The organism is Paenibacillus tarimensis (assembly GCF_021532315.1).
GTDB classification, from domain to species: domain Bacteria; phylum Bacillota; class Bacilli; order Paenibacillales; family Paenibacillaceae; genus Paenibacillus_I; species Paenibacillus_I tarimensis.
Window position 1 is genome coordinate 230,686 of sequence record NZ_JAKGAO010000007.1, and the last position, 115,343, is coordinate 346,028.

Annotated in this window: 103 protein-coding genes and 3 pseudogenes (2 of these 106 only partly in view); 76 read left to right on the forward strand and 30 right to left on the reverse strand. The window is 52.6% G+C overall.

Features of this window, described 5'->3' with window-relative positions; all coding sequences use genetic code 11:
• The 6 genes from L1N82_RS07760 to L1N82_RS23550 all read left to right on the forward strand — a co-directional run.
• Positions 1 to 2,041, forward strand: the 3' portion of a protein-coding gene (locus L1N82_RS07760) for a glycoside hydrolase family 3 protein (protein WP_235286812.1). 785 nt of this gene lie to the left of the window's left edge; the window shows 2,041 of its 2,826 coding nt (coding positions 786-2,826); its start codon lies beyond the left edge, outside the window; the stop codon is at positions 2,039 to 2,041.
• 80 nt (positions 2,042 to 2,121) lie between these two features.
• Positions 2,122 to 4,545 (forward strand): beta-glucosidase, encoded by a 2,424-nt coding sequence (locus L1N82_RS07765; RefSeq protein WP_235286813.1) that lies wholly within the window; start codon positions 2,122 to 2,124, stop codon positions 4,543 to 4,545.
• 30 nt (positions 4,546 to 4,575) lie between these two features.
• Positions 4,576 to 5,193: a hypothetical protein gene (locus tag L1N82_RS07770; protein WP_235286814.1), complete on the forward strand. Its 618-nt coding sequence runs from the start codon at positions 4,576 to 4,578 to the stop codon at positions 5,191 to 5,193.
• A gap of 26 nt (positions 5,194 to 5,219) precedes the next feature.
• Complete coding sequence (locus tag L1N82_RS07775) at positions 5,220 to 6,236, forward strand: glycosyltransferase family 2 protein (protein WP_235286815.1); 1,017 nt, start codon at positions 5,220 to 5,222, stop codon at positions 6,234 to 6,236.
• 211 nt (positions 6,237 to 6,447) lie between these two features.
• On the forward strand, positions 6,448 to 8,886 hold the full coding sequence (locus L1N82_RS07780) for a beta-glucosidase family protein (protein ID WP_235286816.1): 2,439 nt from the start codon (positions 6,448 to 6,450) through the stop codon (positions 8,884 to 8,886).
• Between the two features lie 322 nt (positions 8,887 to 9,208).
• A complete protein-coding gene (locus L1N82_RS23550; protein WP_220036946.1) occupies positions 9,209 to 9,292 on the forward strand; it encodes a putative holin-like toxin in 84 nt (27 codons plus the stop codon).
• Between the two features lie 248 nt (positions 9,293 to 9,540).
• Here L1N82_RS23550 and L1N82_RS07785 read toward each other — a convergent pair whose 3' ends face one another.
• The 3 genes from L1N82_RS07785 to L1N82_RS07795 all read right to left on the reverse strand — a co-directional run bounded on the left by L1N82_RS07785 (position 9,541) and on the right by L1N82_RS07795 (position 12,688).
• The gene (locus L1N82_RS07785) at positions 9,541 to 10,656 is read right to left on the reverse strand and encodes a toxic anion resistance protein (RefSeq protein ID WP_235286817.1); all 1,116 of its coding nucleotides are present in this window, start codon (positions 10,654 to 10,656) and stop codon (positions 9,541 to 9,543) included.
• 16 nt (positions 10,657 to 10,672) lie between these two features.
• On the reverse strand, positions 10,673 to 11,302 hold the full coding sequence (locus L1N82_RS07790; RefSeq protein WP_235286818.1) for a 5-bromo-4-chloroindolyl phosphate hydrolysis family protein: 630 nt from the start codon (positions 11,300 to 11,302) through the stop codon (positions 10,673 to 10,675).
• A 174-nt stretch (positions 11,303 to 11,476) separates the two neighbouring features.
• The gene (locus tag L1N82_RS07795; protein WP_235286819.1) at positions 11,477 to 12,688 is read right to left on the reverse strand and encodes a glucose-1-phosphate adenylyltransferase; all 1,212 of its coding nucleotides are present in this window, start codon (positions 12,686 to 12,688) and stop codon (positions 11,477 to 11,479) included.
• A gap of 197 nt (positions 12,689 to 12,885) precedes the next feature.
• Here L1N82_RS07795 and glgB point away from each other — a divergent pair, with 197 nt between their 5' ends.
• The 3 genes from glgB (at position 12,886) to L1N82_RS07810 (ending at position 17,292) form a co-directional block, all read left to right on the forward strand.
• The gene (gene glgB, locus L1N82_RS07800) at positions 12,886 to 14,871 is read left to right on the forward strand and encodes a 1,4-alpha-glucan branching protein GlgB (protein WP_407946715.1); all 1,986 of its coding nucleotides are present in this window, start codon (positions 12,886 to 12,888) and stop codon (positions 14,869 to 14,871) included.
• Positions 14,868 to 16,430 (forward strand): glycogen synthase GlgA, encoded by a 1,563-nt coding sequence (gene glgA, locus L1N82_RS07805; RefSeq protein WP_235286820.1) that lies wholly within the window; start codon positions 14,868 to 14,870, stop codon positions 16,428 to 16,430. The genes glgB and glgA overlap by 4 nt, the downstream gene beginning before the upstream one ends.
• A gap of 139 nt (positions 16,431 to 16,569) precedes the next feature.
• Complete coding sequence (locus L1N82_RS07810; RefSeq protein WP_235286821.1) at positions 16,570 to 17,292, forward strand: hypothetical protein; 723 nt, start codon at positions 16,570 to 16,572, stop codon at positions 17,290 to 17,292.
• A 500-nt stretch (positions 17,293 to 17,792) separates the two neighbouring features.
• Here the strand turns inward: L1N82_RS07810 and L1N82_RS07815 are convergent, their stop codons facing one another.
• On the reverse strand, positions 17,793 to 19,547 hold the full coding sequence (locus tag L1N82_RS07815; protein WP_235286822.1) for an alpha-glycosidase: 1,755 nt from the start codon (positions 19,545 to 19,547) through the stop codon (positions 17,793 to 17,795).
• A 162-nt stretch (positions 19,548 to 19,709) separates the two neighbouring features.
• Between L1N82_RS07815 and L1N82_RS07820 the strand changes: the two genes are divergently transcribed.
• From L1N82_RS07820 to L1N82_RS23560, 6 genes and pseudogenes are all read left to right on the forward strand, one after another.
• Entirely contained in the window at positions 19,710 to 20,291 is a 582-nt protein-coding gene (locus L1N82_RS07820; protein WP_235286823.1) for a hypothetical protein, read from the forward strand.
• A gap of 114 nt (positions 20,292 to 20,405) precedes the next feature.
• Positions 20,406 to 20,732 carry a general stress protein gene (locus L1N82_RS07825; protein ID WP_235286824.1) on the forward strand — a complete coding sequence of 109 codons (327 nt, stop codon included), beginning with the start codon at positions 20,406 to 20,408 and terminating at the stop codon, positions 20,730 to 20,732.
• Between the two features lie 209 nt (positions 20,733 to 20,941).
• A complete protein-coding gene (locus L1N82_RS07830; RefSeq protein ID WP_235286825.1) occupies positions 20,942 to 24,622 on the forward strand; it encodes a response regulator in 3,681 nt (1,226 codons plus the stop codon).
• Positions 24,623 to 24,629: 7 nt separating this feature from the next.
• Positions 24,630 to 25,457, forward strand: a complete 828-nt coding sequence (locus L1N82_RS07835) for a CheR family methyltransferase (RefSeq protein ID WP_268821870.1) — start codon at positions 24,630 to 24,632, stop codon at positions 25,455 to 25,457.
• 78 nt (positions 25,458 to 25,535) lie between these two features.
• Positions 25,536 to 26,387 (forward strand): annotated as a pseudogene (locus L1N82_RS23555) (response regulator); the annotation flags it as partial.
• A 60-nt stretch (positions 26,388 to 26,447) separates the two neighbouring features.
• Positions 26,448 to 27,785, forward strand: a pseudogene (locus tag L1N82_RS23560) (ATP-binding protein); the annotation flags it as partial.
• A 99-nt stretch (positions 27,786 to 27,884) separates the two neighbouring features.
• On the opposite strand, the gene L1N82_RS07850 reads toward L1N82_RS23560, so the two are convergent.
• On the reverse strand, positions 27,885 to 28,673 hold the full coding sequence (locus L1N82_RS07850) for an SDR family oxidoreductase (protein ID WP_235286826.1): 789 nt from the start codon (positions 28,671 to 28,673) through the stop codon (positions 27,885 to 27,887).
• 239 nt (positions 28,674 to 28,912) lie between these two features.
• Between L1N82_RS07850 and acpS the strand changes: the two genes are divergently transcribed.
• From acpS to mutY, 3 genes are all read left to right on the forward strand, one after another.
• Positions 28,913 to 29,329, forward strand: coding sequence for a holo-ACP synthase (acpS, locus tag L1N82_RS07855; protein WP_235286827.1), 417 nt, complete (start codon positions 28,913 to 28,915; stop codon positions 29,327 to 29,329).
• Positions 29,330 to 29,477: 148 nt separating this feature from the next.
• A complete protein-coding gene (locus tag L1N82_RS07860) occupies positions 29,478 to 30,416 on the forward strand; it encodes a helix-turn-helix transcriptional regulator (protein ID WP_235286828.1) in 939 nt (312 codons plus the stop codon).
• Entirely contained in the window at positions 30,406 to 31,857 is a 1,452-nt protein-coding gene (mutY, locus tag L1N82_RS07865; protein ID WP_235286968.1) for an A/G-specific adenine glycosylase, read from the forward strand. Before L1N82_RS07860 ends, mutY begins: the two co-directional genes overlap by 11 nt.
• 30 nt (positions 31,858 to 31,887) lie before the next feature.
• On the opposite strand, the gene L1N82_RS07870 is transcribed toward mutY, so the two are convergent.
• Entirely contained in the window at positions 31,888 to 33,642 is a 1,755-nt protein-coding gene (locus tag L1N82_RS07870; RefSeq protein WP_235286829.1) for a sensor histidine kinase, read from the reverse strand.
• Positions 33,639 to 34,463: a response regulator transcription factor gene (locus tag L1N82_RS07875; RefSeq protein ID WP_235286830.1), complete on the reverse strand. Its 825-nt coding sequence runs from the start codon at positions 34,461 to 34,463 to the stop codon at positions 33,639 to 33,641. Before L1N82_RS07875 ends, L1N82_RS07870 begins: the two co-directional genes overlap by 4 nt.
• Positions 34,464 to 34,663: 200 nt before the next feature.
• On the opposite strand from L1N82_RS07875, the gene L1N82_RS07880 reads away from it, so the two are divergent.
• Complete coding sequence (locus tag L1N82_RS07880) at positions 34,664 to 35,746, forward strand: M23 family metallopeptidase (protein ID WP_235286831.1); 1,083 nt, start codon at positions 34,664 to 34,666, stop codon at positions 35,744 to 35,746.
• Positions 35,747 to 35,819: 73 nt separating this feature from the next.
• On the opposite strand, the gene L1N82_RS07885 is transcribed toward L1N82_RS07880, so the two are convergent.
• The 3 genes from L1N82_RS07885 to L1N82_RS07895 form a co-directional block, all read right to left on the reverse strand.
• Positions 35,820 to 36,617 (reverse strand): NAD kinase, encoded by a 798-nt coding sequence (locus tag L1N82_RS07885; RefSeq protein ID WP_235286832.1) that lies wholly within the window; start codon positions 36,615 to 36,617, stop codon positions 35,820 to 35,822.
• Positions 36,618 to 36,718: 101 nt separating this feature from the next.
• Positions 36,719 to 37,774: a sporulation integral membrane protein YlbJ gene (gene ylbJ / locus L1N82_RS07890; RefSeq protein ID WP_235286833.1), complete on the reverse strand. Its 1,056-nt coding sequence runs from the start codon at positions 37,772 to 37,774 to the stop codon at positions 36,719 to 36,721.
• Positions 37,775 to 38,167: 393 nt separating this feature from the next.
• A complete protein-coding gene (locus L1N82_RS07895) occupies positions 38,168 to 38,995 on the reverse strand; it encodes a potassium channel family protein (protein ID WP_235286834.1) in 828 nt (275 codons plus the stop codon).
• Positions 38,996 to 39,094: 99 nt separating this feature from the next.
• On the opposite strand from L1N82_RS07895, the gene L1N82_RS07900 reads away from it, so the two are divergent.
• Entirely contained in the window at positions 39,095 to 39,487 is a 393-nt protein-coding gene (locus tag L1N82_RS07900; RefSeq protein ID WP_235286835.1) for a globin domain-containing protein, read from the forward strand.
• A 1-nt stretch (position 39,488) separates the two neighbouring features.
• Positions 39,489 to 40,190: a DUF2225 domain-containing protein gene (locus L1N82_RS07905; protein WP_328284455.1), complete on the forward strand. Its 702-nt coding sequence runs from the start codon at positions 39,489 to 39,491 to the stop codon at positions 40,188 to 40,190.
• A gap of 20 nt (positions 40,191 to 40,210) precedes the next feature.
• Here L1N82_RS07905 and L1N82_RS07910 read toward each other — a convergent pair whose 3' ends face one another.
• Together L1N82_RS07910 and L1N82_RS07915 are read right to left on the reverse strand one after the other, a co-directional pair.
• Positions 40,211 to 40,450 carry a hypothetical protein gene (locus L1N82_RS07910; RefSeq protein WP_235286836.1) on the reverse strand — a complete coding sequence of 80 codons (240 nt, stop codon included), beginning with the start codon at positions 40,448 to 40,450 and terminating at the stop codon, positions 40,211 to 40,213.
• Positions 40,447 to 40,683 carry a YycC family protein gene (locus tag L1N82_RS07915; protein ID WP_235286837.1) on the reverse strand — a complete coding sequence of 79 codons (237 nt, stop codon included), beginning with the start codon at positions 40,681 to 40,683 and terminating at the stop codon, positions 40,447 to 40,449. The genes L1N82_RS07910 and L1N82_RS07915 overlap by 4 nt, the downstream gene beginning before the upstream one ends.
• Before the next feature lie 213 nt (positions 40,684 to 40,896).
• On the opposite strand from L1N82_RS07915, the gene L1N82_RS07920 reads away from it, so the two are divergent.
• The 15 genes from L1N82_RS07920 to L1N82_RS07990 all read left to right on the forward strand — a co-directional run bounded on the left by L1N82_RS07920 (position 40,897) and on the right by L1N82_RS07990 (position 56,952).
• Positions 40,897 to 42,687, forward strand: coding sequence for a M3 family oligoendopeptidase (locus tag L1N82_RS07920; protein WP_235286838.1), 1,791 nt, complete (start codon positions 40,897 to 40,899; stop codon positions 42,685 to 42,687).
• A gap of 207 nt (positions 42,688 to 42,894) precedes the next feature.
• Complete coding sequence (locus L1N82_RS07925; RefSeq protein ID WP_235286839.1) at positions 42,895 to 43,554, forward strand: helix-turn-helix transcriptional regulator; 660 nt, start codon at positions 42,895 to 42,897, stop codon at positions 43,552 to 43,554.
• Entirely contained in the window at positions 43,551 to 44,360 is an 810-nt protein-coding gene (locus L1N82_RS07930; RefSeq protein WP_235286840.1) for a pyruvate, water dikinase regulatory protein, read from the forward strand. Before L1N82_RS07925 ends, L1N82_RS07930 begins: the two co-directional genes overlap by 4 nt.
• Before the next feature lie 30 nt (positions 44,361 to 44,390).
• Positions 44,391 to 45,356 (forward strand): class II fructose-bisphosphatase, encoded by a 966-nt coding sequence (gene glpX, locus L1N82_RS07935; protein ID WP_235286841.1) that lies wholly within the window; start codon positions 44,391 to 44,393, stop codon positions 45,354 to 45,356.
• A gap of 96 nt (positions 45,357 to 45,452) precedes the next feature.
• Entirely contained in the window at positions 45,453 to 45,851 is a 399-nt protein-coding gene (gene ndk / locus L1N82_RS07940; RefSeq protein ID WP_235286842.1) for a nucleoside-diphosphate kinase, read from the forward strand.
• A gap of 255 nt (positions 45,852 to 46,106) precedes the next feature.
• Positions 46,107 to 47,279, forward strand: a complete 1,173-nt coding sequence (locus tag L1N82_RS07945; protein ID WP_235286843.1) for a P-loop NTPase family protein — start codon at positions 46,107 to 46,109, stop codon at positions 47,277 to 47,279.
• Positions 47,236 to 48,483: a CpaF family protein gene (locus tag L1N82_RS07950; RefSeq protein ID WP_235286970.1), complete on the forward strand. Its 1,248-nt coding sequence runs from the start codon at positions 47,236 to 47,238 to the stop codon at positions 48,481 to 48,483. Before L1N82_RS07945 ends, L1N82_RS07950 begins: the two co-directional genes overlap by 44 nt.
• Positions 48,480 to 49,226: a type II secretion system F family protein gene (locus L1N82_RS07955; RefSeq protein ID WP_235286844.1), complete on the forward strand. Its 747-nt coding sequence runs from the start codon at positions 48,480 to 48,482 to the stop codon at positions 49,224 to 49,226. The genes L1N82_RS07950 and L1N82_RS07955 overlap by 4 nt, the downstream gene beginning before the upstream one ends.
• Positions 49,227 to 49,288: 62 nt before the next feature.
• Entirely contained in the window at positions 49,289 to 50,155 is an 867-nt protein-coding gene (locus tag L1N82_RS07960) for a type II secretion system F family protein (RefSeq protein WP_235286845.1), read from the forward strand.
• A 97-nt stretch (positions 50,156 to 50,252) separates the two neighbouring features.
• Complete coding sequence (locus L1N82_RS07965; protein ID WP_235286846.1) at positions 50,253 to 50,441, forward strand: Flp1 family type IVb pilin; 189 nt, start codon at positions 50,253 to 50,255, stop codon at positions 50,439 to 50,441.
• Positions 50,425 to 51,120, forward strand: coding sequence for a hypothetical protein (locus L1N82_RS07970; protein WP_235286847.1), 696 nt, complete (start codon positions 50,425 to 50,427; stop codon positions 51,118 to 51,120). The genes L1N82_RS07965 and L1N82_RS07970 overlap by 17 nt, the downstream gene beginning before the upstream one ends.
• 81 nt (positions 51,121 to 51,201) lie before the next feature.
• A complete protein-coding gene (locus tag L1N82_RS07975) occupies positions 51,202 to 53,502 on the forward strand; it encodes a hypothetical protein (protein ID WP_235286848.1) in 2,301 nt (766 codons plus the stop codon).
• Complete coding sequence (locus L1N82_RS07980; protein WP_235286849.1) at positions 53,468 to 54,424, forward strand: TadE/TadG family type IV pilus assembly protein; 957 nt, start codon at positions 53,468 to 53,470, stop codon at positions 54,422 to 54,424. The genes L1N82_RS07975 and L1N82_RS07980 overlap by 35 nt, the downstream gene beginning before the upstream one ends.
• Before the next feature lie 41 nt (positions 54,425 to 54,465).
• Positions 54,466 to 55,026 carry an A24 family peptidase gene (locus L1N82_RS07985; protein WP_235286850.1) on the forward strand — a complete coding sequence of 187 codons (561 nt, stop codon included), beginning with the start codon at positions 54,466 to 54,468 and terminating at the stop codon, positions 55,024 to 55,026.
• Positions 55,027 to 55,074: 48 nt separating this feature from the next.
• Positions 55,075 to 56,952: a DUF6382 domain-containing protein gene (locus L1N82_RS07990; RefSeq protein ID WP_235286851.1), complete on the forward strand. Its 1,878-nt coding sequence runs from the start codon at positions 55,075 to 55,077 to the stop codon at positions 56,950 to 56,952.
• A gap of 373 nt (positions 56,953 to 57,325) precedes the next feature.
• On the opposite strand, the gene L1N82_RS07995 is transcribed toward L1N82_RS07990, so the two are convergent.
• Positions 57,326 to 57,679 carry a hypothetical protein gene (locus tag L1N82_RS07995; RefSeq protein WP_235286852.1) on the reverse strand — a complete coding sequence of 118 codons (354 nt, stop codon included), beginning with the start codon at positions 57,677 to 57,679 and terminating at the stop codon, positions 57,326 to 57,328.
• A gap of 104 nt (positions 57,680 to 57,783) precedes the next feature.
• On the reverse strand, positions 57,784 to 58,701 hold the full coding sequence (locus L1N82_RS08000) for an arginase family protein (protein ID WP_235286853.1): 918 nt from the start codon (positions 58,699 to 58,701) through the stop codon (positions 57,784 to 57,786).
• A gap of 105 nt (positions 58,702 to 58,806) precedes the next feature.
• On the opposite strand from L1N82_RS08000, the gene L1N82_RS08005 reads away from it, so the two are divergent.
• Positions 58,807 to 59,148 (forward strand): winged helix-turn-helix transcriptional regulator, encoded by a 342-nt coding sequence (locus L1N82_RS08005; protein ID WP_235286971.1) that lies wholly within the window; start codon positions 58,807 to 58,809, stop codon positions 59,146 to 59,148.
• 41 nt (positions 59,149 to 59,189) lie between these two features.
• Positions 59,190 to 59,681 carry an HXXEE domain-containing protein gene (locus L1N82_RS08010; protein WP_235286854.1) on the forward strand — a complete coding sequence of 164 codons (492 nt, stop codon included), beginning with the start codon at positions 59,190 to 59,192 and terminating at the stop codon, positions 59,679 to 59,681.
• A 106-nt stretch (positions 59,682 to 59,787) separates the two neighbouring features.
• Here L1N82_RS08010 and L1N82_RS08015 read toward each other — a convergent pair whose 3' ends face one another.
• The 3 genes from L1N82_RS08015 to L1N82_RS08025 form a co-directional block, all read right to left on the reverse strand.
• A complete protein-coding gene (locus L1N82_RS08015; protein WP_235286855.1) occupies positions 59,788 to 60,684 on the reverse strand; it encodes a TIGR01777 family oxidoreductase in 897 nt (298 codons plus the stop codon).
• A gap of 100 nt (positions 60,685 to 60,784) precedes the next feature.
• Positions 60,785 to 61,321 (reverse strand): hypothetical protein, encoded by a 537-nt coding sequence (locus L1N82_RS08020; RefSeq protein ID WP_235286856.1) that lies wholly within the window; start codon positions 61,319 to 61,321, stop codon positions 60,785 to 60,787.
• A 103-nt stretch (positions 61,322 to 61,424) separates the two neighbouring features.
• Positions 61,425 to 61,862 carry a DUF2621 domain-containing protein gene (locus L1N82_RS08025; RefSeq protein WP_235286857.1) on the reverse strand — a complete coding sequence of 146 codons (438 nt, stop codon included), beginning with the start codon at positions 61,860 to 61,862 and terminating at the stop codon, positions 61,425 to 61,427.
• Between the two features lie 110 nt (positions 61,863 to 61,972).
• On the opposite strand from L1N82_RS08025, the gene L1N82_RS08030 reads away from it, so the two are divergent.
• The 4 genes from L1N82_RS08030 to ppnP all read left to right on the forward strand — a co-directional run bounded on the left by L1N82_RS08030 (position 61,973) and on the right by ppnP (position 66,873).
• On the forward strand, positions 61,973 to 63,103 hold the full coding sequence (locus L1N82_RS08030; protein ID WP_235286858.1) for a deoxyribonuclease IV: 1,131 nt from the start codon (positions 61,973 to 61,975) through the stop codon (positions 63,101 to 63,103).
• Between the two features lie 124 nt (positions 63,104 to 63,227).
• Positions 63,228 to 64,130, forward strand: a complete 903-nt coding sequence (gene purU / locus L1N82_RS08035) for a formyltetrahydrofolate deformylase (protein ID WP_235286859.1) — start codon at positions 63,228 to 63,230, stop codon at positions 64,128 to 64,130.
• A gap of 280 nt (positions 64,131 to 64,410) precedes the next feature.
• Positions 64,411 to 66,429, forward strand: coding sequence for a transketolase (gene tkt, locus L1N82_RS08040; protein WP_235286860.1), 2,019 nt, complete (start codon positions 64,411 to 64,413; stop codon positions 66,427 to 66,429).
• Between the two features lie 126 nt (positions 66,430 to 66,555).
• Positions 66,556 to 66,873 carry a pyrimidine/purine nucleoside phosphorylase gene (ppnP, locus tag L1N82_RS08045; protein ID WP_235286861.1) on the forward strand — a complete coding sequence of 106 codons (318 nt, stop codon included), beginning with the start codon at positions 66,556 to 66,558 and terminating at the stop codon, positions 66,871 to 66,873.
• Between the two features lie 151 nt (positions 66,874 to 67,024).
• Here ppnP and L1N82_RS08050 read toward each other — a convergent pair whose 3' ends face one another.
• Together L1N82_RS08050 and L1N82_RS08055 are read right to left on the reverse strand one after the other, a co-directional pair.
• Positions 67,025 to 67,381, reverse strand: coding sequence for a PilZ domain-containing protein (locus L1N82_RS08050; protein WP_268821886.1), 357 nt, complete (start codon positions 67,379 to 67,381; stop codon positions 67,025 to 67,027).
• 27 nt (positions 67,382 to 67,408) lie between these two features.
• Positions 67,409 to 68,296 (reverse strand): annotated as a pseudogene (locus tag L1N82_RS08055) (NAD(P)-dependent oxidoreductase); the annotation flags it as partial.
• Between the two features lie 280 nt (positions 68,297 to 68,576).
• Between L1N82_RS08055 and L1N82_RS08060 the strand changes: the two are divergent.
• From L1N82_RS08060 to L1N82_RS08090, 7 genes are all read left to right on the forward strand, one after another.
• Complete coding sequence (locus L1N82_RS08060) at positions 68,577 to 69,926, forward strand: glucose-6-phosphate isomerase (RefSeq protein ID WP_235286862.1); 1,350 nt, start codon at positions 68,577 to 68,579, stop codon at positions 69,924 to 69,926.
• Between the two features lie 24 nt (positions 69,927 to 69,950).
• Entirely contained in the window at positions 69,951 to 70,583 is a 633-nt protein-coding gene (locus L1N82_RS08065) for a YigZ family protein (protein ID WP_235286973.1), read from the forward strand.
• A gap of 135 nt (positions 70,584 to 70,718) precedes the next feature.
• Complete coding sequence (locus L1N82_RS08070; protein ID WP_235286863.1) at positions 70,719 to 71,090, forward strand: DUF4383 domain-containing protein; 372 nt, start codon at positions 70,719 to 70,721, stop codon at positions 71,088 to 71,090.
• Positions 71,091 to 71,425: 335 nt separating this feature from the next.
• Positions 71,426 to 72,232: a sulfate ABC transporter permease subunit CysT gene (gene cysT, locus L1N82_RS08075; protein ID WP_407946723.1), complete on the forward strand. Its 807-nt coding sequence runs from the start codon at positions 71,426 to 71,428 to the stop codon at positions 72,230 to 72,232.
• The gene (locus tag L1N82_RS08080) at positions 72,229 to 73,026 is read left to right on the forward strand and encodes a sulfate ABC transporter permease (protein WP_235286864.1); all 798 of its coding nucleotides are present in this window, start codon (positions 72,229 to 72,231) and stop codon (positions 73,024 to 73,026) included. Before cysT ends, L1N82_RS08080 begins: the two co-directional genes overlap by 4 nt.
• A gap of 3 nt (positions 73,027 to 73,029) precedes the next feature.
• Positions 73,030 to 74,094: a sulfate/molybdate ABC transporter ATP-binding protein gene (locus tag L1N82_RS08085; protein ID WP_235286865.1), complete on the forward strand. Its 1,065-nt coding sequence runs from the start codon at positions 73,030 to 73,032 to the stop codon at positions 74,092 to 74,094.
• A gap of 84 nt (positions 74,095 to 74,178) precedes the next feature.
• On the forward strand, positions 74,179 to 75,243 hold the full coding sequence (locus tag L1N82_RS08090; RefSeq protein WP_407946725.1) for a sulfate ABC transporter substrate-binding protein: 1,065 nt from the start codon (positions 74,179 to 74,181) through the stop codon (positions 75,241 to 75,243).
• 82 nt (positions 75,244 to 75,325) lie between these two features.
• Here the strand turns inward: L1N82_RS08090 and L1N82_RS08095 are convergent, their stop codons facing one another.
• A complete protein-coding gene (locus tag L1N82_RS08095; protein WP_235286867.1) occupies positions 75,326 to 76,135 on the reverse strand; it encodes a Cof-type HAD-IIB family hydrolase in 810 nt (269 codons plus the stop codon).
• Positions 76,136 to 76,367: 232 nt separating this feature from the next.
• On the opposite strand from L1N82_RS08095, the gene L1N82_RS08100 reads away from it, so the two are divergent.
• Entirely contained in the window at positions 76,368 to 77,210 is an 843-nt protein-coding gene (locus L1N82_RS08100) for an aldo/keto reductase (protein ID WP_235286868.1), read from the forward strand.
• Positions 77,211 to 77,419: 209 nt separating this feature from the next.
• Entirely contained in the window at positions 77,420 to 78,862 is a 1,443-nt protein-coding gene (locus L1N82_RS08105; RefSeq protein WP_235286869.1) for a S41 family peptidase, read from the forward strand.
• Between the two features lie 153 nt (positions 78,863 to 79,015).
• Here the strand turns inward: L1N82_RS08105 and L1N82_RS08110 are convergent, their stop codons facing one another.
• Positions 79,016 to 80,569: a M14 family metallopeptidase gene (locus L1N82_RS08110; RefSeq protein WP_235286870.1), complete on the reverse strand. Its 1,554-nt coding sequence runs from the start codon at positions 80,567 to 80,569 to the stop codon at positions 79,016 to 79,018.
• Between the two features lie 314 nt (positions 80,570 to 80,883).
• Here L1N82_RS08110 and L1N82_RS08115 point away from each other — a divergent pair, with 314 nt between their 5' ends.
• The 10 genes from L1N82_RS08115 to L1N82_RS08160 all read left to right on the forward strand — a co-directional run bounded on the left by L1N82_RS08115 (position 80,884) and on the right by L1N82_RS08160 (position 90,179).
• Positions 80,884 to 81,939 (forward strand): FecCD family ABC transporter permease, encoded by a 1,056-nt coding sequence (locus tag L1N82_RS08115; RefSeq protein ID WP_235286871.1) that lies wholly within the window; start codon positions 80,884 to 80,886, stop codon positions 81,937 to 81,939.
• Complete coding sequence (locus tag L1N82_RS08120; protein WP_235286872.1) at positions 81,939 to 82,946, forward strand: FecCD family ABC transporter permease; 1,008 nt, start codon at positions 81,939 to 81,941, stop codon at positions 82,944 to 82,946. The genes L1N82_RS08115 and L1N82_RS08120 overlap by 1 nt, the downstream gene beginning before the upstream one ends.
• A gap of 45 nt (positions 82,947 to 82,991) precedes the next feature.
• Complete coding sequence (locus tag L1N82_RS08125) at positions 82,992 to 83,552, forward strand: hypothetical protein (RefSeq protein ID WP_235286873.1); 561 nt, start codon at positions 82,992 to 82,994, stop codon at positions 83,550 to 83,552.
• Complete coding sequence (locus tag L1N82_RS08130) at positions 83,506 to 83,799, forward strand: helix-turn-helix domain-containing protein (protein WP_235286874.1); 294 nt, start codon at positions 83,506 to 83,508, stop codon at positions 83,797 to 83,799. Before L1N82_RS08125 ends, L1N82_RS08130 begins: the two co-directional genes overlap by 47 nt.
• Before the next feature lie 406 nt (positions 83,800 to 84,205).
• A complete protein-coding gene (locus L1N82_RS08135) occupies positions 84,206 to 85,021 on the forward strand; it encodes a DUF368 domain-containing protein (protein ID WP_235286875.1) in 816 nt (271 codons plus the stop codon).
• 196 nt (positions 85,022 to 85,217) lie between these two features.
• The gene (locus tag L1N82_RS08140) at positions 85,218 to 85,607 is read left to right on the forward strand and encodes an ArsR/SmtB family transcription factor (protein ID WP_235286876.1); all 390 of its coding nucleotides are present in this window, start codon (positions 85,218 to 85,220) and stop codon (positions 85,605 to 85,607) included.
• The gene (locus L1N82_RS08145) at positions 85,600 to 87,789 is read left to right on the forward strand and encodes a heavy metal translocating P-type ATPase (protein WP_235286877.1); all 2,190 of its coding nucleotides are present in this window, start codon (positions 85,600 to 85,602) and stop codon (positions 87,787 to 87,789) included. The genes L1N82_RS08140 and L1N82_RS08145 overlap by 8 nt, the downstream gene beginning before the upstream one ends.
• Before the next feature lie 147 nt (positions 87,790 to 87,936).
• Complete coding sequence (gene lepB / locus L1N82_RS08150) at positions 87,937 to 88,443, forward strand: signal peptidase I (protein ID WP_235286878.1); 507 nt, start codon at positions 87,937 to 87,939, stop codon at positions 88,441 to 88,443.
• Positions 88,444 to 88,608: 165 nt separating this feature from the next.
• Positions 88,609 to 89,331 (forward strand): futalosine hydrolase, encoded by a 723-nt coding sequence (locus L1N82_RS08155; protein WP_235286879.1) that lies wholly within the window; start codon positions 88,609 to 88,611, stop codon positions 89,329 to 89,331.
• 2 nt (positions 89,332 to 89,333) lie between these two features.
• A complete protein-coding gene (locus tag L1N82_RS08160) occupies positions 89,334 to 90,179 on the forward strand; it encodes a 1,4-dihydroxy-6-naphthoate synthase (protein WP_235286880.1) in 846 nt (281 codons plus the stop codon).
• Between the two features lie 123 nt (positions 90,180 to 90,302).
• Here the strand turns inward: L1N82_RS08160 and speD are convergent, their stop codons facing one another.
• Positions 90,303 to 91,130 carry an adenosylmethionine decarboxylase gene (gene speD, locus L1N82_RS08165; protein WP_235286975.1) on the reverse strand — a complete coding sequence of 276 codons (828 nt, stop codon included), beginning with the start codon at positions 91,128 to 91,130 and terminating at the stop codon, positions 90,303 to 90,305.
• A gap of 160 nt (positions 91,131 to 91,290) precedes the next feature.
• The gene (locus L1N82_RS08170; protein WP_235286976.1) at positions 91,291 to 92,073 is read right to left on the reverse strand and encodes a squalene/phytoene synthase family protein; all 783 of its coding nucleotides are present in this window, start codon (positions 92,071 to 92,073) and stop codon (positions 91,291 to 91,293) included.
• 342 nt (positions 92,074 to 92,415) lie between these two features.
• On the opposite strand from L1N82_RS08170, the gene L1N82_RS08175 reads away from it, so the two are divergent.
• The gene (locus tag L1N82_RS08175) at positions 92,416 to 93,705 is read left to right on the forward strand and encodes an aminotransferase class I/II-fold pyridoxal phosphate-dependent enzyme (protein ID WP_407946717.1); all 1,290 of its coding nucleotides are present in this window, start codon (positions 92,416 to 92,418) and stop codon (positions 93,703 to 93,705) included.
• Between the two features lie 5 nt (positions 93,706 to 93,710).
• Entirely contained in the window at positions 93,711 to 93,863 is a 153-nt protein-coding gene (locus L1N82_RS08180; RefSeq protein WP_235286881.1) for a hypothetical protein, read from the forward strand.
• A 69-nt stretch (positions 93,864 to 93,932) separates the two neighbouring features.
• Here L1N82_RS08180 and L1N82_RS08185 read toward each other — a convergent pair whose 3' ends face one another.
• On the reverse strand, positions 93,933 to 94,559 hold the full coding sequence (locus L1N82_RS08185) for an FMN-dependent NADH-azoreductase (RefSeq protein ID WP_235286882.1): 627 nt from the start codon (positions 94,557 to 94,559) through the stop codon (positions 93,933 to 93,935).
• Between the two features lie 248 nt (positions 94,560 to 94,807).
• On the opposite strand from L1N82_RS08185, the gene L1N82_RS08190 reads away from it, so the two are divergent.
• From L1N82_RS08190 to L1N82_RS08210, 5 genes are all read left to right on the forward strand, one after another.
• Positions 94,808 to 95,776, forward strand: coding sequence for a hypothetical protein (locus tag L1N82_RS08190; RefSeq protein WP_235286883.1), 969 nt, complete (start codon positions 94,808 to 94,810; stop codon positions 95,774 to 95,776).
• 31 nt (positions 95,777 to 95,807) lie between these two features.
• Positions 95,808 to 96,866, forward strand: coding sequence for a glycosyltransferase (locus tag L1N82_RS08195; protein WP_235286884.1), 1,059 nt, complete (start codon positions 95,808 to 95,810; stop codon positions 96,864 to 96,866).
• A gap of 41 nt (positions 96,867 to 96,907) precedes the next feature.
• Positions 96,908 to 97,996 (forward strand): glycosyltransferase family 4 protein, encoded by a 1,089-nt coding sequence (locus tag L1N82_RS08200; protein ID WP_235286885.1) that lies wholly within the window; start codon positions 96,908 to 96,910, stop codon positions 97,994 to 97,996.
• A 163-nt stretch (positions 97,997 to 98,159) separates the two neighbouring features.
• Positions 98,160 to 99,131, forward strand: coding sequence for an alpha/beta hydrolase (locus tag L1N82_RS08205; protein WP_235286886.1), 972 nt, complete (start codon positions 98,160 to 98,162; stop codon positions 99,129 to 99,131).
• Positions 99,132 to 99,489: 358 nt separating this feature from the next.
• Positions 99,490 to 100,041: an HAD-IA family hydrolase gene (locus L1N82_RS08210; protein WP_235286887.1), complete on the forward strand. Its 552-nt coding sequence runs from the start codon at positions 99,490 to 99,492 to the stop codon at positions 100,039 to 100,041.
• 64 nt (positions 100,042 to 100,105) lie between these two features.
• On the opposite strand, the gene L1N82_RS23440 is transcribed toward L1N82_RS08210, so the two are convergent.
• The gene (locus L1N82_RS23440; protein WP_235286888.1) at positions 100,106 to 101,110 is read right to left on the reverse strand and encodes a DUF3231 family protein; all 1,005 of its coding nucleotides are present in this window, start codon (positions 101,108 to 101,110) and stop codon (positions 100,106 to 100,108) included.
• A gap of 272 nt (positions 101,111 to 101,382) precedes the next feature.
• Here L1N82_RS23440 and sstT point away from each other — a divergent pair, with 272 nt between their 5' ends.
• The gene (sstT, locus tag L1N82_RS08220; RefSeq protein WP_235286889.1) at positions 101,383 to 102,618 is read left to right on the forward strand and encodes a serine/threonine transporter SstT; all 1,236 of its coding nucleotides are present in this window, start codon (positions 101,383 to 101,385) and stop codon (positions 102,616 to 102,618) included.
• Between the two features lie 147 nt (positions 102,619 to 102,765).
• Here the strand turns inward: sstT and L1N82_RS08225 are convergent, their stop codons facing one another.
• The 4 genes from L1N82_RS08225 to L1N82_RS08240 form a co-directional block, all read right to left on the reverse strand.
• Positions 102,766 to 103,626, reverse strand: coding sequence for a formylglycine-generating enzyme family protein (locus tag L1N82_RS08225; RefSeq protein ID WP_235286890.1), 861 nt, complete (start codon positions 103,624 to 103,626; stop codon positions 102,766 to 102,768).
• Between the two features lie 97 nt (positions 103,627 to 103,723).
• On the reverse strand, positions 103,724 to 104,356 hold the full coding sequence (locus tag L1N82_RS08230) for a glycoside hydrolase family 11 protein (protein WP_235286891.1): 633 nt from the start codon (positions 104,354 to 104,356) through the stop codon (positions 103,724 to 103,726).
• A gap of 322 nt (positions 104,357 to 104,678) precedes the next feature.
• Entirely contained in the window at positions 104,679 to 105,842 is a 1,164-nt protein-coding gene (locus L1N82_RS08235) for a DUF4317 domain-containing protein (protein WP_235286892.1), read from the reverse strand.
• A 113-nt stretch (positions 105,843 to 105,955) separates the two neighbouring features.
• Positions 105,956 to 106,330, reverse strand: coding sequence for an ArsR/SmtB family transcription factor (locus L1N82_RS08240; RefSeq protein ID WP_235286893.1), 375 nt, complete (start codon positions 106,328 to 106,330; stop codon positions 105,956 to 105,958).
• 144 nt (positions 106,331 to 106,474) lie between these two features.
• Between L1N82_RS08240 and L1N82_RS08245 the strand changes: the two genes are divergently transcribed.
• The 4 genes from L1N82_RS08245 (at position 106,475) to L1N82_RS08260 (ending at position 110,888) form a co-directional block, all read left to right on the forward strand.
• Positions 106,475 to 107,872, forward strand: a complete 1,398-nt coding sequence (locus tag L1N82_RS08245; protein ID WP_235286894.1) for an MFS transporter — start codon at positions 106,475 to 106,477, stop codon at positions 107,870 to 107,872.
• Between the two features lie 650 nt (positions 107,873 to 108,522).
• Positions 108,523 to 108,969, forward strand: a complete 447-nt coding sequence (locus tag L1N82_RS23445; RefSeq protein WP_235286895.1) for a LytTR family DNA-binding domain-containing protein — start codon at positions 108,523 to 108,525, stop codon at positions 108,967 to 108,969.
• A gap of 12 nt (positions 108,970 to 108,981) precedes the next feature.
• Positions 108,982 to 109,410, forward strand: a complete 429-nt coding sequence (locus tag L1N82_RS08255) for a DUF3021 family protein (protein WP_235286896.1) — start codon at positions 108,982 to 108,984, stop codon at positions 109,408 to 109,410.
• Positions 109,411 to 109,583: 173 nt separating this feature from the next.
• A complete protein-coding gene (locus tag L1N82_RS08260; RefSeq protein WP_235286897.1) occupies positions 109,584 to 110,888 on the forward strand; it encodes an alpha/beta hydrolase family protein in 1,305 nt (434 codons plus the stop codon).
• A 151-nt stretch (positions 110,889 to 111,039) separates the two neighbouring features.
• Here the strand turns inward: L1N82_RS08260 and rlmD are convergent, their stop codons facing one another.
• The gene (rlmD, locus tag L1N82_RS08265; protein WP_235286898.1) at positions 111,040 to 112,824 is read right to left on the reverse strand and encodes a 23S rRNA (uracil(1939)-C(5))-methyltransferase RlmD; all 1,785 of its coding nucleotides are present in this window, start codon (positions 112,822 to 112,824) and stop codon (positions 111,040 to 111,042) included.
• A 143-nt stretch (positions 112,825 to 112,967) separates the two neighbouring features.
• Here rlmD and L1N82_RS08270 point away from each other — a divergent pair, with 143 nt between their 5' ends.
• From L1N82_RS08270 to L1N82_RS08280, 3 genes are all read left to right on the forward strand, one after another.
• Positions 112,968 to 113,912 (forward strand): ABC transporter ATP-binding protein, encoded by a 945-nt coding sequence (locus L1N82_RS08270; protein WP_235286978.1) that lies wholly within the window; start codon positions 112,968 to 112,970, stop codon positions 113,910 to 113,912.
• Entirely contained in the window at positions 113,909 to 115,033 is a 1,125-nt protein-coding gene (locus L1N82_RS08275) for an ABC transporter permease (protein WP_235286899.1), read from the forward strand. The genes L1N82_RS08270 and L1N82_RS08275 overlap by 4 nt, the downstream gene beginning before the upstream one ends.
• A 117-nt stretch (positions 115,034 to 115,150) precedes the next feature.
• Positions 115,151 to 115,343, forward strand: the 5' portion of a protein-coding gene (locus L1N82_RS08280; RefSeq protein ID WP_235286900.1) for a stalk domain-containing protein. The gene runs 1,370 nt beyond the window's last position; only the first 193 of its 1,563 coding nucleotides appear in the window; the start codon lies at positions 115,151 to 115,153; its stop codon lies beyond the right edge, outside the window.

Sequence of the window (115,343 nt, forward strand, 5' to 3'; positions counted from 1 at the left end):
TGTAACGGTTGCCGGCCCTGGCCAAACAGGCTTCGCTTCGCTTGGCAAAGTGCTGGCCGGTGAGCTTAACCCGTCCGGTAAGACAGTAGATCTGTTCGCAGCCGATGTACTTGATGCGCCAGCGATGCAGAACTTTGGCGACTACAACTACGTAATCGACAACGGCAACGGTTCCTATGCGTTAGCCGCAGATAAGAATAATGTTCCATTAACGTATGTTAACTATTCCGAGGGCATTTATATTGGCTATCGTTACTATGAAACGGCCGCGGCGGTGGGCGCGATCAATTACGACGAGAAGGTCATGTTCCCATTCGGCCATGGGCTTAGCTATACGACGTTTAACCAGGAAATCGTACCGGGCAGTCTGACCTGGAACGATACGGATATCTCGGTTGAGGTGAATGTAACAAACACAGGCTCGGTTGCAGGTAAAGAGGTTGTTCAGCTCTATTACTCCGCGCCATACACCGGGAAAATCGAGAAGTCTTCCATTGAACTGGCAGCTTTCGCGAAGACTGGGCTGCTTGAGCCAGGCAATTCTGAGACCGTAACGCTTACCTTCAAAGTGGAAGATATGGCTTCTTACGATTACAAGGGAGCTTACAGCAGCACAGGATCGTATGTGCTCGAGGCAGGCGAATATCAGCTGCTTCTTATGAAGAATTCACATGACAAGATCGCTGACGTAAGCTCGAAAACACTTGCTGAGGTTGTATACAGCACGGACGGCCGTTCCAGCGATCAACAGGTTGCTGTTAACCAGTTCGATGATCTGGTAACCGGTATGGGAAGTATCGAAAGCTACCTTTCCAGAGAAGACGGCTTTGCCAATATGGACGTGCTTAAGTCCAGCGACACGTATACCGTGACGACTGAAGAGGGCGAGTCCAAGCAGGTAAGAGGTACAATCGTTGACGCCGCGTTCGTTGAATACATCAACAGCAAGCGTTATGACATTCCAGCGGACAAGCGGGAGAATGCGCCGGTGACAGGCGCTGACAACGGCAAGAAGCTAAGCGACTACGTGGGTGTCGATTACAATGACGAGAGCTGGAACGACCTGCTCGACCAGATGAGCGTCAGTGACCTGGTTTCGCTCGGAACGCTGGGCGGATACCGGACGCTTGAAGTGACTTCTGTCGGCAAACCGGCAACAGTCGACTACGACGGTCCTGCAGGCATCAGCGCACTTCTGTCCAAGGATCCGATGTCCGGAATTGCCTTCCCGTCGGAGACTATGCTTGCCCAAACCTGGAATATCGAGCTTGCCAAGGAAATGGGCGATGCCGTAGGTGCGGAAGCAGTGGCGTATAACGTGACCGGGTGGTATGCACCAGGCGTTAATATCCATCGCAGTGCGTTCGGCGGTAGAAACTTCGAGTATTATTCCGAAGACGGTTTGCTGTCCGGTAAGTTCGCCGCTGAAGTTACGAAGGGTTATCAGAGCCACGGCGGAATCGCCTATATGAAGCACTTTGCGCTTAATGACCAGGAAAACAACCGTGTTAAAGGCGTCCTTACCTGGAGCAACGAGCAGGCAATGCGCGAGATTTACCTGAAAGGCTTCGAGTATGCGGTAAAAGAAGGCGATGCTCACGGTGCGATGTCCGGGTTTAACAGCATCGGCAACACCTGGGCCGGCGCAAGCTCTGCCCTGCTGAAGGAAGTACTCCGCAACGAGTGGGGCTTTAAAGGAATTGTGAATACGGACTTCTTCATTCAGCCTAGCTATCCTTACATGATCGCAGATCTGGCATTCCGCAGCGGCAACGATATTCTGTTGACTGGCGTAGCACCATTCGGTGTTCCGACAATCAATGAGAAGAGCAACGATACGCTGTGGGCATTGAGAGAAAATGCGCACAATGTGCTCTACACTGTTGCGAACAGCAACGGCATAGACAACAACAGCAGCACGGATATGCCGGAGTGGGTCGTTATCACGATCATCGTAGACATAATTCTGGCGCTCGGAATCATAGCTGGCTTCTATTTTGTCTTCCGGAAGCGTAAGCCTGCAGCACCTGCAGCGGCATAAAGCTGACAGATTAAATCAAAATAACTCTTTGGCGGTACTTCGTAGGAGGGTACCGCCAAAGTTAAAAAGAGGACCATACGATGAAATATAAAGATATAATCGAAAAAATGACGTTAGAGGAAAAGGCATCTTTAATGTCAGGCAAGGATTTCTGGCAGACGCAGGACATTCAGCGCCTCGGCATTAACAGCATCTTTCTTGCAGACGGACCGCATGGTATCCGGAAGCAAGCGGAAGCTGCGGATCATCTCGGACTGAATGAAAGTCTGCCTGCGACTTGCTTTCCGACAGCTGCTACAGTAGCCAACAGCTGGGACGAGAAGCTTGCGGAAACCATTGGCGATTATCTGGGGAAAGAGGCAGTCGCCCAGAAGGTAAACGTGCTGCTTGGTCCTGGTATTAATATGAAGAGAAATCCGCTGGCCGGAAGAAATTTTGAATATTTCAGCGAAGATCCATATCTGGCGGGCAAATTGGCTGCAGGAATGATCCGGGGAATTCAGTCTCATGGCATTTCAGCCTGCGTGAAGCATTTTGCCGTTAATAATCAGGAAGAAAGACGTATGGTAATCGACACCATCGTGGATGAAAGAACGCTTCGGGAAATCTACCTGACCGCATTCGAGATTGCCGTCAAGGAAGGAAACACCAAGGCAGTCATGTCGGCCTACAACATGTTGAACGGTGTTCACACCAATGAAAATAAGCATATTATGCGGGACATCCTGCGTGAGGAATGGGATTACAAGGGTGTTGTCGTGACAGATTGGGGCGGCAGTAATGACCGCGTCGCGGGGCTGATAGCCGGCAATGAGCTTGAAATGCCAACAACCGCAGGGGAGACAGACCGGGAAATTATCGAAGCTATCAAGAACGGAACCATCAAGGAAGACGTACTCGATGAATGTGTAGACAGAATGCTTGATCTCATATTCACCACAGAGGAAGTATTCTCGAAGCCGTACCAGCAGGAGATTGATCTTGAAGAGCATCACCGCGTAGCGCAGAAGGCTGCTGAGGAATCGATCGTGCTGCTCAAGAACGAGGATCACATTCTGCCACTGAAGAAAGGCGTTAAGGCTGCCGTCATTGGAGAATTTGCAGAGAAATCCCGTTATCAAGGCGCGGGCTCCTCAATTGTTAACCCGACGAAGCTGGATCATGCGCTTGCCGGATTTGAAGATTCGGGAATTGCAATGATCGGCTATGAACCCGGCTATGATCGTTATGGCAAACCAAGCAAGAGCAAAATAGCGAAAGCATGTGAACTGGCGAAGCAAGCTGAGGTAGTTCTATTATATATTGGTTTGGATGAGGTAACCGAAGCAGAAGGGCTGGATCGCCAAAATGCGATGATCCCACAGAATCAAATCGATCTGTTAAACGCTCTTCATCGCGTAAACCGGAATATTATCGTGATCCTTTCCTGCGGAGCAGTTGTTGAAATGCCTTGGGCTGATAAGGTAAAGGGGCTGCTGCATGGTTATTTAAGCGGCCAGGCAGGAGCAAAGGCGGTACTGCGGATCTTGTCCGGCGAGACGAATCCTTCAGGCAAGCTGGCGGAAACGTACCCTGTCCGCTATGAAGATACGCCATCTTACCGGTATTTCCCCGGCAAGGAGGTTAGCGTAGAGTACAGGGAAGGGCTGTTTATCGGTTACCGGTATTTCGATACCGCAGATGTTCATGTCCGTTTCCCATTCGGATTCGGGCTTAGTTATACAACGTTTGAATACTCCGATCTTGAGGCAGGAGAGGATGGCGTCAGCTTTACCCTGACGAATACGGGCGAGATGGACGGAATGGAAATTGCGCAGCTGTACGTTGGATGCCAGTCCGCTTCAATTTTTAGACCCAAGAAAGAATTGAAGGGCTTTGTCAAGGTATTCCTGCGCAAAGGGGAAAAGAAGCGTGTAACCATCGCGTTTGATGACAAAACATTCCGTTACTTTAATGTGAAGACCGATAAGTGGGAAGTTGAAGAAGCGGATTACTCGGTTATGATCGGCGCATCCAGCTCGGATATTCGACTGGAGAAAACCTTGTTCGTGAAAGGTACGGGAGCACCGCTTCCTTACGACAAGGAAAAGCTGCCGACGTATTATTCCGGTAAAACCAATAACGTGGAAATCCATGAATTTGAAGCTTTGCTCGGTCGTAAAGTGCCTGTGTCCACCTGGGATCGAACCAAGCCCCTCGGGTATAACGACACGATTGCACAGTGTCAGTATGCCAAGGGCGGATTGGCGAGGTTGGCCTTCCATCTGCTTTCTTTCGCTTATTGGTTCCTGAGAAAAATCGGTAAACGAGATACGGCGAACCTGATCATGATGTCCGTCTATCACATGCCTTTCAGAGGGGTTTCCCGAATGACTGGCGGCGCGGTCAATATGCCGATGCTGGACGGAATCTTAATGATTGTAAACGGACATTTCTTTAAAGGTGCCCGCCATTTCATGAAGGAAAGAAAGAAGCTGGCCAGAAGCTCCGCAGGTAAGAAGTAACATTGGGTCAAGCGGCATGAGGAGGCTAATATGAGTAATACAAATACAGGGTTCAAGCGTATAATTGATGGACCGGTCAATTTCTGGACAAAATACAAGCAAAATCACCCGAACACTGCGCAATTCATTGTTTTCTTTATGCTGAGCAACGGGATTACCCTACTGCAGCTTATCATGATGCCCGTATTTAAGATGATGTTTGCGAAGACTTCCCTGGTTGATATCAACTTTCAAACCTTGCAGTTCGGACAAAACTTCGACGGAACTCCTTATTATGTTTTTGATTATGCTTCAGGGGCCTTATCAGCTGGCGGAGGCGGAGGGCTTGCCTATTTTCTGGCCGTGCAGATTACGATCGCTATTGCTCAAGTGATTAATTTTTTTGCACAGCGGAGAATTACATTCAAATCTAATACTAACATCTGGAAGGCTGCTTTCTGGTATCTCGTTGCTTATATTCTAATTACCATTGGTGCTGCTGCGGCTCAAGGATTCTACAAAGCCCCGATCTACAATCTGTTCATGAACACTTGGGGGATGGGCTCTGTCGGTGAAACAACCGCGGACGTTATCACGATGATTATTAACAGTGCGATTTCCTTCTGGATTTTCTACCCGATTCTGAAGGTCATCTTTAAGCAAAAATGAATACCAGCGAAGAAGGTTGTGTAAGCATGAAACTCTTATCAGTAGTAATTCCTTGTTATAATTCTCAAGACTATATGAGAATATGCATTGAGTCTCTCTTGCCGGGACGTGAAGAAGTCGAGATTCTGATTGTCAATGACGGGTCTGCAGATGCAACGGCGGAGATTGCGGATGATTATGCTAGAAGATTCCCCACGATTGTAAAGGTAATCCATCAGGAAAATGGCGGGCATGGAGAGGCTGTGAATGCCGGCCTCAGGCATGCAACCGGACTGTTCTTCAAGGTAGTGGACAGCGATGACTGGGTGGATATGAGAGCCTATGACAAGGTTTTGCGACTTTTGAGGAGTTTTGCCGAAGAGAATAATGCTGTCGATATGCTGATCAGCAATTTTGTGTATGAGAAGGAAGGCGCGAAATACAAGAAGGTGATGAAATACGAAAATGTCCTTCCCGAGAATAAGGTATTTCAATGGGAGGATACCGAGTACTTCGGCAAAGGGCAGTATCTGATGATGCACTCAATCATCTATCGGACGCAGCTGCTTCGGGACTGCGGCTTGGAGCTCCCCAAGCATACCTTCTATGTAGACAACTTGTATGTCTATAAGCCCCTCGCGCACGTAAAGAGGATCTACTATTTAAATGTCGATTTTTACCGCTATTTTATCGGCAGAGAGGATCAGTCGGTGAATGAGAGCGTGATGATTCGCCGGATCGATCAGCAAATTAAAGTTAACAAGCTTATGATCGAGCAGGTTCAGCTGGACCACATCGATAATCCCAAGCTTAAACGGTACCTGCTCCACCATCTGGAGATCGTAACGGTCATTTCAGCCATCTTGTTAATCCGTTCGGGAACGAAGGAAAATCTGCAGAAGAAAAAAGAGCTGTGGCGATATCTTAAAGATCGAGATTCGGAGCTGTATCATAAATTAAGATATGGCTTGCTGGGCAATCTCATCCACCTACCGGGACGTTTCGGGCGAAGCATCTCTGTTGGCGCCTACAAAGTATCGCAAAAAATTATCGGATTTAATTAACTCCATACAAACCGCCTTAGCGCGGCAACAGAAAACAGGAAACGAGCCGGTTTCCTGTTTTCTTCTCTTTGCAGCCAGTCGGGCCCATGCTGCACAGCTGTGTCATCATTAGTGCCAATAGCTCTGAATAGTAAATGTGTGCAATCTATTGTAGAATACTCTTATGTCTATGACTTTATATAAGGAAGACTCTAAAAAAGAGGATCAGCGGATGAGATATAAGGACATCATTGAGAAGATGACACTGGAAGAGAAGGCATATTTAATGTCGGGTAAAGATATTTGGCAAACCCAGGAGATTGAACGCCTCGGCATCAAGAGTATCTTTTTTGCAGATGGACCGCATGGAATCAGGAAGCAAGCGGCGGCGGCGAATAAGCTGGGCTTGAATGCAGGGATCCCGGCTACCTGCTATCCGACCGCGGCGACTGTAGCCAACAGCTGGAACCCGGACCTAGGCGAGAAGGTAGGAGAGTACCTGGGCGATGAAGCGTTATCGCATAAGGTGAATGTTCTGCTCGGACCTGGCGTAAACATGAAGCGGAACCCGCTGTGCGGCCGCAACTTCGAGTACTATAGCGAGGATCCTTACCTTGCCGGTAAAATGGCTGCAAGCTATATAAGAGGGATACAGTCGCGGGGAATTTCTGCATGTGTGAAGCATTTTGCCGCAAACAATCAGGAAAAAAGACGGATGTCTATCGATACGATCGTCGATGAAAGAACGCTGAGAGAAATATATCTGACCGCCTTTGAGATTGCCGTCAAGGAAGGCAGGACCAAGTCGATCATGACCTCTTATAACCGGCTGAACGGAAGCTACACCAACGAGAACATGCATCTCATGCAGGATATCCTCCGGGGGGAATGGGGATATAAGGGGACCGTCGTTACCGACTGGGGGGCAAGCAATGACAGGGTAGCTGGATTGCTTGCTGGCAATGAGCTGGAGATGCCGACTACAAGAGGCGAAACCAATGAACAGATCATTCAGGCTGTGAAGGGCGGCGTTATTCAAGAGGAGTATCTGGATGAATGCGTCGACCGGCTGCTGGACCTTATCTTTACAACCGAAGAGGCCTTTCAGAAGCCGTACCTGAAATTCCAGGAGGAAAGGCATCATAGAGTATCCCAGAAGGTCGCGGAAGAGTCTATCGTACTGCTTAAGAACAAAGACCATATTCTGCCTTTGAAATTCGGACAGAAGGTTGCCGTCATAGGCGATTTTGCCCAGAATGCACGTTATCAGGGGGCGGGCTCGTCGCTTGTCAATCCGACCATATTGGATCATACCATGGATTGCTTCGAGGAATCGGGTCTCTACAGTATCGGATATGAACCGGGCTTTGAGCGTTACGGAAAGACGAATAAGGAGAAAATAGAGAAGGCCAGCAAACTCGCCGAGCAAGCTGATGTGGTGCTGCTGTATATCGGTCTTGATGAAGTAACGGAGGCCGATGGCCTGGACAGGCAGAATATGCGGATTCCCGGAAACCAGATCGAGCTTCTCCATGCCATCCATAACGTGAACCCGAACATCGTAGCGATTCTCTCCTGCGGGTCCGCGGTAGAGATGCCCTGGATCGATAAGGTAAAGGGGCTGCTGCATGGTTATCTGGGCGGGCAGGCAGGGGCCAGAGCGATCCTGAGAGTGCTGTCAGGAGATGTGAATCCCTCCGGAAAATTAGCCGAAACCTACCCTCTTCGGTATGAGGACACGCCTTCCTGCCGTTACTTCCCGGGTGGTGAAACCAGCGTGGAATACAGAGAAGGCCTGTTTATCGGCTACCGGTATTATGGTACGGCGGATGTCGATGTCCTGTTTCCTTTCGGTTACGGACTCAGCTATACGACATTTGAATACTCTGATATTCGGGTGGACCAGCGCGGCGTTACGTTCTCGCTCACCAATACCGGGAAGGTGGCGGGTATGGAGGTCGCCCAGCTTTATGTAGGCTGCGAGTCAGACGCGATCTTCAGATCAAGCAAGGAGCTGAAAGGCTTCAAGAAGGTGTTTATTAACGCCGGGGAAACCAAGACGGTAACCATACCTTTTGACGATAAGACCTTCCGTTATTTCAACGTGAAGACGAACAGATGGGAGATTGAAGAGGCTTATTACCGGATTATGGTCGGCGCCTCAAGCGCAGACATCAGGCTTACCGGCAAGCTTTTTGTACCAGGTACAGGAGCCCCGCTTCCCTATGACAAGAAGAAGTACCCGTCGTACTATTCCGGGAAGGTGGGGGATGTTTCGGCCGAGGAATTTGAACATCTGCTGGGACGCAAGCTGCCTGTTTCGACCTGGGATCGCGAGCAGCCGCTTGGCTACAATGATACAATTGAGCAATGCCAGTATGCAAAAGGAGTTTTCGGGAGATTCCTGTTTCTGTCCGTTGCTTTTGCTTATTGGTTTCTCAAAAAAATCGGGAAGAGAAGTACGGCCAATCTCATTATGATGTCTGTTTATTATTTGCCGTTCAGGGGAATCAACAGGATGACTGCAGGCATTGTGACTATGCCAATGGTTGACGGATTGCTGCTGATGGTTAACGGGCGTTTCTTCAAAGGATTCATTCATCTGATAAGGGAATTCAAGAAGAGAAAGAAGCGGTCAGGTTCAGGAATAGAGATACCGGCAGCAGAATAATAAAAGACACGAATGATCGTATTCCGGATTATTCGTGTCTTTTTTATATCTGATTATTAGCGGCACGGATAATTCATGAAAGTGTATTATTTCTGTTGGAATGCTAGGTCGGTCTTGTAGGGGAAAATCTGCTGTAATGGACAGGCTGAGCCGGATGATTTTATGTCTGTATAGGGGTCGAGGACAGATTTTTTTGTGAGGACAACTTCTAAAATTGGGAAAAGTAACCATAATTCAGTGTAAGATGTTATACTAATAAGTAAGTACATAGATGGCTGGCATAGGGCGGTCAGCTATTCTCCCAGAGGGGAGGTGAGAGGCCATGGAGGTACATCAAGCTTTGACGCTGATGATTTCATTTGCGACTCTGGTTGTGATGGTACTTTCTTTTGATAAAAAGAAGTAGACCGCCCTCTGCAAAGGTATGCGGTCTACTTCCGATCGTAACCGTGTATTAGCCAACCGCCCTTGATAAGCGGCTGTGTACTGGGGTCGTGGATGCTGCAACATCCGCGATCCTTTGTTAGTTTACCACAGAGAATTTTGGCATGCAATCAAAGTTATTGCAGTTTTGGAGTGATTAGGAATTTTTTTGTGAAGTGCCATAAAAAAGAAGAACGCCCGCCTATTGAGGGCGTTCTTCTCGTGTCGCCTCTATGCTCCTGCACAGCTTGCCACCTCTGCAAGGCGGGATTTCAGCTCCTGCTCCATGGCGGCAAGCTCTGCTGCCGCTTCTTCGCGGTGCTGGCTGCCTTCCTGATAAATACGCATCGTATCCTCAAGCGCGCCGATAAGCTGATCGTGTACGCTGCGCAGCGTCTCTATGCCAATGAGTCCCTTGTCTCCGGCCGCCGCGACCTCAGCATTAAGCAGGCGGGCGCGTTCTGCACTTTCCTTCAGACTGCTCTCGATCGCATCCTTGATGCGGCCATGAAGGGCCAGGGCACGCGATGCACGCTCCTCTGCTACCCCCGTAATAAGATCCATCTTCCAGACGGGAATGAGCTGGTGAAGCACTGCCTGGATTTTATCAATCATCATCTGGGCACTATGCTGGAGCAGCCTGATTTTTGGCGCTTGCGCCAGTGACAGGTAGCGGGTCCGACGGAAGTCATCCAGACGCGTCTCAAGGCGCTTGGCGAAGTTTGCCGTATCATTCAGCTGTTGGACGGCCCAAGGATCCTCAGCTTTATCGGCTTTCACCTTAAGGTCCGGCAGCTCTTCCTGGGTGATTTCCTGCAGACGCAGCTGGATAGCTGCAATATGCAGTTCAAGCTTTTTGTAGTAGCTGACGTTCTTCATAAGCACCTGCTCCAGCATGGCGATATCCTCTTCAAGGGTGTCATGCGCAAGCTCCAGCTTGGCCCGGACGGCCTCAACTTGAGCTTCAAGTGTGTTGGCTTTGAGAGCGGAGCGCTTGACGCGGTTAATCAGCCTGCTCACAGCCGGAATCGAGACGAGAAGCCTGCGCTGGCGTTCACGCTCCGTTCCGCTCGTGGGTATTTGCTGGATCTTCGATATCAGGTCTGTCATCAGTTCACCGATGTCGCCGGCATCCCTTGCACGAACATGGTCCAGAACGGTACTCGTGAACTCTGCAATCTCCTCCTGGATGTCTGAGCCGAACCGGGAAACAGAAGAAGGGTCATCGGTTGCGAGAGCTGCTGCCAGCCGCCGGGCTTCCTGGTTGTCGCCTGCTTTAACAGTGTCGGGCAGCCAAGCCTGCTGAAGGGCTGTTGTATCTTCCATCCATGTCTGAGTTTGCTGCATAAGTCGATTCCTCCTGTCAGATGTTTAATCTGGCGAATGTAGTTCGGTCTCCGTCCGAATGGAGAGTGTGCTCGATCGTAGACAGCTCCAAGTCGAGCCGGATCAGATCCTGATGAAGCATCCGGTTCAAACGCTTGACGAAGCGTTTGTTCATCGCTTCGAGCATGTACTCAATACGTTTGACCATATATTCCATCTCTTGATTGTAGTAATGGCTATGTATGAGCCGGCTGTAATGGCTGCATAGTCTGAGGGCGGTTGGAAGATCAAAGGAGTAGAAGCGCTTTGCAACCGGCAGTAGCCCGGGGTAATCACGCGTCTCTGATATGATCGAATCGGCTATCCGGCACAGACGGTGTAGTCTATCGACTGCAGCCGGCTCGGCTAAGCCGTCCGCCATTTGGCGGATGGCGGCAACTTGATTCTCCGCTTCCGCTGCTGCCTGCACCGCCTGTTTATACAAGGGATGATCTTCGCGCCTGTTCTGATCTTCTGAAGCTTCAGGCCGCGGGGAGGACGCCGTTCCGGCGAATTCTTTATCCATCTTACGGCTATGCCCCCTGCTGCCCGACAGGCTTGTCCAGAGCAAGAATATCAAGTAGCCGGCAAGGAGCAGGAAGACTGCCGGCGTTCCAAGTGCTGCCATCCATCCGCCTCCTTGGAATCCAGATTCAACCTGGAAGAGCTCAGGTGTTATATAGTTTGACATTAACCTGCTAACTTGCCATTGAATCACACTGATGTAAGCTCCCGGAATAGAAAAAAGAACGGCCTGCACAGACAATAGCGCGGCCGTTCTGGTCATTAGTCACGTAATGTTCTAGATACTGTAGCTCTCGCTTGTAGCGGCTGCGTCTCTGCGGACCAGGCCCTTCAGCAGCTCATCATTCTCAGTCATGAACGAGGATGTACGGGCATACACTAGCTCATCAGCTCCAAGTACGGTAATATCGCCGCTGGATTCGCCAACGACAGCTCCATCCTCGATGACGCTTCCTTCTCCGATGATAGCCCGGTATATGGTAACATTCCGCCCTATCTTAACATTCGGCATAATAATGCTGTCCTTGATCTCGCTGCCGCGGCCAACCTGGACACCGCTGAAGACGAAGGAGCGCTCCACATCCCCTTCGACTGCGGAATGCGGGTGAATGACCGACTCGCGAATATCGGCGAGCGGATGCAGATAGGAAAGGGCACGGACAGCTGTTTCGTTGGTTTGCATCGGCCACTTGGACTCTTCCAGGCTGATTTCACCATCCAGAATATCCATGTGAGCTTCCCATAAGCTGTCCACGGTACCAACATCACGCCAGTACCCCTGGAATGCATATGCATACACACTAGCCTGTTGCTCCAGTATAGCCGGAATAACGTCTTTTCCAAAATCGTGGGACGATGCATCGTTCGCCGCATCCTTTTGCAGCTGTTCCTTAAGGAAAGACCACCGGAACAGATAAATCCCCATGGAAGCGAGATTGCTCTCCGGCTTCTCGGGCTTTTCCACGAAGGATGTAACCTTAAGATTGTCGTCGGTGTTCATAATGCCGAACCGGTGCGCGTCCTTCCATGGCACCTGTTTAACAGCAATCGTCGCATCTGCGCCCGATTGGATGTGAGCCTCCAGCATTTGGTTATAATCCATCTGATAAATATGGTCTCCTGACAAAATGAGTACATGCTCAGGCTCATACTGATCTACCTGTGCGGTATTTTTATAAATGGCATCAGCCGTTCCTTCAAAAGTTACCCCTGCTTCACTGCCCTGCATGAGGAATATATCCGCAGGCTGCTCATTGCAGCTCCAGCAGCTTCCGTCAGCAATATGGTTGTGCAGGGACTCGGCTTTGTACTGAGTGAGTACACCAATGGTGGAGATTCCGGAATTCATGCAGTTGCTCAGCGGAAAATCAATGATCCGGTAGCGTCCGCCGAACGGGACTGCGGGTTTAGCCAGTTTTTGAGTCAATGGTGCAAGTCGTTTCCCTTCTCCACCCGCCAATAACATTGCGATACATTTCTGTCTATTCATCTCTCGTCCCTCCACATTTTCCATTTGGTACTCTGTAAATAAACGTATAGCGGGTTTATGAAACCTATGGCAGGTGTTAGTCGGCCCTTTCGCAAAATTTTTTGGTGTAGCAAGATTTTATGCGGATTACACGGCTAAATATGCTTCAAGTACAGGTTTAGCGGGTAAAGATTTCAAAAAAAGTATAAAGGGTGTGTGTGGGATTGCAGAACGGCGGACTGACCTCGGAAGAAGTCTACTTGTTTCATGAAGGAACCTACCACCAGAGCTACCGGAAGATGGGGGCCCACCCTGTAACCGAGAAGGGTGAAGCAGGCGTTCGGTTTACCGTCTGGGCGCCTAATGCGCAGCAGGTCGGTTTGGCTTCGGACTATAACGGCTGGGATGGAAGCAGCAGCCCGCTGGAGAGAGTGCCCGATTCTGGATTGTGGACCTTGTTTGTCCCTGGTCTGGAGGAAGGGGCTTTGTATAAATATGAGATTCTTACAGCTGCAGGAGAGAAGCTTCTAAAGTCTGATCCTTATGCGTTTCATTGTGAGGTGAAGCCGGATACGGCTTCGATTGTAACTTCGCTGGATGGCTTTAAGTGGACGGACCGGGATTGGATCAAGAAGAGAAAGCCGGCCTATGAGCGGCCGCTGCTGATCTATGAGGTTAACCTCTCCAGCTGGAAGAAGCATGAGGACGGCAGCTATTATACATACACGGAGTTGGCGGATGAGCTGGTAGACTATGTTGCGGATTTAGGCTACACCCACATTGAGCTCCTGCCGCTGACCGAGCATCCGTATGATAAATCGTGGGGGTACCAGGCGACCGGATATTTTGCTGCAACCAGCAGATTTGGCAAGCCGCATGAGCTGATGCATCTCATCAATACCTGTCACAACAGGGGGATTGGCGTCATTATGGACTGGGTGCCGGGACATTTTGTCCGTGATGCGCACGGTTTGAGGCTGTTCGACGGTTCGCCGCTGTATGAGCATGCTGACCCGATAGTAGCTGACCGGCCTGGCTGGGGAACGCTTGGCTTCGATTATGGCAAGCCCGAGGTGCAGACCTTCCTGATCTCAAACGCGCTGTTCTGGATGGACATGTATCATATCGACGGCCTGCGGGTGGATGCTGTGACAAGCATGATCCGGCTTGATTTTGAGAAGCCGCCTGGCAGCTGGAAGCCGAATATTCATGGCGGTGTAGAGAATGAGGAAGGAATCGCGCTGCTCCGCAAGCTTAATGAAACGGTGTTCCGTCTTTACCCCAATGCCCTGATGATGGCGGAGGAGTCCAGCGCTTGGCCGCTTGTGACTGCACCTGTCGAGGATGGCGGGCTGGGCTTTAATTATAAATGGAATATGGGCTGGATGAACGATACGCTGAAATACGCGGAGACGGATCCGATCGACAGGCAGCATGTCCATAATCTGCTGACCTTCCCGGTATGCTATGCGTTCTCGGAGAACTTCGTATTGCCTCTCTCCCATGATGAGGTGGTGCATGGCAAGAAGTCGCTCTTGAACAAGATGCCGGGCGATTACAAGATGAAGTTTGCGGGCCTCCGCGCCTTCCTGGGCTACTGGATGAGCTTCCCGGGCAAGAAGCTGCTGTTCATGGGCTCGGAGTTCGGCCAGTTTGACGAGTGGAAGGACGAGACCCAGCTGGACTGGTTCCTGCTGGATGAATATGATACGCATTCGAGCATGCTGCAATATACCAAACAGCTTAACCGGCTCTATCTGCAGGAGAAGGCGCTCTGGCAGCTGGATCACAAGCTGGAAGGCTATGAATGGATTGACCATCATGATCATCAGCAGAATGTCATTGTCTATATGCGCTGCGGCAGGGCCAAGGGCGAGCGGATCATCATCGTCTGCAATTTCTCTCCGGTAAAACGGGAGCAGTACCGGATCGGCCTTCCGGGGCCAGGTACCTATATGGAGATTCTGAACAGCGATGATGTGACATATGGAGGAGAAGGGAGTGTAACAGACGGCTTCCACAAGGCCGAGAAGACCGAATGGCATGGAAGGCCGTACAGTGCCGAGCTTACACTGCCGCCAATGAGCGTGATCTGGCTGAAGAAGGCAGGACGCCAGGAGACGGCTGCAGACAGGAAGAAGACAGTTGCAACGGGCGAAAACGGTACAACGAGGAGAAAATCGAAGGGACTGAATAACGGATGAATGTATTATTTGCGGCTGCTGAAGGCAGTCCGTTCGTCAAAACAGGCGGGCTTGCCGATGTGATCGGCGCGCTCCCCAAGGCGCTTCGCAAGGAGGGTGTGGACGTACGAATCGTACTGCCTAAATATCAGGCGGTATCCAAGACCTACCGGGAGAAGATGAAGCTTGTCGCCGAATTTCAGGTGCCAGTGGGCTGGCGCATGGTCTACTGCGGCTTATGGGAGCTGACACACGAAGGCATAACCGTGTACTTCATTGACAATGAGCATTATTTCAAGCGGGAGGGTGTGTACGGCTACGGTGACGACGGGGAACGCTTCTCGTATTACTGCAGGGCCGTGCTGGAGATGCTTCGGCATGTTGAATTTATCCCGGATGTCATTCATACGCATGATTGGCACACCGGCATGGTCGGAGCGCTGCTCGATAAGCATTACCGGCATGATGAGCGTTATGCGGCAATCCGGAATGTTTTTACGATTCATAACCTGCAGTTTCAAGGTGTGTTCCCGTATGAGGTGCTGAGTGATCTGCTCGGCCTGGATCAGGAGTATTTCTCTCATGGCAAGGTGGAGTTTCATGGCAATGTCAACTTTCTGAAGGCAGGCCTTGTATTCGCTGACCGTGTCACTACCGTTAGCGGCACGTATGCGGAGGAGATCCGCACACCCGAATACGGCGAGGGGCTCGACGGGGAGCTGCGTTATCTCGGCAGCAAGCTTAGCGGCATTGTGAACGGAATTGACGAGAAGGTGTTCAACCCGGCAACCGATCCGCATATTTATATGAAATATCGGACTAATCTGGCGAAGAAGCGGGAGAATAAAACGGCTCTTCAGCGGATGGTAGGCCTGCCGGAGAGGCCGGAGGTGCCGGTCATCGGCATGGTCAGCCGGATCACCGTGCAGAAGGGCTTTGACCTTGTGGCAGACGCCATAGACGGCCTGATGGAGCATGATGATGTCCAGATTGTTATTCTCGGAGCGGGTGATTATCACTATGAGCAGCTGCTGCTCCACAAGTCGCTGCAGCATCCGGAGAAGCTGGCGGTGCAGCTGAAGTTTGATGAGCATCTGGCCCATCAGATTTACGCAGGCTCGGATATGTTCCTGATGCCGTCACGTTTTGAGCCCTGCGGGATCAGCCAGCTGCTGGCGATGCGCTACGGCTCGCTGCCGATTGTCCGGGAGACGGGCGGCCTGAAGGATACCGTCCAGTCGTATAACGAGTTTACCGGGGAAGGCAATGGCTTCACCTTCGGTCCGTACACGACGCACGACATGGTGTATACGATCCGCCGCGCGCTGCACTTCTACCATATGCCGGATAACTGGAAGGCTGTCGTGAAGAACGCCTTTGCAGGCGATTACAGCTGGAGCCAGTCTGCGCGCAAATATCTGGAGCTGTATGAGGCAATAGCTGGGGGAAGCCAGGGTGCGACCGATTCGAGGACCGGTGAATCGGGTGCTGGCGAAGAGGAGCCAGTCCCCGAGAACTATGACCCGGCCGAGACGGCCATCGCGATGAAGAGCCTGGAAACGGAGCTTCTACCGAACTAATCAGCAAGGGCACGACTCCCGGCATTGCGCCGGTGAATCGTGCCCTTCTGCGCTGACTGCGTCCATTCAGCCCGGCAGCAGCCTGGCGGCAACCTTTTCATTTTGGACGCCGTCTTTAAGGGTATGGGGGTGGTTGGCGATGATGCGAGCCGTGCTGATATGTGCTGTATGCGCGACCTTAGCTCTAATGCTGGCAGGCTGCGGCAGTAAGACCAAGTCCTTTCAGGGACAGATAGAGGAGATCACAACTGATACGCTTGTGGTGAATTGCACAGATGAGGTGAACAAAGGCAAGAAGGGCGATATCAACGCTATTGGATACGGCTGCAATGTTCGGCTGACGCCCGCGACCACTTACTTGGATGAAGCGGGGAACAAGCTTGCAGCAGAAAATCTTACCCGTGGCGCCATGGTCAACATTACACTCGCGAAGCCGGTTAATATCCGCAGCAGTTTTGAATCAGATAAACCGCTTATGCTTACAGTACAGGAGGTGATGGTGCTTAGCCGCAGCCCGGTTACCTCCGTGGATCAGATAATCGAAGCTATAGAGCAGCAAGGGCTGACCGTAACCGAAGGGACTAGCGGCTCGAAAAGTGTGTTCGAACGGGCTCTGCAGGGTGTAGAACCCGAAGCTTTTACGATACCGGACGAAGGCGAACTCTATATTTTCGCATTCTCTTCTGAACAGGAGCAGCGGGAAGGCTGGTCAGAGTTTCTTGATCAGACAGCGACTGCCAGTATGATTGCCGGCAAGAACTACAACATTGATTCGTTCCTGATCTTATTTGCCTATGATAACCTGACCACAGATGCAGACCGCAAAATTCAGCAGGCGATTGACCAGTTGTCCGAATGGTGACGTTAGCTCGATAGCGTAAACACAGCAGTCTCCCTTTTTTTTGGGGGCCGATTGTTGACTCTTCGTAACGAAGCCTCACGGAACCGCTTGTTTCATAGTGCTGGCTGCTAATGAGCTTAAGTTTTTTCTTGCAGCTATGCTATCCAGGTATCGCTCCAGATTGTCGCTAGTGGAATCTGTGATTCCGGGCATTGCCCAGCTCACCATGTTATTCTCATCACCTTGAGGGCCTGTAAAGATTCCATCCAGCGTACAGCTTACCAAGGCAATGATTTGCCGTACTCCGCAATCTTAAGCTCCGTTCGTTCCCCTTTGGCGATAGTAAATGCTTAATCAACTAAACGATTGATAAAGCACAAAAAAACAGATGCCCCTAAATTCAGGAGTCATCTGTTTGCTGGTTTAACTCATATGGTAGGACTCAAAACACCCGCCAACCGGGTCCCCGTGGGCATGAGGCCTCGGGAGTACTGCGTCACTATGCGGCTCAATACACCGCTCTACTTCTTCGCAATATTCCGGTACAGGATCCGGTAGCCGAGCGGCTCCAGCTCAATATTCATTACGCCGTCCTGTGTTTCAACTGCCTCTTCCGTCAGCGCATCCTTCCAGTCATTGGTGACCATGGGATGGCTGAGCGTTGACTGCTCCTCTGTATTGTTAATCCACACCGTGAAATGCTTCTCCTCATCCAGCCGTTCGTAGATAATACGGCAGTCGCCAGGTTCAGCCATCAGGAAGCGGAAGCGGCCGTGGCGGAGCACAGGGTTGTTCTTGCGCAGGGCAATCAGCATTTTGTAAAAATCCAGCAGTTCTGTATCCTGGCGCTCCGGATCCCACTCCATGCACTTGCGGCAGTCAGGATCGCCCCCGCCCTGCAGGCCAATCTCATCACCGTAAAAAATACATGGTGTTCCGATATACGTCAGCAGAAATACGACTGCTTGCTTAAGCCGCCTCTTGTCTCCTCCAAGCCTGGTCAGAACCCTTGGCGTATCATGGCTGCACAGCAGATTGAAGACCACTTCGTTGGTCTGCTGCGGATAACGCATCAGCAGCCTGCTGATTTCGTTGGCAAACGTGTAGCCGTCCATGCTGCAGGCTTCAAAATAAGCGAGCGCCTTATCCGAGAACGGATAGTTCATCACAGAATCGAACTGATCCCCAAGCAGCCACATTGTGGAATCGCTCCATACCTCGCCGATGATGTAAGCCTCCGGATTAATTGCCTTGACTGCCTGCCGGAACTCGCGCCAGAACATATGGTCAATCTCATTGGCAACATCCAGCCGCCAGCCGTCAAGCTCATACTCCTCCAGCCAGTGGGTAGCTACCTTTAGCAGGTACTGTTTGACCTGCGGATTGGCCGTATTAAACTTCGGCATATGGCCATAGAAGCCGAATGTGTCGTAGTTGGCCCGGTTCTCCTTCACCTCCACAGGGAAGCTGTGGATATGGAACCAATCCTTGTACTTCGAGTTTTCTCCGTTCTTCACGACATCCTGGAAGGGGCCGAACAGGACACCGGAATGGTTGAAGACAGCGTCCAGCACGACCCGGATGCCCCGCTCATGACAGGCTTTAACGAGCTTTTTGAGATCTTCCTTCGTCCCGAACTGCGGGTCAATTTCCATATAGTCGATTGTATCGTACTTGTGATTGGACGGCGATTTGAAGATAGGCGTGAAGTAGATGGCATTGATGCCAAGCTCCGTCAGATAATCCAGATGATCAAGCACACCCTTCAAATCCCCGCCAAAAAATCCTTCCGTCTGCGGCTGGCCGCCCCATTCGGCTGTTCCCTCGGGATCATTGGACGGGTCGCCGTTAGCGAACCGGTCCGGCATGATCTGATAGAAGACAGCATCCTTTGCCCACTGGGGCGCCTGAAATATATCGATCTCGTGAATATACGGGAATTCATAATAGCCGCCCGGTGGCATTGGCTGCTCATGGTAAATTCCAGATTCCACCATCCACACGATTTCGTCGCCGGCATGCAGGCGGAAGCCGTAGGAGAAGCGTTTATGCTCAGGCCGAATACCGATTTCCCAATAGTCAAAGAAGTGATCGGATGCGATCTTCTCCATCTCCAGCTCTTTGTAATGAGCATCCCAGTCATATTTGTCACCCGCCAGCGCATATACCGTCTCGACATCATCTCTCTTGGTACGCAGGCGGAGATGAATTGTTCTTGAATCATAGGCATAAGCCCATGTACTTCTCGGGCTGTGATGTAGACATTCGAGCAGCATCGGCTCCAGCTCCTTCCGTGTATCTGTTTTCTGATTTATTACACCATTGCTTGCTAAATCAATCTCTTAATAGAAGTTTTTGGGCGTGTAAGGTTTTGTTTAAGGGCAGGGATGGGCGGGTAATGCCGAATAAAGCGAACGGACGGAAAGGAATGGTGCCACATGAAAAAAATGCTGACAGCCGTCGTTCTTATGCTTGCGTTGTTCAATACGACTTCATCCGTAGGTAATGGCAGTGTGACTTCTGAGAGTGGGCAGACGACCATTCCGGAAGCAGAGACTTCAGCTCCACAAGCGGATATTATTCAACATGCAGATCTTCAGTTCCCTGAATCTGGTTATTCGGAAGTGCTCACTGAAGCTATAGATCAGGTTAACGGGTTTGATATGAGCTGGAGTGAAGCGGAGACGCTGGCGAGCGCAGGCCCCCCGGACTCGATAAGGGAGGACGAGCTGCTGCCGGGTATTTATGAATATGAATACGGTCATACCACCGTCGGATTTTATGAGGGAGCAGTGGAATATATCGTAGTGAAGCCGCCGAAGGACAAGCCGCTGTTTGCCATTGGCGAGAATGTGATCCCGCTTAAGGCCGCGCATATCCGCGAAGCGCTAGGAGAGCCGGATTACGAAGCAGAAGACGGTGATGTATATATCAAGGAAGCGACTGCGCTCAAAATCTTTAAGGACCCCGGGGACGGGAGAATCACATCAGTCGAATCCTTCTGGATATACGGAGAATAGAACAGATAATGAGCAGATAAAGCATGTTTCAAGCCTATGTATCCGGGTTAATAAACAAATAAGCGTCAGTTATTAGAACCCCCATAAACCGAAGAGGACAAGGAGGAACCGAATATGAAACCAACTGTACAAGTTGTGGATACACAGATGGCTGCCATGCATGCTGTCCGGGAACTTAACCTTAGAGGGTATGGGCAGGATGATATTTATGTGCTGGCTCATGACAGTGACCGTACTGAAGCCCTCAATAAGGCAGCGGATACGAATGAGATTGACCGCTCAGAAGAAGGTGTCTTTAACGCTATGGCCAATCTGTTCCGTTCGCGTGGCGATGAGCTTCGTTCCAAGCTGGAGTCTGTTGGGCTGAATGAACAGGAAGCCGAACGTTATGAGCAGGAGCTCGACCGGGGCAAAGTGCTTGTGATCGCGAAGGTTCATTAAATTTCCTTAATAAACCATTAGTTTGAAATACTGACTGATATGGAGCTGGAGCGTCAAATGGACAGAATATATGAATTTGTAGCGATAAGCGAAATATAAATGGTCATGTAAGGCAAGCCCTTAGGGGCTTGTCTTCTATTTGTGTTTTGTTAAACTATTGGGTGGCTGCTAGAGTTAGAAAATATAAATGACGGGTGAGGATAAGATTCATGAAAATTAAATCGAAGCTGCTGCTCAGCTCCGGCATTCTGATTTCGCTTATCGTTATTTTGTCGGGTGTTGGTATTAATAATCTTAACCGGATCGAAGACGAAATTCGTCATGTGAAGGATCGGCGGTATGATAAACTGATCAATGCCTATGAGATGCGCGCCCAGGTGAATAAAATTGCCAAGCATCTCGTTAACATACTGACGGTACCGACTCCTGATAATTTGACGGATAACGTTCCGCGGATCGATGAATCACAGGAAACGGCAGCAGTTGCGTATAAAAAGCTGCTGGAATTCAAGGACAGCAGTGATGAAGAACTGAGGGTTATACAGCAGATTGCCCGAAAGGGCGAATTATTCATAGCTTATAAGGACCAGGTGGTCGAGCTGATCGCCGAAGGTAAAGGCGCAGAGGCTATTGCGCTGCGGGAACGGGAGGGTCTTCAATACCAGGACGATCTGACAGCAGATATTGATTATCTGACCGATTACTACCGCCGCCATGTTGATAACTCCTTTGAGGATTTGAGCGGAGTCAGTACCGATACGATCACCGTGGTCAGCGTGGCAACAGGAATCGGTCTTGTGCTTGCCTTTATTACCTTGTACTGGAATATGAGCAGCATTAATCAAGGTCTGCAAAGCCTGTCCGTTATGATCCGGGGCTTCGCGGACGGGACATCGGAGACTCGCGCAAGAGTCCGTAATCTGCGCAAGGACGAGTTCGGCGATGTCGGTAAAGCATTTAATTCGCTGGCTGACAACCTGGAGCGTAAGACAGCACTCGAGCAGCAATACAGGGAACAGATCGAAGAAGATAACTGGATTAAAGGCAATCTTGCCGAGATTATCTCCACAATTCAGAATGAAACCGAGCTTAGCAACCTTGGAGAAACTTTCATCACAACGCTGGCTCCTGTAGTGGGTGCAGGGTATGGCGCGCTCTATGTACGAGAAGGACTTGGCGAGCAGCCGAGAGTGAAGCTGCAGGGGGCATACGCCGTGCGGGAGGAAGCAGATCTGGATCAGGAGTTTGCTCTGGGTCAGGGATTAGTGGGACAGTGCGCGGCAGACGGATCTGTAATTGAGCTTGATGGCGTCCCAAGTGATTACATCCGTATCCGTTCAGGGACTGGTGAGACTGCTGTCAACCATGTTATTATGCAGCCGGTCTCTTATCAGGATCGGGTGATTGCGGTCATTGAGCTGGCTTCCATTAAGCCGTTTCAGGAGAAGCATAAGGAGCTGCTTGAAGAACTGGCGGGCAATCTCAGCAACGTACTGAACAATCTGTTCGGCCGCATGCGTGTCGAAGAGCTGCTTAAGGAATCCCAGGCGCTCAGCGAGGAGCTTCAGGTACAGTCTGAGGAGCTTATCTCGCAGCAGGAAGAGATGAGACGCTCGAACGAGCGGCTCGAGGAGCAGACGAAACAGCTGAAGAAGTCGGAAGAAATTCTGCAGAGCCAGCAGGAAGAGCTGGAGCAGACCAACGAAGAGCTGCTTAAGAAGACGCATCTGCTTGAGCTTCAGATGAAGCAGACGGAACAGAAGAATGAACAGATTGAGAAGACGAAGCTGGCACTCGAGAAGCAGACGGTGCAGCTGGCGCTCTCATCCAAGTATAAGTCTGAATTTCTCACGAATATGTCACATGAGCTGCGCACTCCGCTTAACAGCCTGCTGATTCTGTCCCAGATGCTGATGGATAACAAAGAGGGTAACCTTACGCCGAAGCAGGTGGAGTTTGCGGGAACGATATATGCATCGGGAAGTGATCTGTTGAAGCTCATTGATGAGATTCTTGATCTCTCCAAGATCAGTGCGGGCAAGATGGATGTGGTAACCGAGCATATACCATTAACGGAGCTAGAGGCGTTCATTCAGCGCAGCTTCGGGCCTCAGGGGGAGCAGAAGGGAATTAAATTCCTGACGACGATGGAAGAAGGCGTTCCCGAAGAAATCTATACAGATAGTCACCGATTGAAGCAAATTCTTAAGAACCTATTGTCCAATGCCTTTAAATTTACATCCAAAGGCTCGGTTGAGCTTACGATCCGAAAGGCGCAGCCGAATGAGTTCCCGCAGGATGAGGCGGTAGAGATGGTAGCCTTCGAGGTCAAGGATACAGGAATTGGCATACCGGAAGATAAACAGCAGCTGATTTTCGAAGCATTCCAGCAGGTTGACGGTACGACAAGCCGCATATACGGAGGTACCGGTCTGGGGCTGGCGATCAGCCGGGAGCTGGCCGGACTGCTTGGAGGGGGCATTACGCTTGAGAGTGAGGAAGGGAAGGGAAGCACCTTTACACTCTTCATACCGGAGTTCCATGTTGCCAGTGAGAACGGGCAGGATCAAGAGGACAGCATTCTAGCCGGCATAGCACCTGAGGAATTGGCGGAAACAGCTCTGCAGGCCGCTCCTTCGGCAGAGACGCAGCGACTCCGGGAGCCGTCTGTACCAAACACGAAGATTGAAGATGACATCGATAAGATTCAGCAGGGCGATAAAGTGGTACTCATTATCGAAGACGATATTACGTTTGCGAGAGTATTGCTTGATATTGCACGTGAGCGAGGTTTCAAAGGCATTGTGGCAATGCAGGGCGATAAGGGTCTGGCGTACGCCCGGAATTACAAGCCGGATGCCATTCTGCTTGATATCCAGCTTCCGGTAATGGATGGCTGGTCGATACTGAACCAGCTGAAGCATCACTCCGATACCCGGCACATCCCTGTTCATGTTATATCAGTGGTGGATGAAATTCAGCAGGGTCTGTCGATGGGAGCACTCGCTTATGTGAAGAAGCCGTCCTCGAAGGATAAGCTGGAGGAAGTGTTCTCGCAGATTGAATCATTCATAGAACGGGACATGAAGCGTTTGCTCGTGGTCGAGGATGATCAGGTGCAGCGCAACAGCATTGTCGAGCTGGTCGGCCATGACGATGTATTGATCACGGCAGTATCAACCGGACAGGAGGCTCTTGAGGAGCTGCGCGCCCAGCATTATGACTGCATGGTGCTGGACCTAGGGCTCCCGGATATTTCGGGATTTGAGCTGCTCGACCAAATCCGCAAGGATGAATCGCTGCATGAGCTGCCTATTATCATCTATACCGGCAAAGAGCTCGACAAGAAGGAAGAGCTCAAGCTGAAGAAGTTCGCGGGCACGATTATTATCAAGGATGTCAAATCACCGGAACGTCTTCTGGATGAGACGACTTTGTTCCTGCACCGGGTTGAGGCCAATCTCCCCGACGACAAACGGAATATGCTCAGGAAGCTGCACAGTATTGAAAGTATCTTCGAAGGCAAGAATATACTGATTGTAGATGATGATATCCGGAATGTATTTGCGCTTTCCAGTGTGCTTGAGAGCTACAAGATGAACATTACCTTTGCCGAGAACGGCAAGGAAGCCCTCGATACACTGGAGAAGACGCCGGATTTCGATCTGGTGCTCATGGATATTATGATGCCGGAGATGGACGGCTACGAGGCGATGCGGATCATCCGTGAAATGCCGCAGTTTGACAAGCTGCCGATTATTGCGGTCACGGCCAAAGCAATGAAGGATGACCGTGAGAAGTGTATTGAGGCAGGAGCATCCGATTATATCGCCAAGCCGGTTAATACAGAGCAGCTGCTGTCATTAATGAGGGTGTGGTTATATCAATAAACAACAATTGGATACGCAGGAGGAGCTCGAGCGCATTGAGATTGAGCTGCTGCTTGAAGGACTTTACCGGATGTACGGCTATGATTTCCGTAATTATGCCTTTTCATCGGTTAGAAGACGAATCTGGCATAGAGTCCATTCCGAACGGCTTGAGACGATAACGGCTTTGGCTGAACGTATGCTGCACGACCGCAGCTGTATGGAACGGCTGCTCGCCGATATGACGATCCACGTGACGGAAATGTTCAGGGACCCCGAAGCATTCCGTTCATTCCGTGAGCATGTTGTTCCGATGCTGAAGACTTATCCTTTTATCAGGGTTTGGCATGCGGGGTGCTCTACAGGCGAAGAAGTCTATTCAATGGCCATTCTTCTTCACGAAGAAGGGCTGCTCGAGAAAACGCGTATTTACGCCACGGACACTAATGCCGATGTGCTTGACCAGGCGAAGAAAGGTTTATTTCCACTGGAGAGAATGCAGCTGTATACCCGTAATTATATGGAGGCCGGCGGCACGCAGTCATTCTCCCATTACTATACAGCGAGATATGATTCCGTCATATTCCATTCTTTCTTGAAGTCTAATATCGTCTTTGGCCAGCATAATTTGGTAACCGACGGTTCATTTAACGAGTTTAACGTCATTTTTTGCCGTAATGTCATGATCTACTTCAATAAATCGCTCCAGGACCATGTGCATGGGCTGCTCTATGACAGCTTAAGCACATTCGGAATTCTGGCCCTGGGGACGAAAGAGTCTATTAACTTCACGAGGCATGCCGACAAATATGAGGAACTCGATACGACCAACCGGCTTTACCGCAAGATTCGTTAAGCCGTTTGGCCCCTGTCCAGGCTGCTAGTGCCCTGGTCTTGCGGCAGGTTGAATTCGGGAAAGGCAGGTGCACGCCCCATGATTCCCTATGAAGGTCCGATAAATATATTGCTGGTGGATGATCATCCTGATAACTTGCTCACCCTTGAGGCAGTGCTTGGTGATTTTAATTACAATCTCGTAAAGTGCCTCTCGGGTGAGGAAGCACTCCGTTGTCTGCTGAAGGACGATTTCGCTGTTATTGTGCTGGATGTTCAAATGCCGGGAATGGATGGCTTTGAAACGGCACGGCTGATAAAGGCGAGGGAGAAGACGAAGGAAATACCGATCATCTTCATCACCGCTACCAGCAAGGAGAGCGAGCATTTTTATACCGGTTATTCGGTGGGTGCGATCGACTACATGCTGAAGCCCTTCGTTCCGCAGATTTTACGGACGAAGATTGAGGGCTTCGTTAATTTGTATATAAGCAATAAGAAGCTTCAGCTCCAGACCGAGCTGCTGCATCAGAAGACAAGAGAGCTTGAGAAGATGAATAAGGAGCTTATGCGTACCGCCTACAAATTAAGCAAGGCGGAAGCACAGGCTAGGATTATCCGTGAGACGTCCATCGATACGATGATTACATTTGATGATGACGGCGTTATTATGACTGTTAACCCGGCACTGGAGCGGATGTTCGGTTTTGACGAACAGGAAGTATTGGGCAAGCCCATAACCATGCTGATTCCGTCACTCGCCTCCATTGACTATGAAGCGCGCGCCAATGGCTCGGCGGGTGATTCCTCCGGCGGTGAACTCATGGAGGTCATTCCGGTCCGCAAGGATGGCACGTCCTTCTTCGCGAAAATTCAGATCGGCAAGGCCATCGTGGATAACGAGCGGATTTTTGCCTGCACGATCAGTGATATTACCGAGCAGAAGCAGTTTGAAGAGCGGCTGATGGCAGCGAAGGAAGCGGCGGAAATCGCGGCCCGGGCTAAGACAGATTTTCTGGCGATGGTAAGCCATGAGATCCGTACGCCAATGAACGGTGTGATCGGCATGACAGCACTCATGCTCGAGACCGAGATGACGGAGGAGCAGCGCGAGTACGCTGAGATTATCGGCAAGAGCGGAGAGGCGCTGCTGTCGGTAATTAATGATATTCTGGACTACTCCAAGATCGAATCCGGCAAGATGGAGCTGGAGGAGGTGCCATTCCAGCTGTCATCCTGTGTAGGCGAGACATTCGACCTGTTTATGGCGAAATCCAAGAAACGCAACCTGGAAATGACCTATACGATTGATCCGCAGCTGGAAATTCCGATAGTGAGCGATGTAACTAAGCTTCGGCAGGTGCTGATTAACCTGGTGGGCAACGCCGTAAAATTCACGAGCGAAGGCAGCGTTCATCTGGACGCCAAGCTGCTTAACGACTATGGCTGCAGTATGGACGTAGAAATCTCGGTGCAGGATACCGGCGTAGGAATTCCTGAAGAGAAGCTTCCGCTTCTCTTCCAGCCATTCTCCCAGCTGGATTCATCCATGTCCCGCAAGTATGGTGGAACAGGTCTGGGTCTTGCCATCTGCAAAAACTTAATTGAACTGATGGGCGGTACGATCCGGGTGGAAACCGAGCAGAACAAGGGCGCAAACTTCATCTTCACGATCCGGGTGAAGCGTCTGTTAGCTTCTATAAACGAAGACAGCAGCGATGAGGCCAGACTGCCCGATGAGCCTCTGTCCTTCTCTGATTTCCTGGCTGCCATGGAAGAAACCGCAGCCGGTGATCAGCAGCCCTATGGAGAATCGGGGAGCCGTTTGCTGGAAGCGGGCGGAGATCTGGCGATGCAGCCGAGTTCTTTTGCCTACGGACACACGGATTACCGGGCAGATAACCGCTGCTACGGCGGTTTTGAGATGATAGCCGGCGAGTCAGATGACGCTGCGCAGATACTTGTAGCGGAAGATAATGAGGTTAATCAGAAGCTGGCGATACGCATGCTTGAGAAGCTGGGATACAAGGCTGATGTGGCAGAGAACGGGCAGGAGGTACTGAACAGACTAAAGAAGAGGCGTTACGGTGTTATTCTGATGGATATTCAGATGCCTGTCATGGATGGGCTGGAGGCTACACGGCTTATCTGTGATCAAGTACCTGAAGAGCTTCGTCCGCATATCATTGCCATGACAGCAAATGTTCTGCCGGGTGACCGGGAGAAATGTCTGGCTGCAGGCATGTCGGATTTCATCAGCAAGCCGATTCGACTGGATAAGCTCCGTACACTGCTGCAGGAGTATCTCTTCAGCCCGGCAGCGGCGCAAACACACCAGACTGTACGTTAGGAGCAGGAATCGATGGCAGGACAAAAGAGGACTGTTAACGGTTGGCGGCTTGAGCGGCCAATTCGCTAACAGTCCTCTTGATGTTCGCCGGTGACGCCTTTAGTGGATCAGGGATTCAGCACCGTCGATGTAGATGGAAGAACCGGTAATATGGTCAGATTCATCGGATGAAAGGAATAAGACAAGGTTAGCTACCTGTTCTGCTGTGCCGGGCTCACGGCGGAGAGGATGCTCGCCCTCTGGCGGCATTTCCACAGGAATTGCAATCTCTTCAAGCTCCGGCTTCTTCTTAGTGCTGTCATCAATATTGGTCTCAATTGCTCCCGGACAGATGGCGTTGACACGAATTTTATAACGGGCGAGCTCCAACGCTGCCATCTTCATGAAGGCAACCTGCCCGGCTTTGGTTGTACTGTAAGCACTCATTCCAAAGCTGGTGAAAACCCGGTTGCCGTTGATCGAGCTCGTGATGATAATGCTGCCGCCGCTGTCTTTCATCGGCGTAATCGCATGCTTGACGGTGAAGAACGTGCCGCTCAGGTTGGTTTGCAGGGTCTTGTTCCACTCATCGAATTCGAGCGTCTCAATCGGGCCGACTGTGCCGTTGATGCCTGCGTTGGCGAATACGATATCAATCTGGCCCCACTGCTTCAGCACCTTGTCATAAGCGGACTTGATATCCTGCTCGTTCGAGACATCCGCCTGGATGGAGATCGCTTCCCCACCGGCCGCCCGAATGCTTTGCTCGACCTCTTCCAGATGATCTTCCGTGAGGCCGATGAGCGCTACTTTGGCTCCTTCACGGGCAAGTCTTTCAGCGGCTGCACGCCCTATCCCGGAGCCGCCGCCTGTAACCAATGCTACCTTGCCTTGAACACGATCTCCCATTTTCTCCACTCCCTCATAGCTTTTGTTCGTTGTAATATATACCTTTGTTTAACTGATAAAATTGACATTAATCTGGCCTAATAGTTGTATACCCGCGGGAAGTGAGGGGTAACCAGGCGGGCAAGCATACGGTACAAAAAAAGACGGGGGTTAGCCGCCTGCTGGCAGTCTGCGGCCGCCTTCCGTTATAATAATGCAAGCTATTCGAATGAGTTGCTTATGGAAAGGCGGATAAGCCATTGATCATTGGCATTGGGCATGATGTGGTAGAGATAGACAGAATACGTGCGATCCTCGAGGGGGCGGCTGGAGAGCGCTTCATGCGCAGAGTCCTGACTGCTGCGGAATATGACCGGGCATTAAACAAGGGCTCGTCTTGTGTGGAATACGTGGCTGGGCGGTTTGCGGTGAAGGAAGCGGTAGTCAAAGCAATTGGCTGCGGGATCGGATCAGCGGTCGGCTTCAAGGATATGGAAGTCCTTCCGGATAAACTGGGCAAGCCGGTATGTACACTTAGTGAAGAAGCGCTTCAGCGGCTTCAGCTCGACTACCAGCTGAGAATCCACGTATCAATCAGCCATGAACGTTCTCTGGCCTCTGCCTTCGCTATTGCGGAGTGTGCCGACCGGCTGGATTTATTTGATACAATATCTTAAGAAGAATTATATTTGGTCGTTTGTCGTAATTGGAGCATGAACCGTGAGTGAATGACCAGCTGCTTTTGGCATATATTTCTCGCTATATTTAAGGAATAACAAGCTTGTATAATAGAGTATAAGATGACAAGCAGGGTAGGGAGCGGTTATGAAACCACAGTATCTGTCTATAGTTGAGAATATATTGAAAAATCTTCATGTTGAAGTCGTTATGGCAGCTTATAGCGAAGTAGAGCCAGGTAAAGTGGTTAGCGGCATACATCCTGATTTTTATAGATTGGTTCTGATTATGAGCGGTGAGGGCTATGTCCAAATAAATTCTAGACGCTACGAAGCCCGGCCCGGCCAGCTATTCCTGCTGCCAGCGGGCTGCGAACAGACCTTTGGGATTTATGATAAAGAGAAAGTCTGCGTGTTCTGGTGCCATTACCGGATTAATCTGGGTGATGCTGCCCTGTATGAGAACCTGGAGCTGCCGGCCTATGTCGTGCCTCAGGACTTTGATGCAGCCGCTGCATTGTTCCGTAAAATGGTAGATGCTTATGCTTCTCCTACGCTGTCCAAGGGGCTGATTGTCAAAGCCGCCCTGCTGGAAGCTATCTCGCTGTACTGGGAAGGCTGCGAAATTATGGACGAGCAGCTTGCAGCAAATGAGCTGGTGACCAAGATGGCAGCAGTGCTGAATTACATTGATGATCATCTGGGAGAAAATATTACGCTGGATGACTTGGCAAAGGTTGCTTATCTGCATCCGAATTACTTTATCTCCATGTTCAAGAGCGTTATTGGCCAGTCACCGATTCATTATGTGAACCAGCGCCGGATGGAGATGGCGCGTGCCCTTCTTGTGGCTAGTGATGTGAGCGTGGCGGATATTGCCGCGGTCTTGGGCATGAAGAATCATTATTTGTCGCGTCTGTTCAAGCAGGAGACTGGCATATCCCCGTCCCGATACCGGCAGATCAACCGGAAGGCGATTGGGCTGCCCGTTCATTCCAGCCTTGATGTTCAAGGCTACATTAAGCGGTTGACAGGTGCTCAACCGGCAGCGTTAAAAGGGGAAGAGGCACATGGCAATGACAAGTAAGCAGCAGGCTGCGCTGGAACAGGCGGCTGCGGAGCCTGGGCGTTTTTTTGGGACGGAGCTTCTTGGATGGTACCGGTCCGTTAAGCGTGATCTTCCGTGGCGTGCGAACCGCGACCCATATCGCGTCTGGGTATCGGAGATTATGCTGCAGCAGACTCGTGTGGATACGGTGATTCCTTATTACAACCGGTTCATGGATAAGTTCCCGACCATTCGGAATCTTGCGGAAGCGCCGGAGGAAGAGGTGCTGAAGTGCTGGGAGGGGCTTGGATATTATTCAAGAGCGAGGAATCTGCAGGCTGGCGCGCAGCAGGTTGTAAGAGACTACGGCGGAACGGTGCCGGATGATAAGACGGCAGTTGCCGCGCTCAAAGGGGTCGGCCCCTATACAGCAGGCGCTATTATGAGCATAGCCTTTAACAGGCCTGAACCGGCCGTGGACGGGAACGTAATGCGGGTATTGTCCCGCTACTTCTGCCTCGAGGATGATATAGCGAAGCCATCTGTCCGGGCGGGTATTGAGCGGATTGCTGCCGCGCTGATTCCGGACGGGGCTGCGGGCGATTTCAATCAGGGCATTATGGAGCTCGGCGCATTAGTCTGCACACCCAAATCGCCAGGCTGTCTGATTTGTCCGGTGATGGCACAATGCGCCGGACGGCTGGCCGGCAGGGAGCTTGAGCTGCCGGTTAAGACGAAGGCGAAGCCGCCGCGGCCCGAGCTGCGGCTGGCCGCCCTGGTTGAAGGCGCCGGGCCGCATGCCGGCGCCGTGCTCGTGCGCCAGCGGCCGGAGTCCGGCCTGCTCGCGCGCATGTGGGAGCTGCCGCACGTGCTCGCGCCGGGCGGCGGCTCCGCAGGCCCAGCCGCTGCAGGTGCGGCAGCAGCGGCCGGGCCCGTTCGCGGGCGGCGGCGCAGCGCAGCCGCCCTGGGCACGCCTGCGGCAGCGGGTGAAGCCTCCGCTATCGCAGGCGCAGACCGCGAAGCGCGCATGGCCCACATGGGCCGCGCGCTGGCGGAGGAGGCGCGGCTTCTGATCCGGCCGCGCCGCTGGTGGCGGGACGCCGAGCATGTGTTCAGCCATATCCGGTGGGATCTGCAGGTGTACCTGGCCGATTTCGGATTTGTGCTGGAGGATGCGGCGCCCGCAGGCGGGGCCCAAGCCGGTGTATATACCGGCTTGGCAGCAGAACAGCCCGCCGCCTATATGGCAGGCGGCGCTTTCGGCAGCGAAGGAGAAGCGGCACAACGCGAAACCGCCGCCTCCTTAGACCATGCCGGGCTGCACGGCCTGCCTGCTCCGGAAGACCGGCTGCCGGAAGGCTACCGCTGGATCCGGCAGGAGGATATGAAGGAGATGGCATTCCCGAATGTATTTCTTCGGCTGCTGAATGACTACTGGGAGCAGCGCGGTTCCGGCTCCCTCGCAGAAGAAGCTGAATAAACAGGTTGAAATTAAGCCGGGTGGCGGAGGTCAAGCGAAGGAAAGCTTGATTGCCGTTCCCCGGCCTTTTGCTGTCTCCACTGCTATGGTCCCGCCCATTGCTTCAACCAGTCCCTTCGCAATGGCCATCCCAAGCCCGCTGCCTTCGGAGGGGCTGTCCGTATCCGTTCCCCTGAAATAGCGGTCGAACAGCCGCGCGGCCACTTCTTCGCTCATGCCGCTGCCGTTATCTTCAAAACGGATCACAATCCTGTCTGTGCTGCTCTCCGCATGCAGGGAGATGGTCAGCATCGTGCCAGGCGGGTTATGCAAGAGCGCATTAGCGGTAAGGTTATCGACTATGCGCTGCAACCACGGCGTATACGTGTGGATAGTGACTGGCTGCGGGGCAGGCAGGAAACACACTTCACTCTTGTCAAAGCGGGGATGGCTCACTGCCTGCTTGACGGCATTTTCCACAAAAGCATTCAATTCTACAGGCTCGCTTGCGGGCGGCCTTGCTCCGCTCTTCAGCTGAGAGGTCAGCGACAGGTCGCTGACGAGCCGGTCCATGTAAGCCGTTTTCTCGACCATGATAGCGGCGAAGGATCTGACTTCTTCGGCTGACCAGTCATACTGCTCTGCTGCCAGCATATGGGAGAAGCCGCTGACCGAGGAGAGCGGTGTCTTAAGATCGTGCGTCACGCCGGCGATCCACTCCTCCCGGATCGCTTCTGTCCGTGCTCGTTCTTCATCATTGCGCTTTAAAGTCATGGATAGAGCGGACAGGGATTGCAGGACATCGGCGTATACCCGGTAACCGGAACGCCAGCCGCCGCCGGGCTTGCGGCTTCTCGGCTGTCCCTTGCGCCCTTCGGGCTCATCATATCTGCCGCTGCCCATTGCCTCAAGCCAGCTGAGCATATGGATCATGGGCAGCCCGAAGTTGCGGGCATTCCAGAGTGCCAGCGATCCGAAGAGGAGGAGCATGGCAGCAAGCGCTACTCCCGCCCCTGTCAGCACGATACGGGCCTCCTCGGGTACGAGCGGCTGTTCACCGTTCCGAGCCGCATGGTTAAGCGGGATGCGCAGCACCAGGGTCTGGCCGCTCTCTTCGTTGTAATGGAGCCTGGCATCAAATCCGTAACGCTCAGGATAACGGATCTGCAGGGCGAGCTCCTGGGGGGAAAATCGCTCGGGTACCTGCATCCGTGAACCGAAGACGCCTTCCACGGCTCCAGATCTGTCCAGCATCAGCAGCGAAGCGCCGGATTGCTGCAGTGATTGCTTGAGCTCTGCAGGCAGCACTAGCTCCCCGCGGTCTGCCGCCGGACTGGCAAGCACCGTCGCCTTAAGCAGCTGGGAGGCGGCATCCGGCACCCCGTACAGCAGCGTCAGCATGACGCCGTTCTTCTCTCTGATCCACAGGTAGGTACGATAAGGGAAATCGGCGCTGCCGTTCCAGTACGCGACCAGCTGGCCGGGCTCGTAGGCATCCGGTACGTCATCCGGCACATGATATGAGGCTATTACCCTGCCGTTCTCATCCAGGCTCTGCAGCCATCCGCCGCTTGCCTCTACCTGCTTCAGCAGGTCGGGATCAAACTCTGCCGAGCCTTCGGGTGTAATGCGGGAGGTTTCGACCAGGCTCTCCAGTCCGATGGTGGCAAAATCCTTCGTCAGGCTAATTTCCGTATATTGAAGCAGCATCCAGTATATGGCTGCGGCTGCAATGACGAGCACAAGTCCGCCAGCAGCAGCGAGCTGAAGGATGAACCGGAGAGTCAGCTTGCGCCTGATGTTCATGTGGCTTCACTTCCGTACCCCGAATCCCGCCCAGCCTGATCGCTTCTGGCAGAGGTCGACTCTGCCTGGGACTGCCCGGTATGCCGTACAAGCTTGTAGCCGAGGCCTCTGACATTCACCAGATACTGCGGCGAGGAAGGATTCTCTTCAATCCGCTCCCGGATCCGGTGAATGTGGACCATCACGGTATTATCATCGCTCCAGCTGTCTTCTCCCCAGACCCGTTCATACAGCTCGCTCTTGGTAAACAGGCGGTTCGGATGCTTGCACAGGAATAGCAGCAGCTGGAAGACGAGAGCCGGACAGGCGACGGTCTTGCCGCCAACCCTAAGCTCGCCTGCTTGTTCATCCACCTGAAACCTTCCGTAATCGTACACCTTGGCAGGCTGGACTTGGGCTCCTTCGTCTTCCGCGGATGTAGCCTGCTGCCTCGAAGCAGGCTCGGGATGCCGGAGATGTCTGCGCAGCTGGGAACGGATGCGGGCTACTACCTCCAGAGGGTTGAAGGGCTTGGCAATATAATCGTCACCGCCTACGGCGAACCCGGTCAGCTTATCGTAGTCAGATGTGCGGGCTGAGAGGAACAGGATGGGAGCATCAGTCTTCTGACGCAGAAAAGGGCAGATTTCCACGCCGCTGCGGCCCGGCAGCATCACATCCAGAATTATCAGGGCATAAGCTGTCCGGGCACAGGCCTCTTCCGCTTCCTCCGCGCTGCCCGCCGTATCAATATGCGTGAAGCCTTCCTTGCGGAGGACGGTAACAAGCAGGTGGATAATGGCGCGTTCATCATCAACGATTAATATAGGGGCGTCGTTCATGTCAGACTTCCTCCAGATGAGCATAATATCTAAATTGTAGCATGGTTCGCGTTCGGAAGGAGCGGGCAGAACCTTAACAGTACCTTAATTATCCCAATTCGCCGAGAGTAGAGAAGCGTAATAATTAAGCTGGCGTTAATGCCGGCTTACAGTCGATATAAGGCTGTGCTGTTAAGCTGGATGCATGGGAGGGGATAAGGATGACATACAGCAGATCCGGTATTAAAACGTGCTGCCTGACGGCAGGGCTGGCGCTGAGTATAGCCCTTGCGGGCTGTTCTTCCGCGAATGATACCGGTAAGCAAGCGGAGCATATGGACACCAGCCGGGATACCAGCGAACAAGGATCAGGGATGGAGGCCGGGCAGCAGATGGCAGTTATGGATGAGGAAGAGCAGAAGAAAAAGACGGTGATTCTCCCGGAGGATACAGCAGCGGCTCTGCTTGCTGGCCGGTACAAGGAGCTGTACGGACAGTTCAGCAGCCCGATGCGCGAAGCGGCGAGCTACGAACAGCTGAAGGAGCTGGCAGGCTCTTTTACAGAAGGGGTTGAAGCGTTCGAACCGGTATCCCGGCTTGTGCTGAATGGACTCGATACGCGGGTATGGACAGACTCTTCAGGAAGCAAAGGCGTCATGGCCGCGCATGATGAGGAGGGTGCCGTGGCGGGCTTGCAGGTGCTTCATCTCCGTTCTTATCCGGAGACAGACGGACAGATGACCTCCAAGACGTATGCATATCCCTTTGAAGGAGAGTGGCTGGTCGTGTGGGGCGGGCATAATGAGCTGTCCAACTATCATTATGCTTATGAATCCCAGCGGTATGCGGCTGATCTGGTGAAGGCTGTGGACGGCTACAGCTATAAGGGTGATCCGAAGCTTAATGAAAGCTACTATGCATTTGGAGAGCCTGTGCTGGCTCCAGCGGACGGTACCGTTGTGCATGTTAAGGACGACATCCCGGACAATAAGCCTGTTGGCGTTATGAACGAAGCCGAACCGGCGGGGAATGTGGTCGTCATAGATCATGGCGGAGGCGAGTACAGCATGCTGGCGCATCTGCAGCAGGGATCAGCCGCCGTCCGCAAGGGAGACCGGGTCAAGCGGGGGGATCAGATCGGCCGCTGCGGCAATTCAGGCAATTCCAGCGAGCCGCACATTCACTTGCAGGTATCAGATGGCGCCGATTATGCGCAAGCCCGGTCGCTGAACATAGCGTGGGAAGAAGGGGAGCTGCTGCACGGGCAGACGGTGATAGGTATGGCGGGCTCCCAGACCGAATAAACGGTAAACCAAAGATCGCCTGGCATCAGCTGTAGAGCTGGTGCCAGGCGATTTGCTGTGTGCAGCCGTGCTGCTATTTGACCTCATAGCCCATGAAAGCTTCTCGCACACGGTTCCAGAACGGGAATGGACGGTATCTGGCAAAACAGACCTTCCTGTCCGATACTCTGCATCTGACAGACTGGATATCACTGCGCTGTATGCTGAGGTGATCGACAGTCAGCAGAAGGCGCTGCTCCTTCTTGGAGATTATATCACAGTGATGATGCTGCGGCAGGACAACGGACGAGCCGAGTGTTCTGTAGACCCGGTTATTAATGGAAGCAATCTCGGCGATCTGCAGGGATGAGATGGACGGATGAATAACAGCACCCCCGACGCTCTTATTATACGCCGTGCTGCCGGAAGGGGTGGAGATGACAATTCCGTCCCCCCGGAACATTTCGAATAATTCATTATTAATGTTAATCTGAGCGACCAGTGTGCCGTCGACGCCTTTCAGCGTAAATTCATTTACGGCCGTATAGTTCGTTGTGCCGGCTTTTGTCTCCAGCTCAATTTCGACCAGCGGGTAACGGACATAGCTGGGCTCCGAGGTCGCCATAACCTCCACCAGCTCCTCCAGCTCGTGAGCCTGCCAATCGGCGAAGAAGCCCAGGTGTCCTGTATGTATACCCACAAAGCTGATGTCACTCACGCGGTCCGTGAATTTGTGGAAAGCATGCAGCATGGTGCCGTCTCCGCCAATTGAAATGACTTTCTCGGGTTCATGGTCATCCCGTACGAAGCCTTTGTCAGCAGCCAGCTTATGAAAGCGTTCGACAAGCTCCTTCGAATACGGGTCGCCCCGGTCTATTACGACATATCTCAAGGGTGATGGCTCCTTCCGAAATCAATTCTACCCTGATGATACCCGATAATAAGGTCTGATTACAATGAAAGCAGGGAATATCCCGGAGGCGCCGCTTATGTTTACGGACCGAACCAGCCCCATAGCAAATATACTAACGCGCAGGCCATCACACTATGAAGGAGACGGGCCAGAAGCAAAGGCTTGTAGCGGATATCAGTGCCGCTGACCAGACTGGCGACCTGTGCATGCACGGACAGACCCGCCCAGGAAAGGACCCATGCTGCCGCTGCTGCCTGGTGAATCAAGGGGGCGCCGGACTCGGCTGCCGCCTTGGCGCCAAGCGTTACCTCGAACAGCCCGTTCACCAGCGGAGCGGACAGCTGATGGGGAAGGCCGGCAGCATACAGCAGGGACTGAACACCCGAAGACAGCAAGGCGAGTGTTCCCGTGGCGTTCAGCATTTCCATGACGGCCGAGAAGAATACGACTAGGCCGCCGACGACAATCATCAGACGCAGAGCGGAAGTGATGGCATCCTCCAGCAGCTTGCCAAGCACGCGCCCATCCGAGATCCGTGCTTCATGCATGGCTTCGAATGCGGCACGGAGCAGCGGAGGATTATCCGCATCCTGCTTGCGGGGTGGCGTGGAAGCGCCCTTGCGGTCATGGAACCTGGCCAGCAGGCCGATCAGGAAGGCGGCTCCATAGTGCGAGGCTGCCAGAACGAGCGCCAGTTGGGCGTTATGGAAAAAGCCGACCGACACGGCGCCGATCAGGAAGATCGGGTCTGAGGTCGTCGTAAAGGCAACCATCCGCTCGCCTTCAGCACGGGTGACCTGATTTTTCTCCCTGAGCTGCGCAGTAAGCCTGGCTCCTACCGGATAACCGGAGACGTAGCCCATCGTCACCACGAAGCCCGCAATGCCGGGGAGACGGAAGAGCGGACGCATCAGCGGATCAAGAAGGGTGCCGAAGAAATGCACGACGCCAAAGCCGAGCATGAGCTCTGAGATGATGAAGAAGGGAAAGAGAGACGGGAACAGCACATCCCACCAGATTGATAGACCGCGCGAAGAGGCTCTAAGCGCCTCCTCGGGAAAGCAGGCCAAAAGCACGAGAAGCATCATGCAGGTCCAAGCCAGAAGCGGCAGTGGTCTTAACAATGAACGAAGCAACTTAAACAACCTCCCGGCTAACTCGTATCCTGGATATATTCATAGGTATGAGAAAGCAGGGACAAACATCCCTACACGGGAAACAAATCTTTGGCGTCAGTGCTGTCCAAAAAAATAGAAAACGCTTGCAAAAAAGACTGAAAAATCGACAGTGGTATGGTACAATAGCATTACATCGAAATGCATGGGGTGATCCTAATGAGTGTAATCGCCGGTATCCTCGTTTGCGCATTTGTTTTTGTTATCCGCCAGTCCCTTGTTCCTGGTGAGGAAGATTGGGAAGGCTATTAAGCTGGAGGACAGGGGTCTGTCCAAGCCGCAACAGGCACGAGCTGTATATATGCCATAAGCCCGCACAGCGGGCTTTTTTGGCGTTTTGCTGTTTGGTAAATTCTACTTAGTCAGCTTGGAATCCTGCTGCACTGTATGTGTCGGCAGACCCACTGAGTCAATACCGTCTGGGGGATTCTTGTCTGAAGCACTTTCCCGGAGAATTTCAAGCGTATCCAGCATCAGCTGATATTCCTTATCGTCCATTGTCCCGATCCGGTCGACCCAGTTCTTCACCTGGCTCTTCAGATCTCTCTCGGCATCCGGCTTCTCAGCCTTGCTCATCTGGCTGTACTCAATCCAGTGATTGGCGAGATTGGCGGTAATGGTACCGATCATCCCGATCCCGGTAATCATCAGGAATACGGCGATTATCCGTCCGCCGTTGGATACGGGGGAGATATCGCCGTAGCCGACGGTCGTAGTAGTCACGATGGACCACCAGACGGCATCTCCGAAGCTCTGAATATTGTCGTTGATCCCTGTTTCAAGCAGGAACACACCGACGGAGCTCCACAGGATAACGACTAACGTAAAGCTGAATATTTGTAGAATAGTACCCGAACGGAGCAGATGCCACATCAGCGGAGTTGACCGGATCAGGGCAATAAGCCGGATCAGGCGCAGCAGGCGGACGAGGCGGAAGGACGGGTCGAACGGGATTAGCGCAATAATCTCCCACCAGCTGCGGACGACGAATTTCCCCCGCTGCTCCGCTTTAATAAATCTCCAGACAAACTCGATGAACAGAATGCCGAGAACGGTCCAGTCGACGACGGCCAGATGGGCTTCCGTAAGGTAAGGATGGTCATCCGGCGGGGCGACTATGATAATGCCGTAAGTCAGTATAAACAAGATCATGATCGTTTCGTAGAGCACTTTGAAGGACAACCGTATTCCCCTCTTTCAATAGGTAAGTATGCTATAATGGTTGTACGGTGAGTCTTTGACTTTCCGCTTACTAAATCCTGGATGGAGATGAGCACTGGCATGAGCGCTTATCATACTCTTTTCGACGCAATCGGCGGAGAACCTGCCGTAAGATCGATAGTTGAAGCATTTTACCCAAAAGTACAGGAGCATGAGCTGCTTTCTCCGCTATTCCCCGAAGACATTACACCCGTGATGGAGAAGCAGTTTTTGTTTTTGACCCAGTTTTTCGGGGGGCCCCAGCTCTATTCGGATCGGTACGGTCATCCGATGATGCGGGCAAGGCACATGCCTTTCCCGATTGATAAGCAGCGGGCTGAAGCCTGGCTGGATTGTATGCGGAGAGCTCTGCAGGAGACGGACATACCGCCGGATCTGCAGATAATGCTGCTTGAACGATTGTCTGGTCCTGCCCATCACTTTATCAACACAGACGAACCTGAGGAGGCCTGACGTGTTAGAGCCATTATTTCAAGTCAAAATTAAATGTCCATGCTGCGAGAATGAATTCATGAGCTCACGCGTACGACCAAGCTTTAAGAAGTCGATCAAGACGGATACGGACTTCTGCCATTATTACAAGGAAGAAGTAAATCCCGAATACTATGTGGTTCGTGTATGCCCGATGTGCGGCTTCGCTTCTACGGAGAATGCGAAGCAGGATCTGAATGACCGCCAGCGAAAATTGTACTACGAGAAAATCGGCGCCAACTGGGTCTCCCGTGATTATGGCGGGGCGCGCAGCTGGGAAGAGGCACTGGCTGCTTATAAGCTGGCCCTTCTCTGCGCCCAGATCATCGGTGAGAAGGACCGGGTTGTTGCGGGACTGCTCCATCATATAGCGTGGCTGTACCGTTACAAGTCCAACGAGGAGCAGGAGCTGCGGTTCCTGAGATTTGCTCTGGATGCTTATATCAAGGTGTATGAGGTTGAAGGCGTATCGGTGAACAATGCCAAGCTGATGTACCTGATCGGGGAGCTTCACCGCAGGGTGGATGAACCGTATGCAGCTGTGAAGTGGTTCGGCCGGGTCATTAATGATAAGAGTATTGTGGATGCTGCCATGATCCGTGCTTCAAGGGAGCAGTGGCAGCTGCTGAGGGAAGAGATGAAGGCGAAACAGCTGGAGCTTCCCGAAGAGATGGAGGAGGCTTAAGGCAGCAGCAGACGGCAGGGCTACCGTCTGCGCGGCAAATCCTGATCGCTGAGCAGATAATCATGGTCAGCATCTATAATGGTGAGCCTGCTGCGGCAGCAGGGAAAGACAAGCAGTCTCTTCTTGCCGGAGCGGATATCGTCAAGCTCAGCAGGCTTAACCGGTATAAGGACGTTGGAGCTGTGGCAGTAAGGGCATTCTGGAATATACAGATCGTTCATAATCAGGTCGTAAGGAAGCGCGCGCTCGAATGGGATCATGAAGGTTCATCCTGACCATTCCGGCGGGGAGCTTCCTTGCTTGCGCTGCTGCCCGTACTGCCCGCACTGTTATCGCCTGGGGAAGCGCCGGCAGCTTGTTCAGAAGCGGCAAGCTCAGCGAGCTTCTGCAGAAGAATATGTCTTGGCATATGCATCAGATGCTCGAGCGGTACGCCCAGCTGTTTGGATAGCTTGATTGCGGTATCGGGTGATATTTGCAGTGGTCCTGCCATCTGAATTTCCTCCTGTAGCCGAAATCGCTGGCCGCAAGTGAAGCAGGCGGGGCGATTTGCTTGTTATTTGTTGAAACAATTAGGGCTGTTTAATCGTCTTATCGCATATTAAAGTTATACACTGCCGGCCTGATTTCCGCAAATCGGCAGGCCGGCAGGCTTAGTTCTTTCATGCTGTACTACATACGAATAATTGCGAGAGGAGAAAGTGGTATGGGTAAATTACCGTTACGCTGGGATCTGGACAGTCTCTATGAGGGAGGTTCGGAATCATCTGCATTCGCACGCATGCTGGAGCAGCTGCAGACGGATATTCGTGCTTTGGCGGACTCACTGAATGCGTCAGGCGAGGAGGTAACAGCCTCACAGCTTACTGACTGGACGATTCAGGCGCAGAGCATTATGGCCCGCCTGCGTGAAGCAGATTCGTTTGCGGGCTGCTTGATGGCAGAGAATGTAACGGACCGCAGAGCGATCAGCCTGAACGACAGAATCAAGAATCTGGTTGCTGATTTTGAAGGACTGATGACGCGGTATGATGAAGCGCTGGGCAAGGCGGATGATGCCTTGTGGACAGGCTGGCTTGCTGAAGAACCGGCTTCCCCTGTTGCCTTCTATCTGAATGAAAGGCGTGAGCTGGCGAAGGAGAAGCTGCCGCCCGAGCAGGAGGCGCTTGCCGGAGACTTGGCGGTGAACGGTTACCATGGTTGGGGCGAGCTGTACAACACTATTGTCAGTCTGGCCAGATTTGAAGCCGCTGATGAAACCGGTGAGAAGCGGGTCTATTCCGCCGGGCAGCTGGACAATCTCCTCTCCCATGGGGACAGAGCTGTCCGCGCGTCTGCATTCGATGTATGGGAGAAGGAATGGACGCGCCAGGAGGATCTGTGTGCCGACGCCTTGAACAGGCTGGCAGGCTTCCGGCTGAAGCTGTATGAGCGCAGAGGCTGGGACTCCGTGTTGAAGGAGCCGCTGCAGATGAACCGCATGAGTGAAGCGACACTGCAGGCGATGTGGCAGGCGGTCGAGGAAGGCAAGCCTGCACTGGTTGAATATTTGAAGCGCAAGGCCAAGCTGCTGGGCCTTGAACAGCTGGACTGGCATGATGTGGAGGCCCCTATTGCCAAGAGTGTCCGCAAGGTTGGCTATGAAGAAGCGGCGTCGTTCATTGAGGAGCAGTTCGCAGGCTTCAGCCCTGATCTTGCTGAGTTTACGAAGATGGCCTTCGAGAAGGGTTGGATCGAAGCCGAGGACCGCAGCGGCAAGCGTCCCGGCGGCTTCTGCACATCCCTCCCGGTCAGCGGCGAGACAAGAATCTTCATGACTTATTCGGGCACGGCATCGAACGTATCGACTCTGGCCCATGAGCTTGGACATGCCTATCATCAGCATGTGATGAAGGATCTCCCGCCTTTTGCCCAAGAATATGCGATGAATGTGGCGGAGACGGCTTCGACATTTGCTGAGATGATTGTATCCGATTCAGCCGTACGGGCGGCGCAGGACCCGGAAGAAAAGCTGTCTCTAATCGAGGATAAGATTCAGCGTTCGGTCGCATTCTTCATGAACATACATGCCCGGTTTCTGTTCGAAACCCGCTTCTACGACCGGCGCAGGCAGGGTCTTGTCAGTGCGGCCGAGCTGTCCGAGCTTATGGAAAAGGCGCAGCGGGAAGCATTCGGCGGGGTCCTGGGCGAGGTGCATCCGCATTTCTGGGCTTCGAAGCTTCACTTCTACCTGACGGATGTGCCATTCTATAACTTTCCGTATACATTTGGCTTCCTGTTCAGCAGCGGCATCTATGCAAGGGCAGCGGCAGAAGGTCCGGCTTTTGCGGAACGTTATGTAAATCTGCTTCGCGATACAGCCAGCCTTACGGTGGAAGAGCTGGCAGAGAAGCATCTGGGTGTCCGTCTAGATGATGTGGCCTTCTGGCGCGAAGCGGTCGCCATCTCCGTGAAGGATGTAGAGCAGTTTCTTGAGATGACTGCTGATCAGGCGTAAGGTTTAAGCCTCGGCTGCTTCTGCATCCAGCTGTAAGTAAGATTAATACATCATAAATGAAGTGATTTTGAATATATAGTGAACCCGGTTCGGTCTCCGAGCCGGGTTTTTTTGTGATATATGTCATTGCACTTGGAAATATTGTGTATTATATTTAATTATGCTACATTATATATCGAATAAGTGATTTTATATATACAGGTGGGGATGGGAATCGAACTTACGGCGCGTCAATTGGAATTAATCAGTCTGGTGAAGCAGCATGCGCCTGTTACAGGCGAGCAGCTGGCTGAGATGCTGGGGGTAAGCCGTCCGACCCTTAGGTCGGACCTTTCTCTGCTCGTGATGCTGGGCATGCTTGACGCCAAGCCCAAGGTCGGTTACTTCCTGGGTACGGCTTACCGGGCGGAGTCCGGCAGGCTGAGCGGCTTCAACCAATTAAAGGTCAAGGAGGTGCAGGCGGTACCGGTTAGTGTCGCGGAGACTCAGTCTGTGCACGACGCGGTGGTGACATTGTTCACGGAGAATGTGAACACCCTGCTGGTTGTAGACAGTCAGCAGCGGTTTGTCGGCATTATTACGCCGAAGGATTTACTGAAGGTGACCCTTGGCAATCCGAATGCCGAGGCGATTCCGGTCAGCATGGTGATGACCCGCTACCCGAACATTGTGACAGCGGCACCGGATGAGCTTGTCCGGGATGCCATACGCAAGATGGTCACCCATGAGTTGGACTGTCTTCCGGTTATCGACATCAGCTCCAGCAGCGGGCGTGAGGCGACGGGCTGGATAACGAAGACGCATGTAATCAGTCTCTTCGGTGATATCGTGTCCGCTGCACAGTTGGGAGGGCAGTCGGACAGATGACGGTACAGCAGACGATTTATATTTGCTCGGATGGCGTGGGAGAGACAGCTGAAGCGGTGGCCCAGGCAACGATGAGACAGTTTGGCGGCGACAAGGTAAGGATCAAGCGGTACGCTCCTGTGAAGGATGAGGACGAGATTATCCAGGTTGTGGCTGAAGCCTCGCAGACTGGCGGTTTTATAGCCTTTACGCTTGTTCAGCCCGAGCTGCGGGAGATGATGCGGGAAGAAGCGATGCGGCGCGGCGTACGTGCTGTCGATGTACTCGGGCCGATGATGCAGGCTTACATTGATACGTTCAACGGCATGCCGAAGCGTGAGCCCGGCCTGCTCCACACGTTGGATGACGAGTATTACAGACGGATAGAGGCAGTTGAATTTGCCGTTAAGTTTGATGATGGCAAGGATGCAAGAGGCCTGCTGCAGGCCCAGGTCGTGCTGATCGGCGTTTCCCGGACATCGAAAACGCCGCTCAGCATTTATCTGGCCCACAAGGGTGTACGTGTGGCGAACTACCCGCTTATTCCAGAGGTCAAGCCCCCTGCTGAGCTACTGGGATCTTCAGGCAGGCTGATCGTCGGCCTTACGATGGAAGCGTCGCATATGAGGATGATCCGGAGTGAGCGGTTAAAGTCAATGGGGCTGCCTCAGAGCGCCTCCTATGCAACAGAGAAGCGGATCGAAGAGGAACTGGCTTATGCGAGGCAGGTTATGGAGACGGCAGGCTGCCGGGTTATCGATGTAACTCGCCGCTCTATTGAGGAGACTGCCGGCATTATTATGGGATGGATGAATGAAACGGGATAGAACAGGCAAGACAGAATAGGGAGGTTCGGTATGGAGAGGGAACTAGCGCTTGAACTGGTACGTGTGACGGAGCTTGCGGCATTGTCGGCATCCCCTTGGATGGGGCGGGGAGACAAGAACAGCGCAGATGGAGCAGCAACCGAGGCAATGCGCCGGATGTTCGATTCCGTATCGATTGAGGGAACGGTCGTCATCGGAGAAGGTGAGATGGATGAGGCGCCGATGCTGTTTATCGGCGAGGAGGTCGGAAGCGGCAACGGCCCGAAGGTGGACGTGGCGGTTGATCCGCTGGAGGGAACAGAGATTGTCGCCAAGGGCCTGAATAACGCGATGTCTGTCCTGGCCGTTGCAGGTAAGGGACAGCTGCTGCATGCACCGGATATGTATATGGAGAAGCTGGCGGTAGGACCGGCTTTGGCCGGCAAGCTGAACGTGCTGGACCCGATCCGGACAACTGTTGAGAAGGCTGCGCTTGCACTAGGGAAGCCGCTGTCGGACCTGACGGTGATCCTGCTGGACCGGGACCGCCATGCGGAAATTACCGCTGAGCTACGTACAGCTGGAGTGCGGATCAAGTTTCTCTCCGATGGCGATGTGGCGGGCGCCATGGCGCCGTCCTTCCCCGAAACGGGTATAGATTTGTACGTGGGATCAGGAGGTGCTCCTGAAGGGGTGCTCGCCGCTGCTGCGCTGAAATGCCTGGGCGGTGAAATTCAGGGCAGGCTCATGCCGGAGAACGACGAACAGTTCCAACGGTGCATCGACATGGGCATGACGGATCCCCGCCGCGTGCTGACGATGGACGATATGGTAGGCACGGGAGATGTTATTTTTGCAGCAACCGGCGTAACGCCGGGCGAGTTCCTCGGCGGCGTCCGTTATTTGCCGGATCAGCGGGCGGAGACCCATTCCATGGTCATGAGGGGCAAGACACGGACGATCCGCTATATCAAATCCCTCCACTATTTGCCGAATAAGCCGCTGCTGCGCAAGTAATCCGGCTGAATCGCGGCTGGACAGCGATAGAGCTGACGGCCACAGCGCGCTTTTCGAATAGCATGATATCTATCTCGTTGAAAGGGCTGAATTAGTATGGAAAAAACGTTTGTCATGGTGAAACCCGACGGTGTGCAGAGGGGCTTGATCGGTGCGGTTGTGACGCGCTTCGAGCAGAAGGGCCTGACACTGGCGGATGCGAAGGTAATGACCATCTCGCGATCGCTGGCTGAGGAGCATTACGGCGAGCACAGGGAGAAGAAATTTTTTGGCGAGCTGGTCGATTTTATCACCTCTGGTCCTGTATTTGCTATGGTATGGGAGGGGCCGAATGCTGTGCAGAACGCACGCACGCTGATCGGCAAGACCAATCCGGCAGAAGCTGGGCCTGGCACGATCAGGGGAGATTACGCACTTATCGTTGACAGCAATATTGTTCACGGCTCGGATTCACCGGAAAGCGCGGCCCGCGAGATCGGATTGTTCTTCGGATAGCATGCGGTCTCTAAACTCGTCTATTGACGAAAGAATATAAACGTGGTAAATTTATCCCAAAATTACATGATAGACCGGTAACGGAAGCACCGTTTACGGCCTTGCAGATTCTCTGCGGGCGTAAACGGTGCTTTTTTTGCGTCCTGATGGTTTTTTGGCAGCGAACCCACCCAGTGTCGGCTGGTTGGTAATTATCTGCCAGCCAGGAGGGGCGGAATACCGGAGGTGCTTTAGGAACAGGAAGGGGGAATCGGGATGTATCAGTTGGCGGTAGCGGTGAAGGAGGAGGGATATATCAAGCGTCTTGCTGATTATGTACGCAGCTCCCCTCAAGGTGGCGAGTGGAGGATAACGGGCTTCACTTCAGCGGCCGCATTAAGGCAGTACATGAAGGGAGGCTACGCGGTAGATATGATGCTGGCTGCCCCGGAGTTTATGGAGGAGGCGTTCGCCTTCTGTGCTCCTTCCGTCATCAAGCTGGCATTGGTTCTCAGACCCGGTGAAGCCAGGGGGATCAACACGGGCACAGAAGAGCTGCTGCAGTACCAGCCTCTCCCTCAGCTGCTGAGGGAGATTGCGGACCGGCGCTTGGCGGGGAAACCGCATGCTGCCTTTCGGGAGGCAGGCCGGGGGGATGGGACCAAGGTGGCTGCTGTTTACTCGGCGGCAGGGGGGATTGGCAAGACGGTGACGGCCTTGAATATGGCTCACCAAGCAGCAGTTTCAGGACTTAATGTGTTCTATTTGAACCTTGAGCCGTATGATGCAACCCCGCTGCTGCTTGGAGGTGTAGAGGAGGAGGGGTTGTCACGCTTGCTGTATGCCCTGAAGTCCCAGCCGGAAACGGCTGGTGATCTACTGCGCAAGCTCCGCAAGCAGCACCCTGTATTAAGGGCGGATTTCCTGCCGGGCGGTTCTCATCCGGATGAACGGTTTGCGATGACTCCTGAGGATGCGGGAAAGCTGCTGCAGCTTCTGCGAACAGAGGGTGGCTACGACCTGATCGTTGTCGATTTGGACAGCGTGATTCAAGATTTTCATCGGGTGATCTTCGAGGCGAGCACGACTATTGTTTGGCTGACTACGAGAGACGCTATTGTAAGGCGCAAGACAGAGATTGCGCTGCAGTACATTGAACGCGGATGGCCCGAGATCCGTGAACAGCTAATGAACGCAGTCTGCTGGGTGCAGACACGGATGCTGGATGGAATACAGCCGGACGGAGATGGGCGTGATACAGGCAGGATGCCCGTGACGGGCATTCTCCCGTATGTCCCGGAATGGAAATGGATACAGCCGGGCCAGCTGCTCGGTTCAATGGCATTCCAGGCAGCAATAGTTATGCTGCTGGATAAGCTCTGCCTGAAGGGGGGCGAGGCCGTTGTTGCTTGCGGAGGAAGACATCCTGCTGCTGCGGGACCAGGTTAAGGAGCGCATTGATCTGCAGGGTGCGGTGGAGGATGGCGAACTGCTCAGGGTGATTGAGCAGGTTGTCTTCGGTTGGTCTGCGAGCCGCGTACTTACGGCTGCGGGCAAGCATCAGGCGGTCAGGAGGCTTTACCATTCATTCCGCGGTCTGGATATGCTGCAGCCGCTGCTCGACGACGCTGCGGTCACCGAGATTATGATTAACGGTCATGAAGAGATATTCATCGAGCGTAACGGATTAATCAGCCGTTTCCCGCAGAGCTTCGAGAGCAGGGAAAGACTGGAGGATCTTATCCAGTCCATTGTCGGTTCGGTTAACCGGGTGGTCAACGAATCGAGCCCGATCGTGGACGCGAGGCTGAAGGATGGCTCAAGGATACATGTCGTACTGCCGCCGGTGGCTCTTAAGGGTCCGACACTGACTATCCGGAAGTTCCCCGAGCGGCAGCTGCTGATGGATGATTTGATTGCGCGTGGCTCGCTTACTGCAGAGGCGGCAGGACTGCTGGGGAGGCTGGTTGAGGCTAAATACAACCTATTCATAAGCGGCGGTACGGGTACAGGGAAGACAACCTTCCTCAATGCGCTGTCCCGTTTCATACCGGCAGATGAGCGAGTTGTAACCATTGAGGACTCCGCTGAGCTGCAAATCCGCAATGTGCCCAATCTCGTTTCGCTTGAGGCGCGTAACGCCAATACGGAGGGCAAAGGCGCAGTCACAATCCGCGAGTTGATCCGGGCATCGCTGCGGATGCGGCCAGACCGTATTGTAGTCGGGGAGGTGCGCGGCGGCGAGGCGCTGGATATGCTGCAGGCCATGAACACCGGGCATGATGGTTCTTTATCGACGGGGCACGCGAACAGCGCCAGGGATATGATAGCCAGGCTGGAAACGATGGTCCTGTCAGCGGCCGAACTGCCGATACCAGCGATCCGGGGGCAGATTGCTTCGGCTATAGATATTATGGTTCATCTCTCGCGGCTGCGTGATGGCTCCCGTCGTGTGACGGAAATTGCCGAAGTGGCCGGATTTTATGACGGTGACGTGCTTCTTAATGTGCTTTACCGGTATGAAGAGAATGAGGAGGATGCCGGGAGCGGGCTGTCCGCAGTGGGCGGACTGGCCCCGACCGGCAGCGGATTGATTAATACGCGCAAATGGGCGATGGCTGGTTTTCACAGAAGGGAGGTTGATGCGCAGTGACCCTGCCGGACTATCAGAATGCCCGCCTCTCCAGGCTGCAGCTGATTGGCTCGATTTGCGCGGGTGCGGCTGTCGTCTTCACTGGAGCTTACCTGTTTTACCATTCGGTTATCATATCGCTGCTGTTGTCTGCCATCGGCTGGTTCACCCCCCGATATGTGCGCAGGTGGCTGGTCGATTGGAGGCGAGACCGGCTGAAGCGGCAATTCAAGGAAGCGCTGCAGTCCATTGCTTCCTCGCTGGCCGCCGGGCGTTCAGTAGAAAATGCTCTCTGCTCGGTTCCTGAAGATCTTAAGATGGTTTATCCGGATGGAAGAACAGAGATCATTCGTGAATTTCACTTCATGGCAAGCTCCCTCCGCAATGGTGAAACGCCTGAGAAGTGTCTGCGTGCTTTCGCGGATCGTGCCAGGATTGATGATATTACCCAGTTTGCGGACGTACTGGCAACGGCGAAGCGGTCCGGCGGCGATATGATTGGCATCGTCAGAAGGACAGCCCAGATGATCGGCGACAAGATGGAGGTCGAGCAGGAGATTTCAGTGCTGATCGCGCGCAAACGGTTTGAGTCCAGGGTGATGCTGGCTGTGCCGTTCGTATTCATGGCCTTTCTTTCGCTGACAGCACCAGACTATATGGCTCCGCTTTACAGCGGCATAGGGTATTTGCTGCTGACCGGTGCGCTCGCTGCGCTGTATGGCTGCTACCTGCTGACCCGCAAGTGGATGACTATTGAGGTATAGCGGCAGCAGAGCAGGAAGTATGACTGACTGTGCCGGCCAAAGTACGGGAGAGGAGGGAAGCCATGCAGGTATTGATTGTGGTTGTGCTTGCAGGCTTATGGGGCTGGATGCTCTGGAATTCAGAACAAGTATCCAGGAAGAGGGAGAACGGGCTGCAGGCTGCTGCCAGCTTATCACAGCTGGAGAGACTGATTGGCCGGCCGTTCTTGCTGGCACTGGAGAAGTGGAGGCTGTTCGACATGCTGCAGTCGTTCCTTACAGTCCTGCACGCGAGGCTGCTGCTGGTTGAGGGCGAGACCGTGTCGCCACGACGCTCGCGAATGTTCATTGCGGAAACAGTGGGACTTGGCTACGCATCGTTAACCGGACTGGCGGTACTGGGACTGCTGGCGGATGAGCCGGCTATGCTGGCTATGGGTCTGCTGATACTGGTGCTGGTACCGGCATCCAGGATACGCGGTTTATTCAACAGGGTGGAGGAACGCAGGAGAGAGATGGTCCGGACGCTGCCGGATCTGCTCAGCAAGCTGATGCTGCTGGTAGGAGCCGGCGAGACTGTTCAGTCTGCACTATTTCGCTGCGCGGAGGCCGGGAAGGAAGATCACCCGCTGTATAATGAGCTGCGCAGGGCGATGAACGCATACCGGAACGGCGAGCCATTCGGCCAGTCGCTGGAAGCCTTCGGCAAGCGCTGCGGTGTCCAGGAGGTATCGGTATTCACCGCAGTTCTGCTGCTTAACAGCCGCAAGGGAGGCGACAGCTTCGTCGTTTCCCTGCGGGAGCTGTCTCTTACGCTATGGGAGAAGCGCAAGGCGCTTGCCAAGGTGAAGGGCGAGGAGGCGTCCTCGAAGCTGGCTTTTCCGCTAACAGCCATTTTCTTCGTGTTAATGGTGCTGGTCGGTGCGCCGGCTGTGCTGATGATGTCTTAGCTGGTCAGGTGCTGATCGTGTAACGACTTACTTAAACGCAAGTCAAATTATACAGCCGTACGGCGCAAAGCCGGCGGATTACAGGAGGAATTGTATCATGTTAACTCGGATGAAGAATCAAGCACGGAAGCTGTGGAAATCGGAAGAAGGGCTTGGCACGCTGGAGGTTATTCTCATCATTGCAGTCATTATCATTATTGTTATATTGTTCCGGAGCTGGATTGTGGATTTTCTCACTGATCTGATGGGCAAGGCAGAAAAGAAATCCAATGAAATCTTCTCCTAACAGGCTTGTCAGGGCCTGGCGTGAGGAGAAGGGAAGTGCGGTGCTGGAATCGACAACTGTGTTCCCGCTTGTCTTCATCTCTATACTGCTCATGATGCTGCTTGGACTGGTCGTTTACCAGAGAGTCATTCTTTACTACAACGCATCATCTGCTGCTGACCGGGCTGCCTTTCGCTGGGATAACAGCCACAGGGACCCGGCGACAGGCCTTGCTCCCACTGGAGTGTATGACGGCTTATATTGGCGGCTTACCGAAGACGATATGCTGAATGGTATTTTCGGCGCGGTTACAGGAAGTGACGGCGGCAGGATCGAGCTTGAGCTTCCGGCCTCCGGGGAGACGGAGGGAGAAGAAGCTGGTTTGCAGTTGAAGAAGATGAAGCAGGCTGCCGCAAGATTGCCGGTCACGATCTCCGGAACGATGGGATCTGACCGTCAAAATTTGCTCCGTACAATAGATATGCATCTCGTTTCACCCTTGACGGTGGAGGCAATCACCAGGATGACGGGAAGCTCTACCATGGAGGGAAAAGCGGTCAGTACGGTTGCAGATCCGGTAGAATTCATTCGTACGGTTGATTTGGCCCGTTATTATGCAGCGAAATTCGGTACGGGACCAGCGGCAGCAGCCAAGCGGCAGGAGGCCGGTGAGATTGTCAAACAGCGGAGAAATCCCTAACGACAAGCACTGGGCGCCAGACAGGATGCTTCAAATGAATAGCCAGCAGCAGGTTGAGAAAGCAGGTGAACCCTTCATTATATGAGTGATATTAAACATAACCGAGGCAGGATTCGTGAGGAGGAGCGGAGCGGCGGCAGAAGAGGCAGGGTCAGGTCTCAGTCTGACAAAAAACAGAGAAGAAACGCACTCCGGTCCGTTAATGGCTCCGTATCACTTTACCTGGTCATGGTTGCCTCGGTAGTTCTGTTGTTCATGTCCGTCCTAATCGATTATGCACGGATTGCTGCCTTTGAACGGCAGGTGGAAAGCGCCGCATATGCCGGTGTCCGTTCCGTGCTATCCGCTTATGATGAAGCGCTGTACAGGCGGTACGGATTGTTCGGCAGGGGTGGTACCGAGTCCGGCACTATTTTGCGTGACACAATTGAAGACGGCATGCTGGTACAGCGCGAGCAGTCCTTCCAGCTGCTGAGGGGCAGGGTGGAGAGTCTCCAGGCATTTGACGGTGACAGTCTGGGGCTGCATCTGGTGCTTAGGCGGCAGATTCTGGAGGACATGAAATATAAGGCGCCTGTTGACTTTGCCATGGAGCTGGCTAACCGGCTTAAGCCCCTGTCTTCTTCGATAGCGGAGGCCAAGGAAACGGTACAGCGTATGGATGAGCTGAGGAAGCTGTATGACCAGCGGCAAAAGCATTTGCTTCAGGCTCTGAATTATCAGAGGCAGGCGGCACAGGAGGTTCAGCGTTCGGGGATTGGGGAACTGATTCCTGCTGCCTTCAATGTTGTGTCGGGTTATGCCAGCTATCAGAGCTGGATTGCGAGTGATGCGGCTCGTGAAGAGGGCACCGAACCGGAGTATGAGGATGAAATAAGGCAGTACGCGGCTTCCGCCAGATCCACAGCATCCCAAGCCGGGAGTGCGGGTACGAGGTTCAAACCGGAGCATGACCGGCTGCTTAGGCTGGCAGCGGGAGAGATTGCAAGTGCGCAGGCATTGAACGAACGCATGAAACAAGTAGCATCGGCAATGTCCGCCACTGCTCAAACAAGTGCCATGTCTGGCCAGAGCAACGGGGGCAGCAGTAGTGGGATGGGCGGACTAACAGGTACTGGAACGGGGACCGGGTTGTCCGCCAATGAGCAGGATACCGAACGTCTGGTTCTGCCTGATACCTGGTTTGGCGAATATCTAACAGAGCTGGAAGTGCAAAAGTCGGATGCAGCTGCCATTCAGCAGGCAGCCAGCCGTTTCCAATCCGCTGTATATGCCGCTGTTGGTGGGTATACCTCTTCAGACAGCGGAATGCCGGTTGCGGCTGCATCGCTAAGCAGCGACTATACCTTGTACAGCGAGCGCTATCTCACACCTGGCAGCCGACTGACCGCAAGGGAAAGGGCTATCCGGTATGATCAGGCAGCTGACGATGAACGCAAAGCTTTGGAAGAACAGGCAGAGACCAAGATGAATGAGGCCCGTCAGCTGCTATCTCGTGTAACCGATATGCATCACTCCGAGGAGGTGGCGGCAGCCTTTGAAGAGCTTAGGAGGCTGTATGAGCAGAACAGCAGTCTAAACGAACAGGTATCAGCCGCTGACGGGGGTTCGGCAGCAGCCTCTGGAGGCGGCAGTAACTCTGGAGATGGGTTGGACAGCGGGGGAACCGCAGCGGAGTCGATGTCTTCGGCCGATCAAGTATTCGGCGGACTGTCAAACACGATGCTGTCAATAAGGGACGAGCTGTATATCAATGAGTATGCGGTCCACCGGTTCACTTCACTCAGCCCTGATCAGCTGGAGCTGACAGCTTCCCCCGCTGGGGGCCAAACCGTAACGCCTGTGCCAGTCTTTGCGGCTGAGAGGCAGGAAGTGGAATATATTCTTTACGGCAACCACGATCAGATGGTGAACCTTACGCTAGCCTATGGGGAAATCTTCACGATACGCTTGGCCGTTAGGACGATGGAAGGACTGATTGAGTGCCGGTCTCTTGGCCATCCTCTGCTTATTTTTGCAGCGGCGGTTGTCTACGGGATTGAGAAGACGCTTGAGGATATGGCCGAGCTGTTCCGGGACGGAACAACACCAATCTCGAAGCATATACCGGGTGAGCTTCGCTATAAGGATTATCTTCGCATGTTCCTGCTAATCCATGGAAGTGAGACCGATAAGCTATCCCGTATGACTGCGGTTATTGAGCATAATACCGGCTACAGGCTGCATGAGATACCTGCTGCTGTATCAGGGGAAGTGAAGGCATCTGTACGGTTATGGTTCCTTCCGGGTGTCATGAGGATGGTTGGTTATGTCAGCCCACTTCAAGGAAAGGTTGTCGGAAACCGTTATGAGACGACTAAGACGGCGGCTTGGTCTTATTAAACCACTGCGGGACGAGCGGGGCGGAATGGCATTGGAGGCTTCAGTCTCTCTGCCTATGTTCCTGTTTGTCCTGCTGTTCCTGATCTGCATGATCCGTATGGTAACTGCCCAGATGGTTCTTCAGGATACGGCTTCACAGGTGGTCAGGCAGACTGCGGCGCATATATATCCGGCTGCTTTAGCGGCGGAAGGGTTATCCGGAAGCCTGCCTGCAATCCCGCAACTGCCTCTGATTGAACTCGGGGAAATTGGGCCCGTGGCGGCGGAGTTGGCCGAGTATCTGCCGGAGCCTGCCGGGTCCCTGGTAAGCGGGGCCCTGAATGGCGATTGGAGACCGCTGCAAAATCTGGCCGCGACCGAGCTTGGAAGGGGACTGGTTATGCCAGTTGTTAACCGGCTTGCCGAGGACACTGTGCTGGAGACGGAACGTATTGATCTGCGCGAATTGTCGCTGCCCGATATCCAGACACGGGAGCATCCGTATTTAACAGCGGCGTTGGATTATAATTTTCCGCTTGGTCTGCCGTTCACGAAGCAGTCAATAACGCTTACCGCCACAGCAAGGGAGAGAGTGTGGCTGAGCGATTCAGCTTCTGCCAAGGTTCATACCGGAGGGACGGAGGAGCAGTCTGAACTTCGTATTATCGCGATCGAGCCGTCACCGGTAAGGCCGGGACGCACGGCAAGGGTTATTGCCTCCGCTGCTCCCAATCAGACGGTTTCGTTAACGGTTATTTATAAGAGCGGTACGAGCCGGGCAAGAAATCTGGGTGAGGCGACAGCAGACGAGCATGGCGTTGTAACCTGGGAATGGCATGTATCCGGGAATACCACATCGGGTACATGGGAGATTCAGGTTGCAGACAGCAGGGGCGCAGCGGTTGGCGGGCATTTTATCGTAGCGAGGATGGATGAGGGTTAGAAGATAACCCGGCAGAGAAATCTCTGCCGGGTGCGTTACTTATGAATAATGGAAAGACGGTGATGGCTTTGATGATTGCCTGGTGGTCTGCTGCTGGCGCTGCTGCTTTACTTGCTGCTGCCTTCATAACAGATATCCGGTCGATGAAAATCCCGAATTGGCTGACTCTCCCCTGCTGTGCCGCAGGCCTGCTGGCTCATTTGGCGGCTGCGGGATGGATGGGGCTCGGCAGTGCACTGCTCGGGACGGCGGTAGGATTTGCACTGATGTATGTGCTGTTTGTGTTTGGCGGTGTAGGGGCCGGGGATGTCAAGCTGTTCGGCGCTTTGGGGGCCTGGACAGGAGCGGCTGGTGTATGGGGCGTTACGATGTATTCCATTTTGTTTGCGGGTGCTGCCGGGCTGGTTATTCTGATCTGGAAGAAAGCCCGACGAGGCAGGCCGCTGAATGGCCAGCTTCTATTAGCGGGTGTTCAGCTGAAGCTGCTGGATGGCATTAATCGTGTAACCGGACCGGCCGCGGCCGAAGAAAAGGTAACGATCCGCTTTCCGTTTATGCTGGCTGTTCTGCCGGGGGCTGTTGTGTTCTGGTTCGCAGGATGAAAAGCACCGGAACAAGTTTCATTATGTAAATAGAGGATGGTGACATAAGTGGAACCGTATATAGTGGATTTTGCCATGCAGCGAGGGCATGAAATGATCATTACGCGGAATCCCCCGATACGCAGAGACGAGCTTGATGAGGTGGATTTGCAGATGCTGCAGTCAGAGAACTCGCCAAGACTGCTTTCGGTAGACTGGCTGGAGGTCGATGGCGGTATCACCTTCCGCTTTAACATTACCGGCAAACGGATGCTGTCCAATGTGCTGCAGACGAAGGCTGTTACCATGCAGGAGTATTACGAGCTTCTGCTCGCTGTTGTGGAGGCTATGGACGACTGCCGTCATTATTTGCTGCGTGATTCCTGCTGCCTGCTGCACGAGAACATGATGTTCATGGAAGGGGAACGGTTTGACGGGCTGCGTCTGGCCTACATTCCGATGAAGGATCAGGCGATGGCTGAGAAGTCTTCCGTGACAGCCGGGCTGCTTACACTGGCGGTTCGATGGGTTGCAAGGGTACCGGCAGTCGATGGGGCTGGCCTGCAGCAGATACTGAAGCTGCTGGAGCAGCCGGGTATATCGCTTGCAAGGCTGCGGGAAATGCTGCTTAGGCTAATCGGTGCGCCTTTTGCGTCTGCAGCAGCTGCGAATCCTTCTGTGCCTGGCGGTCAAGGGAAGGCAAGTTTCAGCTTCGAACAGGCAGCACCAGGCATTGCTTCTGGAGTTGATGAGTTTGATTCTGGTCAAGGTTTGCATGCTGGGATATCCGGGAACCCGGGATTAATGAGGGGTAGCAGGCAGCGGGGACGCGGGCAAATAGACCGGAAAGCGAGAGCGGAGCTGCTTGATTCCGTGTTTTCATCATCCGGTGGTGGTCACCATAATGCCGAAGCTGTTCGGCAAGGCGGCAGCAGCCGGACCGGCTTTGGAGCTGATATGCTGCTGAACGGAGCAACTGATGGTCAGGAGGGGGAAAATGGACGTCTGCTGAGCAAGCTTGAGATTATTGAGGATTCTGGTAATGACGCTGCAGCCATTGGGAATACGGCAAGAGCCAAGTGGATTGCGGCCTCTATAGCTGTTCTGGCTTGTGCTAGCTGCTGGAGGTTTCTCTATCTGGATAACCCGTCAATGAACCAGCTGTTGTTAAGCAGCGGAGTCACTCTGCTGATTGCAGGAGGATTGCTGTATGCGTGGAAGCGGATGGCTGGCGGACAGGCGAAAGAGGATGAGGATATGATGGCTGAGGGCCCGCTGGATTCGGGGCCTCTGCTGAATGGTTCCAGGTCTTCCAGATGGAGGTTTCCAGAGACGGAACAGAATAAGCTTGAGGGAAACTGGCGCGAGGCAGGGCAGCATAACGTTTCGGAAAGCCGTATGGGAGCGAAGGATGCGGATTGGCGGTTAAGAAGTGGCACACAAGCTCCAGGAGTCAAGTCGTATGATGTTTATGGGTCTGAGTTCGCACAGGGAGAACCGTGCAGCGAGATTCAGTATACCGGCAGCGGTGAGATGTCCTCTATGCTGAATACCTCCTATATAGGTGCCCGTACGGACGAGACGGTACTGCTGGCTCATAACCGGAATCAGGCTTCTGCTGCAGCCGAGCAGCGGCTGCCGTTACTGAGCCGTTCCTACGACAACACCGAAACGGATTTTCCAATATCCGAGGGTGAGTGGTTCATCGGCCGCAGCAGCGAGTTATGCCAGATTGTGGACGAAGCGGATGGTGTATCCCGCACTCACATTGAAGTCAGCTCCAATTCTGAGGGGGGAGCTGCGGTCAAAGATCTGGGCTCCCGCAATGGCAGCAAGCTTAATGGCAGCCCCATGGTTCCTTATAAGATTTATCCGCTGACGGAAGGTGATTCCCTGCAGCTTGCGGGCGCTGATGGTCCGGTTTATACCTTTAGCAAGAATGGATAGCGGCGTAAGAGACCACATCTTAAGGAATAGTTCCTTCGGAGTGGTCTTTTTTGTTTATAAATATAAATTATCCCTAAAAAAGGTCACCATCAGGGAGGTACTTAGACCCGATTAGAGAATTGATCATGATAATTAAGCTATGAATATAACTATCAAGGCATACTGTGAGCGGGGGATACAATGATATATTCAGATGGAGTGACCAGGTTCTTTTCGGCAATAGCGGTTCTTATACTTTCCGTATATTTTTGGAATTATTAATATGATGACCAGCGCTTATGTTATTAAAGAGTCAGCAACAGAACATGCTCTAAGTATTTTTCCATGATGAAAGTGCTGTCTCAAAAGCAAGTTTGCTTATCTATATTAATTCTCAATGGTCCTCTGCGAGAAAATCATTAAATTTTCCTTTATCGAGCGAATATGAAACATCTGTCGACTTGTCTATAAACACAAAACCATTACCTGTAACTTCAACCTCTCTTTCGCGCTCATCATTTAACTTAATCACGATTGTATAAGGCCAATCGGCGGGTGCAGCCCCCGAATATGACGATGCCCCCTGAAGGATAGTATATAACTCCTCCAATTCTTTCGGTTCTTTCAAGTTGGCAACAACTTCATCCGAACCACCGCCAAGGAAAATAGTGATTCCTGAAACTTGGTCCCTAGGGAGATTAAAAGGTTCATATATCTCGGTATGATTTCCGGGAATTTTGCGAGTCACGTTGACTCTTTTGACCCAGGGCTAAGAAAATAAAAATCCCCCGGGTGGGGGATCTCTCTAAACGAATAGGTAGTCCAGCACGGTCTGTGATGCAGATGGACAAATCAGCTATTTAGTATAGGTATCTCCCCAAGCAGCTTCTTCAGATGAATGGAGTCCCATGGCAGATGCTCCGTTATCCCTAGACCAACCACATCTGTTTCTTCAGCCAGTTCCTTTAGCAGATTTAGCAGCTGGGGCAGCTGCATGGTCCCTTCAGGAGAATAGTTAACGGGTGCAGCAGGATTGGCAAATAATTGTGAACGGAATGCCCTGGGGTCGAGCACATCCAAATCAAGGTGGATAGCCAGATGCTTAATCCCGTTAGCTCTGATCCATTCTTTTATAACATCTATATTGTCCGTTAACTCCTCGGCTCCAGCTGTTCTGATGCCAAGTCTTTCAATCACTTCTGAGTCTGGTTCTGCAAAAGATATGCCCAGTCGCTGAAACGCTTCTGAAATGACTTGGGTTTCTTGTTCGGTAGGCACTTTTAAGCCTGCAATAAAGACATTTTCCGGTTTCAGCGGAACCTTCACCTGCTTGACGAATTCCTCGTCTCCGATTCCCAAGAGATTCCCGAGCGGCAAGGTATGCCCGTTATCATAGCCTACATATCTTACTAAATCAGAGTGGGCATCAATCCATATTAAACCTAACTCCCCTCCGTACCGTTCATTCAAATAGGCGAATGGTGCCTGCTCGACCAGGCAGTCACCGCCAAACATGACAATGCGGTCCGGCTTGTGAGCATCAATGATGTGATGAGCGGACATTAATTGCTCCATCAGCTGCGATCTTCCATTCATACCGTTCTCGTTCTCAAGAGGGGTTCCATCATAAGCTTGAACGGGTACATGGATTAAGGGTTGATCGTCGTTGTCCGGGGCGAGCCAAGCAAGCAATTCAGCTCCGAAAGAGTAATCAGGATTGTTTCCCCCTTGCCATTGCGGCATCAGCAGGCGTATCGTTTTTCGAGTCATCCAAGTCTCTCCTTTACCTCAAAGTAAGGCCAGTATAAGATGGACCTAAAAGAAAAAACAGTACGCACTTTTATGACAGGTACTGTCAGAAAGGATAGTGTAAATATGGGGATGGGTGAGTTTAAAGGTAAAGTAAAACAAATTCAAGACACACCTTTTGGATATACAATCTCTGTTATTGGCGGCAAGTGGAAAATGGTCATCCTTTATCTCCTCGCAGAAAATGAGCCTGTCCGCTTTAATGATCTAAAAAGGCAGATCGGTACGATTACGTATAAAACTCTGAGCTCACAGCTGAAAGAGCTGGAGGCAGATGGCATCGTTAAGCGGAAGGAGTACCCTCAGGTTCCTCCTAAAGTCGAGTACAGCCTGACGGATAAAGCGAAAGCGCTGCTGCCCATTATGGAAGGGTTATGTGAGTGGGGAGTGAAGAATCAGCGTAAATAGTTCAGTAGGGAACAATTATTCCATTAGGGAGGAAGATGCAGATGGAGCACCTCTCCGTCTTTTTCTGTTTAGCTATTACACTGCATAATATAGAGGAAGCCCTTTGGCTGCCCAAGTGGTCCCAGCAACCTTCGAGATTTCAGAAGCCGGTTACTGCAGGTGAATTTCATTTTGCTGTCATCGTTATAACGGCTTTGGCTTATTTGTCCGCATTTAGTCATGTTTATCTGCCTGAAGCCGCGTTTACAAAGTGGATTTTCATAGGCTTCTTAGGCTCCATGATTATTAATGCTGTATTCCCGCATCTTATTGCCACCGTGGTAATGAAAAAATATGCGCCTGGACTTCTCACGGGGTTATTGATTAACATCCCCATCAATTCACTGATTCTCTATCAGATGTTTACAGAGGATTTAATTGTGTGGAAAGAGTTAATCCTATCTACGTTAGTCGTAGGCATAATCTTATTAGCACTTATTCCGGTATTATTCAAAGTGGGTGGGAAAGTATCACCAGAGCAAATCGCCAAATAAGACTGCTGAAGTACATCTACAATTGAGCTGGCTTCGTTCGAATATGCCAAGCAGCAAAAGAAGCCGTCCCCTTATAGGACGGCTTCTGGCATTTCAAGTTATCCACCTATTTTCCCACCAGATCCTGCATCGCCTGGTCAATGGTCGGGTAACGGTATGCAAACCCGGCATCGAGTGCAGTCTGCGGGAGACATTTCTGGCCCTCGAGCAGCAGCACAGACAATTCGCCGAACAGAGCTCGCATGAGAGCGGCCGGCACCGGGAACCAGTGAGGGCGCTTCATTGCCCTGCCGATGGCACGGCCGAACCGGTCGTTCGTAACCGGGTCCGGCGCCACGGCATTGACTGGCCCTGATATATTCTGATCCACACAGAACAGAATCAGGCGAAGCATGTCTTCAATGTGAATCCAAGAGATCCACTGCCTGCCGCTGCCAACCCGGCCGCCGCCGAACAGGCGGTAGGGCAGCGCCATCAGCGGGAATGCGCCGCCCTTCGCCGCAAGGACAATGCCGACACGCAGCTTCACAAGCCGCTCTGTCGGAATACGGTCGGCCGCTTTTTCCCACTCATCCACAACCTCAGCCAGAAAGTCCGTGATCCGCTGCGGGCTGCTCTCCGTGAAGGTTTCCGTCTCGGATGTTCCATAATAGGAGATTCCGGATGCGTTAACGACAACCGCCGGTCTGCGCTCAAGCGATTCCGCCAGACGCTCCAAGCCTGCGGCCGCCTTCAGCCTCGACTGCATGATGCGCTGCTTGGCGGAGTCAGTCCAGCGCTGATTGATGGATTCACCGGCCAGATTAACAAGTGCGTCAAGCTGCCCTAGGCCGTGCGTGCCTGCGTTCACCTGATCCCAGGTCAGAACACCCAGCTTGGGATGCCGCTTCTTCACATGCCCCGCAGAGCGGGTGACAATCCATACGTCGTCTCCGCGATCCAGAAGCTTGTCCACTAATCTGGATCCGATAAATCCAGTTCCGCCTGTTACCGCAACCCGCATCCGACCTCACCATCCGTCCCAATATTCGAAGTATCATCAACTTATGATAACAATCGCCCGCTCGCAGTATCACCGGGGCTCTTATTTATTCAGGTTACGATTAATCCAGTTTAATATCCGTGAGCCATCTCTGGGTGACTGCATCGCCGTTTACATCCAGCTGCTTCTCAATATAGTCATACCGCACCTTCGAATCCGGTTCAATGCCTTCTAGCACGAGGGCTATATCTTCTTCAATCTGAAAGACCATGGGTCCTTCCTCAGTCATGATTTCGGCAGAATGATTATCCGGCTGTCCCGTATAGGTGCCCTGGCCCTGAATAACATTCTCGTCACCGGCATCCTTCTCATTCGCGTCATCATCGGTAACAGCTTCATCCGCCGGATTATTCGTGCTCTCCCCGGAGGCCGGTGGCGTGTTGCCTGTCTCATTCCCGGCAATGTCTTCGGAATCTGGCGCTGTACGGCCCTGCTGCGGATCGGTTGGCTCAGCCGTTTGCTGGTCATAATTAGGTGTGGGCTGGCTGACCTCGTTACCGTTTGAGCAGGCGGCCAGAATGGATCCTGTCATCAGCAGGATTGCTCCCGTCTCCATAACGCGTCTTATTACAGGCTTATTATCCGCTTGTTTGGTCATCTGCAATCTCCTCCTGTATCTATCGCTTTAGAGACTTTATACCCGTTAAGATTAAGGGTCAATCGATACGAAGATGCAAAAAGCCGCCCTTGCCGGCGGCTCGTTACTTGTTTAGCAGATGCTTGTAAGGGGTGTAGTCAATGCCTTTCTTATCCAAAAATGAGATCAGGCTCCTGTAGTCGCGCGCCGGAGTAGCCCGGATATATCCTTCTATGCAATGGGCTCTTGTTACGGAAGAAGCACCGCTCTCAATGGCGACCTGGCCAATCTTGGCGGCAATCGAATGCTTGGCAATATCGCGGAACGGGCCCGGCACGGGTGATACCAGCTCGTCCAGGAACTGCTTCGATTCATCGGTCCACATCGGCCGGCTGCGTTCCACCCAATAGTTCTGCCAGTCGAGCTTGGATTTTCCATCCCGCATCGGGAGCACCTTCAGGAATTTACGGAACATGAAGAAGCCGCCGATTGACATGAAGACGACCATCACAACCGCCCAGAAGAGGATAAAATACATAAACCAGTTGGATGTCCAATCCATTTTTCCCTTCACCTCATCCTGAATTATACCTTATTCCTAGATTTATTTCGATATACCCTGTAAAATAAGGACTAATGTATGTCTGGATGCCGAAAGGAGCGGGTAGCCGCATGATAAAAATAGGATCTCACGTTTCATTCTCCGACAAGGGGCTTCTTACTGCCGCACAGGAGGCGGTATCGTACGGCTCAAGCTCTTTCATGATCTATACGGGAGCACCGCAGAATACTCGGCGCAAGCCGATTGAAAGCCTATATATTGAAGAGGGCAAAGAATTTATGAAAGCGCATGGAATCGGCGAAATTGTCGTCCACGCGCCGTACATTATTAATCTTGGCTCCTATAAGGAAGATACCTTTGAGCTGGCGGTCCGGTTCCTGCAGGAGGAAATGCGGCGCACGGAGCAGATTGGCGTAAGGAATATTGTCCTGCACCCTGGTGCATATACGGACAAGGATGCGGAGTATGGCATTGCACGGATTGCCGAAGGATTGAACGAGGTGCTGGAAGCGACGAAGGATTGTGATGTGAATATTGCGCTTGAGACTATGGCGGGAAAAGGAACCGAGATCGGGCGTACGTTCGAGGAGCTTGCCGCCATTATTGAGAAGGTCAGCCGCAATGACCGGTTAACGATCTGTATGGACACATGCCACATGCATGACGCAGGGTACGATATTGTGGGTGACCTTGACGGCGTGCTGGCAAGCTTTGACAAGATTGTTGGTCTTGACCGCGTGGCTGTGGTTCATATCAATGATTCCAAGAATCCATCCGGAGCCAAGAAGGACCGCCACGCGCCAATTGGGGCCGGCTACATTGGTCATGACACGATTAAGCGGATTGTTAATCATGAGCTGCTGGCGGGCAAGCCGTTTATTCTTGAGACACCCTGGATTGGCAAGGAGGACAAGACCTCCAGGCCGATGTATGAGGCAGAGATTGCACTGCTGCGCGGAGATGCTATGGAGCGGTTTGGGGAGACGTTCTTCGACCATGTGGAGCGTCTGCACTATTTCTTCGAGAAGGAAGAGATCGACTATCGGAATTATGTGCTGTCTGTCTGGGACACGCTGAAGAATGACGCCAAGGCGAAGAAAGCAGATCCCCGTGAGCCGATGGATCGACTGTATGATCTTGTCATGGAAAATCGCGTACTCCCTGAGGAGCTTAGCGAGGAGGCTGTTAACCAGCGCTTAACGGCTTGGTTCGCCGGTAAGGAACTGCTGGTAAATGCTTAACCAGCCTGAGTAAGGTCACGAATAACGAGCACTAACGGGAGCGCTGCGCGTTCCCGGCAGTGTTTATGGCGGGCGGGAAGGCCATGTCTACGTACATAATCAAGGAGAGGAAGATCATATCGTTATGCAGCAGAATACATATCAGCCGCAGCAGTCGGCAAGCCGTGCGAATAATGAGAACCGCGCCCGGATGCTGATTTCTTGTCCGGACCGGCCGGGCATAGTAGCCGCGGTGTCGCAGTTTCTATATGAGCATGGAGCGAATATTGTACAGTCCGATCAGTATACGATGGATCCGGAAGGCGGCATGTTCTTCATCCGCTTCGAGTTTGACCTGAACGATCTGCCGAAGGAGCTGCCACAGCTTCAGGAGGATTTTGCCCGTGTTGCTGACCGCTTCGATATGAAGTGGCTGACGTTCCGCGCATCACGGAAGAAGCGTCTGGCGATTTTCGTCTCGAAGGAGGATCACTGTCTGCTGGAGCTGCTGTGGCAGTGGCAGGCTGGGGACCTTGATGCCGAAATCGCGATGGTGATCAGCAACCATCCGGATATGCGCGAGCTGGTGGAGTCGTTCGGTATTACGTACCACCACATCCCGGTCACACCCGATACGAAGGAAGAAGCCGAGCGCCAGCAGCTTGAGGCAGTGGCAGACAAGGCTGATTTGATCGTGCTTGCCCGTTATATGCAGATCATTACGCCTAAATTTATTGAATACTATCCGAATCGGATTATCAACATTCACCACTCCTTTCTACCGGCCTTCGTCGGGGGCAAGCCGTATGCGCAGGCTTATAAGCGCGGGGTAAAAATCATCGGTGCAACCGCCCACTATGTGACAGAGGAGCTGGATGGCGGCCCGATTATCGAGCAGGACGTTCAGCGTGTCAGCCACCGCGATGATGTGACGGAGCTGAAGCGGATCGGCCGCACCATCGAACGGGTCGTCCTGGCGCGTGCGGTCAAGTGGCATATTGAGGACCGTGTATTGGTTCATCAGAACAAGACAGTTGTGTTCAGCTAGCTGCCTGCCGGCAGATGGCGGATTAAGGGATAAGCAATGTGAAGGGAGGCTGCTGGATGACAATCCGCAGCCTCATCATTTTATAACAGTGGAACGGGAACCATAATAGCACAGCTTTTTTTATATGAGCCAGCCTTCACCGGCTATCTTCGCTTCACCGCGTTGTTCCGTCAGCCTATGGAAAACCGGAAGAGCTAATGGTACAATATTCAAAGCCAATTGAAGCTCTGGATAGGACTTTATTCCGGCTCACTAGAACAGGAATGGGAGGAAACATGCAATGACAGTCAAGAACAAGTCTATCGAACAGCTTTCGATCGACACAATCCGCACGCTTGCAATTGACGCAATCGAGAAAGCAAAATCCGGACATCCTGGTATGCCGATGGGCTCTGCCCCAATGGGTTATCAGCTTTTTGCGAAAACGATGGTCCACAATCCTGCTAACCCAAGCTGGATCAACCGCGACCGGTTCGTACTTTCCGCCGGCCACGGCTCCATGCTGCTGTACAGCTTGCTGCACCTTAGCGGATATGATCTCCCGATGGAAGAGATCCAGAATTTCCGCCAGTGGGATTCCTTAACGCCAGGCCATCCGGAATTCGGACATACGGCAGGCGTCGACGCGACAACCGGTCCTCTTGGACAAGGTATTGCAATGGCAGTAGGTATGGCCATGGCAGAAGCTCAGCTCGCGGCTACTTATAATAAAGATAATTTCAATGTTATTGATCACTACACGTATTCCATCTGCGGCGACGGCGACCTTATGGAAGGCATCTCAAGCGAAGCGGCTTCCCTTGCTGGTCACCTGAAGCTCGGCAAGCTGGTTGTCCTGTATGATTCGAACGATATCTCCCTTGACGGCGAGTTGAACCTGTCCTTCTCCGAGAATGTTGAGAAGCGCTTTGAAGCGTACGGCTGGCAAGTGCTTCGCGTTGAAGACGGCAATGATCTAGGCGCACTGTCGAAAGCGATCGAGAAGGCACAGAAGGAAACGGACAAGCCTACCTTGATCGAAGTGAAGACAGTTATCGGCTACGGCAGCCCGAACAAAGGCGGCAAAGGCGGCCATGGCGGCACGCACGGTTCGCCGCTTGGTCCGGACGAGACGAAGCTGACGAAGCAGGCGTACGGCTGGCCTGAGGATGCTCAATTCTACGTGCCAGATGAAGTGCGTGCTCACTTCGCTGACGTGAAGTCCAAAGGCGCAGACGCTAACGCTGCTTGGGACAAGCTGGTAGCGGAATACAAGCAGGCGCATCCGCAGCTTGCTGCTCAATTCGAAGCAGCCGTGAACGGCGAGCTTCCGGAAGGCTGGGACAAGGACCTGCCGAAGTATGCGGCAGAAGACAAGGCATTGTCCACGCGCGTTGCATCCGGTAATGCCCTGAACGGCCTGGCACCGAACGTGCCAAACCTGGTTGGCGGCTCCGCTGACCTGGAAAGCTCGACTATGACTCACCTGAACGGCTTGGCCAACTTCAAGCCAGGCAGCTACGATGGCCGCAACATTTACTTCGGCGTTCGTGAGTTCGGTATGGCGGCAGCTATGAACGGCATGATGCTCCATGGCGGCTTGAAAGTATTCGGCGGTACGTTCTTCGTATTCACTGATTACCTGCGTCCGGCTGTTCGTCTGGCTGCACTGATGAAGCTTCCGGTTGTGTATGTGCTGACGCATGACAGTATCGCTGTCGGCGAAGACGGCCCGACACACGAGCCGATTGAGCAGCTGGCATCGATCCGCATCATTCCTGGTCTGACGGTTATTCGTCCGGCTGACGGCAACGAAACATCTGCTGCATGGCGTTATGCGGTAGCGAACAAGGAAAATCCGGTAGCGCTTGTTCTGACTCGTCAGAACCTGCCGATCCTCTCCGGTACAGTCGACAATGCTGTTGCCGGCATCGAGCGCGGCGCTTACGTTGTATCCGATGCGAAGAACGGCAAGCCTCAGGCACAGCTGCTCGCAACAGGTTCCGAGGTTCAGCTGGCTGTTGCAGCTCAGAAGGCGCTGGCTGAAGAAGGCATCGAAGTGCGCGTAGTCAGTATGCCGAGCTGGGATCTGTTCGAGAAGCAGGATAAGGCGTACAAGGATTCGGTTATCCTTCCGGATGTACCGGCACGTCTGGCAATCGAGATGGCTCATCCGTTCGGCTGGCATCGTTATGTTGGCGACAAGGGCGATGTGCTCGCGATCGACAGATTCGGCGCTTCCGCTCCTGGCGACCGTGTCATCAAGGAATATGGCTTCACGGTTGAGAACGTTGTTAGCAAAGTGAAAGCTTTGCTGTAATACGTCTTCACCTTTTGCAATAGGCGGCGGCTTTGTCCGAAGGCGGCACGCTGCCGCAGGAACGAAAGGACCGCGGATGATCCCGCGGTCCTTTTCCACTATAAGGAGAAGGGGGCATACACGATCATGACTCAATTCGAACACGTAACTGTCGTTAAGCAGGCGAACGTCTACTTTGACGGCAAAGTGACCAGCCGTACCGTTCTGTTCCCGGACGGCACGAAGAAGACCCTCGGTATCATGATGCCAGGCGAATACGAGTTTGGCACTGATGCCAAGGAAATTATGGAGATCATGGCAGGGGAGCTTAAGGTGCTGCTGCCGGATGCCAGCGAATGGCTTCATATTAACGGTGAAGGCGAATTCATCGTTCCCGGCAATTCTAAGTTCAAGCTGCAGGTGGTATCGGTAACCGATTACTGCTGTTCCTACCTGGCAGAATAAGCCGATGGGCAGAGGAGGGCTGATCAGTCTTTCCTTCAAGATAAGCCCCAGCAGACTAAGGACCGTCCAAAGCTCCCAAGCAGGAGTGATGGACGGTCCTTCGTCATTTGCAGGGTATTAGTTAATGAATCTGCTGTAAGAACAGCGGTAATTACTGTTTTTCGGCAAGCTTACGGTCGATGTACTGCTCCAGCTGCTGCCGCTGGTAGAGCGGAATACCGGACAGCATACAGCCGTAGAAGAACAGGTCATCATGCCGTTCTATCCGGATAATCCGCGCCGTAATAGGCGGCAGGTTGGCATCGTTCTGGAAGTGAATTACGACGAACATATCCATCTCAAGCGGGTAGGTTGTGGCAATCTGCAGACCGCCTTCAGACAGATCGCGCAGCGATCCCACAATGGATTGTCCGGAGAATGCGCCCTCCTGTTCCCATTGATAGCAAGACATCATGAGGGGAATGTCCAGAGACAGCCGGGCTTTGCGGCGCCGGTCTTCGCCTTGCATAGAATGGGAATCCTGGGAACCGTGCTCCTCCCCGCCAATTCGTCTGCCGATCCATTCTTCGTAACAGTAGGCAAGGGCGGCTAAGTCCAGCTCGCCGTGGCCTGCGGAATGACCGAGCTGGAAGAGGCTCTTGGACGCTTCCAGCATCGGCGTGGATACACCAAGGGTATCAGTCAGTACCGAGGACAGCTTGAGATCCTTAAGCATAAGGGCAAGCGAGAATTGTACGGAGAAGTCATGCTCCAGAATCTTGCGTCCCTTCAAATCTGCCTGCTTGCTGGCGGCGCCGCCGGACTGAACCAGACGAAGGAAGGATTCACCGTTGATGCCGCCTTTGGCGGCGATGGCCATTCCTTCAATTAATCCGGCTGCATTAATGCCGACGATGGTGTTATGGGCAAGCTTGGCGGTAGCGCCGCTTCCCGAAGGTCCCATATAAATGACTTCGCGTCCCATGCTGAGGAAGGCGGGTTCTACCTTTCTGACGATTTCCTTATCGCCGCCCACCATGAAGACGAGAGTACCGTCAATCGCTGCAGGCTTGCTTCCCGTGACAGGCGCATCAAGGAAATCGGCGTGCTTCTCCGAGATATCGGCAGCGAGCCTGCGGGCCAGGGCCGGCGAGATCGTGCTGCTGTCAATGACAATGCTGTCCGGCTGCAATCCGTTCAGAATGCCTTCGCTTCCATAGTAAACCTCATCGATGGCCTGATCGTTGCTGATCATGGTAAAGATCAAATCGCATGTTCTGGCAATCTCCAGCGGAGACTGGGCTGCGTTAGCCCCGCTGGCAAGCAGCTCGTCCGACTTGCCGGGGGTACGGTTGTAGACGGTGACCTCATACCCCTTTCGAAGCAGATTTTCCGCCATTGGGGCACCCATCGTTCCAAGTCCAATAAATCCGACAGTTTGCATGATTAACCGTCACCTTGCCTCTCCTAATATATATCTTCATAGTAACTACATCGGAGCGGCAAGTCCAGCGTTAGGGAGGGTGTCGGCTTGCATAATGAAACGTGATAGCAGGACTCAAAATTCTTTATAGGAAGGTGTGGCCTGCTGCCTTGTGTTTGACGGGCAAATCCAGTATTCTAAGGCTAGGCCGCAACTGACGGGACGTATTTCGTCCCGGTGGGTATGAAAGCTTTAGGACAAGCTATCTGTTATACATTATTCGGTAGGAGGAAGAGAAAATATGGCTAAAACCGTTTCATTTGATTACAGCAAAGCACTGACCTTCGTGGGCCAGCATGAAGTGGACTATTTGAAGGACGCAGTGAAGCTTGCACATGAGCAGCTTCACAATGGTACGGGTGCCGGGTCGGATTACTTGGGTTGGATCGACCTGCCGACTAATTATGACAAGGAAGAATTCGCGCGGATCCAGAAGGCAGCAGAGAAGATTAAGTCTGACTCTGAGGTTCTGGTTGTGATCGGCATCGGCGGATCTTACCTTGGCGCCAGAGCAGCAATCGAAATGCTGTCCCATTCATTTTATAACCTGCTGCCGCAGGGCGAGCGCAAGACGCCTCAAATCCTGTTCGCAGGCAACAACATCAGTTCTACATACGTAACGCATCTGCTGCAGCTGCTGGAAGGACGCGATTGGTCAATCAACGTTATCTCCAAATCCGGTACGACGACCGAACCGGCGATTGCTTTCCGTGTTTTCCGTGAGCAGCTCGAGAAGAAATATGGCAAGGAAGAAGCACGCAAGCGTATTTACGCTACAACCGACCGCGAGAAGGGCGCACTGAAGAAGCTGGCGACTGAAGAAGGCTATGAGTCGTTCGTTATTCCGGATGACGTAGGCGGCCGCTACTCCGTTCTGACGGCAGTTGGCCTGCTTCCGATCGCGGCAGCCGGCATTGATATCGAAGTCATGATGAAGGGTGCGGCTGACGCATCTAAGGAATACGCGAACCCGAACCTGAGCGAGAACGAGAGCTACCAGTACGCGGCTGTCCGCAACGCGCTCTACCGGAAGGGCAAGGCTATTGAGATCCTTGTGAACTACGAGCCATCCCTGCATTTTGTATCGGAGTGGTGGAAGCAGCTGTTTGGCGAGAGCGAAGGCAAGGATTATAAGGGCATTTATCCGGCTTCCGTTGATTTCTCCACTGACCTGCATTCGATGGGTCAATTCATTCAGGAGGGCACACGCAACCTGTTTGAAACGGTTATCCAGGTGAACGAGGTTAGCGAGCATATCGAGATTGGGCATGATCCGGCTGATCTGGACGGGCTGAACTTCCTCCAAGGCAAGACGATGGATTTCGTTAACAAGAAGGCTTTCCAGGGTACGCTGCTGGCCCACACGGACGGCAACGTGCCGAACCTGGTCGTTAACCTGAAGGATATGAGTCCATACACCTTCGGGTACATGGTTTATTTCTTCGAGAAAGCATGCGGCATCAGCGGTTACCTGCTTGGCGTGAATCCGTTCGACCAGCCGGGCGTAGAAGCTTACAAGAAGAACATGTTCGCGCTGCTCGGCAAGCCGGGCTTCGAGAAAGAGAAGGCAGAGCTGGAAGCACGCCTGTAAGAGGCGATGCTGCCGGGTGGCCGGATGCTAGAGCGTTATAAGACGCTGCGGCAGGAAGCCAGCAAGGAAATCGTGATCAAGAAGTCACGGTTCATCGGACACGCCAAGCCTGTCGCCAGCGAAGAGGAAGCAATTGCATATATTGAAGAGATCAAGAAGAAGCACTGGAATGCAACACATAATTGTTCGGCCTATATGGTTGGTGAGAGGGATGAAATTCAGAAGCAATCGGATGACGGGGAGCCGAGCGGCACGGCCGGCAAACCGATTCTGGAGGTCATGCGCAACCAGGGTCTGAAGGATGTTGTGATTGTCGTTACCCGATATTTCGGCGGTATTATGCTCGGAGCTGGCGGTCTGATCCGGGCTTATACCGACGGCGCGGTAGCCGGCATCGAAGCTGCCGAAGCGATTATCAAGGTGCTGCACCGGGAAGTGTTCATCGAAGTCGATTACACCTGGTACGGTAAAATCGAGAACGAGCTGCACGGCAGGCAAATCCGGGTGGGAGGGACCGATTTCACCGATAAGGTGACGGTTACCTGTCTGCCGGAGGAGCCGGAGGCGGAGAGATTCGTAAGCTGGATCACCGACCTGACACAGGGACAGGCGATAATCCGCCTGGGGGAAAGCCGTTATTTTATAGAAGGCGAGTAAGCCGTATGAAGTCATCTTTTCCAGTGTACATGCATAGGGTCTAACAGGGAGGCGCGCCTCCCTTCTGCCGGAAGCCCGGGTGGCGGTCATATCGCCAAGGTGCAAGGCGGACTTATCATGACGGGGGGAAATCCGATGGCAGTGAGACGTTTTTCCGCTTTGACAGGGCTTGTGTTTCTGCTGCTTGGTATGACCGGCTTCATTAGCCCTGTGCTGCTTGGCTTGCTGCAGCTTGATATGGCACATCGTATTATTTATCTTGTGGTCGGCTTGCTGGGTCTGCTGGCAGCTGCTCACGAAGGGTATGGCCTCCGGTTTTCTCAGGTGGTTGGGGTGTTCTATCTGGCGCTTGCTGCGCTGGGGGTTCTGACCGGCAGTCTGTTCGGTATGCTGCAAGGCGGCTTGCCAGATCATGTGCTGCACTTCCTGACCGGCGCGATCGCCCTGTATTTTGGATTTGTGGTTGCTGCAGAAGCAGAGCCGGCCCGAAGAGGACGGGTCCAATAGGGCAAGGCAGGAGCCTGCGGGCTAAAACCTCATAACGAAAAGGACTGTTACGGGACACCCGGGCAGTCCTTTTTAGTTGCTGTATACGAACAAATACGGGGCGCAATAAGCACAAATCCTGAAGACTTCCAACCGAATATGCACCCTTTGCTTGTCTCATTACTATACTTTAAGTATCTCATCAATAAATCTTATTTAAGGATTGACGATTCAGGCACCATTCTGCTAAAGTAAATAATACCTAGTAAAATAATAGGAATTAAAAGACGATTATTAAAATGAGCAGGTTGATCGGATATACCGAAGGTCTGGGAGGTAAGAATTTCGTGAACTACATGCTGCGCAGCCGATGGTGGAGCTTCGGCTTTAGAAGCGCCATAATGCTCTATTTTATTATCCTGATCGTGCTGCCAATACTTGGCGTCTACACACAATCGTTCTCACTGGGGTGGGCGCCGTTCTGGGAAAGCGTGAGCGATCCATTGGCGTGGAAAGCCGTACTCCTGACGATCCGTCTGGCACTCATTGCAACGGTCATCAATGTACTGATCGGAACCATGATCGGCTGGGTGCTTATCCGGTACAGGTTCTTCGGTAGACGTATTCTCAACAGTCTGGTCGACCTGCCCTTCGCACTGCCAACGGCTGTAGGCGGACTGATGATACTGCTGCTGCTTGGTCCCGGCAGCTTCGTTGGTGATGCGGCGCAGCGGCTAGGCTTCGAAATCGTATTCCATGAACCGGCGATCGTGATAGCGATGCTGTTCGTCACCTTCCCGTTTGTCATCCGGGCGGTGCAGCCGCTGCTGGAAGAGATGGATAAGGCTGAGGAAGAAGCAGCCTATACGCTGGGCGCATCCAAGGCAAAGACGTTCCTGCGGGTTATATTTCCGACTATGCTGCCCGGAATATTAAGCGGGGCTATGCTTGCGTTCTCGCGCGGGCTTGCGGAGTTCGGAGCAGTAGTCCTTGTCGCGGGCAACATCCCCGGCAAGACCTTGATTGCTTCGGTCTATATCTTTGGCGAAGTGGAGAGTGACAATCCGCAGGGTGCTGCGGCAGTCTCGATTATTTTGCTGACACTGTCCTTCCTTATTCTTTGGCTCCTCAACGTGATTCAATCGAGGAGGTCAGGCGTATGAAGAAGCTATGGATAACACTAACCTATGCCGTATTTCTGGTCCTGCTGATCGCGCCGTTAGTTCGGATTTTCTCCGGGTCGTGGGCGGAAGGCTGGGACGGCTTTATCGAAGCCCTAACCCGTCCTCAATCGCTGCATGCGCTGTGGATGACGTTCTTGATCGTTATTATTGTGACGGCTCTTAATACTTTATTCGGCGTGATGCTTGCTATCTATCTTGTGCGGGCAGATTGGCTTGGCCGCAGAATGAAGCAGCTGCTTAACAGCATTGTGGATCTGCCCTTCGCGGTTTCGCCGGTAATCGGGGGCCTGATGATTGTGCTGCTGCTTGGCCCGAATACGATAATCGGCACTTTCTTTGAGGATATCGGTTTTAAAGTAGTGTATGCAATGCCGGGGATGATAATCGCGACCCTGTTCGTCACGTTTCCGATGATGGTCCGGGAAGTCATGCCAGTCCTGCAGGAAATCGGTTCACAGCAGGAGGAAGCGGCGTCGACGCTTGGCGCCTATTCCTGGTATACCTTCTGGCATGTCACATGGCCGTCGATCCGCTGGGGCGTGATTTATGGCGTGGTGCTTACAGTTGCAAGGTCAATGGGTGAATTTGGTGCTGTGCTTGTCGTTTCCGGGAATATTATTAACAAAACTCAAACGGCAACGACGCTCGTATATCAGGATGTCGAAAATTTCAATATTGTCGCCGCCAACAGCGTTGCGCTCGTATTGGCCGCTATATCAATCGGTTTGCTGCTCCTGATGGAGTGGGCAAAGAAGCGAAAGGAAGTGCACTAAGCCATGCATATTGAAGTCAGCGGGTTAAACAAATCTTTTGGTGATTTTCATGCGGTGCGGGATGTGAGCTTCTCGATTGAGAAAGGCCATCTGATCGGCCTGCTCGGCCCAAGCGGTGGCGGCAAGACGTCGATTCTGCGTATGCTCGCCGGGCTTGAGACGCCTTCCTCCGGTGATATTGTGTTTCATGGCAAACGGGTGAATGATCTGCCGCCGCAGGAGCGGGGAATTGGCTTTGTGTTTCAGAACTACGCACTGTTTAAGCATATGACCGTCTACGATAATGTCGCTTTCGGCCTGAAGATCAAGAAGTTCTCGAAGAGCCAGATTCGCGACCGGGTTATGGAGCTCGTGGAGCTGACAGGCTTGAAGGGGTTTGAGCACCGCTATCCGCATCAGCTGTCCGGGGGACAGCGCCAGCGTGTGGCGTTTGCCCGTGCGCTTGCGCCTGAGCCGCAGCTGCTGCTGCTTGATGAGCCTTTCGCGGCTATCGATGCCAAGATCAGGCAGGAGCTCCGAACGTGGCTGAAGGAAATGATTGAGCGTGTAGGCATTACCTCGATCTTCGTTACCCATGACCAGGATGAGGCGATTGAGGTAGCGGATGAGATCATGATCATTAATAAAGGCCGTCTGGAACAAAAGGGCTCGCCTTGGGATATCTATAAAAGTCCGCAAACGCAGTTTGTGGCAAGCTTCATAGGCGAATCGACGATTGTGGAAGATGTGTCCAAGCTGAAGGGATTTGAGGAGGCGGCCGGCTGGCCGGGGGCACAGGCTCTAATCCGCCCCGAGTTTATAGAAGTCGGCAAACCTGGGGAATTCCGCTTGCAGTCTGCAACTGAGCAGGGAAAGGTCAAGCATCTTCATTTCCGCGGCAGCGAGTGGATGGTAGAGGTGGAGGTCGGCTCCATTACGCTGATTACCTACCGTTCCCTGGAGAAGGAAGTTCTGCATCCGGGCGACGAAGTGCGTGTGCTGGTGCACCGCGCCTATATGTTCAATCAAAGCGACAGCTGGATGATGGAGAACAGGCTGAAGGAAGACCCGATGCCCATTCATATCTAAATGCAGAAAGCGTTGTGTGAACGAATGAAACTAAACACATCTTCGGAGCGTGCGGACGGACGGAGCAGGCAGCCAGAAGGATCCGTGAGAAGCTCGGCGCTCTGGCGCTCCTTACTTGGTTCCGTGGCTGTACTTCTGCTGCTGCTCAGTGCCGCCTGCGCAGGGCCGGCGGAGGAAGAAGGAACCGATCCTGCCACTGCTCCTGCCAAGGGAGACGTAACGCTGGTTATTGGTGCCTACTCCGTCGCTAAGGACGCATTTGCCGAACTGCTTCCGATGTTTCAGGAGAAGTGGAAGCAGGAGACCGGCCAGCTCGTGACGTTCCAGGAATCCTATGAGGCCTCGGGTACTCAGGCGAGATCAATTGTCGGCGGCTTTGAAGCAGATGTTGCTGTACTCGCGATGGAGACGGATCTGGACAAGATTGAGAAGGCGGGTATGATTACGCATGACTGGCGTGACCGGGCATATGGCGGAATGATTACACGTTCGATCGTTGTGATCGGAACAAGGGACGGCAACCCGCTCGGGATTCGGAATTGGGAAGACCTGACCAGGGAAGGCATTAAAGTACTCTATCCTAACCCGAAGACCTCGGGGGGAGCACAGTGGGATATCAATGCCATCTATGGTGCGGGGCTGCGAATTTCGGAGGAGCGCACCGGTCAGAAGGACCCTGAATTCGCCAAGCAGTTTCTTGCTGAAATCCATGCGAACGTGGAGTCGCTTGACAAGAGCGGCCGTGCTTCGATGGCAGCCTTCGAGTACGGCGTCGGCGATGCAATCGTCACTTATGAGAACGAGCTGATAGCGCGTATCAATCAAGGCGTCGCGTATGATATTGTGGTGCCCGAGAACACGATTCTAATCGAGAATCCGGCTGCTGTAATTGATGCGAACGTGGATGACCACGGTTCCCGTGAGGTAGCCGAGGCGTTCGTTGCATACCTCGGCTCGGCAGAGGCCCAGCGTGTGTTTACAAAACATGGCTTCCGTCCAGTGAATCCGGAGGTCACCGAGGAAGTGAAGGATCAGTTTATTGAGCCTGCGGGATTGTTTGATATCGGTTATCTGGGCGGCTGGTCCAAGGTTCGTGAGGAACTGTATTCGAAGCGCGGCATCTGGTATCAGGTGCTGGCGGGTATTTAAGACACAGGACCACTGATGGGCATCCATTGATAAAAAAAGGGCTGCACACGAGTCGCGTGACTCGTATGCAGCCCTTGTTCGGTTAAACTTGGCTGTCCGCGTTCAGGATGAACTTCTCGATCACATGCCGCACGCCATCCTCATTGTTGCTTAAGGTGATGTAATCGGCAATCTCCTTAAGCGCCGGAACGGAGTTGCCCATCGCAACGCCAAGTCCAGCAACCTCCAGCATTTCCTGGTCATTCCATGCATCGCCAATCGCGATGACTTCATCCATCGAACAGCCGATCAGATCAGCCATGAATGCCACGGCATGTCCTTTGGTGCCTTCCTTATGCATGAATTCCAGGTAGTGCGCTTTGGACTTGGTGATGTGTACGCGGTCGCCGACAATTGCACGCAGCTCATCCGCTACATTGTCGAGCAGCCCGGGATCGTCGATGATCAGCATTTTGGTCAGCGGCTCAAGCAGCAGCTTGGTGTAGTCGGGCTGAACCTTGTAAGGAACATTGGAGAGCTTCGAGTAGCCCTTCACCTTGTCGTTCTCTTCGGTGGTATACAGCTCGTCACGTATGTACAGCTGCAGGTGCAGCCCCTTTTGCTCGCAGTATTCGAAGATCTGCTGGGCGGCATCAGTCGGCACACTGCGTTCATACAGCACCTGCTCGTCGATCAGATTCTTCACTAGTGAGCCCTGGTAGGTGATAATCGGTACGTTAAGCTCAATCTGGCGGGCAATCTGCTGGGCGGAAGCAAACATGCGGCCTGTTGCCAGTGTGACGGTAACCCCCTTGGCGATTGCGGCGGCCAGAGCCTGCTTGGTGGCTTCGGTAACCTGTACTTCATCGTTCAGCAGTGTATCGTCACAGTCGATCGCGATCAATTTATACATCGGTCTGCTCCACTCCTTATCCATTCTCTTCTATAACGTTTACGATCATGCATAAAGCCATATAGCCTTGATTGTAGCGGAAAAGGCGGGACTGGACAAGGGAGAACGGGCTGCGGGATACTTGTTCAAGCTGCAATAACGTATGACGGTTCCAAGCTGGGCAGGCCTCAGGCTGATTTCATCTGGCCAATAGTTGGATTATAATGACGATAGATGAAGAGGAGGATGACCTATGAATGACTGGCCAATTAATGGTCTTTCTATAAAGCTGCCCGCTGTGCTGCCTGCAATTGGAGCATTAGAGGCGCATAACAGTGAGTCTATTCAAGTAATGGAGAACCGGCTGAATGAATATATCGCGCTGGGAGGTCAAGCTGTTATGACCGGATCGGATGCGGGGGATGAGACCATACGGCTGCTGGGCCGGTGCATCAAAAGGATGGCAGGAGGCAGAGAAGGCCTGCTCTGGATCGGAATGGGCAGCGGTGAGGACGATGCGGGGCCACGGATGCGCAAGACGGTGCTGGAGCGGCGGCTGCTGCACAGCCTTGAGCTGGCGGATACCGGTGTGATGGATCTGTACCTGCTCGAGGGTGATGATCCGAACGTGCATGTCGGATATATACTGGAAGGGATGAATGCGCTGCTGCAAAAAGGGTACTGCCGGGCATTTGGCGCCCACGGCTGGAGTATGGAAAGATTGCGTGAGGCTGCACGCCATGCGGAGCGCACGGGTGTGAAGGGCTTCTCTTGCGTTAGCCTGGCTTTGGATACGGAGTATGCAGCAGGCTTGAAGCGGATTGAAGAGCCGGATGAAGCTTGGCTCGCGGAGCACAAGCTGCCGGTCCTGCTGCAGGCTCGCCCAGCCTCCGGGGAGGTATCCCGGAGGCTGCAGGAGCTGGCGGGCGGCGAAGATGCGAACGAATCAGCGAAACTGGACAAGCAGGGTGAAACCTTGCTGACCGATACTTGGCTCGACGAAATGCTCCGCCCTCCTTATACAGCGGCAGTGGCTGTTCCAGCCTTATCCGGGCAGGCGGCTGATATAGTTAAAGCTGCGAGGGAGCGGACATAGAGGAAGGCTGGGCTGATATCACTCTGCTCCCATTGTCGTACCTCAGGCGTGTATTTTCCGGGAGAGACTGCTTCTAGCGTAAGAAAGCTGTGCATACAATCTTGTTATGTGCTTGTACAGCAGGCTTCTTGGTTATTTACCGCACCAATATAGAGATACGAACTGCAGTCAATGGGATTGAACGGTCATTATGGGGTGGAAACGGAGAGATGAGCATGTATTCGACAACGACCGAGGCAAGGCGGCGGCGGTTAAGACTGCTCGTAATCGCCGGTTTGCTGGCGGCCGGAGTGGCCGGGTTCACGGGAGGGTGCTGGTGGATGGAGCACCGTTACCCGATGCTGAAGGAACCGGCGTTTGCCAACTTGGACCGGACCTATAAGGAAATCATGTCCGATTATTTGGACGGGGCAACCGGGGTTGATCTTATCCACGGGGCGGCCGAAGGAATGACAGATTCACTGGGGGATCCTTACTCCGTCTATTATACGGGAGAAGAGGGTATCAGCTATGTCCAGCGGTATGAGGACCATATCGTGGGTATTGGCGTAGAGATCCGTGAAGAAGACGGCGAATTTGTCATTAATTCCGCTATTAAGGGTGCTCCGGCCGAGAAGGCAGGGCTGCTTAAGGATGATGTCATAATTGCGATTGACGGCAGGGAGATGAAAGGCCGAACGATGACCGATCTGATCAAGCTGACGCGAGGTGAGGAAGGCACGAAGGTCAGGCTGACAATCAGCAGAAGCGGGCTGGCTGAACCATTCGAAGTTTCGCTTACGCGGGCTAATGTGCCGGTCCGTACGGTCACTTCCGAATTACTAGAGGATGGAATTGGCGTTGTGCAGATCTCCCGTTTTGCGGAGAAAACGGATGTGGAATTTAATGAAGCGGTAGACCGGCTTCTTGAGCAGGGGATGAAAGGGCTGCTGATAGATCTGAGGATGAACCCGGGCGGACTGGTTAATCCGACGATTGAGATTGCTAACCGGCTTATTCCGAAGGATAAGGTAATTCTTCAGGTTGTCTATAAGAATGAACGGAAGGAGATTACCTACCGTTCAGAGCAGAAGAAGCCGTGGACACTGCCGATTGTCGTCCTGATCGACGAAGGATCGGCGAGCTCCTCAGAGGTGCTGGCCGCTGCGCTTCGTGATTCGGCCGGCGCTAAGCTGATCGGCGTCAAATCCTTCGGTAAAGGAATCGTACAGACCTTCCAGCAGTTTAAGGACGGCTCCGTACTGAAGCTGACGGCTTCGCAGTGGCGAACCCCAAGCGGCAATTGGATTCATGAGCAGGGCATCGCACCTGATCAGGAGGTTAAGATGCCGGAGTATGCAAGGCTGCCGGCCCTGCCGACCGATGAGGTGCAGAAGGCGGGCAGTTATGGCCAGAGCGTGCAGACAGCGGAGCAAATGCTTGAAGCGCTGGGCTACAGCACAGGCAAGGCTGAAGGTATATACGATGAACGTACAGCTTCTGCGGTCACGCGCTTCCAGGAAGCGGAGCGGATTTCTCCAACAGGAACGATTACCGCCCGGACAGCGTTCCGGCTTATGGAGCGTCTGAGAGAGAAGATACAGTCCGATGATCCGCAGATGCGGGAAGGGTTGCAGGCGCTCCGTGAAGAGCTTGCCGGCCCAGTTCGATAGGTCGGCAAGCAGCTGAAAGAGCTGTCCGGTAAAGTCGGTGAGACTTTCCGGACAGCTCTTTGCGATTCATTCGAACAATTGAATTTATAATATGGAAAGCCGATCTCATAATAGCTGCATCCCGTATAATGAATGAAAGAGAAGCCCACTTCGTCACGAAGTGGGCTGGGTAGCTTCCGGCTTCTGATCAGGCGGCAGAGGCAAGGGCTGCGCTTCAGACTGCCCGGCAGGCGTTGGCGGATCTGGCTGCTCGTCAGGCTGGTTTGCGGGCTCTGGCGTGCTAACTGCCTTGACCTCCGACTCCTTCACCCAGAAGGCACCTCGGTAGGTCGGAATCAGATACCAGTCCTGCCAGCGTTCCATAGCCTGAACAGTCTGGCGGGACAGTCGTGCTGCCGTTGGAAGACGGTCTAGCGGCGAAGCGTACAGCCCGGTCGTTGGCGAAACTTCGAGCCAGGTATCCTGCAGAATCTCGAAGGTGCCTTGTACGGCAGCACCGGTGCTGATCCATCTGGAGCCGGAGGCTGTTGCGATCTCCGCCCAGTCCCCCTTGACTCTAAGAACCTCGTAGCGTCCGGGGTACACGATATCGAGCTTCGCGGATTTGAGCTGCGGCCACTTCGAAGCCCGCTCTGTCCGTGTCAGCCGGAGCTCATGGTCAGCTTGGACAGCTTGCTGCCGGCCCATCCAGAGCTTGTACCCTTCAGCGGCGAGCATCCAGCCGGTATTCTGGTGCTGCCTCCAGATCCGGTCCCACTCGGTAAGGGGCACATGAACCTCTCCGGCAGGCCGGGCCAGCTCCGGTGTCATGCCGGGACGGTCGAAGGTGCTGATAAACCAGTCGGTATAGCCTCCTCCGGACGGATTGGCCGACGGGGCAACAATGCGGTAGCCTGTCATGGTGCTGTAGCGGCGGACAAGCGCCTTATCCCGGGCGACACTGGCAGGCTTGGTGTGAAAATGCCAGTAAACAATTTCACCTGAGGAATGGTAGGCAAGCGCAAGCTCCGGTGAAGCGGCAAGGGTAGCTTCGGCCATAACCTGGGCTTCCTTGGCCTGCAGCGGTTTTACTCCTTTATAATTCATGTAATAAGGTCTAGGAGCAGGGTTTCGGATGCTAGTCCATCCAGCCGGATACTGCCTGTTCAGATCAATCCCCTTGGCATTGGCCTTCCACCGCTTGAAGTTCCGGCTGCCGCCGTTCATCTTCAGCAGCGCGGCATGATCGGCTGCCGGGAAGGCGGACAAACCCTGCTGCTGGAGGGTTACACCATCGGGGTTAACCATGGGAATAATCCGGAACGTTACATGATCAAGCAGCTCCCGAACGGAGTAGCCGTTCCAAGTCGTATCCCGGACATAAGCCTGCGCGTACCGGTCAACCATGGTCATCAGCAGAATCGTTGTGATCCACTCTCTCGCATGATGGGAGCCATTGAGCATCATAACCGCGGGTCCCCTGCCGAGATCAACCGCCCATATATCGCGTCCGTATTCGCTCTTGCCGAGGCTATGGGTCTTAATCAGCTCCGGATAAGCTTGCTCCAGCTTTTTAAGATCTCTGACCATGATCTTGTACGTGTAAGTCTGCTTCGGGTTCACGATGTAGGCCGCCGCGGCGGAGCCAGAAAAGGGCATAATGCTGATAAACAGGAGAAAGCACATCAGCATAATTAGCCCGCGCTTCGCTTGATACAGAGATAACATACGCCGGGTCCTCTCTTTCGGATAAAAAAGTCATTACAGTCGGCCTTCCGAATTTCCGAATGCGGAAACTACCACTCGCAGGGCTGATCTGACTTCATTCGACAGAGGGCAAGTCGTTTCCTCCCATGAGGAATAGAGGGATATCCGTCATCATTAGCAAGCAAAACGATGATTCGATATAATGGAAAACATGCCATGACCTGAATGGTTGATGAGCACACTATGAAGAAAAATATTGACAAATGAGAATCCTTCTCAAATAATGGAGATAAGAGTTGTGAAAATGATTCTCATTACTGGATGTAGGTGAACATATGGATTCTTCGGCACAGCAATCGCCGACCTCCGGTAAACAAGGTATACCGGCAGTTAAGGCCAGGCCTGTTAATGCCATTGTGGTTCTAATTGTGGGGACAGTCGTACTTATGCTTGCTATGGGGCTTGCCATCGCATCTGGCCCGCGGAGCATCAGCTTGGCTGAAGTATGGCGGTCGCTGATTGCTTTTAACCCGGAGCTTACCGATCATCAGGTCATATATGAGCTGCGCCTTCCGCGGACTATCGCTGCCGCGCTAGTGGGGGCCGGCTTTGCCGTGAGCGGCGCTATCATGCAGGGAATATCACGGAATCCGATGGCTGATCCCGGCATACTGGGCATTAATGCGGGTGCGACGCTTATGCTTGCAGCCTGCTTTGCATTTTTCCCGGCGCAGAGCTATCAAGGCATCATGTTATTTTGCTTTGCGGGTGCGGCCGTTTCGACAGCGCTTGTCTTCGGCATAGGCTCTGCTGTAAAGGGCGGACTTTCACCGGTGCGACTGGTGCTGGCGGGTTCTGCGATTTCGGCGCTGTTCCTGGCGGTCAGTCAAGGCATTGCACTTCATTTCCGCGTCGGTCAGGAGATGGCCTTCTGGTTTGCGGGAGGCGTAGCAGGCACCCGGTGGATCCAGGTGCAGATTGCGCTCCCATGGATAATCGCGGGTCTGCTTGCGGCATTTGTGCTGGCTCGTTCTATTACAGTTCTTAGTCTGGGCGAGGAGATAGCAGCTGGCCTCGGCCAGCGCACCGGACTGATCCGTTTTGCCAGTCTGGTCGTTGTGTTCATGCTGTCCGGCGGCAGTGTTTCGCTCGTAGGCCCGGTGGCCTTTGTGGGCTTGGTCATCCCGCACCTGACGCGATCGCTGGTTGGGGTGGACTACCGCTGGGTGATTCCCTGTACGGCCGTGCTAGGTGCCATTCTGGTGGTCGCGGGTGACTTTGGTGCCCGGATGATCAACCCTCCGAGGGAGGTTCCCCTTGGCGCCCTGATCGCAATGATCGGCGTACCTTTCTTCCTTTATGCAGCCAGGAAAGAAAGGAGGGAGTTCTGATGAGCTTCAAAAGGAGTCGCCGGTCCGCCTTCGTTATGACTGTTCTTGGCACTTTTATCGTCTTCATGTTCATGGCGAGCGCCAATATGGGGTACAAGTGGATGCCGCCCGCTGACATCGTTAAGACTCTGTTGGGGTACGGCACTGCCAAGCAGGAGCTGGTGCTGCTGGAGTTCCGGCTTCCTCGCATCGTGCTGGCGATTCTTGTAGGCGCCGGCTTAGCCGTTTCAGGAGCTGTACTGCAGGCTGTAACGCGAAATCCGCTGGCTGATCCGGCTATCCTTGGCATAACAAGCGGCGCGGGTCTGGGAGTTAACCTGTATGTGGTGTCTGGGCTAATGGGCACGTTCAGCTCGATCTTTGCTCTGCCAGTTGTCGCCATGCTCGGAGCTTTTGCAACAGCTGCAGCGCTGTACATACTGTCATACAAGCGGGGGGAAGGCATCCGACCGATCCGGATTGTGCTCGTTGGTGTGGCGCTTGCCGCCGGTATCAATGCAGCTATGATGGTCCTCGCCACAATGATGAATTCGAATGAATACCAGTTCGTGTATACATGGCTGGCAGGGACGCTGTGGGCAACGAATTGGCAGTACGTGCTTGCCCTGCTTCCATGGATCGTGATTCTGATTCCGCTGATGATGCTCTATGCACGCCATCTGAACATTATTACGCTGACAGAACAGGTCGCAATCGGACTTGGCACAGCCGTAGAGCGCACCAGACAAACCCTCATTGCTGCAGCCGTCGCTCTGGCCGCGGCCTGTGTAGCGGTAGGCGGCGGGATCGGCTTCGTGGGTCTGCTCGCACCTCATTTGACAAGAAGGCTTATTGGTCCGCAGCATCAATATCTGATTCCGGCCAGTGCGATGACAGGTGCGCTGCTGGTGCTTGCGGCAGATGCGATCGGGCGTGTAATCCTTGGTGCGACCGAGGTGTCTGCCGGGATAGTTGTTGCGATTATTGGAGCGCCATATTTTATTTACTTGCTGCTAAGAACGAGATAGCAGACAAGCTGCTTGAAGCTTGGATAAGGGAAAGGAGTGGGGATTATGAATCGATCCTGGTTAATCGACCGGTTAGGGCAGGCATCCTTCTCGCTGGTTGGGGTATTTAACACGGTGGAGGAGCCCGGGGATGAGCAGCATGCTTATGCAGTGCCCGCTTCGTGTTTCGTCTATGTGCGCGGCGGTATAGGTGAATTCGGTTTTGACTGCAGCTATTATGAAGCTTCGCGCGGAAGTGTCTTCCATATGGAAGCGGACAGGAGAATGACCGTTTCCGTACAAGGTGATATGCCGCTGGAATTTTATATGATACTCTACAGCGATGCTTCGGGAGAAATGCCTTCAGAGCCTGGCGGATCCCATTCCTTCCTGAATGCTGTTGATGTAGAAGGGGATGTTCGGGTACTGGAGGAGATGCTGCACAACTGGAATAAGCCGGGCAAGATCGAGCAGTTTCGCTCCAAAGCCCTGTTCTATACCTTCCTCTCACGCCTGCTTGCTTGTGGCGAGGAGGATTGCCCGGGAGGCCCTACAGGCGGTGGAGAGGACAAAGGAGTACATGCAGCAGCAGTATATGAAGCCGATTTCGCTTCAGAGTCTGGCTGAGCTGGCGAACCTGAGCGTGGGGTACTATGCAACCTTGTTCAAAAATCATGTCGGCATGAGTCCGATTGATTACCTGATCCGCATCCGCATGCAGCGCGCCAAGCAAATGCTGGTTACTTCACGCGCCTCGCTTAAAGACATCTCCCATCTGGTCGGTTATCAGGATGTCTATTATTTCAGCCGTTCGTTCAAGAAGCATTTTGGCTTGTCACCGAGCCGCTTCTCAAAACGGGAGTATGAGTTCTGACAACCCGAGGATATTATACTCACGAGCTGCACCCGCTCTGTTCAGCTAAGTGGTGCCATTTTGTGAAGAGCAGTCTCAATAAACGGCCCTCAAGGTGCAGCTAATCCGGTATCCGGCCGGCTGCCGGGGGCTTTTTTGTATGGGGAACACCCTCTAGGTGGTCCGTTGCCCCCATGATCAGATATAGGTTACAATTAACCTTTAGAGATGTCTGGTTACGAAATGTATCTAAACAGAAAGGCTGTTCTTCCACACCGGGGGCTGGCTGTCAAGGCAGGCTGCAGGGATTAGGCGAATTCAAATAATAATGCTCGAATTATGTATGCTACATATTGTAAAATGGATACAGCCTGTTTGGGCGGAGTATAGAGACAGATATAATAATTTGGAATGGGAGCAGTGAATCATGATGGAATGGCGTAATATCATTAGAGGCGTAGTGATGGGGATCAGTGATTTGATCCCGGGTGTCAGCGGCGGGACGATGGCCCTTGCGCTGGGCATTTACAAGCAGCTGCTAGAGGCTATTAACGGCATCTTCAGCCGCAGCTGGAAGCAGCACTTTGCATTTCTGATACCGCTCGGAATCGGCATACTGGCAGCCGTGTTCACCTTAAGCGGTCTGATGGAGTGGCTCCTTGAGCACCATCCCAAACCGACCTTCTTCTTCTTCCTGGGTCTGATTCTGGGCATAATTCCACTGCTTCTCCGGAAAATTGAGTATAAAAAGTCGTTTCGCGCCTCGCACTACCTGCTGATCGCTATAGCAGCCGTGCTTGTAGCGCTCACTGCTTTTGCCCGGGAGGACGGGCTGGATACCGCAATTAAGACCTTTACTACAGGAGATTATATTTTCCTGTTCTTTGCCGGCTGGCTTGCCAGCTCAGCCATGATCCTGCCGGGGATCAGCGGTTCCTTCGTGCTCCTGCTGCTTGGCGCTTACCCGACTGTCATTGGAGCATTGTCGGACCGGAATCTGCTGGTCATTGGGGTTGTCGGATGCGGAGTCGTGATCGGCATTCTCGTCATGAGCAGACTGATCCACTTCCTGCTCGCGCATTATACGGCAGGGACTTACGCGGTAATCATCGGCATGGTGGTCGGTTCGATTGTCGTTGTATTCCCGGGCTTTACCTCGCATATCGGTACGCTTGTGATCTGTCTGGTGACGCTTATCATCGGCTATGGATGCTCCCTGCTCATTGGTCGGTTTGACCGATAAGCTGGCATGGAGTGCCCTCTGTCTGATACATAGCTTTGCTTGCCGTCTGTTCCCTCTGTAAAAGGGAATAGACGGCTTTTTTGATATCCAGCCAGACGGAGCTTCTACCCACACATTCAAACAGATGTTTGAATAAGATGCTGCTATGAGGTATACTATAATCAAATGGATGTTTGAATGAAAGGCGGCGTTAGATATGGTTACTACTAAGCAGATCTCCCGGCAAGGCGAGCTGTGCGATATTGAATGCTTCGACGAGGTGAAGGTGCAGAGGGTTCAGCAGAGCCTGTCCGAGCAGCGGCTGACTGTGCCTGTACGGATGTTCAAGGCGCTGGCTGATGAAACCCGGATGAAAATTGCCTATGCACTGACAGTTGAAGAAGAGATGTGCGTCTGCGACGTAGCGCATGTCATTGGTTCCAGTACCGCGACTGCTTCTCATCATCTTCGGCTGCTGCGTGACAAGGGGCTGGCCAAATCCCGCAAGGAAGGCAAGCTGGTGTTCTATTCTCTGGATGACGAGCATGTACGGGAGCTTGTCCGAAACGCTGTCGCGCACGGAAGGGAGGGTGAGCTCCATGGCTAAACCGGAAGACAGACGGGACATTGCAGCAGCAGGTTCAGACGCACGGGACCGGCATGTGTACCGGGTTCAGGGCTTTACTTGCGCTGGCTGCGCAGGAACCTTCGAGAAGAAGGTGCGCGAGCTTCCGGGCGTTACGGAGGCGCAGGTTAACTTCGGAGCGGCGAAAATCACCGTCTACGGCTCCGTATCGCTTATGGAGCTGGAGAAGGCGGGAGAATTCGAGAACCTGAAGCTGTACCCCGAGCACCAGCGCGTGGAAGAGCAGCCTAAGGAGCCGTTCTGGCGAAACAAGGCGGTGCTGACTGTTATCGCATCCGGCCTGCTGCTCGCTGCAGGGGTGATTGCCCTCTGGCTGCAGGCTTGGGAGGAGAGCATGTTATCTATTATGCTCTTTGCTGCCTCTATTATCACAGGCGGGTACAGCCTGTTTATTAAGGGGTTTAGCAATCTGGCCAGACTTCGCTTTGATATGAACACGCTCATGACAATTGCGGTAATTGGTGCTGCCATCATTGGCGAATGGAGCGAAGGAGCAATTGTCGTGCTTCTCTTTGCGGTCAGTGAGGCGCTGGAGTCCTATTCGATGAACAAGGCTCGTCAGTCGATCCGCTCTCTGATGGATATTGCCCCTAGGGAAGCGACAATTGAGCGGGACGGCCGTCAGATCTCCATTCCTGTGGAGGATATTCGCGTGGGTGACCGGATGGTTGTCAAGCCTGGACAGAAGATTGCGATGGACGGTGTGATTCTAAGCGGAGAGTCCGGCATCAATCAGGCGGCCATTACAGGCGAATCGATTCCTGCATGGAAGCGGGATGGAGATGAGGTATTTGCCGGAACGATCAATGGCGAGGGTCTGCTGATGATTGAGGTCACACGGACCTCGGTGGACACGACACTGGCCAAAATTATTCACCTGGTCGAGGAGGCCCAGGCGGAGAGGGCGCCTTCCCAGGCATTCGTTGACCGGTTCGCCCGCTACTACACGCCGTTCATCATGCTGGTGGCACTCGGCGTAGCGGTTTTGCCGCCCTTAATCGGCGGAGCGGATTGGTCACATTGGGTATATGAGGGTCTCGCTGTTCTTGTTGTTGGCTGCCCCTGCGCCCTGGTGATTTCGACGCCAATTGCGATTGTTACGGCGATAGGCAGCGCAGCGAAGCGCGGCGTGCTGATCAAGGGCGGTGTATACCTGGAAGAGGCCGGGAGAATAAAGGCGGTCGTATTTGATAAGACAGGCACGTTGACCCGCGGTGTTCCAGTTGTAACCGACCTGGTACCGGTAGGTGAAGCGCCGGTACAGACAGCGCTTGGCAGAGCTGCTGCAGTCGAGAAGGGCTCCACGCATCCGCTGGCCGCTGCCATCGTTCGCAAAGCTGAAGAGAGCGGGGCCGTTTCGCCGCAGGCCGAGAGTTTCAAGTCCATGACAGGGCTTGGCGCCCAAGCGGCGGTAGAAGGAAGCTTGTATCAGGTAGGCAGCCCCAAGCTGTTTGCGGAGCTGCTTGCCGATTCGCGGCAGTACGGCGGCTTGACGGAACAGATCGAGAGGCTCCAGGCGGAGGGCAAGACGGTCATGGCTGCCGGCACCGATTCCCGGATTGAACTGCTGATTGCGGTGGCGGATGAGCTGCGCGCTGCGAGCAGGCAGACGATAGCCGCACTGAAGCAGGCAGGCGTTATGCATACGGCTGTGCTGACCGGTGACAACCGGCTGGCTGCGGAGGCAGTGGCTGCCGAAGTCGGTGTGAGTGAATACAGGGCTGAGCTGCTGCCGCAGCATAAGGTAGAAGCGGTGAAGGAGCTGAAGGAGAAGCACGGCAGGGTGGCGATGGTTGGGGATGGAGTTAATGACGCGCCCGCGCTTGCTTCGGCTGATGTAGGGATTGCTATGGGAGGAGCCGGCTCGGACGCTGCGCTTGAGACAGCGGATATTGTACTGATGGCCGATGACCTGGAGAAGCTGCCGTTCACGATAAGGCTAAGCCGCAGGGCGCTTGGTGTAATCAAGCAGAATATTGCTTTCTCACTAGCGATTAAGGCTGCAGCTCTGGCACTATTAGCCCCAGGCCTCCTGACCCTCTGGATTGCCATACTGGCCGACATGGGCGCAACGCTCGCCGTTACGCTGAACAGCATGCGGCTGCTTCGGGTGAGGAGCGAGGGGCAAGACAGCCAGCAATAGACAGCTTGAAGGATGGACAGAACAGGGGGGCCGGGAACGGTCTCTTCTGTTTTTTTGATTTTATACCGGAAGTTGCTGTAAAATACTAGTAGGCATCTGTGAACGCTAGAATTAGAGTGAGTATATGGAACGAAAGTAGGTAGAGTTATGAAGAAATTTCTGAAAGAGTGGGTACCGGTACTGGCCCTTGCACTCATCCTGTCTCTGACGATCCGCTCTTACGTAGCGGAAGCCATGGAGGTACCAACGGGGTCTATGCTGCCAACTATCCAGATTCACGACCGGCTCGTCGTGGAGAAGCTGCCTTGGGATGTGAAGCTTTCCTTCCAGGACATCGTTGTGTTCTACCCTCCGGTTGCGAATGAGGACAAGCGCTATGTGAAAAGACTGATTGGCCTGCCGGGCGACACGATCGAGGTGAAGGACGGTACCCTGTACCGGAACGGGACAGCTGTAGAGGAGCCCTACATCATGGAGCCGATGCAGTATACGTTCGGGCCGGTTGAGGTTCCGGAAGACCATTATCTGTTCCTTGGAGATAATCGCAATGACAGCTTTGATTCCCATCTGTGGGACACCCCCTTCGTGAGCAGGGATGCGCTGGTGGGCAAGGTGCTGTTCGATATCCCAACGCATCTCCTATACGGCGAATAAGCTCCGCATAAGAGCCAAATGTTAACTTAAAGCCAGTTCTCTTCAGAGACTGGTTTTTTGGTATGGCTCCCCGGCTGCAGAATTTGTAGACTGCTGCCGAAGCTGTTACACTGGTTTGGACAGACAATCGGACAGTATAATGGCGGGGATAAAGGAGAAAGCGGCATGGATAGAAATGATCTCAGGCAGCAGAAGGCCGGAACGGCGGCTGATGCAAATATTCAGTACGAAGAGGGACGGCAGCGCAGCATTCTGATCGTTACGGCAGTAGAGGCAGAACGTGAAGCTGTACGGCGCGGGCTTGGACAAGACGGCAGGTTCGAGGTGGTGGCAGGGGGCGTCGGGCCGGTTGCTGCGGCTGTATCCACAACAAGGACGCTTGCATCCGCCTCAGACCGCTATAGTCTGGTCATCAGCGCGGGCATAGGGGGCGGCTTTGCCGGCCAGGCGGATATCGGCTCTATTGTAGTCGCAAGTGAAATCATCGCAGCAGACCTGGGTGCGGACACGGCGGATGGCTTCAGCAGCCTGGAGCAGCTCGGCTTTGGAAGTTCGCGGATTGGCACAGATCAGGCTGTCTCTCAGCGTCTGGCAGAAGCCTTGCGTGCGGCAAGCATTCCAGTCCGGCATGCGCCTGTCTTAACGCTGGCCACAGTTACCGGAAGTGCAGAGAAGGCAGAAGAACTGGCAGTGCGGGTGCCTGGAGCAGCGGCAGAAGCGATGGAGGGCTTCGGGGTAGCCTATGCCGCATCGGTGTTTCAGCTGCCCGCTATGGAGCTTAGAGCGATCTCCAATGCGGTTGGTCCACGGGACCGTGCGGCTTGGCGGATTCCGGATGCGCTGCAATCACTGGAGTCGGCATGCGCCGTGTTAAGGGAGGTAATGTAACGATGAAGATTGCTTATTCACCGTGTCCGAATGACACGTTCATATTCCATGCCTGGGCCAGCGGGTTAATTCCCGGGGCACCGGAGCTTGAGGTCATGTTCGCAGATATAGATATAACCAATAACCTGGCGGCGGAGCGTCAAGGTCCTGAAGTGATGAAGATCTCTTATGCCGCGCTTCCCTGGGTGCTGGAGGATTATGCACTGCTGCCCTGCGGCGGGGCGCTCGGCCGCGGCTGCGGACCTCTGGTGCTAACTGCAGGCGGAGACGGGCAGGCAGGCACGCCGGGTTGGCTGTCCGGCAAACGTGTGGCCGTCCCAAGCGAACGCTCCACAGCTTATCTGCTCTTCAGGCTGTGGGCGGCCCAGCAGGTACCAGGCGGTATCGGCGAGATCGTCGTCATGCCCTTCCATGAAATTATGCCTGCGGTACGGGACGGACGGATAGACGCAGGTCTTGTTATTCATGAAGCGCGGTTTACATATCAGAATTACGGGCTCACCATGCTGACAGATCTCGGAAGCTGGTGGGAGTCTGATACAGGCCTGCCGATTCCGCTCGGTGCCATTATTGCCCGCAGGGATATGGATACCAAGGCGCTGACGAAGTATATACGAGCTTCGCTAGATTTTGCCTGGGCAAATCCCGAAGCCTCACGTGACTATGTCATGGCGCACGCTCAAGAAATGTCGCCAGAGGTAGCCAAGCAGCATATTGACCTCTATGTCAATTCTTTCTCATCCAACCTTGGCAGCGACGGGTATGCGGCGGTGGAGGCGCTGCTCACACGGGCAGCCGCCGAGGGTTTGGTGCCAGCAGTTGATCCGGCCATGCTCAGAAGCCGCTGATCACAGCGTGAACGAAAAAAAAACGGCAGTTCAAGCCTGAAGGCTGCTTCAGGTCTGGACTGCCGGTTTGCTGTTAGGGGGCTGCTCCGGCCCCTTAACGGTGATTAGCTTCATACTTAGTCCCTAGTTCACGCCGGGTGAGCCGTTGCTCATATTTTTGCCGTAGAAGATTTCATCCATCTCAAGCGTCAGCCGCTCCGTAATCTCGGCCTGTTGTTCTTGTGTCAGCTTATCCTTCGTATAGCCGAAGAGATAATTGTTCAGATCGAACTGCTTCAGCTTGCATTTGGTATGGAAGATGTTCTCCTGATAGACATTGACGTCGATCATATCGAATTCTTCCTTCACTTCATCCGGAATATAGTTCTGGATGGAGCTGATATCGTGGTCGATAAACAGCTTGTGTCCGTGGATATCCCTTGTGAAGCCGCGCACCCGGTAGTCGATCGTCATAATATCGGTATCGAAGGAATGAATCAGATAATTGAGCGCCTTGAGCGGTGAAATCTCCCCGCAGGTCGAAACATCGATGTCTGCCCGGAAGGTACTGATTCCTTCGTCCGGATGATATTCGGGATAGGTGTGTACGGTAATATGGCTTTTGTCGAGCTGCAGCACAACCGATTCGGGCAGCGGGCCGGGCGATTCATGATAGGCCTCGTTCGGCACTTCCACAATCGGCCCTTCAGAGACGAGTACGGTTACACTTGCACCTTGCGGCACATAATCCTGCTGGGCGACATTCAGCACGTGGGCGCCAATAATGTCGGCCACATGCTTGAGGATTTTCTTCAGACGGTCGGAGTTGTACTGCTCATCAATATATTCAAGGTATGCTTCCCGTTCTTCCTTGGTTTCCGTAAAGCAAATATCATACATATTAAAGCTCAATGATTTCGTAAGATTATTGAAGCCGTGAAGGGTAACTCGCTGTTCCGGTGTAAGTACCATTGTTTTTTTATCCCTCATTTCTTTAACCAGATGTTTGATTTGTTGTTATATTACCCATAAAATAAGCCGTTCATCGCCTGAAGCGACAATTTTTGCAAAGAAACAGCAAAAAACCTCTGCAGCAAGGCTTGTGCCTTGTCTACAGAGGTTTCAGAACTGCTTATCCGGTTACCCGCTTCACAATCTCCAGTACATTCAGTCGGGACAGCTTGGTGCCCCCGGTTGAAATTACGTTCACCGTCGCATGGGCGAGGGCCAGAGGAATACTGCAGAACTTCAGGGCCGGGCCCGGTTTCAGATCCGCTATATAGCTGTCTGCCTGCTGCAGGTTGCGCTTCGCATAGCGGATCATCTCTTCGTTATCCCAGCCTTCCGGGTAATAATCGACTCCGCGCTCCAGATCCTCGTTCCGGTTGCGGAGAATGTTGACGGCTTGCAGGCCGCGTCCAAAGGCAACCGCTTTGACAGGATCCGACTCCGTACCGTCAAACCACAGCCACAGCTCGGACAACATTTCGCCCACCATGCCTGCAACGCTGTAAGTATAGGCATCCAGATCCGCTTCCGTATGAACGGTCCATCTGCGGTGAACCCATTCAGCCATCTGCTCGGACATCATCGTGATGTACCGCTTCACAATATCCTGCGCCGACGAAGGGCAGAGCATCAGCCAATCATAGATTCGAACCGATACAGGGGGCAGAATATTCGAGTGCGGGATAAGAAGTGCTTCCAGCTGGAGCTTAGGTTCTAAGCCGCGAATGGCCTCGCTCACTCCGCGAAGAAGGTTAATTTTCGTCTGATCGGGAAGATCCGGATGATCCTCAATCTCATCGATTGCGCGCATGCACAGGTAAGCTGAGGCAACTGCTTCCTTAAGACCCGGCTCGAGGCGGCTGATAGGTATGTAGAACGTACGGCTTGTCTTCTTCAGCATCGACATGGCGCCATTCACAATCGCTTTAGTAATAACACGTCACTCCAATAACTCTTTTGTAGTTATCTTCATGATACTATACTTTGGGTGGATTATCTAATCGATGCCTGCTTGTCATCATGAAGATAAAGTTTATTACTATTACACGTATAGCCAACCCGGTAATCAGTTAAACGCTGCAGCCAAGAAAAATAAGACAACTGCGAGCAGCGCTCTCTCCCGATGGGGAACAATTAATGTTAGGGAAGCGCGGGGCAGCATGGCAAGGAATCAGCTGTGTTGCTGGCCGCCTGTTTCCATGTTAAGGTAGTGTAAGCGTATTTATTTCAGGATGAGGAGTGGAAGCCATTGCGTGAAGCTTATGAGTCATTGAGTGCGGGGAGACTGGCAGAGCTTCACGGGGAGCTTAGCCGGCAGTATGAAGCGGCGGTGAAGGAGCAGCTGTCCTTGGACATGTCCAGAGGCAAGCCTGCTCCTGAACAGCTGGACCTTTCCATGAAAATGCTGGATACCGTCCGTTCAGATAATCTTCATGATGTGGAGGGTTCCGATGTCCGCAACTATGGGGGACTGGACGGGATCAAGGAAGCGAAAGTACTCTTTGCCGGCTTGCTAGGGGTACGTCCGAGTGAAGTAATGGTTGGCGGTAATTCAAGTCTCGCCATGATGCACGACACAGTAGCAAGAGCCCTTCTGTCGGGCGTGTATGGAGGTGAGGTGCCCTGGGTTAAGGTGCCTGGCATCAAATTTATCTGTCCAAGCCCGGGTTACGACCGGCATTTCGCGATTTGCGAGCATTTCAATATCGATATGATTATCGTGGATATGCTGGAAGACGGCCCTGATATGGATACGGTAGAGCGGCTTGTCCGGGAAGATGCCAGTATCAAGGGGATGTGGTGCGTGCCAAGATACAGCAACCCTGAAGGGACTACCTATTCGGATGAAGTGGTTCGGAGACTGGCAGAGATGAAAGCCAAGGCCCCGGATTTTCGCATTTTCTGGGATGACGCCTACTTTGTTCATCACTTGACCGGTGAACCCGCTGAGCTTGCTAATATGTTAGAGGCCTGCAGAGAAGCGGGCAACCCGGACCGGGTATTCATGTTCGCCTCCACCTCCAAGGTAACGTTCCCCGGATCGGGTGTAGCCGTAATGGCGGCGAGTGAACAGAACCTGGATACGATACGCAAGCAGCTGTCCTACCAGACAATTGGTCCGGATAAAATCAACCAGCTTCGTCACGTCCGTTATTTTCCGGATAAGGATGCGCTGCATGAACATATGAGAAAGCACGCGGCCATTATCGCGCCCAAATTCGATGCTGTCCTGCAGATTCTGGAAGAGGAACTGGGAGGCAAGGGAATTGCGGATTGGAAGGCTCCGAAGGGCGGTTATTTCATCAGCCTGAATACGATGGACGGCTGTGCCAGCGAAGTAGTCCGGCTTGCCGGTGAAGCGGGCATAACGCTGACCAAGGCAGGAGCGACATATCCTTACGGAAAGGATCCGAGGGACCGGAATATCCGGATAGCGCCGACCTTCCCGACGTTTGAGGAGCTGAAGAAGGCGATGAGAGTGCTCTGTATTTGCGTTCAGCTGGTAAGCGTACGCAAGCTGCAGGAGACATTTGCATAGAGGATATGATAAGATTTCGGCGAGCGGCGGATACTCACGGCCCTTTGCACCGTGATGTCGCAGCCGGCAGTCGTGCGATCAACGACGTACGGGGCCAGACGGATCGGATCAGCATGCTGCAGCAGCCGTATTCCAGAACATTTCTGCACCCGCATTAAAGTAGAGAAGGGACAGTCCTTGTCATTCAGATGACCAGGACTGTCCCTTTATGATTTTCTGTCAGCAGATTAGAACGACACGGCAGCTTCCACTGCCTGCTGAATACCCTCTTCTACAATCTGCTGGGCGCGGTCAGGGAATTGGTTGTGACCTTCGACAATTACACTGGTAATATCAGATACTCCCCAGAATCCTAGAGCGGACGTCACAAACTTTACAGCCATCTCCACATTTTGGGCCGGGCCCTCAGAATATACACCGCCTCTGGCGTTCAGAAGAGCAACCTTCTTGTCTTGGAGCAGGCCGACAGGTCCTTCCTGCGTATACTTAAAGGTTTTGCCAGCTTGGCTGAGGTAGTCAATATAAGTATGCAGTACTGCCGGCACAGTGAAGTTCCACAGCGGGAAGGCAATCACTACTTTATCAGCTTCAAGGAACTGATTGAGATACCGGTTAACAAGCGCCGCTGCTTCTTCTTCCTGAGCCGTCAGCTCCATGCCTCTTGCTTGCTTGAACATACCGTTAATCATCGTAGCGTCATAGTAGGGAAGGTTTTCCGCGAAGAGGTCCAGCTCCGTAACGGTATCCTGCGGGTGGGACTCCTTGTAGCTGTCAAGGAAAGCATGGTATAGCTTTACGCTTACCGCCTGCTCGATTGAACGTGAGTTTGCTTTGATAAATAGAACATTAGCCATTGATGTAATCTCCTTCTTCTGCAGGGATAGTAGATAGAGTAGGTTGTTTTCGCTTAACATTAGTAAGTTACACGATTGATGTACGTACAAGAAGATACTATATAAAAATGTTTAGAAAGTCAACTGGTTGCTGCACATTCCCGATTTTATATAAATATACGGATGAACCACGTGCTTTGTCCAAACCTTCTCTGGGTCTGTTCCATATCATATAGAATCGAAAGATAGCAGGAAGGGTGTGAAAGCTTGTGCGGAAGATTTATATAGTAGGAGGCCAGCAGAAGGATCGGGTCACCGCGGAATGGCATCAGTATAAGAAAGGAGTCATTCTGGAAATCGATATCGACCGCTTTCAGCTTCTGCGGAGGCATGAATATGTGTCGCCGCCAGAGGTAGTCCCGGATGTTGATCCATCCATCGTTTATAAAGCGGGGACCGTGGTGAACAGGCAGCTTTATGTGTGTACGGAGAGAGAGGTTATGGTTTATTCTCTGCCTGAACTTAGAAAGCTGGGGTATCTGTCACTGCCCTGCTTCAATGATGTCCATCATGTGCGCCCGAGCCGCAGCGGTAACTATCTTGTAGTAAGCACGGGCCTTGATATGGTGGTCGAGGCAACCCCTGCCGGTAAGCTGGTGAATGCTTGGAACGTGCTGGGCAAGCCGCTGTGGAGACGCTTCTCGCCGTCAGTTGACTACCGCAAGGTCCCGACGACTAAGCCCCACTTATCCCATCCCAATTACGTATTTCAGCTGGGTCATGATATTTGGGTTACACGATGCCTGCAGATGGACGCCGTATGCCTGACGAGACCGGGACGTCGAATCAACATCGGTGGAGCCTATATTCATGACGGCGTTCTGGCCGGGGATACACTTTATTTTACCCGGGTAGACGGCCATGTCGTTACCGTGGACCCCGTAACCTTAAAGGTGAAGGGGCTGTACAACCTTAATCAAATGATTAATGCGGGCAAAAAAATCGGCTGGTGCAGAGGCATTAAGGTGCTGGATAACCAGACCGTCATTGTTGGCTTCACCCGAGTCAGGCCTTCAAGCAGCCCGATGGGAGGGAAGCAGGTCTTTAACCAGCTTCAAGCGGTACAGCCGACACGGATCGCGTGCTATAACCTGGCAGAAGGTAAGATGCTGTGGGAGCTTGGACTTGAGAAATATAATATGCACGCGGTATTCTCCATTCACAGCGATGATGAATGACGGGTGATATTGCATAACGGGAGGTCATATAATGCGGGATGTAGGCATGGTGATGCCGGTCTATAATCAGGACCCTCTATATCTAACACTTGCCATGAATTCTGTTCTGAGGCAGTCGTATCCTCACTTTCACCTGGCCGTCGTCATTGATGGTGCGAATGAACAGACAAGAAACCAGGTATATCAATACAGGAAAGACCCGAGAATTACAATTATTGATAAGCCTGTAAACGAGGGGATATCTCAGGCGCTGAACACCGGATTTAACTATTTGCTTGGGTTAAAAGAAGTTCATTATTTAACGTGGGGCTCCAGTGACAATGTCTTATATACGGATTTCTTCATGAAGCTGCGGCAGGCATTAGTGAATGCGGCACCATCAGTAGGCCTTGCATACAGCAGCTTCCACCATATGGATGAACACGGTAATGTCATTCACAGTCATGAGCAGCATGTCAAATTCCGGAGCTGGCAGCAAACCAGAACCCTTAACGATCTGATGGATTCGAGCTTTATTGGAGCTTCGTTCATGTACAAAAAGCGGTATGCGAGACTGATAGACGGTTATTATCTTGATCCGGTTCAAACCTATGATTACTGGCTGCGCCTTACTGAAAAATGTGGAATTACCTATATCCCTGAAGAACTAATGGCATACCGATTCCACTCCCCGACCAGCTTATCCAGGGAAATCCATCTGGATAAGCAAAAGCACAGGTGGTGGAGGAACCAGTTTAATCTGGCAAGGCACAAAGCACGCATGAGAAGGCAAATTGGTTATGAAACCGTCATTCTGTATCCTGTTTACAGGAATGATTGGCGGACGGTTGAGCATATAGAACAGCTGCTTGACCAGCAGTACCACAATTACCGGTTATTTCTCGTAGACAAGACACATCAGATTAGCAACATGCTGAACGAGCTTGGCATTGCGGATCCCAGAATAAGTGTGATTCCAAAATCAGGGCCTGATTCAACACTGCTGAATGATATACATGTCCCGCCGGGCTCTCGCAAGCTGATTCTGACGGAAGCATATGACCTGTCCAGAACCGATGCTCTTACCCGGCTGCTGGCACAGCAAGGATAAATGCAGGAGCTTAGCTAAGGCAGGAGGTGAAACGGCCAGCCATGAATCAGAGTAAGAATGTGCTGTTTGTATTCTATGTGCCGAGCGGCGGGGTTGAAACCCTCAACAGGCAGCGGGTTGCAGCCCTTAAGAGGTACAATATCAGCGGCCACTGCCTCTACTATCAGAAGACAAGAGATACGCTTAACCCCCACGGCGGCCCTGTTTTTATCGGAAGAGATCCTGGCAGGATTAAGGACATTCTTGAAAAAGGGCGCTATCGAGCCATTGTTGTTGTATCCGACTACAGCGTTCTGCCGCTCTTCAGGAGTCTTGGCTACCGTGGCAAGCTGATTCTGGAAATCCAGGGACTTGGACCAAAAGACCGGGCACGTGAGTTCCTGACAAGTGCGATGCCGGCTGTTAAAGCGCATGCGGATGCATTGCTTAATCCAAGAACGCCCCATATTGTGCAGCTGATGAGCGAGTTATATCCCTCTATGCCCCAGTTCAGTTTTAACAACTGCTTTGATACCGCGGCGTTCTCCTACAAGAAATTAAACAAGCATCCAAGACCCATTATCGCCTGGACCGGCCGTATTGTGGACAACAAGAATTGGCGTGAGTTTCTCCACATTGGGCGCCAGATTATTAACCGTATTAATCCGGAGACCCAGCTCTATATGTTTGAGGACCCTTCGCTTGCCGACCCGGCTGAGCGCAGACAGTTCGAGCATCTGATTAACCGGCTTCGTCTTTACAATAACCTGCATCTGCTGAAGAATATACGGAACGAGAGGATGATGGACTTCTTCTCGATAATCGGGGATTCCGGAGGATTCTACTGCTCAACCTCCAAGGTGGAAGGGGCGCCGTATTCCGTACTGGAGGCACTTAGCTGCAGATGTCCTATATTAACGACAGATTCTGACGGAGTAAGAAGCTCAGTCATTCATAACAAGACGGGAAAATATTATGCGATCGGCAACATTCGTCATGCAGTACAGGAAGCAGCCGAGCTGATGACCAACCTGCCGTTACGGGAAGCTATACGGACGAGCGGACAGAACCATGTCAAGCTAAACTTCAATCCCGAATTGTACAGCCGGAATTTTATCCGAATGCTGACTTCGCTGGGTGTACGGATGTAGCTAAAATATTCAAGAGAGTTGGCCTGCCTTAGGGGCAGAGCCAGCTCTCTTGTTTGTTTAGGGGGAAATTCCGGATATAGTTATAGTCTTATAGACCTAATTTTTATGCTGTCCTTAGCCGATAAATACATAATGAAACTATACGAGAAAGAAGGCAGTTGGAATGGAAACCGTACCATCTCTACTAACCCGCGCACAGGCCGCATCAAGGCGGCGCCGGATCATGAAGGGTCTATCGCTGAGCCTGATTGCGATTGCCGTAATCCTGACACTGATATGCAGTAGTATATCGATCTACATCGGGTACCAGTTGACCCGGCCTGAGAAGAAGCCGATTACCGAGACACCGGCAGACTACGGTATGGTCTATACGGATCATATATTCACAAGTAAGGCTGATGACGCTGCCAAGCTGCCAGGCTGGATTATTGAGCCGGAAGAGCCGGTTATGACAGTCATTATGTCGCATGGCTACCGGGGCAACCGGATGGAGATGAATGTACCGTTCCTCCCGCTGGCGAAGGCGTTCACCGATGCGAACTACCGGGTTATCCTGTATGATTTTCGCCATTCCGGAGATGCGGGCGGCAGCATGGTTACCTTGGGAACGAAGGAGAAATATGATTTGCTCGGCGTCATTGACTGGGCGAAGAGCAGCTATGATGAACCGGTCGCCTTGTACGGCATATCGATGGGGGCAGCTACCTCCATACTGGCAGCGGGACTGTCGGAGGATGTGACAGCGGTTGTTGCGGATAGTCCGTTCAGTGATTTGGAGGGGTATCTGTCCCAGAATATGTCGGTATGGACAGGCCTTCCGCATGTGCCGTTCACCCCGCTAACCATGTTCCTGATGCCTTACGTAACAGAGATCGAGCCTGAAGAGGCAAGTCCGATTGAGGCAATCGAACGAATTTATCCGCGGCCGATGTATTTTATCCATGGAACCGGGGATACCTATATTCCGTATAGCGAAAGCCAGAAGATGGCGGCTTTGCATCCGGACCGGTTCCAGATTTGGAACCCGGAAGGCATTGAGCATGTGAAGACGTATCAGCATCATGCAGATGAGTACGTCACGAATGTCATCGCCTTCTTCGAGAAGGCGAGAGCTGAACTGCCTGCGGCACATTAAGACAGGATTAACCGGCACAGATATGAATGATGTCGATTATTTCCTGAGAAATAATAAGCGATTGCTCTGTCGTTTTGACGGGAGCAGTCGCTTTTTGGTATGGGGTGAAAGAGGCAGCAGACAGGGGAGTATGCTCCTGCTAAAGCCAGCCCCTAGCAGATCCACGAGAATACGCCTGTGTCCGGACAGTTCAGGTTGAGCTGCAACCTGAGGAAAGTCGAACGAGCCGGCGCAGCCGAGTCCATGCAGGAAGAGAATAGGTGTATCTTCTCCGGGAAAATCGTGATAGCGTGTATATATGGTAATCTTACAATAAAACTACCAAATGCACACCAAGGCTGTACAGAGGGATGATGAAATGTACAGCCAGAGGTATGGTTATCGCAAGATAGCTGCTGAAGAAGTGGAGTATATGGCGAGTTTAACCATCAGGGACCGGCTGAAAGTTCTTCAATGTCCGCTCTATAAGCTGCCCGCCCTGCTGAGAGAGGTCAAGAAGATGTACAAGCAGGAGGTCGTGACCCTGCGCAGCGTAGAAGGTATGGCAGCAGCTTTGCGCATATTGAAGCAAGATGGTACTCATTTGGGCATCCTGTCATCGAATCGAACAGAGAACATTCAAGAATTTCTTGATCACAATGGCCTAGATGAGTTTGAATACATCTATACGGCCAGCAACATCTTCGGGAAGGACAGAGCGCTTCTCAAGCTGATGAGAGAGAGGGGGATTTCTGCGTCTGAACTGCTCTATATTGGGGATGAGCTGAGGGATATAGAAGCGTGCAAGAGGCTTCAGGTCCATTGTGCAGCTGTGACTTGGGGATATGATGCGGAAGACCTGCTGGCAAAAGGCGATCCGGAGTACATGCTGAGACATCCCGGGGATATTCTCACGCTTATAAGTAGCTAGATGGCTGATAAAGGCGTTGAAAAATGGCAGCTGCAGAGCTGCCTTAATAGATATAATATTTTCCTCAAATGTCTGCGATTACAGCCCGCTCGACTGCCTGAGGAGGCTTCTCAAGCCATTCATTGTCAATCATAATATTGATTCCGTCTTCGGCATATTTGAGAACTTCGGCCATTAGGCGGGAATAAGAAGCGGACAGATCGTTACGCATGGACAGTGCCAAGGCAAATCCGTAGTTCAGGTTCCCAGCTTGAATTAAGGCGGAAGTGTGGTACATCATTAATTTCTCAGAAAAAGGTGAATCAGTGGAATCCGTCACACAGGATTCAAAGGATGTTGGTGCAGGCAGATCATCCTTGCGAAGAAAATCGCTAAATACTGCTACGTGCTTCTCAGCAATTTCTACTCCTCGCTTAAGATATTTCTTGATTTCCTGATGCTGCGCGGCCTGCATAAATCCCATCAGTGTGGCTTTACCGAGAGAGTTGGTTAGTATGCCCTCAAACAGATGGGAGATCTCGATTGAATTAACCGGTCTTGTGTCACCAAAAAAACCATTAAGAAAGTTCTGTTTCTGAACAAATTCCGCGCTCTCGGGTGTCGGGATATAAGGCGGTCTCAGGTACAGGCCTTTGGATAGGAGGACCTCACTCGTCAGTCTGTTAAGCTCCAGGGAGGAAGCGATACACTCGGAGAAGAAAGCCCTGACATCCTTGCGAGCCGATATATCTACAGCAAAGGAATAATTGAACAACGCTAATCTCCCGAAGAGCTTAAGGTAGTAGAGGATAAAGGGATCTGTATAAAGCCTCTGTGCATTCACCTTAACATCTTCCTTGGTAAACCCCTTGGGGACAGGATGGTTTTCTTGGTTGAAGATAAAGGATATAGTTTGGAGGTGTTTCTCGGACAAGCTTAACGCATATTCAACCACTGGCTTGATTTCGGTATCCTGGACCTTGTTATTGAAATAGCCGAGGACGCAAACAGCCATGGTATCATTTAAGTAGGTCGTCCATAATTGGCTTATTTCTCCGGCAGTTAATTGTATGTTGTGATTTGTTTCCACCCGTATTCCTCCTTAATTCCTGGACAGCCTGGCATACACTTTATGGATGAAATTCATGCAGTCCTAATATGCCCCAACTATACAATTCTTTATTAGCAAGGATGACAGGTATTGAACAAATAACGAAATTTTATATACAGAGTACATATTTATTCACCTACAACAGTATTCATGCTAAACTAACCGCATCTGGTTGACTGACGCTGCTCTCCGATTCATTGCGGGGGTGTGGGTTATGTATACTTTTGTACTAAACATTCGGGGGTTAGAAAATGAAAAATCTGCTCATGAAATGGAACCGTTTAAGCCTTGTCATACGGATACTTGTAGGGATACTGGCCGGGATTGTGCTGGCTTTAACGATTCCCGATTCTGCTGACTGGGTCACCATCTTCGGTTCGTTGTTTGTATCGGCGCTCAAGTCGGTTGCACCTGTGCTGGTGCTCCTCATTGTGGTGTCCGCGATCTCGAAGCATAAGGCTGGCATTCAAACCAGTATGAAATCGGTCATCGTCCTCTATGGCATCAGCACGCTGCTCGCTGGGCTGGTCGCAGTGACGGCCAGCTTTATTTTTCCGGTAAGCTTATCGCTTGTATCCGCAGCAGAGGATCTGTCTCCTCCTTCTGGCATTGTGGAAGTATTAAGAACGCTGCTCTTTAATGTAGTGGACAATCCTGTCAACGCCTTGATGAATGCCAACTATATCGGTATTCTCGCTTGGGCTGTCCTGCTGGGTATCGCGCTTAGAAATGCATCCGAGACGACCAAGGATATGATTGCGAGCTTATCGGATGCCGTTTCACAAATTGTAAGATGGGTGATCAACCTGGCACCGCTCGGCGTCATGGGTCTTGTGTTTGAAGCCGTTACAACCAACGGACTCGCTTCCTTAATCGACGATTATGGACATTTGCTTGCTGTTCTGATCGGATGCATGCTGCTCATCGCGCTTGTCGTTAATCCGTTGATTGTATACCTGACCATTCGCAAGAATCCTTATCCGCTGGTCTTTACCTGCTTGAAGGACAGTGCGATTACCGCTTTCTTTACCCGCAGCTCCGCAGCTAACATTCCAGTGAATATGAGGCTGTGCGACAAGCTGGGATTGGACAAGAATACGTATTCTGTATCGATCCCGCTGGGCGCTACCATCAATATGGCAGGGGCGGCGATCACAATTTCGGTGTTGACACTTGCAGCGGTCCATACGCTTGGAATAGAAGTGGATTTTGGCACAGCGCTTATTCTCAGCATCCTGTCTGCCGTTTCTGCAGCGGGTGCCTCGGGTGTAGCGGGAGGCTCTCTTCTCCTAATACCGCTGGCTTGCAGCCTGTTCGGCATCTCGAACGACGTTGCGATTCAGGTCGTAAGTGTCGGTTTTATCATAGGCGTGCTGCAGGATTCCTGCGAGACGGCACTCAATTCGTCCTCCGACGTGCTGTTTACAGCTGCGGCTGACTATTCGAGGAAGCGCAAAGAGGACAAGGACTTAGTGATAAATCCCTGAGTAGATATAGGTCATGAAGGGGGGAGGGTGCAAGGATGAGTTGAAGACAGCAGAACTAACAAGCTTCCCGTTGGACTGTTCATGCAGCCGGGGGAAGCTTGTTGATCTGTTACAGCCGATGGACTCCGCGATATGTCTTGTACCGGCTTATCCGCTGCGTACGACACGAAATCCCTGGTCGGGACCGAAGCCATTTGCCTCAAATTTGCCCCGGTATGACACGGCATTATTGATAAGGCCGCCGATCCAGCCGCCGCCCTTAACCACCCGGTAAGAGCCGCTGCTGCTGTCCAAGCTGTCACCGTACCAGTTCCAGCACCATTCGCGCACATTACCTGACATATCGTACAGTCCCAGTTCATTCGGCTTCTTCAACCCGACAGCTTTCGTTCTGTTGCGGTTATTTTCTATAATCGGCCAGTTCCAGTCGCCAGATAAGTATTTATCACCGGCGTTCCTCCAATACCATGCAGCCTCATCTGCATCACTGCTTCCGCTGTAGGTGTATCCCTTGCTCTGCTGACCGCCGCTTGCGGCATACTCCCACTCCGCTTCAGTCGGCAGGCGGTAACCGTCAGCCTCCGGGTCGATCGTTACCGTCCACTTCAGGTTGTCGTGCTCACTCCTGTTATTCGGGTCTTTTTTGCCCTTGTCTATATGGTAATACGGCATCAGGCCCTCTTTTATACTTCTTAGGTTGCAGTATTCAACCGCATCATACCAGCTTACCATTTCAACCGGCAGACCATCGCCCTGGAATGCGGAAGGGTTATGGCCCATTACCTCAGTCCACTCCTGCTGCGTGACTTCGTATTGTCCAATATAAAAGTCAGATATCCTTTCACTTTTGCCGAAAAAGTTGGACTTTGTATTCGTGAAGGTCCCGCCTTTGATGAAGACAAGGCCATCGTGACGATCAGACTGCTTACTCTGCAGAGGCTCGTCTTGCGAACAAGCACTGCCAGCCGCCATTATGGCTATCAGAAGGGGGATCAACAGCTTTCTCATGGTTCCATCTCCTTTAACCGGATAGGAATATATTGAGGCCGCCGGCTGTGAGACCGGCAGCCCCAGGCAATATTAAGGCATTACAACTTGCGGCCTGTTACCACACCGTCACGTTAGATCTTCCGCTGCTCTGGTATCCTTCAGTCGCCAGCACCTGGTAGGACCAGCTGCTCCCCAGATGCATCCCGGCATTTCTCCAGGCGTTGACATGGTTGCTGAATGTGATCGTATTGTTGGTTCCGATCGATCTCTTCGACGTACGGACGCTCCAGTACTGCTGGAACGTCTGCGTGCCATCAATAGAAGGCTGATTGTAACGCATCGTTGTATAGATATCATAGGTGCCGCCATCACTGTTCACCCTTCCCTTATAGGTGCCGGTAGGTCTGTAAGTTCCCCAGTTATCGACCACGTAATATTCGATAAGCGAGTTTCTTGTCCACCCGTAGAGAGTTAGGTAACCATTGCCCGATGGGGCGAAGATACCGGCATTGTAGTTTATAGTCCGGTTTGGTGAACCGGTAGTCCAGCCTTTACCGACAACAAAATTACCGGTGTTGGACCATGTAACACTGTAATTGCCCCCGGCTCCATTAACTGCGTTAACGGTTCCGCCTCCATCGGTCCAGTTCTGCCAATAATCTGTTGCACTTGAGACAGACGCAAACAGGCTGAAACTCATTGTGGCTGCCGCCATTACCGTCAAGAACTTCCTTTTGAACGAAAACATAAAATCCCTCCTAAATGATTTGTGTTCTGTTGCAGCCCAGACTTGCTTATGCTAGACAACTGTTCTCCAGCCAGCTCACAGCTAGCCCTCTGCTACCCTTGATATACCATTGCTCACCTCCCTTGTAGCTAAAAGTATAGTAAGTAAGCGTTTACATAACAATTAAGAAATTAAAGGTAAACCCCTAGATTTTAAATATTCTTTCATATATTAGAGAGAAGACAGAAGCAAGGGGATGCACAAAAACAGCCCTCTCAATGAAGAGAGGACTGTAATGTATGAGCTGCTGAGTAACCCGTTCATGCAAAGACAGCTGCCGGATCTACAACGTTTCCGTATTGAGCGTAAAACCCTCGATGACGACATCTTCGTCGACTTCGATCAAGAGGCATTTTTTCCCGCGGTAATTGACCTGCTTCACATACTTCAAGTCCTGCGGACTGACCGAGATGGTGGCGATCTTAGTATCAATCTTGATTGATTTGGACGTAAACTTCGGAATGACGCTGCTCGCTTTGAGCTCATAATTCCGGTCGTCGACGATGGTTTGGAACGCTTGTTCCACCTTTTCGGTTGTTACATCCTCTACGCCGCTCGCCGTCAGCATACGTTCTACATCCCGGTAGTCCAGCTTCGGAGGCTCCTCCTCCTCATTGGTCTCGATGATCTGGTGAATCTCCTCATATACATGAGCGATCGTGGCCGCATCGAACTGATCTCCCGCGACCTCCTTCACGATTTCCTCGAAGATGCTTCTTTCTTCCAGAGCCGTCACCGTCTTCTCGGCAGTCAAGACCTGCTCGATGAATTGGATGTTCGGCTCGTTCGCTTTTCCGGCACAGTATAGAACGCGGTTCACGTCGGATGCGTTGTCCGTTACGCTGGGATAGAAGAAGCCTTGATCCGGCGCGCTCAGCTTGATGATCGGATCGACGATCACGTTGTACTTGAACTCCCGCTCCACATAATCGAACAAAAGAGTGTTCCGCGGCTGCTCCGTGGAATTCACGCTGCACAAAATGAATGGGTGTGCGAACATCTCATCCTTTTCACTCTCTTCGGCTTCTTCATTCCTGCCCTTGGTCGGCCGGAAGTACTGCCCGCGGATGAAAGTAACGACCGTATCCCGTTCGTATGTCTTGTCCGCCAGCATCTTCTGCACGAGCACAAGCATCAAATTCATCCACTCTTCTGTGTCGCCGGTCACCAAGCCCTGGTGGAGAAGCACCTGCGAGGGCTCCTCGGCATGCTCCTGAAATTTCAATTCGAACAGCTTCTGATCCAATTCGCCAGCCAGCAGCTTCTTGAAGTTGCCCATATACAGCTCCTGCTTTTCTCTATCCACAAGAGCGAAGGGCTGGCATTCATAGTGATAGATCTCGCTGCTTTCCTTCATAATATACACATTCATAATATCGAAAACCTTGAGCATTTCATGGTCCAGCTTAAACTGCTTGCGTATATGCGCGATTTCTTTTTTTATCATAGTCGGGTTTACAACTCCTAAGAAGTGAGATGGCTTTACTAGTATAAACGATGTGATAGAACTATTACTTTGCTGACAACCGTGAGGGGAGAGCACCAAGTATTATGATTAAACTATCCGTTTTTCTGTTGGTTCGGCTCTGCCCATCCTTCGGGAAGAGGGTATTCTGCTGCCGCGCCTGTCGAGGATTCGTAAGCTTGCAGCACCGTATGGAGCAGCCCCGGGAAACGAGCTTCCAAGTCTTCATGCCGAATGCTCTGCAGCCTCTGTGTGCCTTGAATTCGCGTGCGGATGATACCGGCTTCACGAAGTGTTCGCATATGGTGGGACAAGGTCGACTTAACAATCGGCAAGTCAAGACATCCGCATGAACCTTCTCCCATCTTAACCAATGTAGCCACCAAGCGGATGCGAATGGGATCGCTAAGCGCATAAAGTACTGAAGTGAGTTGAATATCCGATCGATCGGGATGATGCAAGATTTTCAAACGGAGCAGCCCCTTCTGTCCATAACGTGTAAACGCTGCCGGTGATTAATTGGCAAGTTCTAATTGCATCGTAACATATTCCATGCTATATTTCTAAAGTTCGACTATAATCGAACTTTAGAACTTAGAGAGAAGAGGGATATCATGTCAGATACGGACTTAGCTAATCGCACAAGCGAAGACAAGGCGCAGATTCACGAAGGTGTCTTGACGCTGTTGCTCGGGTTTTCCATCGTGCTTGTCATTATGAATACCATGATGTTCAACCTCGCGCTGCCCGATGTCGCGCATGATTTCGCGCTCTCAGCCACCTCGGTATCGTGGATCGTCACAGGCTACTCTATTTTGTTTGCCATTTCGTCGATCACGTTCAGTCGACTATCCGATTTTGTTCCGATCCGAAGACTGTATGTGGCCGGCATTTTTTTGTTTGGAGGAGCCGCCATTATCGGCTTATTCAGCAATAGCTTTCTTCCGCTCTTATTCGCGCGTCTGATTCAAGCCTCGGGCGCAGGTGCTATTCCAGCGCTCTCCATGGTGCTCATAACAAGATATATCCCCGTGGATAGAAGGGGCAAAGCAATGGCCGCAATTATGTCGGCTGCGTCTCTGGGTTTGGGCTTAGGTCCCGTAATCGGAGGAGTCATTGTCGAATATTTGGGCTGGCATTATCTTTTTGGTATTACTTCGCTTACTTTGCTGCTGATTCCCTTCTACATCCGGCTGCTTCCCAAAGAGATACCGGCAAAAGGGAGTTTCGATCTGCTCGGCGCCCTGTTCGCAGGGATCGGAACGACGGGCCTTTTGCTGTTCCTTACCAGTCAGGTCTGGTATTGGCTGTTTGTCGGTCTGGGCGCCATTTTCCTGTTTGTCGTGCGTATCCGTATGGCCAGAGATCCCTTCGTCCAACCGGCTCTGTTTCGCAATGTGCGTTATTTAACGGCCAGCGCCGTCGGAATTATTGCTTATCTGTGCAGCTTTGCCACCTTGTTTATTTTACCGCAAATTCTGGTCAACCAATTCGGACTATCGGCCAGCCATTCGGGCTTCATTATCTTTCCGGGCTCATTACTGGCCATGATTCTCTCACGCTTAGTCGGCAGAATTATTGATCGTTACGGCAACCGCCTCATCATTCAATACATTCCCCTGCTCATGCTTGCTTCGGTTGTTTTGTTTGCTCTCTTTGCTGCGCAATCGTCATGGGCGATTCTATTCATCTATATGCTGATGAGTGTCGGCTTTACATTCCTGTCTAGCAGCGTCTCTAATGAGTTGTCACGACTGCTGCCCGGAACACAGGTAGGCTCGGGGCTGGGGTTGTTCCAGCTGCTGCAGTTCTTCAGCGGAGCATTCGGGATCGCGGCAACGGCAGCTGCTCTCGAATGGCAGCAAGACCGCCCGATAGCTTCCGCATATAGCAGCATCTTCTGGGGAATGACTATTGTCGTTTTGCTTGCTATGGTCTGTGCCTTTTTCTATATCCGTCATGCCGGATCGGCCAGCCAGCAGATTAAGGAGTCTGCATCTTCTGTGTCGTAATGGCACCGTTTCAGCCTAAAGAACCATCTTCGAAACGAAGGTGGTTCTTTAGGCTGATTGACGCATCGTAGCAGCTGCTGATTTGCTCAAGAGAGCGCAGGCACCCTTCAGTCATCTTTGTTGGTAATGATTGAGCAGCTTCTTAATCCGATCCTGGATCAGCAGTTTTAATGATTCGGGCTTTAGGGGTATAACCTGGTCACCGTATCTCAAAAATAATCAGCAATGAATGCTTCTTCCCGGGATTATATGACCCCTTGATGACAGTTCTATCCTGCAGGCTTTAAGTTGAACTGGGTGGACTGCTGCAGAAAAGTCTGCACGACCGACGGCTTTTAGTGAACGAAGGCAATCATTATTGCATAGCAAATTATCGGAGCTGCAATGTATAACACAATGAACATCATGTTCACTTCACGGTCTATGTTTTAAGAACTTTACCTTTGTCCCGCATCAAAAGGTTACAAATGAAAAACTCTGTGATTTTTCAGAAGTATTTAAGGTGCTGAACAAGAGAGTGCCTCGATGCTCGTATGAGACGTAGATCTGCACAGCTGCAAATATGGCTTGTTTTGTTTCCGAACAATGCCTTTTCGTTATATGATTTACGTATTATGAGAGTTAACAAGGATTAATTCGAGTTTACGAGGGTGATTTCTATTAAAATATCCATCGAAATAATAGACCAGACAGAAGAAGAGGAGATCCGCATCAGGTGTCACCAAGTAGACGAAGAAATACATGAGCTCGTTAGTAAAATAAAAACCGAAACGCTCATTATACTTGGTTATCGTGAGGATAAGATTAGCCGCATCAAATTAAGTGATATTTATTATTTTGAAGCTGTTGACGGCAGAGTGTTTGCGTATGGTAAAGACAACGTTCATGAAGTGAAACTAAAGCTTTATGAGCTGGAGGAACTATGCAGAGAGAAACATTGTTTTCGCGCCTCTAAATCGACCATTCTGAATATAGCTAAGATTGCCAGTATTCATCCATCGATCAGCGGCCGTTTTCAAGCATTATTGGATAACGGGGAAAGGGTAGTCATATCACGGCAGTATGTACCCATGCTTAAACGCATGCTTGGATTATAAAGGGGGACCTATATGAAGTATTCCGGGCTCATCAAAGAAATGATCAGAGATTTCTTGCTTATATTCGCCTCCATCATGATAATCATGGCTATATTGCGGCAAATCTATGCTCCTGATGCAAGTTTCGAGTTACATTCGATTTTTACAATTATGGCGTTCTCCTTTCTGGGTGTTTTGACCGGAATCATTTTATATACGCCGCATGCGATTAGCGAGAATCAAATGCGCTTCCGGGTGATTTTCCATTTCCTCTTTCTGGAGGTTCTTTTGATTTCTATGGCTGTCCTATTGAATCTCGTATACACCACTTCCGGTATTCTATTACTGGCTGTACAAATTGCCGTAGTATACGCGATCGTTCGCCTGCTGACCTATAGGAATGACAAAAAGGAAGCCCAAAAGATTAATGATCGATTAAAAACATTCAAAAACGAGAATTAGAAGGTATTCAAACTGCTCTCTAATAAGCCGTATTCGCAGCGTAAGTACACTTCATTGCGGTGTTTTTTACAACTTATTGGCCCTCAGCTACAGCTTATTGTTTATGCGTATACACCTGCTCTGCCATTTCTTATGATGAACTCATAAAAAGTTGGAGGAGGAGCAGAGGCGTTATGGAGATTTTCATACTTGTTGTTACGTTAGTTTTTGAACTGGCAATTGCTGTCTATTCCATTGCAACCAAACAAAGCCGCAGCAAGACCAAGAGTTGGATGAGAATCGCAATATTTATAGGATTTATGATACTGATCTTGGGGAAAATCGTCGTATGGGAGTACACTTGGGGGCTGTTTGCAGGCTTGCTCTTTATACTAGCGTTCAAGGAAATGGTTGCACTCCTGCGCAGACAGACACACACTCCGCGATACAAAACTTTTTCCGCTATATGGAAATTTCTTTTGTTAGGACTGATTGTAGTCGTTACTCTTGTACCAGCTTTACTTTTTCCACAGCATAGGCCGCCGCAGAAGACAGGTCCGTATGCAGTGGCGACGGCCACTTACAGCTATATGGACAAGAATCGTAACGAAGAATTTACGGATCAGGCTGACAATCGGTTTGTGAATGTAGAGTTTTGGTATCCTGAACAGGCAGACGGAACCTACCCTTTGCTTGTGTTCTCCCATGGAGCATTCGGTATTAGAGCAAGCAACACTTCTACCTTTACAGAACTTGCGAGTCACGGTTATGTCGTTGTTTCCATTGACCATCCTTATCATTCTTTTTATACCATTTCCGAAGATGGAAAGATCGTGACAGTGGATCCTGGGTACATGCAAGAAGTCAACAATGCTAATAAACCAGGGTTTTATTCGCTTGGTGAGTATTTTGAGCTTACTCAAAAATGGATGGAATTGCGAACGGATGATATGGACTTTGTCATGGATACGATTCTGGAACAAGCCGGGCACAAAAAAGATTCAGTATATGAACACATCGATACAGAGAAAATAGGCGTGTTCGGGCATTCTATGGGTGGTGCAGCAAGCGTAGCACTGAGCAGAGAACGCGATGATATTGACGCCGTGGTAAATATAGATGCTCCATTCTTTAGCGAGCTTGCGTATGATGAAGCTGCGAACGAACTATATGCAAAATCCGAACCTTACACCACTCCGCTGCTTAATGTTTATTCGGATGATGTGTGGATACAACTCGACAGCAGTTCTTCGTATATCGCGAATAAAATCTCGAATGAAAATTTTAAAGATGCATACACCGTTCATTTTGAAGGCGCAAAACATCTAAGTTTAACTGATCTGCCATTGTTTTCTCCTATCTTGGCAAACCTGTTGCAAGACGGAAAAGCAGAAATCGATAAGTATTATGCGATTGAAACGCAAAATGAACTGATCCTTCGTTTTTTTGACTATGTACTGAAGAATCAAGGTCAGTTCGTTCCAAAAGCGACCTATTGAGTATCTGTTTCGTATGCAGGCTTGTGACCGCCTATTCCTGTATGGCGGTCATATTTTTGTTCAAGAGTCACCACTGTAAGGTAGGCCCGAGCCCAAACAAAAAGAGGGGTTCGGCACCCCTCTTTGTTATTTCCGCCAGTACATCCCCGATTTAATGGTCCTTCCGCACTAACAGCGATACGCACTCCACATGACTCGTCTGCGGGAACATATCAACCGGCTGGACCCATTTCAGCTCGAAGCCGTTCTCCAGCAGGTAGCTGCAATCCTTGGACAGTGTGGAAGGGTTGCAGGAGACATAGACCATGCGCTTCGGCTTGGTCTTGACGATCGCTTGGAGCAGAGCGGGATCGCACCCTGTCCGCGGCGGATCGACGACGATCACATCCGGGCGGTAGCCCTGCTTGACCCAGCGGGGGAGAAGCTCCTCTGCTTTGCCTACGTAAAAGCTGGCATTCTCCCGGCCGTTCAGCTCGGCGTTGCGCCTCGCATCCTCGATCGCTTCCTCGATGACTTCAATGCCGCGCACTTCCTTGGCAAACGGCGCGAGCCACAATCCGATTGTCCCTGTACCGCAGTAAGCGTCGACGACAGTCTCCTTGCCGGTAAGTGCGGAGGCTTCCTTAACCGAGTTATACAGCTTGACGGTCTGTTCCGGATTAAGCTGGAAGAAGGCCCGCGGCGACAGGTCGAATTGAAGCTCGCCCAGCGACACGCCGAGAGCGGGCTTGCCCCACAGCAGCTCGGTGCGTTCACCGAACACAAGAGGTGAGGTGCCGGGATTGATATTAACCGAAATCGACGTGATTTCGGGAGCCTGCTCCCGCACCAGCTCGACCAGCTCGTCGCGATGCGCGAACTGCTCTGCCGCCGCGACGAGCGTCAACTGCAGCTCGCCCGAATGGGGGGCGACGCGCAGCACGATGGTGCGCAGGCCGCCGCGGCTGCCCGTGCCGACCGGCACGCCGAGCCGGTCGGCCAGCTGCCGCACCTTGGCGGCGGCAGCGTTAATGCCGGGGTGCTGCACGGCGCACCCCGTAATGTCCACGAGCCGGCGGCTGCCCGGCTCGTACAGCCCAAGGGCAAGCCGCCCGCCAGGACCCGGGCCGGCTTGCAGCTGCGCCTTGTTGCGGTAGCTCCAAGGCGCTTCCATCCCAAGCACGGGACGCAGGGGCAGCGCGTCCCGGTCGATGCGTGCGTAGCGGGCGAAGGCCTCGCGCACGATCTCCTCCTTCGCCAGCAACTGGCCCTCATAGGCCATATGCTGGAGCTGGCAGCCGCCGCATGTGTCGTAGACCGGACACGGCGGCGCAATGCGATGCGGAGATTGCCGCTCAATCTCCGTCAGCCTGGCGACCAGCTGCTTCGGCTCCACGGCTGTGACGGTGGCTTTGACCACCTCATCCGGCAGAGCGCCGTTGATGAATACGGCCTTGCGCTTGTAGTAGCCCACGCCCTCGCCGTTGATGCCAAGCCGCTTGATCGTAACGACCAGCTTGTCCCCAACCTTAACTTCGTCCGCCGAAGCTGGAGCAGCGGGAGCTGCTGAACGGCCGGAATAGGTCTGCTTGCTTCCTCCCGGGGGCCGCTTCTTAATATCGCCGGCATTCCGGCTTACCGCCTGTCCCTGGCTGACGGAAGACTGCCGCAGGTCCTTCTGCCTGGCCTCTGCGCGCTTGTCCCCGGCCTTTGAGCCTGCTGACCTGGCAGGAGCGGGGCGTGCGCTTGCGGCACTATTCCTTGAAGAAGGTGCTTGCTTATTCAGCTGTGCAGGCTGTTTGGCAGTCGGTGAAGCTTCTGATCTATGTTTTGCTCTATGTTTTGCGTTCGGTTTGGCGTCCATTATTACGCTCCATTTCGTTGGTTCTTCAGGTGCTCTCACTATAGCATAAACCGCATTGGAGCCGCCATAATCCGGTCTTTCCCAGCCTGTCAATCGTTTCCGCCCGGACCCCCGGACTGCTATAATGAAACTGTTGAGCATGGGACGATAGATTAAGGGAGGGGACAGAAGTGGATACAGCACGGGAAACGGAGCGGCAGCACCTTAGCAGCAGCTCTGAAGCCGAAGGTCCTGCGATCATCGAGGTACGCGGGCTGGTTAAGAGGTACGGAGCGGAGACCGTCGTGAAAGGCATTGATTTTGACGTAAGACGCGGTGAAATCTTTGGGCTGCTCGGGCCTAACGGCGCCGGCAAGACAACTACGATGGAGATGATCGAAGGGCTGCGCAAACCCGATGACGGCTATGCCCGAGTGGCGGGTTATGACACCAGGACCCAGCTGGCCAAGGTCAAGGAAGTGATCGGTGTGCAGCTGCAGGCGACGTCGCTGTTCGATCTGTTGACGGTCCGCGAGATTACCCGCATGTATGCAAGCTTCTATAATACGCCAACCGTGCCGATTGAACCGCTCCTCGAAAGCATGATACTGGGCGATAAGCTGAACGGGCGGGTCAAGCATCTTTCCGGCGGCCAGAAGCAGCGGCTTGCCATTGCGCTCGCGATCGTTCACAGCCCGCAGGTGGTATTTTTGGATGAGCCGACAACCGGGCTTGATCCGCAGGCACGCCGCACATTGTGGGATATTGTGCTGCGGCTGCGTGATGAAGGCAAGACGATCGTTCTCAGCACTCACTATATGGATGAAGCGCGTATACTTGCCGACCGGATCTGCCTGATGGACCAGGGGAAGGTCGTGGCGCTGGATACTCCCGCCAATCTGATCAGCAGTCTGGCATCGGAGAGCGCTATTGAGTTCCGTCTGCCGGCAGGTGAAGCCGGGGCAGATCAACCGGCAGGAGAGAGGCTGGCCAAGCGGCTTGAAACGATCGACGGTGTGCGCCGGATAGAGTACCGCAAGGAAAGCTGGGTTTTGTATACGGATGCGCTGCAGCGATCGCTGACCGGACTGATTGCCTTTGCCGACCAGGAAGGCCTGGCTCTGACCGATCTGCAGACGCGCACCGCAACGCTTGAGGATGTGTTCATCCAGATGACAGGAAGGAGCCTGAGAGAAGAATGAAACCATACATTCAATTGACGCTCGCGCAGCTGCGGCTGTTCGGACGCAACCGGCAGGTATTGTTCTGGACGCTCTTTTTTCCTGTTGTCTTCATCTTCATGCTGGGCACCTTCATGGGCGGAGGCAGCGGCGGGGCGGTTGAAGGCTACTGGATCGATGAGGATGGCAGCGATCGCTCCGCCCAGGTTCTGGCAGCACTTGAAGAACAGGAGGCCGTGCTAAGGCTGGAACAGGCTGCGGACCGCGAAGCGGCCATGAAGGAGCTGCGCCATGGCACGAAGCAGGTGCTGATCATCATCCCCGCTGGCTTCGGCGATAACGTTGAGGCGGCCGTCACCGGACAAAACAGCGGCGCTGCAGACAGTCCGGGGGGCAGCCTGACTGTCTACTATGACCAGACACAGGCATCCAAGTCGATGTCTGCGCTCAATGCGGCGGCTCAGGCTGCGGATGAAGTCAGCAAGGCAGTTGTCGAGTACAGTCCTGTCGTCGCGGTAGAGCCGGTTGGCGTACAGTCGCTGAATCTCACCTTCCTGGATTTTATCGTACCGGGGATTGTAGCGATGATGATCATGTCAAACAACTTGAACGGAGTCGCAGGTCAGATCGCGTCCTGGCGGGAGCGTGGCATCCTGCGCAGAATGCAGAGCACACCGCTGAGGCCGTCTACCTTCATCGCAGCGCAGATTACAGCACGGCTGCTGATGAACGGCTCGCAGGCGCTCATAGTGCTGCTGATGGGCGTATTCGTATTCGGCGCCCAGATGAACGGGAGCTGGCTGCTGCTGCTCGGATTTGTGCTGCTCGGCACGCTGGCCTTCATGGCGATTGGCTTTATTATTGCGGGGCTTGCGCGAACGCCGGAAAGCGCGGGGCCGATTGCCGGCTTCGTCTCATTCCCGCTTTTATTCCTTGGCGGGATATTCTTCCCGGTCAGCGATATGCCGGCCTTCATGCAGCCTATTGTAAAGGCTATTCCGATTACGCATCTGAGCACAGGTTTGCGGCAGGTCATGAACGTGGGAGCGGGGATCGGAGAAGTGTGGGTTGAGGCGCTTGTGCTTGGCGGCTGGCTGGCTGCTGCTTTTATTGCAGCGAGTCTTGTATTTAAATGGGAGTAATTGCGGGAGAGTTATTCCGGCATCCTGTCCTCTATTTGCCGCTGGACAAACGGAAGGGCAGGATGCTAGGATGAGAGGATTGGGAGAAATAGGAGAGCTTGGGGGATGCGCTGACACATGATAACAACAGTCAAGAAACTAGTGGTAGCTTTATTCGCAGCGGCGGTTGTCGCCCTGCCAGTGCAGGCGGCGGTACCGCAAGCAGCAGCTGCAGCGCAGTCGGTGAGCGGCAAGTCAGACATTATCGTCTATGTTGACGGCAAGAAGGTGGCGTTCAGTCAGGCGCCCGTCCAGAAGAAAGGCACTACGC

What these genes read in the sequence shown, in the direction of transcription:
- L1N82_RS07765 (WP_235286813.1), top strand. Translation starts at nt 2,122, where the DNA reads ATGAAATATAAAGATATAATCGAAAAAATGACGTTAGAGGAAAAGGCA.
- L1N82_RS07770 (WP_235286814.1), top strand. Translation starts at nt 4,576, where the DNA reads ATGAGTAATACAAATACAGGGTTCAAGCGTATAATTGATGGACCGGTC.
- L1N82_RS07775 (WP_235286815.1), top strand. Translation starts at nt 5,220, where the DNA reads ATGAAACTCTTATCAGTAGTAATTCCTTGTTATAATTCTCAAGACTAT.
- L1N82_RS07780 (WP_235286816.1), top strand. Translation starts at nt 6,448, where the DNA reads ATGAGATATAAGGACATCATTGAGAAGATGACACTGGAAGAGAAGGCA.
- L1N82_RS23550 (WP_220036946.1), top strand. Translation starts at nt 9,209, where the DNA reads ATGGAGGTACATCAAGCTTTGACGCTGATGATTTCATTTGCGACTCTG.
- L1N82_RS07785 (WP_235286817.1), bottom strand. Translation starts at nt 10,656, where the DNA reads ATGCAGCAAACTCAGACATGGATGGAAGATACAACAGCCCTTCAGCAG.
- L1N82_RS07790 (WP_235286818.1), bottom strand. Translation starts at nt 11,302, where the DNA reads ATGGCAGCACTTGGAACGCCGGCAGTCTTCCTGCTCCTTGCCGGCTAC.
- L1N82_RS07795 (WP_235286819.1), bottom strand. Translation starts at nt 12,688, where the DNA reads ATGAATAGACAGAAATGTATCGCAATGTTATTGGCGGGTGGAGAAGGG.
- glgA (WP_235286820.1), top strand. Translation starts at nt 14,868, where the DNA reads ATGAATGTATTATTTGCGGCTGCTGAAGGCAGTCCGTTCGTCAAAACA.
- L1N82_RS07810 (WP_235286821.1), top strand. Translation starts at nt 16,570, where the DNA reads ATGATGCGAGCCGTGCTGATATGTGCTGTATGCGCGACCTTAGCTCTA.
- L1N82_RS07815 (WP_235286822.1), bottom strand. Translation starts at nt 19,547, where the DNA reads ATGCTGCTCGAATGTCTACATCACAGCCCGAGAAGTACATGGGCTTAT.
- L1N82_RS07820 (WP_235286823.1), top strand. Translation starts at nt 19,710, where the DNA reads ATGAAAAAAATGCTGACAGCCGTCGTTCTTATGCTTGCGTTGTTCAAT.
- L1N82_RS07825 (WP_235286824.1), top strand. Translation starts at nt 20,406, where the DNA reads ATGAAACCAACTGTACAAGTTGTGGATACACAGATGGCTGCCATGCAT.
- L1N82_RS07830 (WP_235286825.1), top strand. Translation starts at nt 20,942, where the DNA reads ATGAAAATTAAATCGAAGCTGCTGCTCAGCTCCGGCATTCTGATTTCG.
- L1N82_RS07850 (WP_235286826.1), bottom strand. Translation starts at nt 28,673, where the DNA reads ATGGGAGATCGTGTTCAAGGCAAGGTAGCATTGGTTACAGGCGGCGGC.
- L1N82_RS07860 (WP_235286828.1), top strand. Translation starts at nt 29,478, where the DNA reads ATGAAACCACAGTATCTGTCTATAGTTGAGAATATATTGAAAAATCTT.
- mutY (WP_235286968.1), top strand. Translation starts at nt 30,406, where the DNA reads ATGACAAGTAAGCAGCAGGCTGCGCTGGAACAGGCGGCTGCGGAGCCT.
- L1N82_RS07870 (WP_235286829.1), bottom strand. Translation starts at nt 33,642, where the DNA reads ATGAACATCAGGCGCAAGCTGACTCTCCGGTTCATCCTTCAGCTCGCT.
- L1N82_RS07875 (WP_235286830.1), bottom strand. Translation starts at nt 34,463, where the DNA reads ATGAACGACGCCCCTATATTAATCGTTGATGATGAACGCGCCATTATC.
- L1N82_RS07880 (WP_235286831.1), top strand. Translation starts at nt 34,664, where the DNA reads ATGACATACAGCAGATCCGGTATTAAAACGTGCTGCCTGACGGCAGGG.
- L1N82_RS07900 (WP_235286835.1), top strand. Translation starts at nt 39,095, where the DNA reads ATGAGCGCTTATCATACTCTTTTCGACGCAATCGGCGGAGAACCTGCC.
- L1N82_RS07910 (WP_235286836.1), bottom strand. Translation starts at nt 40,450, where the DNA reads ATGATCCCATTCGAGCGCGCGCTTCCTTACGACCTGATTATGAACGAT.
- L1N82_RS07915 (WP_235286837.1), bottom strand. Translation starts at nt 40,683, where the DNA reads ATGGCAGGACCACTGCAAATATCACCCGATACCGCAATCAAGCTATCC.
- L1N82_RS07920 (WP_235286838.1), top strand. Translation starts at nt 40,897, where the DNA reads ATGGGTAAATTACCGTTACGCTGGGATCTGGACAGTCTCTATGAGGGA.
- L1N82_RS07925 (WP_235286839.1), top strand. Translation starts at nt 42,895, where the DNA reads ATGGGAATCGAACTTACGGCGCGTCAATTGGAATTAATCAGTCTGGTG.
- L1N82_RS07930 (WP_235286840.1), top strand. Translation starts at nt 43,551, where the DNA reads ATGACGGTACAGCAGACGATTTATATTTGCTCGGATGGCGTGGGAGAG.
- glpX (WP_235286841.1), top strand. Translation starts at nt 44,391, where the DNA reads ATGGAGAGGGAACTAGCGCTTGAACTGGTACGTGTGACGGAGCTTGCG.
- ndk (WP_235286842.1), top strand. Translation starts at nt 45,453, where the DNA reads ATGGAAAAAACGTTTGTCATGGTGAAACCCGACGGTGTGCAGAGGGGC.
- L1N82_RS07945 (WP_235286843.1), top strand. Translation starts at nt 46,107, where the DNA reads ATGTATCAGTTGGCGGTAGCGGTGAAGGAGGAGGGATATATCAAGCGT.
- L1N82_RS07960 (WP_235286845.1), top strand. Translation starts at nt 49,289, where the DNA reads ATGCAGGTATTGATTGTGGTTGTGCTTGCAGGCTTATGGGGCTGGATG.
- L1N82_RS07965 (WP_235286846.1), top strand. Translation starts at nt 50,253, where the DNA reads ATGTTAACTCGGATGAAGAATCAAGCACGGAAGCTGTGGAAATCGGAA.
- L1N82_RS07970 (WP_235286847.1), top strand. Translation starts at nt 50,425, where the DNA reads ATGAAATCTTCTCCTAACAGGCTTGTCAGGGCCTGGCGTGAGGAGAAG.
- L1N82_RS07975 (WP_235286848.1), top strand. Translation starts at nt 51,202, where the DNA reads ATGAGTGATATTAAACATAACCGAGGCAGGATTCGTGAGGAGGAGCGG.
- L1N82_RS07980 (WP_235286849.1), top strand. Translation starts at nt 53,468, where the DNA reads ATGAGACGACTAAGACGGCGGCTTGGTCTTATTAAACCACTGCGGGAC.
- L1N82_RS07985 (WP_235286850.1), top strand. Translation starts at nt 54,466, where the DNA reads ATGAATAATGGAAAGACGGTGATGGCTTTGATGATTGCCTGGTGGTCT.
- L1N82_RS08000 (WP_235286853.1), bottom strand. Translation starts at nt 58,701, where the DNA reads ATGACTCGAAAAACGATACGCCTGCTGATGCCGCAATGGCAAGGGGGA.
- L1N82_RS08005 (WP_235286971.1), top strand. Translation starts at nt 58,807, where the DNA reads ATGGGGATGGGTGAGTTTAAAGGTAAAGTAAAACAAATTCAAGACACA.
- L1N82_RS08010 (WP_235286854.1), top strand. Translation starts at nt 59,190, where the DNA reads ATGGAGCACCTCTCCGTCTTTTTCTGTTTAGCTATTACACTGCATAAT.
- L1N82_RS08015 (WP_235286855.1), bottom strand. Translation starts at nt 60,684, where the DNA reads ATGCGGGTTGCGGTAACAGGCGGAACTGGATTTATCGGATCCAGATTA.
- L1N82_RS08020 (WP_235286856.1), bottom strand. Translation starts at nt 61,321, where the DNA reads ATGACCAAACAAGCGGATAATAAGCCTGTAATAAGACGCGTTATGGAG.
- L1N82_RS08025 (WP_235286857.1), bottom strand. Translation starts at nt 61,862, where the DNA reads ATGGATTGGACATCCAACTGGTTTATGTATTTTATCCTCTTCTGGGCG.
- L1N82_RS08030 (WP_235286858.1), top strand. Translation starts at nt 61,973, where the DNA reads ATGATAAAAATAGGATCTCACGTTTCATTCTCCGACAAGGGGCTTCTT.
- purU (WP_235286859.1), top strand. Translation starts at nt 63,228, where the DNA reads ATGCAGCAGAATACATATCAGCCGCAGCAGTCGGCAAGCCGTGCGAAT.
- tkt (WP_235286860.1), top strand. Translation starts at nt 64,411, where the DNA reads ATGACAGTCAAGAACAAGTCTATCGAACAGCTTTCGATCGACACAATC.
- ppnP (WP_235286861.1), top strand. Translation starts at nt 66,556, where the DNA reads ATGACTCAATTCGAACACGTAACTGTCGTTAAGCAGGCGAACGTCTAC.
- L1N82_RS08050 (WP_268821886.1), bottom strand. Translation starts at nt 67,381, where the DNA reads ATGCAAGGCGAAGACCGGCGCCGCAAAGCCCGGCTGTCTCTGGACATT.
- L1N82_RS08060 (WP_235286862.1), top strand. Translation starts at nt 68,577, where the DNA reads ATGGCTAAAACCGTTTCATTTGATTACAGCAAAGCACTGACCTTCGTG.
- L1N82_RS08065 (WP_235286973.1), top strand. Translation starts at nt 69,951, where the DNA reads ATGCTAGAGCGTTATAAGACGCTGCGGCAGGAAGCCAGCAAGGAAATC.
- L1N82_RS08070 (WP_235286863.1), top strand. Translation starts at nt 70,719, where the DNA reads ATGGCAGTGAGACGTTTTTCCGCTTTGACAGGGCTTGTGTTTCTGCTG.
- cysT (WP_407946723.1), top strand. Translation starts at nt 71,426, where the DNA reads ATGCTGCGCAGCCGATGGTGGAGCTTCGGCTTTAGAAGCGCCATAATG.
- L1N82_RS08080 (WP_235286864.1), top strand. Translation starts at nt 72,229, where the DNA reads ATGAAGAAGCTATGGATAACACTAACCTATGCCGTATTTCTGGTCCTG.
- L1N82_RS08085 (WP_235286865.1), top strand. Translation starts at nt 73,030, where the DNA reads ATGCATATTGAAGTCAGCGGGTTAAACAAATCTTTTGGTGATTTTCAT.
- L1N82_RS08095 (WP_235286867.1), bottom strand. Translation starts at nt 76,135, where the DNA reads ATGTATAAATTGATCGCGATCGACTGTGACGATACACTGCTGAACGAT.
- L1N82_RS08100 (WP_235286868.1), top strand. Translation starts at nt 76,368, where the DNA reads ATGAATGACTGGCCAATTAATGGTCTTTCTATAAAGCTGCCCGCTGTG.
- L1N82_RS08105 (WP_235286869.1), top strand. Translation starts at nt 77,420, where the DNA reads ATGAGCATGTATTCGACAACGACCGAGGCAAGGCGGCGGCGGTTAAGA.
- L1N82_RS08110 (WP_235286870.1), bottom strand. Translation starts at nt 80,569, where the DNA reads ATGTTATCTCTGTATCAAGCGAAGCGCGGGCTAATTATGCTGATGTGC.
- L1N82_RS08115 (WP_235286871.1), top strand. Translation starts at nt 80,884, where the DNA reads ATGGATTCTTCGGCACAGCAATCGCCGACCTCCGGTAAACAAGGTATA.
- L1N82_RS08120 (WP_235286872.1), top strand. Translation starts at nt 81,939, where the DNA reads ATGAGCTTCAAAAGGAGTCGCCGGTCCGCCTTCGTTATGACTGTTCTT.
- L1N82_RS08125 (WP_235286873.1), top strand. Translation starts at nt 82,992, where the DNA reads ATGAATCGATCCTGGTTAATCGACCGGTTAGGGCAGGCATCCTTCTCG.
- L1N82_RS08130 (WP_235286874.1), top strand. Translation starts at nt 83,506, where the DNA reads ATGCAGCAGCAGTATATGAAGCCGATTTCGCTTCAGAGTCTGGCTGAG.
- L1N82_RS08135 (WP_235286875.1), top strand. Translation starts at nt 84,206, where the DNA reads ATGATGGAATGGCGTAATATCATTAGAGGCGTAGTGATGGGGATCAGT.
- L1N82_RS08140 (WP_235286876.1), top strand. Translation starts at nt 85,218, where the DNA reads ATGGTTACTACTAAGCAGATCTCCCGGCAAGGCGAGCTGTGCGATATT.
- L1N82_RS08145 (WP_235286877.1), top strand. Translation starts at nt 85,600, where the DNA reads ATGGCTAAACCGGAAGACAGACGGGACATTGCAGCAGCAGGTTCAGAC.
- lepB (WP_235286878.1), top strand. Translation starts at nt 87,937, where the DNA reads ATGAAGAAATTTCTGAAAGAGTGGGTACCGGTACTGGCCCTTGCACTC.
- L1N82_RS08155 (WP_235286879.1), top strand. Translation starts at nt 88,609, where the DNA reads ATGGATAGAAATGATCTCAGGCAGCAGAAGGCCGGAACGGCGGCTGAT.
- L1N82_RS08160 (WP_235286880.1), top strand. Translation starts at nt 89,334, where the DNA reads ATGAAGATTGCTTATTCACCGTGTCCGAATGACACGTTCATATTCCAT.
- speD (WP_235286975.1), bottom strand. Translation starts at nt 91,130, where the DNA reads ATGGTACTTACACCGGAACAGCGAGTTACCCTTCACGGCTTCAATAAT.
- L1N82_RS08170 (WP_235286976.1), bottom strand. Translation starts at nt 92,073, where the DNA reads ATGTCGATGCTGAAGAAGACAAGCCGTACGTTCTACATACCTATCAGC.
- L1N82_RS08180 (WP_235286881.1), top strand. Translation starts at nt 93,711, where the DNA reads ATGATAAGATTTCGGCGAGCGGCGGATACTCACGGCCCTTTGCACCGT.
- L1N82_RS08185 (WP_235286882.1), bottom strand. Translation starts at nt 94,559, where the DNA reads ATGGCTAATGTTCTATTTATCAAAGCAAACTCACGTTCAATCGAGCAG.
- L1N82_RS08195 (WP_235286884.1), top strand. Translation starts at nt 95,808, where the DNA reads ATGCGGGATGTAGGCATGGTGATGCCGGTCTATAATCAGGACCCTCTA.
- L1N82_RS08200 (WP_235286885.1), top strand. Translation starts at nt 96,908, where the DNA reads ATGAATCAGAGTAAGAATGTGCTGTTTGTATTCTATGTGCCGAGCGGC.
- L1N82_RS08205 (WP_235286886.1), top strand. Translation starts at nt 98,160, where the DNA reads ATGGAAACCGTACCATCTCTACTAACCCGCGCACAGGCCGCATCAAGG.
- L1N82_RS08210 (WP_235286887.1), top strand. Translation starts at nt 99,490, where the DNA reads ATGTACAGCCAGAGGTATGGTTATCGCAAGATAGCTGCTGAAGAAGTG.
- sstT (WP_235286889.1), top strand. Translation starts at nt 101,383, where the DNA reads ATGAAAAATCTGCTCATGAAATGGAACCGTTTAAGCCTTGTCATACGG.
- L1N82_RS08225 (WP_235286890.1), bottom strand. Translation starts at nt 103,626, where the DNA reads ATGAGAAAGCTGTTGATCCCCCTTCTGATAGCCATAATGGCGGCTGGC.
- L1N82_RS08230 (WP_235286891.1), bottom strand. Translation starts at nt 104,356, where the DNA reads ATGTTTTCGTTCAAAAGGAAGTTCTTGACGGTAATGGCGGCAGCCACA.
- L1N82_RS08235 (WP_235286892.1), bottom strand. Translation starts at nt 105,842, where the DNA reads ATGATAAAAAAAGAAATCGCGCATATACGCAAGCAGTTTAAGCTGGAC.
- L1N82_RS08245 (WP_235286894.1), top strand. Translation starts at nt 106,475, where the DNA reads ATGTCAGATACGGACTTAGCTAATCGCACAAGCGAAGACAAGGCGCAG.
- L1N82_RS08255 (WP_235286896.1), top strand. Translation starts at nt 108,982, where the DNA reads ATGAAGTATTCCGGGCTCATCAAAGAAATGATCAGAGATTTCTTGCTT.
- L1N82_RS08260 (WP_235286897.1), top strand. Translation starts at nt 109,584, where the DNA reads ATGGAGATTTTCATACTTGTTGTTACGTTAGTTTTTGAACTGGCAATT.
- L1N82_RS08275 (WP_235286899.1), top strand. Translation starts at nt 113,909, where the DNA reads ATGAAACCATACATTCAATTGACGCTCGCGCAGCTGCGGCTGTTCGGA.